The organism is Paenibacillus solanacearum, from assembly GCF_910593845.1.
In the GTDB taxonomy this organism is placed as follows: domain Bacteria; phylum Bacillota; class Bacilli; order Paenibacillales; family NBRC-103111; genus Paenibacillus_G; species Paenibacillus_G solanacearum.
In genome coordinates this window covers 1-115,343 of the sequence record NZ_CAJVAS010000001.1, presented here as the reverse complement: position 1 = coordinate 115,343, position 115,343 = coordinate 1, and the positions used below count along the sequence as shown (strand labels likewise).

85 protein-coding genes and 3 pseudogenes (1 of these 88 running past the window's edge) are annotated in these 115,343 nt (G+C 56.3%); 10 read left to right on the top strand and 78 right to left on the bottom strand.

The window, feature by feature from the left end; translation table 11 throughout:
• Both KXG62_RS00425 and KXG62_RS00420 read right to left on the bottom strand, forming a co-directional pair.
• A protein-coding gene (locus tag KXG62_RS00425) for a MarR family winged helix-turn-helix transcriptional regulator (RefSeq protein ID WP_218089926.1) crosses the window boundary here: on the bottom strand, window positions 1-187 show its start. The gene continues 350 nt to the left of window position 1, outside the view; only the first 187 of its 537 coding nucleotides appear in the window; the start codon lies at window positions 185-187; the stop codon falls past the left edge of the window.
• 240 nt (window positions 188-427) lie between these two features.
• Window positions 428-1,744 carry an ABC transporter substrate-binding protein gene (locus KXG62_RS00420; protein ID WP_218089925.1) on the bottom strand — a complete coding sequence of 439 codons (1,317 nt, stop codon included), beginning with the start codon at window positions 1,742-1,744 and terminating at the stop codon, window positions 428-430.
• A gap of 537 nt (window positions 1,745-2,281) precedes the next feature.
• Here KXG62_RS00420 and KXG62_RS00415 point away from each other — a divergent pair.
• Window positions 2,282-2,488 (top strand): hypothetical protein, encoded by a 207-nt coding sequence (locus tag KXG62_RS00415; RefSeq protein ID WP_218089924.1) that lies wholly within the window; start codon window positions 2,282-2,284, stop codon window positions 2,486-2,488.
• A 100-nt stretch (window positions 2,489-2,588) separates the two neighbouring features.
• On the opposite strand, the gene KXG62_RS33970 is transcribed toward KXG62_RS00415, so the two are convergent.
• The 4 genes and pseudogenes from KXG62_RS33970 to KXG62_RS00400 all read right to left on the bottom strand — a co-directional run bounded on the left by KXG62_RS33970 (window position 2,589) and on the right by KXG62_RS00400 (window position 6,817).
• A complete protein-coding gene (locus KXG62_RS33970; protein ID WP_246627231.1) occupies window positions 2,589-2,684 on the bottom strand; it encodes a YjcZ family sporulation protein in 96 nt (31 codons plus the stop codon).
• A 127-nt stretch (window positions 2,685-2,811) separates the two neighbouring features.
• Window positions 2,812-3,690, bottom strand: a pseudogene (gene rpoD / locus KXG62_RS00410) (RNA polymerase sigma factor RpoD); the annotation flags it as partial.
• A 713-nt stretch (window positions 3,691-4,403) separates the two neighbouring features.
• Entirely contained in the window at window positions 4,404-5,750 is a 1,347-nt protein-coding gene (locus KXG62_RS00405; RefSeq protein WP_218089923.1) for an ABC transporter substrate-binding protein, read from the bottom strand.
• Window positions 5,751-5,791: 41 nt separating this feature from the next.
• A complete protein-coding gene (locus KXG62_RS00400; protein WP_218089922.1) occupies window positions 5,792-6,817 on the bottom strand; it encodes a Gfo/Idh/MocA family protein in 1,026 nt (341 codons plus the stop codon).
• A gap of 118 nt (window positions 6,818-6,935) precedes the next feature.
• Between KXG62_RS00400 and KXG62_RS00395 the strand changes: the two genes are divergently transcribed.
• On the top strand, window positions 6,936-7,847 hold the full coding sequence (locus tag KXG62_RS00395) for an AraC family transcriptional regulator (RefSeq protein ID WP_218089921.1): 912 nt from the start codon (window positions 6,936-6,938) through the stop codon (window positions 7,845-7,847).
• Window positions 7,848-7,850: 3 nt separating this feature from the next.
• On the opposite strand, the gene KXG62_RS00390 is transcribed toward KXG62_RS00395, so the two are convergent.
• The 3 genes from KXG62_RS00390 to KXG62_RS00380 are packed head-to-tail and all read right to left on the bottom strand — an operon-like array spanning window position 7,851 to window position 10,124.
• Window positions 7,851-8,855, bottom strand: coding sequence for a Gfo/Idh/MocA family protein (locus KXG62_RS00390; RefSeq protein ID WP_218089920.1), 1,005 nt, complete (start codon window positions 8,853-8,855; stop codon window positions 7,851-7,853).
• A gap of 17 nt (window positions 8,856-8,872) precedes the next feature.
• Window positions 8,873-9,904 carry a Gfo/Idh/MocA family protein gene (locus tag KXG62_RS00385; protein ID WP_218089919.1) on the bottom strand — a complete coding sequence of 344 codons (1,032 nt, stop codon included), beginning with the start codon at window positions 9,902-9,904 and terminating at the stop codon, window positions 8,873-8,875.
• Window positions 9,905-9,923: 19 nt separating this feature from the next.
• On the bottom strand, window positions 9,924-10,124 hold the full coding sequence (locus tag KXG62_RS00380; protein ID WP_218089918.1) for a hypothetical protein: 201 nt from the start codon (window positions 10,122-10,124) through the stop codon (window positions 9,924-9,926).
• A 351-nt stretch (window positions 10,125-10,475) separates the two neighbouring features.
• On the opposite strand from KXG62_RS00380, the gene KXG62_RS00375 reads away from it, so the two are divergent.
• Window positions 10,476-11,537 (top strand): Gfo/Idh/MocA family protein, encoded by a 1,062-nt coding sequence (locus KXG62_RS00375; RefSeq protein WP_218089917.1) that lies wholly within the window; start codon window positions 10,476-10,478, stop codon window positions 11,535-11,537.
• A gap of 160 nt (window positions 11,538-11,697) precedes the next feature.
• On the opposite strand, the gene KXG62_RS00370 is transcribed toward KXG62_RS00375, so the two are convergent.
• From KXG62_RS00370 to KXG62_RS00355, 4 genes are all read right to left on the bottom strand, one after another.
• Window positions 11,698-12,033, bottom strand: coding sequence for a VOC family protein (locus KXG62_RS00370; RefSeq protein WP_218089916.1), 336 nt, complete (start codon window positions 12,031-12,033; stop codon window positions 11,698-11,700).
• Window positions 12,034-12,138: 105 nt separating this feature from the next.
• Window positions 12,139-14,430 (bottom strand): 5-methyltetrahydropteroyltriglutamate--homocysteine S-methyltransferase, encoded by a 2,292-nt coding sequence (gene metE, locus KXG62_RS00365; protein ID WP_218089915.1) that lies wholly within the window; start codon window positions 14,428-14,430, stop codon window positions 12,139-12,141.
• Window positions 14,431-14,554: 124 nt separating this feature from the next.
• On the bottom strand, window positions 14,555-15,460 hold the full coding sequence (locus KXG62_RS00360) for a LysR family transcriptional regulator (protein ID WP_218089914.1): 906 nt from the start codon (window positions 15,458-15,460) through the stop codon (window positions 14,555-14,557).
• Between the two features lie 238 nt (window positions 15,461-15,698).
• On the bottom strand, window positions 15,699-16,472 hold the full coding sequence (locus KXG62_RS00355) for a phytanoyl-CoA dioxygenase family protein (protein WP_218089913.1): 774 nt from the start codon (window positions 16,470-16,472) through the stop codon (window positions 15,699-15,701).
• Between the two features lie 141 nt (window positions 16,473-16,613).
• Here KXG62_RS00355 and KXG62_RS00350 point away from each other — a divergent pair, with 141 nt between their 5' ends.
• Complete coding sequence (locus tag KXG62_RS00350; RefSeq protein WP_218089912.1) at window positions 16,614-17,489, top strand: AraC family transcriptional regulator; 876 nt, start codon at window positions 16,614-16,616, stop codon at window positions 17,487-17,489.
• Window positions 17,490-17,593: 104 nt separating this feature from the next.
• Here the strand turns inward: KXG62_RS00350 and KXG62_RS00345 are convergent, their stop codons facing one another.
• From KXG62_RS00345 to KXG62_RS00320, 6 genes are all read right to left on the bottom strand, one after another.
• Window positions 17,594-18,610, bottom strand: a complete 1,017-nt coding sequence (locus KXG62_RS00345) for a ComEC/Rec2 family competence protein (RefSeq protein WP_218089911.1) — start codon at window positions 18,608-18,610, stop codon at window positions 17,594-17,596.
• Window positions 18,611-18,852: 242 nt separating this feature from the next.
• Window positions 18,853-19,881: a Gfo/Idh/MocA family protein gene (locus tag KXG62_RS00340; RefSeq protein ID WP_218089910.1), complete on the bottom strand. Its 1,029-nt coding sequence runs from the start codon at window positions 19,879-19,881 to the stop codon at window positions 18,853-18,855.
• Window positions 19,882-19,915: 34 nt separating this feature from the next.
• A complete protein-coding gene (locus tag KXG62_RS00335; protein WP_218089909.1) occupies window positions 19,916-20,824 on the bottom strand; it encodes a Gfo/Idh/MocA family protein in 909 nt (302 codons plus the stop codon).
• Between the two features lie 15 nt (window positions 20,825-20,839).
• On the bottom strand, window positions 20,840-21,856 hold the full coding sequence (locus KXG62_RS00330) for a zinc-dependent alcohol dehydrogenase (RefSeq protein ID WP_218089908.1): 1,017 nt from the start codon (window positions 21,854-21,856) through the stop codon (window positions 20,840-20,842).
• A gap of 1 nt (window position 21,857) precedes the next feature.
• A complete protein-coding gene (locus KXG62_RS00325; protein WP_218089907.1) occupies window positions 21,858-23,612 on the bottom strand; it encodes a hypothetical protein in 1,755 nt (584 codons plus the stop codon).
• Between the two features lie 48 nt (window positions 23,613-23,660).
• Window positions 23,661-25,034 carry a hypothetical protein gene (locus KXG62_RS00320; RefSeq protein WP_218089906.1) on the bottom strand — a complete coding sequence of 458 codons (1,374 nt, stop codon included), beginning with the start codon at window positions 25,032-25,034 and terminating at the stop codon, window positions 23,661-23,663.
• Between the two features lie 300 nt (window positions 25,035-25,334).
• Here KXG62_RS00320 and KXG62_RS00315 point away from each other — a divergent pair, with 300 nt between their 5' ends.
• On the top strand, window positions 25,335-26,723 hold the full coding sequence (locus tag KXG62_RS00315) for an extracellular solute-binding protein (RefSeq protein WP_218089905.1): 1,389 nt from the start codon (window positions 25,335-25,337) through the stop codon (window positions 26,721-26,723).
• Window positions 26,724-26,951: 228 nt separating this feature from the next.
• On the opposite strand, the gene KXG62_RS00310 is transcribed toward KXG62_RS00315, so the two are convergent.
• The 13 genes and pseudogenes from KXG62_RS00310 to KXG62_RS00250 all read right to left on the bottom strand — a co-directional run bounded on the left by KXG62_RS00310 (window position 26,952) and on the right by KXG62_RS00250 (window position 42,426).
• Window positions 26,952-29,915 carry a hypothetical protein gene (locus KXG62_RS00310; protein ID WP_218089904.1) on the bottom strand — a complete coding sequence of 988 codons (2,964 nt, stop codon included), beginning with the start codon at window positions 29,913-29,915 and terminating at the stop codon, window positions 26,952-26,954.
• A gap of 59 nt (window positions 29,916-29,974) precedes the next feature.
• A complete protein-coding gene (locus KXG62_RS00305; protein ID WP_218089903.1) occupies window positions 29,975-30,673 on the bottom strand; it encodes an SGNH/GDSL hydrolase family protein in 699 nt (232 codons plus the stop codon).
• A gap of 92 nt (window positions 30,674-30,765) precedes the next feature.
• Window positions 30,766-32,091, bottom strand: coding sequence for an ABC transporter substrate-binding protein (locus tag KXG62_RS00300; RefSeq protein WP_218089902.1), 1,326 nt, complete (start codon window positions 32,089-32,091; stop codon window positions 30,766-30,768).
• A gap of 145 nt (window positions 32,092-32,236) precedes the next feature.
• Window positions 32,237-33,016: an alpha/beta hydrolase gene (locus KXG62_RS00295; RefSeq protein ID WP_218089901.1), complete on the bottom strand. Its 780-nt coding sequence runs from the start codon at window positions 33,014-33,016 to the stop codon at window positions 32,237-32,239.
• Window positions 33,017-33,106: 90 nt separating this feature from the next.
• Window positions 33,107-34,300 (bottom strand): M20 metallopeptidase family protein, encoded by a 1,194-nt coding sequence (locus KXG62_RS00290; RefSeq protein ID WP_218089900.1) that lies wholly within the window; start codon window positions 34,298-34,300, stop codon window positions 33,107-33,109.
• A gap of 176 nt (window positions 34,301-34,476) precedes the next feature.
• Window positions 34,477-35,355 (bottom strand): annotated as a pseudogene (gene sdaAA, locus KXG62_RS00285) (L-serine ammonia-lyase, iron-sulfur-dependent, subunit alpha); the annotation flags it as partial.
• Window positions 35,352-36,029, bottom strand: a complete 678-nt coding sequence (gene sdaAB, locus KXG62_RS00280; RefSeq protein ID WP_218089899.1) for an L-serine ammonia-lyase, iron-sulfur-dependent subunit beta — start codon at window positions 36,027-36,029, stop codon at window positions 35,352-35,354. The pseudogene sdaAA and the gene sdaAB, both read right to left, overlap by 4 nt.
• Before the next feature lie 21 nt (window positions 36,030-36,050).
• Window positions 36,051-37,118, bottom strand: a complete 1,068-nt coding sequence (locus KXG62_RS00275) for a dihydrodipicolinate synthase family protein (RefSeq protein ID WP_218089898.1) — start codon at window positions 37,116-37,118, stop codon at window positions 36,051-36,053.
• Complete coding sequence (locus KXG62_RS00270) at window positions 37,118-38,134, bottom strand: NAD-dependent epimerase/dehydratase family protein (protein WP_218090284.1); 1,017 nt, start codon at window positions 38,132-38,134, stop codon at window positions 37,118-37,120. Before KXG62_RS00270 ends, KXG62_RS00275 begins: the two co-directional genes overlap by 1 nt.
• Before the next feature lie 33 nt (window positions 38,135-38,167).
• A complete protein-coding gene (locus KXG62_RS00265; RefSeq protein WP_246627230.1) occupies window positions 38,168-39,328 on the bottom strand; it encodes an N-acetylglucosamine-6-phosphate deacetylase in 1,161 nt (386 codons plus the stop codon).
• 6 nt (window positions 39,329-39,334) lie between these two features.
• Window positions 39,335-40,114 (bottom strand): glucosamine-6-phosphate deaminase, encoded by a 780-nt coding sequence (locus KXG62_RS00260; RefSeq protein ID WP_218089897.1) that lies wholly within the window; start codon window positions 40,112-40,114, stop codon window positions 39,335-39,337.
• Window positions 40,115-40,168: 54 nt separating this feature from the next.
• The gene (locus tag KXG62_RS00255; RefSeq protein WP_218089896.1) at window positions 40,169-41,035 is read right to left on the bottom strand and encodes a sugar phosphate isomerase/epimerase family protein; all 867 of its coding nucleotides are present in this window, start codon (window positions 41,033-41,035) and stop codon (window positions 40,169-40,171) included.
• Window positions 41,036-41,055: 20 nt separating this feature from the next.
• Window positions 41,056-42,426 carry a nucleotidyl cyclase domain-containing protein gene (locus tag KXG62_RS00250; protein ID WP_246627229.1) on the bottom strand — a complete coding sequence of 457 codons (1,371 nt, stop codon included), beginning with the start codon at window positions 42,424-42,426 and terminating at the stop codon, window positions 41,056-41,058.
• Between the two features lie 264 nt (window positions 42,427-42,690).
• On the opposite strand from KXG62_RS00250, the gene KXG62_RS00245 reads away from it, so the two are divergent.
• Entirely contained in the window at window positions 42,691-43,524 is an 834-nt protein-coding gene (locus KXG62_RS00245) for an SDR family NAD(P)-dependent oxidoreductase (RefSeq protein ID WP_218089895.1), read from the top strand.
• 107 nt (window positions 43,525-43,631) lie between these two features.
• Here KXG62_RS00245 and KXG62_RS00240 read toward each other — a convergent pair whose 3' ends face one another.
• The 13 genes from KXG62_RS00240 to KXG62_RS00180 all read right to left on the bottom strand — a co-directional run bounded on the left by KXG62_RS00240 (window position 43,632) and on the right by KXG62_RS00180 (window position 61,994).
• Window positions 43,632-44,351, bottom strand: coding sequence for a glycerophosphodiester phosphodiesterase (locus KXG62_RS00240; protein WP_218089894.1), 720 nt, complete (start codon window positions 44,349-44,351; stop codon window positions 43,632-43,634).
• Window positions 44,352-44,585: 234 nt separating this feature from the next.
• Complete coding sequence (locus KXG62_RS00235; protein ID WP_218089893.1) at window positions 44,586-45,899, bottom strand: ABC transporter substrate-binding protein; 1,314 nt, start codon at window positions 45,897-45,899, stop codon at window positions 44,586-44,588.
• A gap of 120 nt (window positions 45,900-46,019) precedes the next feature.
• Window positions 46,020-47,570: an extracellular solute-binding protein gene (locus tag KXG62_RS00230; RefSeq protein ID WP_218089892.1), complete on the bottom strand. Its 1,551-nt coding sequence runs from the start codon at window positions 47,568-47,570 to the stop codon at window positions 46,020-46,022.
• Window positions 47,571-47,681: 111 nt separating this feature from the next.
• Window positions 47,682-49,526: a cache domain-containing sensor histidine kinase gene (locus KXG62_RS00225; RefSeq protein ID WP_218089891.1), complete on the bottom strand. Its 1,845-nt coding sequence runs from the start codon at window positions 49,524-49,526 to the stop codon at window positions 47,682-47,684.
• Window positions 49,523-50,551 carry a helix-turn-helix domain-containing protein gene (locus KXG62_RS00220; RefSeq protein WP_218089890.1) on the bottom strand — a complete coding sequence of 343 codons (1,029 nt, stop codon included), beginning with the start codon at window positions 50,549-50,551 and terminating at the stop codon, window positions 49,523-49,525. The genes KXG62_RS00225 and KXG62_RS00220 overlap by 4 nt, the downstream gene beginning before the upstream one ends.
• Window positions 50,552-50,747: 196 nt before the next feature.
• Complete coding sequence (locus KXG62_RS00215) at window positions 50,748-51,863, bottom strand: glycoside hydrolase family 88/105 protein (protein WP_218089889.1); 1,116 nt, start codon at window positions 51,861-51,863, stop codon at window positions 50,748-50,750.
• A gap of 86 nt (window positions 51,864-51,949) precedes the next feature.
• Entirely contained in the window at window positions 51,950-53,269 is a 1,320-nt protein-coding gene (locus tag KXG62_RS00210) for an ABC transporter substrate-binding protein (protein WP_218089888.1), read from the bottom strand.
• Window positions 53,270-53,464: 195 nt separating this feature from the next.
• Window positions 53,465-54,388, bottom strand: a complete 924-nt coding sequence (locus tag KXG62_RS00205; protein WP_218090281.1) for a pectinesterase family protein — start codon at window positions 54,386-54,388, stop codon at window positions 53,465-53,467.
• A 169-nt stretch (window positions 54,389-54,557) separates the two neighbouring features.
• Window positions 54,558-56,117 (bottom strand): glycoside hydrolase family 28 protein, encoded by a 1,560-nt coding sequence (locus KXG62_RS00200; RefSeq protein WP_218089887.1) that lies wholly within the window; start codon window positions 56,115-56,117, stop codon window positions 54,558-54,560.
• A gap of 242 nt (window positions 56,118-56,359) precedes the next feature.
• A complete protein-coding gene (locus KXG62_RS00195) occupies window positions 56,360-57,472 on the bottom strand; it encodes a GerAB/ArcD/ProY family transporter (RefSeq protein ID WP_218089886.1) in 1,113 nt (370 codons plus the stop codon).
• A 252-nt stretch (window positions 57,473-57,724) separates the two neighbouring features.
• Window positions 57,725-58,966, bottom strand: coding sequence for a DegT/DnrJ/EryC1/StrS family aminotransferase (locus tag KXG62_RS00190; RefSeq protein WP_218089885.1), 1,242 nt, complete (start codon window positions 58,964-58,966; stop codon window positions 57,725-57,727).
• Between the two features lie 33 nt (window positions 58,967-58,999).
• Window positions 59,000-60,268, bottom strand: a complete 1,269-nt coding sequence (locus KXG62_RS00185; protein ID WP_218089884.1) for a DegT/DnrJ/EryC1/StrS family aminotransferase — start codon at window positions 60,266-60,268, stop codon at window positions 59,000-59,002.
• Entirely contained in the window at window positions 60,249-61,994 is a 1,746-nt protein-coding gene (locus KXG62_RS00180; protein WP_246627227.1) for a polysaccharide deacetylase family protein, read from the bottom strand. The genes KXG62_RS00185 and KXG62_RS00180 overlap by 20 nt, the downstream gene beginning before the upstream one ends.
• Before the next feature lie 198 nt (window positions 61,995-62,192).
• Between KXG62_RS00180 and KXG62_RS00175 the strand changes: the two genes are divergently transcribed.
• A complete protein-coding gene (locus KXG62_RS00175) occupies window positions 62,193-63,566 on the top strand; it encodes an extracellular solute-binding protein (protein ID WP_218089883.1) in 1,374 nt (457 codons plus the stop codon).
• Window positions 63,567-63,649: 83 nt separating this feature from the next.
• Complete coding sequence (locus tag KXG62_RS00170; protein WP_218089882.1) at window positions 63,650-66,988, top strand: DEAD/DEAH box helicase; 3,339 nt, start codon at window positions 63,650-63,652, stop codon at window positions 66,986-66,988.
• 238 nt (window positions 66,989-67,226) lie between these two features.
• Here KXG62_RS00170 and KXG62_RS00165 read toward each other — a convergent pair whose 3' ends face one another.
• The 12 genes from KXG62_RS00165 to KXG62_RS00110 all read right to left on the bottom strand — a co-directional run bounded on the left by KXG62_RS00165 (window position 67,227) and on the right by KXG62_RS00110 (window position 86,551).
• On the bottom strand, window positions 67,227-68,540 hold the full coding sequence (locus tag KXG62_RS00165) for an ABC transporter substrate-binding protein (protein WP_218089881.1): 1,314 nt from the start codon (window positions 68,538-68,540) through the stop codon (window positions 67,227-67,229).
• A gap of 121 nt (window positions 68,541-68,661) precedes the next feature.
• Window positions 68,662-71,874, bottom strand: a complete 3,213-nt coding sequence (locus KXG62_RS00160) for a chondroitinase family polysaccharide lyase (RefSeq protein ID WP_218089880.1) — start codon at window positions 71,872-71,874, stop codon at window positions 68,662-68,664.
• 132 nt (window positions 71,875-72,006) lie between these two features.
• On the bottom strand, window positions 72,007-73,359 hold the full coding sequence (locus KXG62_RS00155; RefSeq protein ID WP_218089879.1) for an ABC transporter substrate-binding protein: 1,353 nt from the start codon (window positions 73,357-73,359) through the stop codon (window positions 72,007-72,009).
• Window positions 73,360-73,410: 51 nt separating this feature from the next.
• Window positions 73,411-74,391 (bottom strand): polysaccharide lyase family 8 super-sandwich domain-containing protein, encoded by a 981-nt coding sequence (locus KXG62_RS33965; protein ID WP_246627258.1) that lies wholly within the window; start codon window positions 74,389-74,391, stop codon window positions 73,411-73,413.
• Window positions 74,286-76,580 carry a chondroitinase family polysaccharide lyase gene (locus KXG62_RS00145; protein WP_218089878.1) on the bottom strand — a complete coding sequence of 765 codons (2,295 nt, stop codon included), beginning with the start codon at window positions 76,578-76,580 and terminating at the stop codon, window positions 74,286-74,288. Before KXG62_RS00145 ends, KXG62_RS33965 begins: the two co-directional genes overlap by 106 nt.
• Window positions 76,581-77,230: 650 nt before the next feature.
• The gene (locus tag KXG62_RS00140; protein WP_218090278.1) at window positions 77,231-78,895 is read right to left on the bottom strand and encodes a DUF4091 domain-containing protein; all 1,665 of its coding nucleotides are present in this window, start codon (window positions 78,893-78,895) and stop codon (window positions 77,231-77,233) included.
• Window positions 78,896-79,035: 140 nt separating this feature from the next.
• Window positions 79,036-79,833, bottom strand: coding sequence for a helix-turn-helix domain-containing protein (locus KXG62_RS00135; protein ID WP_218089877.1), 798 nt, complete (start codon window positions 79,831-79,833; stop codon window positions 79,036-79,038).
• 66 nt (window positions 79,834-79,899) lie between these two features.
• Window positions 79,900-80,673, bottom strand: a complete 774-nt coding sequence (locus KXG62_RS00130; RefSeq protein ID WP_218089876.1) for an SDR family oxidoreductase — start codon at window positions 80,671-80,673, stop codon at window positions 79,900-79,902.
• Between the two features lie 221 nt (window positions 80,674-80,894).
• A complete protein-coding gene (locus KXG62_RS00125; protein ID WP_218089875.1) occupies window positions 80,895-81,395 on the bottom strand; it encodes a hypothetical protein in 501 nt (166 codons plus the stop codon).
• A 153-nt stretch (window positions 81,396-81,548) separates the two neighbouring features.
• Entirely contained in the window at window positions 81,549-83,342 is a 1,794-nt protein-coding gene (locus KXG62_RS00120) for a stalk domain-containing protein (protein WP_218089874.1), read from the bottom strand.
• 30 nt (window positions 83,343-83,372) lie between these two features.
• Entirely contained in the window at window positions 83,373-85,100 is a 1,728-nt protein-coding gene (locus KXG62_RS00115; protein WP_218089873.1) for a copper amine oxidase N-terminal domain-containing protein, read from the bottom strand.
• A 182-nt stretch (window positions 85,101-85,282) separates the two neighbouring features.
• Window positions 85,283-86,551 carry an MFS transporter gene (locus KXG62_RS00110; RefSeq protein ID WP_218089872.1) on the bottom strand — a complete coding sequence of 423 codons (1,269 nt, stop codon included), beginning with the start codon at window positions 86,549-86,551 and terminating at the stop codon, window positions 85,283-85,285.
• 275 nt (window positions 86,552-86,826) lie between these two features.
• On the opposite strand from KXG62_RS00110, the gene KXG62_RS00105 reads away from it, so the two are divergent.
• Window positions 86,827-87,468, top strand: a complete 642-nt coding sequence (locus KXG62_RS00105; protein WP_246627226.1) for a cell wall hydrolase — start codon at window positions 86,827-86,829, stop codon at window positions 87,466-87,468.
• Between the two features lie 97 nt (window positions 87,469-87,565).
• Here KXG62_RS00105 and KXG62_RS00100 read toward each other — a convergent pair whose 3' ends face one another.
• The 14 genes and pseudogenes from KXG62_RS00100 to KXG62_RS00040 all read right to left on the bottom strand — a co-directional run bounded on the left by KXG62_RS00100 (window position 87,566) and on the right by KXG62_RS00040 (window position 107,875).
• The gene (locus KXG62_RS00100) at window positions 87,566-87,847 is read right to left on the bottom strand and encodes a hypothetical protein (protein ID WP_218089871.1); all 282 of its coding nucleotides are present in this window, start codon (window positions 87,845-87,847) and stop codon (window positions 87,566-87,568) included.
• A gap of 95 nt (window positions 87,848-87,942) precedes the next feature.
• The gene (locus tag KXG62_RS00095; RefSeq protein WP_218089870.1) at window positions 87,943-88,536 is read right to left on the bottom strand and encodes a GyrI-like domain-containing protein; all 594 of its coding nucleotides are present in this window, start codon (window positions 88,534-88,536) and stop codon (window positions 87,943-87,945) included.
• A gap of 41 nt (window positions 88,537-88,577) precedes the next feature.
• Complete coding sequence (locus KXG62_RS00090) at window positions 88,578-89,465, bottom strand: phosphotransferase (RefSeq protein WP_218089869.1); 888 nt, start codon at window positions 89,463-89,465, stop codon at window positions 88,578-88,580.
• A gap of 248 nt (window positions 89,466-89,713) precedes the next feature.
• The gene (locus tag KXG62_RS00085) at window positions 89,714-90,310 is read right to left on the bottom strand and encodes a hypothetical protein (protein ID WP_218089868.1); all 597 of its coding nucleotides are present in this window, start codon (window positions 90,308-90,310) and stop codon (window positions 89,714-89,716) included.
• A 591-nt stretch (window positions 90,311-90,901) separates the two neighbouring features.
• On the bottom strand, window positions 90,902-92,407 hold the full coding sequence (locus KXG62_RS00080; RefSeq protein WP_425517314.1) for a DHA2 family efflux MFS transporter permease subunit: 1,506 nt from the start codon (window positions 92,405-92,407) through the stop codon (window positions 90,902-90,904).
• The gene (locus tag KXG62_RS00075; RefSeq protein WP_218089867.1) at window positions 92,404-92,613 is read right to left on the bottom strand and encodes an MbtH family protein; all 210 of its coding nucleotides are present in this window, start codon (window positions 92,611-92,613) and stop codon (window positions 92,404-92,406) included. The genes KXG62_RS00080 and KXG62_RS00075 overlap by 4 nt, the downstream gene beginning before the upstream one ends.
• A gap of 50 nt (window positions 92,614-92,663) precedes the next feature.
• Window positions 92,664-99,838: pseudogene (locus tag KXG62_RS00070) on the bottom strand (amino acid adenylation domain-containing protein).
• A 21-nt stretch (window positions 99,839-99,859) separates the two neighbouring features.
• Complete coding sequence (locus KXG62_RS00065) at window positions 99,860-100,765, bottom strand: isochorismatase family protein (RefSeq protein ID WP_218089866.1); 906 nt, start codon at window positions 100,763-100,765, stop codon at window positions 99,860-99,862.
• Window positions 100,766-100,789: 24 nt separating this feature from the next.
• Window positions 100,790-102,487, bottom strand: a complete 1,698-nt coding sequence (locus tag KXG62_RS00060; RefSeq protein WP_218089865.1) for a (2,3-dihydroxybenzoyl)adenylate synthase — start codon at window positions 102,485-102,487, stop codon at window positions 100,790-100,792.
• A complete protein-coding gene (gene dhbC, locus KXG62_RS00055) occupies window positions 102,471-103,709 on the bottom strand; it encodes an isochorismate synthase DhbC (protein ID WP_218090275.1) in 1,239 nt (412 codons plus the stop codon). Before dhbC ends, KXG62_RS00060 begins: the two co-directional genes overlap by 17 nt.
• 88 nt (window positions 103,710-103,797) lie before the next feature.
• The gene (locus KXG62_RS00050; RefSeq protein ID WP_218089864.1) at window positions 103,798-104,586 is read right to left on the bottom strand and encodes a 2,3-dihydro-2,3-dihydroxybenzoate dehydrogenase; all 789 of its coding nucleotides are present in this window, start codon (window positions 104,584-104,586) and stop codon (window positions 103,798-103,800) included.
• A gap of 886 nt (window positions 104,587-105,472) precedes the next feature.
• A complete protein-coding gene (locus tag KXG62_RS33960) occupies window positions 105,473-106,435 on the bottom strand; it encodes an AraC family transcriptional regulator (RefSeq protein ID WP_246627225.1) in 963 nt (320 codons plus the stop codon).
• Entirely contained in the window at window positions 106,344-107,090 is a 747-nt protein-coding gene (locus KXG62_RS33955) for a helix-turn-helix transcriptional regulator (RefSeq protein ID WP_246627224.1), read from the bottom strand. The genes KXG62_RS33960 and KXG62_RS33955 overlap by 92 nt, the downstream gene beginning before the upstream one ends.
• 80 nt (window positions 107,091-107,170) lie before the next feature.
• A complete protein-coding gene (locus KXG62_RS00040) occupies window positions 107,171-107,875 on the bottom strand; it encodes a 4'-phosphopantetheinyl transferase family protein (RefSeq protein ID WP_218089863.1) in 705 nt (234 codons plus the stop codon).
• Between the two features lie 426 nt (window positions 107,876-108,301).
• On the opposite strand from KXG62_RS00040, the gene KXG62_RS00035 reads away from it, so the two are divergent.
• Complete coding sequence (locus KXG62_RS00035; protein WP_218089862.1) at window positions 108,302-109,000, top strand: glycerophosphodiester phosphodiesterase; 699 nt, start codon at window positions 108,302-108,304, stop codon at window positions 108,998-109,000.
• 53 nt (window positions 109,001-109,053) lie between these two features.
• Here the strand turns inward: KXG62_RS00035 and KXG62_RS00030 are convergent, their stop codons facing one another.
• The 7 genes from KXG62_RS00030 to tnpA form a co-directional block, all read right to left on the bottom strand.
• Window positions 109,054-109,479 (bottom strand): DUF4275 family protein, encoded by a 426-nt coding sequence (locus tag KXG62_RS00030; protein WP_218089861.1) that lies wholly within the window; start codon window positions 109,477-109,479, stop codon window positions 109,054-109,056.
• A gap of 237 nt (window positions 109,480-109,716) precedes the next feature.
• On the bottom strand, window positions 109,717-110,451 hold the full coding sequence (locus KXG62_RS00025) for a hypothetical protein (RefSeq protein ID WP_218089860.1): 735 nt from the start codon (window positions 110,449-110,451) through the stop codon (window positions 109,717-109,719).
• A 234-nt stretch (window positions 110,452-110,685) separates the two neighbouring features.
• Window positions 110,686-111,210, bottom strand: a complete 525-nt coding sequence (locus KXG62_RS00020) for a GNAT family N-acetyltransferase (RefSeq protein WP_218089859.1) — start codon at window positions 111,208-111,210, stop codon at window positions 110,686-110,688.
• 651 nt (window positions 111,211-111,861) lie between these two features.
• Complete coding sequence (locus tag KXG62_RS00015; protein WP_218089858.1) at window positions 111,862-112,491, bottom strand: hypothetical protein; 630 nt, start codon at window positions 112,489-112,491, stop codon at window positions 111,862-111,864.
• Window positions 112,492-112,802: 311 nt separating this feature from the next.
• Window positions 112,803-114,338 carry an IS66 family transposase gene (tnpC, locus tag KXG62_RS00010; protein WP_218090274.1) on the bottom strand — a complete coding sequence of 512 codons (1,536 nt, stop codon included), beginning with the start codon at window positions 114,336-114,338 and terminating at the stop codon, window positions 112,803-112,805.
• A 94-nt stretch (window positions 114,339-114,432) separates the two neighbouring features.
• Window positions 114,433-114,891, bottom strand: a complete 459-nt coding sequence (gene tnpB / locus KXG62_RS00005) for an IS66 family insertion sequence element accessory protein TnpB (RefSeq protein ID WP_218089857.1) — start codon at window positions 114,889-114,891, stop codon at window positions 114,433-114,435.
• Window positions 114,779-115,135, bottom strand: coding sequence for an IS66 family insertion sequence element accessory protein TnpA (gene tnpA / locus KXG62_RS34575; protein WP_425517320.1), 357 nt, complete (start codon window positions 115,133-115,135; stop codon window positions 114,779-114,781). Before tnpA ends, tnpB begins: the two co-directional genes overlap by 113 nt.
• Window positions 115,136-115,343: the final 208 nt, after the last annotated feature.

Genomic DNA, 115,343 nt, shown 5'->3' with positions numbered 1-115,343 from the left:
GCGTAATGTTCATTCGCTCCGCCAACTCCTTCTGGCTTTGCCCGTCCCGCTCCACGAGCGCTTTCAGCAGCGGCGGCTGCCCGGGGTATACCTCTTTGCCCGACAGCAGCGCATGCAGGGCATGGCCGTGCATCTTCGCTACTCTATGAAATACCAGCTCCAACGATTGGATACGATGAATATCCATTTTCTCCCCCTTTTTTAATTAGTCGTCAAAATATATTGTAAATGATCCTTTCCGCTTCCGTCAATTCCCATTTACAAATAAAGGGTGACGCCGGTTCGCGGCGTCACCCTGTCTAAACGCATATTCCATATGCCATGCGTGTGTCAATGACAGCGCTTTCCGTCCTTAGCGGCTGCATGACGTCAGCGGTACAGCACCGCCTCGTTCGGAGCAGCAGGCTGGTGTGCCTCGACACGCCGATTATTTCTTCGCAGCCTTCTCGGCATCGATCGCTTTTTTCAGCTTCTCTTCCGCCATTCTCAAAGCGCTGTTCACGTCCGCCTGATTCGTAACCACACTCGTGAAAGCCTCCAAAATCGCCGCTTCCTGCGTACGGCCCGGAATATCGACAAGTTCCGGCTTGCGCTTCGGCGTCGGAGACGTCGGCTCGTAGAAGTTAACCGCATTCATGTTTTTCGTGCTGAAGACGGGGTGGCTTTTTCCAAGCATTTTCTTGATATCCGGGTTGACCAGCGTCGTGGCGATTCCTTTCTTGGAGTCCTCCATTTGAATTTCATCGGACAGCATCTCCATAATGACCTCGAACGCTTCTTCCTTGTGCTGGCTCTGCTTCGTAATCGACCAGTAAGCCGGGCCGCGCTGTCCCATCAGCTTGGGCGCGCCGGTTATCGTAGGATAAGCGACCATATCCCAGTTGACTTCCGGCGGGATGATGAAATAAATATTTTGCTGGCCGGCCATCATCGCGACTTTGCCTTTGCCGAACGCATTGCCTTCCAGCGTCGCCGTTTTCTCCATGACATTGTTCGGAATTTGGTAAAACCGCAAGTAGTTGTTGAAAATCTGGGTCCACTTCCCAGGGTCGGCCAGCTTATCCGCGGCCGGGTCCAGAATCGGCAGCGAGAACGGATTGTCGCGCAGCATCGCGTTGGTGCTTGAACTGAAGCCGCGATACACCTCGCCGTCGACGCGGGTCATCTTCTTGGCGATCTCGTACACTTCATCCCATGTCATGCCGTCTTTCGGGTACGGCACCCCGAACCGGTCGAACAGCTCCTTATTGTAATACAGCGCCATCGGAAAATACGGCGGCACCGGCAAGCCGTACAGCTCTCCTGTTCGGCCAGCGCTGATCATCTCATCGATGAACACCGAATTAAACCGTTTCAGGTTGTAGTTGTACTTCTTGATCAGATCGCCCAGCCCGTAAGCGAGGCCCACGTCGATATACTCCGTGTTCATGGACGGGACGTCAATGCGCATAATGTCGGGAATCGTGCCCTGGGACACAAGATCGGTAATTTGCGTTCCCGTTCCCGCCATAATGTACTTGAATGTGATGTGCGGGAACTTCTTCTCGATCGCCTTCCTGAACCTGTCGTCGAATTCATCCGCGGACACGCCTCTGGTAAAGATGGTCATCGTGTACGGTTCTTTTTTCTTGTCCTGGACGTCCTGCGCGGTCCCCTTTCCTTCGTTTCCTTGTCCGCCGCAGCCGGAAAGCGCAACGGTTGAGAGCATGCTTGCAAGCAGCAAGTAGGAGCTTTTTTTCGCCATATACCATACACCCTTCTTTAATAGAAATGTATATATGTGAAGGCCCATCGCACTCCGAATCGGAGATAACAGATATGCCGTTGGTCAAACAGGAACAAGCGGAACATCGGAACACACCGGAAGAATTACGAACGAATGCCGGAAGAACTGAACGGGGGATGACTGTTCTGGGTGCGCAAGCGGGAGATTGGCCGAACGGCCCGTTGCGGTTTACAAAATCTTCATGAGGTCTAGTTTCATATTAGAAAATCAATCAATTAGTTGTCAATTACAACAGCATTTATCGCACATATAAAGACAGTATCGGCGCATGTAACACCGAAATGACGGGCGTCTGTTCGCTTCTGTTCGATAAAAAAACCACGATTGCATCACATTCCCCGAATTAGTTAGGAAACCTAAATTTTATACGGAGATTCGATGCTAGACTCGTTGTCCGATCTCAAAGCGGGATTAATAACCTGGGCAATTCCACATAACCATTTACAAATGATTTACAAATTAACAAAAATCTCATCAGATTGCGGGTGAAGCAAGATGGAGGGAAAATTTTGTTCGAATTGTAATCAAAAGCTTGACGACAACGCTTTTATTTGCAAATATTGCGGTACGGTGAACAACGGTTCGGAAGAAGATCATGCGGGGGATGGCGGCGGCAGACGGCGGAATGCGGTCCGGATCACCGTCTGGATTGTGCTTATTGTCATTATACTTATCGCACTCATCCTCGTGTTCAAATCATAACGGCAGTGCAAAAGGGGGCGGCTATGGCCGCCCCCTTCCACTACAGCATAAAATCCCCTAAGCCTGCCGGCCAGGGGACTATACGCGTCATCGTCTCAACTTACACCAACCATGCTTGGGAAACAATAACCAAAAGGATAAAAAGTACAAGGATAACACCTGTGCTTGTAAAACCGTAACCACCTACACAGCTCATTATGCTCACCTCCACCATCCTTATAAGATAGCATATGGCGGATGGGGCATTTCGCCTGTGCTCCTGTCACGACAATCCCAATTAATTTATTCGCCGCGTCCAGGTACTTTCGCTGCCGGCACCGATTTTAATCCATAAAATCTTTCAGCCGCTTGCTCCGGCTCGGATGCCGCAGCTTGCGCAGCGCCTTCGCCTCGATCTGGCGGATCCGTTCGCGGGTTACGCCGAATACTTTGCCTACCTCTTCCAGCGTGCGGGTCCGGCCGTCGTCCAACCCGAAGCGCAGACGCAGCACGTTCTCTTCCCGCTCCGTCAGCGTATCGAGCACGTCTTCAATCTGCTCCTTGAGCATCTCGTAAGCCGCGGCGTCCGCCGGAGCCAGCGCTTCGTGATCCTCGATAAAATCGCCCAAATTCGAATCGTTCTCCTCGCCGATCGGCGTCTCAAGCGATACAGGCTCCTGCGCGATTTTCATAATCTCCCTTACTTTATCCTGACTGAGCTCCATCTCCTTGGCGATTTCCTCAAGCGACGGCTCACGTCCAAGCTCCTGCACCAGCTGCCGGGTAACCCGTACGAACTTGTTGATGGTTTCCACCATATGTACGGGAATCCGGATCGTTCTCGCCTGGTCGGCGATGGCGCGGGTGATTGCCTGACGTATCCACCAGGTTGCATAGGTGCTGAATTTGAAGCCCTTCGTATGGTCGAATTTCTCCGCGGCCTTGATCAGCCCCATATTGCCCTCCTGAATCAGATCCAGGAACAGCATGCCGCGTCCGACATACCTTCTGGCGATGCTGACGACAAGCCGCAAATTGGCTTCGGCCAGTCTGCGCTTCGCCTCCTCGTCCCCTTCCGCGATCCGCTTCGCCAAATCGATCTCGTCTTCGGCGGTAAGCAGCTGGACGCGCCCGATTTCCTTCAAGTACATACGAACGGGATCGTTCGTTGCGATCCCCGGCGGCAAAATCAGATCATCCTGGGTGTGAAGCTTATCGTGTTCTTGATCATTCACCGTAGCAACCCCCTTTTATTTGTAAACAATGAGCGGCAATCACTGTTTGTTCTGATGACAACCTGATTTCCCCTTGACAAATATTCACTGACATGATATCATATGAGATGACTAGCTAAAAAATATGTGCGTTTAAAAATTCTACCATAACTTATTTTATTATACAAGAGCCTTTCTGCTGTTCAGCAGGACGGCTCTTGCTATTTATACGGCGCGCTGCGCTCAACCTGTCCGCTCCCCTGCGGTGACTTCGCATGGTGCGTAGAGCGTCGCGCGCCGAATTTCGCGTCCTCTTGCCGGGAACCGGCTGCGGCGATCCGCCGCATGGACGAGGTCAAACGCGGGGTCCGGCCGCCGGGCGAAATTTGTCAAAGCACGCCGCTTCATGTTTCTCTTAAACTAATTCGATGCGCATATGCGAATTCCTTGTTGGTCCGCATAATCTGTTCGCCAAATTCGCCGTACCTCCCCCGCACACGCTGTTTTCTTGCGTTCTCCGTTCCTATAAGTTTTGCGATCGGCATATTCTTCCATTCTATTAGACGGTGAAAACATATGAAATGTTTCATCGTTTTCTGCCGAAATCGACAGAAAAGGACAGCGCGACTGCTTCCTCTTGCGCCGCTTGACGGATGGGAGGATTCAGCGGACAAAAGTACAACAAAAATGCCGGCTGCTCCGTGCAGCCGGCATGATCTTCGTTATTTGCTCTTCAAGTAGGTTTCGATCGTTTTCAGCGAATCTTCCTCCGCTTTTCGCAGCGCCGTGTTAATATCAGCGCCCTGTTTCATCAACTGATCTGCGTATTTGGCATAATTCGTTACGAGGCTTGCGTCGTACAGCGCTTTCGGTGGAATCGGAGCGAACTTGTTCAGGAATACTGCCTTGAAATTTTTATCCTTGAACGGCGAGTCCTGGCCAAGCTGTTTTTGAACGGCCTCGTTTTTCAGTACCGGCATAATGCCTTTTTTGGACAACTCCGTCTGAAACTCGTCGGAAATCATGTACTTCAGCACTTCCATCGCCTCATCCTGATTTTGCGACAGCCGCGTAATGCCGAAGTAGAACGGGTACGATTGCGAACCGATGCCCGGCTTCTCCTTGAACGTCGGCAGTGTTACCATATCCCAGTTCATTTTCTTCAAATCTTCCGGCAGCACGTAGACGAGGCTGGACAAATACGCGTACATCGCCAGCGTCTGATCTTTCATGAATACGTTGAAATCGGCCACTTTCTTCATTTCCGCAATACGCTTCTGATATCCCAAATCCTGATAAGGCTCCTGGAACACGGTCTGGAAAAAGGCTTTCCAGCGGTCGTCCTTATTGATCGCCGGCGCATTGGCCGCCAGGTCCACATTCGGGATCGACAGCTGGTTCATCCGCAAAATATGGTTCGGCGACGTCGAGAAGCCCATATACTGCACGCCGTTGTCGACGATCGTCAGCTTCTTGGACAGCGTCAGCGTTTCGTCCCACGTCATGCCGTCTTTCGGATAAGCAACGCCGAATTTATCGAAAATCGCTTTATTGTAGTACAGCACCATATTGTTCGTGTGCACCGGGATGCCGTACAGCTTCCCGCCCGACGACTGCCGGATCGATTCGACGACCGTCGGCTCCAGCCGGGACAAGTCGACGTTATGCTTTTTGGCGAGCGGGTCCATGTCGATCTGCAGGTTATTCTCAAGCATCATCTGTTCATAGTTGCCCGTCGATATGAAAAAGATATCGAACTTCGTACCGGCCGTAATCAGCTCGGGCAGCGTGGAACCCTTGGTGCTCTGAATATACTTGAACGTATAATTCGGGAACTTCTTGCGCAGCGCATCGCCGAAACGGTAGTTAAAGCTCTCCGCCGGGTCGCCGTTGGACGAATAAAATACGAGCTCCACCGGTTTATCTGTCTTCGGGGTTTGCTCTTTCGCCGTACCGGCACCCGGCTCGGCTGCCGGGGTACCGCCTCCCGCACAACCCGACAGCAGTGTCAAGGATACGGCTGCCGACCATACGGCATTCCTTGCCCTCTTTTGATTGACCAAGACCATCTGAACCATCCCCACTTCGTTCTATTTATTGGTTGGCCTGCTCACGTGATCGCCACGACGGCGCCGCGCTGCAGCGCCGAGCGTCGCTGAGCTTCCGCGAGAAGCAGCGAATCCAGCGTATGCTCCGGCAATGCGCGTTCCACCGGCACACCCGTCCGCACAGCCTCCAGGAAATATTGGATTTCACGGTAATATCCTGAATCTTGGGACAGCTCGGGTACAAAGGCTTTGCCGTCCCGCGGATAATCGCTCAGCTGTCTTTTCTCGTACACGAGTGTTCCCCGTTCGAAATTGACGCGGTAGCTCATATGAAATCCGATCTCGCCGCACAGCACCCTGTCGATCTGCGTGTTGACCACCTTCGCGTCCGCAAACAAATAATTGGTGGACATCGCATCGAACGAGCTGTCATCCAGCACATCGACGGACAGCGTCGATACAGCCTCCGGCTTGCCGAACAGCCAATACACGATATCGATGTCGTGGATATGCATATCGAGCAGTCCGCCGCCGCTCGTAGCCGAGCGCAGCATCCAATTGTCGTGCGTATGCTTCGTCGGCGGACCGCCGCGGAAGAAAGAGGCGGAGATGACGCGCCCGTACCGCCCGCTGTCGACGGTTTGCTTCAAATACTCGTATTCCGGCCAGAAACGCAGCACCTGCGCGATCATCAGCTTGGCTCCGGATCGGTTAGCCGCTTCCAGCATCGTCCTTGCTTCCTCCGCATTTTGCGCCATCGGCTTCTCGCACAGTACATGCACGCCTTTGTCTAAGGCCGCAACGGTCAAGGGCGCATGCAGGTATGTGGGCAGCGTCAGATCAACCGCATCGAGCCGCTCCTTCTCGAGCATCTCCTCCATATCGGAATACAGCCGGTACGGGCTGAAATCGATATCGGTGCCGGGAAGCTTTACGCCCTCTTCGGCGAAGACGCCCTGGAACTTCTGAACGTCCTTGTCACATATCGCGGTGACGCGGACCGGATATCCTTCCTGTGCCAAACGGATATAGCTGCGCAAATGCATTCGGCCCATGTAGCCGATCCCGACCAGACCGACGTTGAGCATCGGTTCATTCCCCCTCATGAACGAATGGAAATTTCATTTTTTAAAACTGAACCACAAAGGAATTAGCGTCTTCCTGTCGAACTTGAAATACATATTTTTATGGAAAGGATGGTCATGTATGGATTTTCCCCGCTATGCCGTTACTCCGTCCATCGTGATCGAGAAATTAATTACGTGCTACTACTTCGAGCTGGCCAAGAACTACTTGTATCACGGCGAAAAGCATGATTTCTGGGAGCTGTTCTACGTCGACAAGGGCGAGATTCTGATCGATACGGATTGCGGCCATTATCACTTGAAGCAGGGCGATTTGCTGTTTCACGAGCCGAATGAATTTCATAACGCGAAGAGCAACGGAAAGATCGCGCCTAACGTCTTCGTCATTACGTTCGAGTGCGCGCAGCCGGCGATCCAGTTTTTCCAGACGACCAAGCTTTTCCATGTGAGCGATATGCAGAGAACTTTGCTGAAGTACATTATGCAGGAAAGCGTGAACGCCTTCGGACCGGGTCCGAAAGGCAGCAAAGCGAGGCTGCACCCGAGGGCGAACGCGCCGTTCGGAAGCGAACAATTATTCGTGAATTATTTGGAGATCCTGCTTATCCATCTGATCCGCGAAGGCTACGATCATACGGACATCAAGCCGGTCGTGCCGCCGGCCCCGGCGTCTGCCGACCATCCGCAAGCCTCCATGCTGGAGCAAGTGATGACCTATATGGAGCGCCACATGGCGCAAAACCCGACGCTGGAGCATCTGTGCGGCCAATTCGGGGTCGGCCGCACGCAGCTCAGCATCTTGTTCAAGTCGGGCGTCGGCTGCGGCGTCATCGAATATTTGAACAAAGTCAAAATCGATAAAGCCAAGACGTTCATCCGCGAAGAAGAATACAACCTGACGGAAATCGCCGAGCTGCTCGGCTACAGCAGCGTCCATTATTTCTCCCGCCACTTCAAGAAGACGACCGGGATGACGCCGTCGGAATATGGGAAAATGCTATCGCGCGGCTTCAGCCGCAACATTCCCGGCTGACGGTTAGAAATGCACCGGCAAGCCGGAACGCTGGGATTCGTAGGTGCCGAGAATGATCTCCAGCGCATGTCGGCCGTCCTCTCCCGTAATCATCGGCTGCCGGCCGTCACGGATGGCCTGCGCCATATCCCGGATGAGCACGGCATGTCCGTCCGGGACGACCTGGAACGGCGCGAACGGCAGGATTTCCGGCTGCTCTCCGTCGATCGCCAGCGTCGTCACTTCATCGCCGGTCAGCTCGACCGTTCCCCGGTCGCCGTGAATGAGAATCCGATGATCGGGCTGCCGATGAGCCGTCGTCGTCGCTTCGATGGAGCCGAGCGCGCCGCTTCGGAACTGCAGGCTGACGACGGCCGTATCCTCCACCTCGATTTGGCGCAGCACGGGACGTGCATAGCCGACAAGCGAGCGCACCGGTCCGGCCAGCCACTGCAGCAGGTCGATCGTATGAATGCCCTGATTCATCATCGCTCCCCCGCCATCCATTGCCCATGTCCCGCGCCAGCCCGCGCTGTCGTAATACGCTTGGGAGCGGTAAAACTTGACGTAGCCCGAGCATAAGCTCAGCCGGCCGAGCTTGCCTTCGTCCAGCAGCCGCTTCACGAATACCGCCGCAGGCGATACCCTTCGCGGGAACACCGTCGCCAGCTGAACGCCCGCCTCCGCACATGCCGCAATCATTTGCTCGACATGCTCCAGCCGGATAGCGATCGGCTTCTCGCATACGATATGCTTGCCCGCCTGCGCCGCCATGATCGTCTGCTCCGGGTGCATGCCGCTCGGCGTCGCTAGGCAGACAACATCGATGTCGGGGTCCTCCAGCAGCTTCGCATAGTCGGTATATTTGCGAACCCGGTAGCGCTGGGCGAACTGCTCCGCCCTGATTGGGTCCGCATCGCATATGGCGGTCAGCTCCGCCTCTTCCGCCCGCTCAACGCCGGTAAAATGGGCGGACGAGATCGCCCCGCAGCCCACGATGGCGAATCGAGTTTTATTGTTGTCCGTCATGTTCTGATTCCTCCATGTTACGATTTGTGCGATTGCTCCGAGCCGTATAATACGGCTTGTTCATCAGCTTGAATAACGGCTTGGCTTGCCGCAAGCAGATCTTCGTGCGTCAGCGCGGAAGGCCCTCCGGCAATGCGCTTCACAAAGTCGGCGGCTATGCCCGCCTGCTGCGCCGGCTCGCCTGGCTCCATTCTCGCAAAAGGCGCGTCGTTCGTTACCTGGAAGTACAGCTCTTCCTTCGACACCGTCGGATCCCCGTTCAAGCGCAGCTCGGCGGTCCCTTCCGTCCCGGTCACAAATATCCGCAGATCGCCCCACGTCCAGCTCCGATCCGGCGTATGCCAATCCGCATACAGCTGCGCCATGGCGCCTCCGCTCAGCAGCAGCTGCATGCCCGCCGTATCATAAAAATCCGGGTGCGCCGGCTGACCGAGCTTCGTCATGACACTGTGCTGGCTGACAATAGGCTGACCAGTCAAATACCGGACGAGGTCGACGTCATGTATGAACAGGTCGATCAGAATGCCGCCGTTCTGTTCTTTGTGAAAATGCCAGGCTTCGCGCGTCACCGGTGCGAGACGGTGCGGCTTGCGCATCGTGATGCTTGCGATTCGCCCGAGCCGCCCCGCGGCGATTTCGCTCTTGAGCTTCATGATCGACGGACGGAACCGTTCGGTGAGCAGCATGCCGACTTCGATGCGCCCCCGCTCGATGACCGCTTCCAGGCGCTGCAACTGCGCGCGGTCGGTTACGGCCGGCTTATCGACCATGACGTGCTTGCCGTGCCGCTCGCACACTTCGATAAGCCCGATCTTGCGGTTATTGACGGCGGACGTCCCGATAATCCGCACCTCCGGCTGCCAGAGCAGCGCCTCGTCCTCAAGCAGCGGCACGCCGTATTTGGCGCTGAGCGACTTGGCCAGCTGCGGCTGTTCCGGCTCCCATATGCCGACGCACGGATGGCCGAGGGCGAGCATTTCTTCAATAAACATGCCGATATGGCCGTGGCGGCATTCCAGAATGCCGAAAGGATACTTATCGCTTCCCATCTGTAAATCTCCCCTTGTTTTATGGCGTGGACAGTACGCCGTAATCGCGCAGCGCCTGCTTCACTTTGTTCAGCTCCTGCTCCAGCTCGGCCAGCGTTCCTTCGCTCGTATCCTCGATCGGCGCCAGCTCGTCGGGTTTGCCGAGCGGCGCAAAGCTCGGCGCTTCCCACGTGAGTGCCGCAGGCAGCGCCGCAGCGGCGACAGCGCTGTTCAGCCGCACGCGGTTGCCCTAGATCCACAGGATTTGGCGGCTTTGCCCGCCGATCCGCACCCGCTGCTCCGTTTCGAGCGGGACTGCGTCGTGCACTTCGACCTCGTCTTTGGCGTCCGATTGACCTCATCGTAACCCGAACGTTGCGCGCAAGCTTTAGACGTTTTATCTTTGTTTTTGCATTGCCGTTTATACTATTTTTCGTTTTTTTTGCATTTGCCGCCGAGCTCGTATTTTCCGTCCATTTATCGAACGCCGAAAAGGTCAAATTGCAAATCACCGGACAAGGGAATGTTCCGTGCATCGCGAATAATACAATGGAATGAGCACGAAACGAAACAGGAAAAGGAGCGAAGCGGCGTGGGTAAAAGATTGAAGCTGGGCGCCATCGGAACAGGCAATATATTCAAGGGCGTTCATATGCGAGGCTGGAAAGATCATCCCGAGGTGGAGCTGTTCGCGCTATGCGATGTCGCCAAAGACAAGGCGGAGGCGCTCGCCGAGCAGTATGGCGTGAAGCATGTATTTGCGGATTATCGCGAACTGCTGGCAATGGACGAGATCGATATCGTCGATATTTGCACATCGAACCTGTACCACTCCGAAATCGCGGTCGCCGCCCTGCAGGCCGGAAAGCACGTATTTTGCGAAAAGCCGGACGCCGTGAGCCCCGAGGAAGCGCAAAAAATGGCAGAGGCGGCGAAGCAATCGGGCAAGACGCTGATGGTCATGCGCAACAACCGTTTTCGTCCCGCATCCCAGTTTCTGAAAGCGTATATCGAAAACGGCCATATGGGCGACGTATACACCGGCCGGTGCGGCTGGATCCGCAGGCGCGGCATTCCAGGCAAAGGCGGCTGGTTCACGACCAAGGAGCTGTCCGGTGGCGGCCCGCTAATCGACCTTGGCGTCCACTTCATCGATTTGACCGTATGGCTGATGGGCAATCCCCGACCGGTATCCGTCGTCGGGGCGACGTATTGCAAGTTCGCCGGCAGCAATGTTTCGGACTCGGTGCACAGTCAGTTCGGCGAAAGCCAGGCGAACGGCACGTTCGACGTAGAGGATCTGGCGACCGGCTTCATCCGGTTCGACAACGGCGCGACGCTGCAGATCGAGTTCAGCTGGGCTTCGAACATCGAGGAAGAGATGAACTTTCTCGAGCTTCGGGGGAGCAGAGCGGGCGCGAGCTTCAAGAAAGGCGAGCTGAAGCTGTTCTCGGAAATCGAAGGCATACTGTGCGACATCGCGCCCCGTCTGCCCAAGGACGTCGGAGGCCACGAGAAGCATCTGCATCATTTTGTCGACGTCGTTCAAGGCCACGCGGAACCGGTCAATACGCCGGAAACGGGTGTAGACATGATCAAGATTTTGTCCGCGATCTATGAATCCGCCCGCACCGGCTCGGAAGTGAAGCTGTAAGGCTGCCGGTCGCTGTTCTTGTGCAGCCGAGCTGACATCCCGCTTGGCTGCCGGCGCGCGGGCCGAAGCGCAAAAAACACCGGCAGGCCCGGGCGCAATCCCGGACTGCCGATGCTTTTGCCGTGCTGACGTTGCTCATGTTCTACATTCGAGCGGACCTTCACTTCTTTTCGATTAGACCCATGCCAAGCCCCGTCGGATCGACCAAATAAGCAAGGTAAAAGTCGTCAAACTCCATTTTATCGCGCACCACCAAAGCACCATGATCTCTGGCTCTGGAAATCGCTTCATCGATGGAATCGACTTCAATTTGTAGCCGCGTACCGTGAGGGTAATCAGGCGGTCCTTGTGAAATGCCGCCTTTGATCCCCCCGGTGTCAACCTCGCGGTAGCCCCAGCGGGGCTCCGCTACGTTCCAACCGAATACATTCGAATAAAACTGTGCAGCTTTTTCCGCATCCTGGCTGTTTAACTCAAAACCAATCACTTTTCCCACGGCCATCCTCATTTCCGGAATTTGTAATAGAAACGCACATGATTTCATTCCACATTATGCATTAAATTCCTTCTTTTGGGTGACTCGGGCGTAAGACTCCCCCTTTTATCCTTTCACCGCCGCGAATTTGTCGCGCGCGATCCGCGTCGCCTCTACCATATTGCGGAGTGAAGCGACCGTTTCCTCGAAGCCGCGCGTTTTCAGTCCGCAGTCCGGGTTGATCCAGAACAGCTGCGGGTCAAGCACGCGCAGCGCGCGATCGATCATGCCCGTCATTTCCTCCACGCGCGGAACCCGCGGGCTGTGGATGTCGTACACGCCAAGACCGATACCCAGCTTGTAGGTGTTCGTCTCGAAGCTGTGGATCAGCTCGCCGTGGCTGCGCGACGTTTCGATGGAGATGACGTCCGCGTCCATCGATTCGATCGAATCGATCATGTCATGGAACTCGCAATAGCACATATGCGTATGGATCTGCGTGGAATCCTGCACGGTGGAGGTTGCGATACGGAACGCTTTGACCGACCATGCCAGGTAGCCGGCCTGTTCCGCTTCCTTCAGCGGCAGCCCTTCGCGAACCGCCGGCTCGTCGACCTGGATCATGCCGATGCCGGCCTGCTCCAGCGCTTCCACCTCTTGTCTGAGCGCGTAAGCGAGCTGGTAGGCGATCTGCTCGCGCGGAATGTCTTCGCGGACGAACGACCAGTTCATGATCGTGATCGGTCCGGTCAGCATTCCTTTCACCGGGCGCGTCGTCCGCGACTGCGCATACTTCGTCTCCTCGACGGTCATCGCCCCTTCGAACGCCACATCCCCGTAGATGACCGGCGGTTTCACGCAGCGGGAGCCGTACGATTGCACCCAGCCGTTTTGCGTAAACGCAAAGCCCGCCAGCTTCTCGCCGAAAAACTCGACCATATCCGTCCGCTCGAATTCGCCGTGTACAAGCACGTCCAATCCGATTTCTTCCTGCAGCTTGATCCACGTATCGATCTGCTCGCGGATGAAGGCAGCATAGCGCTCGCCGGTCCATTCTCCTTTGCGCCACAGCAGGCGCGCCTTGCGCACTTCGGCCGTCTGCGGGAAGCTGCCGATCGTCGTCGTCGGGAACAATGGCAGCTGCCAGCGCTTCTGCTGCTCGCTATGACGCTGGGAGAACGGCCGGCTGCGGCTCGCGTCCGTGGCGCTGATCGCGGCTACGGCTTGCTGGACGTCGCTGCGGTTGCGCTCGTTCGACCGTCTAAGCCCCTCCAGCGCGCGGTCGCATGCCTCCAGCGCGTCCGCTACGGCGCGCTCTCCGCCATCGACCGCCTGCGCCAGCAGCGCGAGCTCCTCGAGCTTCTCGTCCGCAAACGCGAGCGCATGCTTCAGCTCCGGCGCCAGCTTCGTTTCATGCCGGGTCGATACCGGCACATGAAGCAGGCTGCACGACGATTGCACCAGCAACCGGTCGGAAGGAACGAAGCCGGCCAGCTTGTTCAGCAGCGACAGCTTGTCGCGAAGCGGCGCTTTCCAGATGCCGCGACCGTCGATGATGCCGGCGCCGAGCACCTTGTCCTTCGGGAAGCCGTGCGCCTCCATCGCCGCCAGGTTGCCGGCAAGGCCGTGAACGAAGTCGAGCCCGATGCCCTGCACGGGAAGCGATACGATATCGCCGTAATGCTCAACCGCCTCGAAATACGTCTGCAGCATCAAGTTCAAGCCGGGCACGGAAGCTGCGAATGTTTCGTAGATGCGCTTCAAGCGCGAAATGTCGTCTGCGCTGACCTTCGTCACGAGAATCGGCTCGTCGATCTGCACCCACTGCACACCCTCCTGCGCCAGCTCCCGGAGGATTTGCACGTAGAGCGGGATCAACCGGTCGATCCACGCGTCGGTTTCCGCCACGCTGTAGCCTTTGGACAGCTTCACGAATGTCAGCGGCCCGACAAGGACCGGCTTGCCTTCGATGCCGAGCGCTTGCTTCGCTTCGCGGTACGCAAGAAGCGGTTTATTCTCGGCGAGCGTTGGGACCGCTCCGTCCAGCTCCGGGACAATATAGTGATAGTTCGTGTTGAACCACTTGGTCATTTCGCTGGCGGCGGCGTCCTTCGTCCCGCGGGCCATTCCGTAATAGACCGGCAGCGGGACGACGCCCCCCTCGTAAGCGAACCGTTTCGGAACGATGCCGAACATGGCCGCCGTATCCAATATATGATCGTAGCAGCTGAAATCATTGACCGGAATCAGGTCGATGCCCTTCTCCTGCTGCTTGCGCAAATGACTCAGCCTTATTTCCTTCAGCTGGCTTTGAAATGCCGCTTCCTCCAGCTTGCCTGCCCAGAACGCCTCCAGCGCTTTCTTCCACTCGCGTTCGCTCCCGATTCTCGGATACCCCAGCACACTGCTTTTTGCCACTTGCAAACACCCCTGCTTCGTTGGATTTAAACCTTGCGGTTTGTTTACAAGAAAGATACCACGAATAGCTGGGTATAACGTAACTCGATTAAACTATACCTGGCCATAGCCCAAACCTATAGCGTCAGCTTGGCGACAAAACGTCCGTGAGCGCTTGAATATACGCCACGCCGAGCTTGGATAGCGACACGTTACGATGCGAGATCCAGCCGACGTTAATCGTTTCCTTGCAGTCCAGCGGCACGGGAATGATCTCGTTGCCGTTCAAGTCGGCGCTCAGCACGCCGGTCGAGATCGTATAGCCATTGAGCCCGATCAATAAATTGAACAGCGTCGCCCGGTCGTTGACGCGAATGCTCTTGGTCCGGGTCACCGTGCTGAGAATCTCCTCCGAAAAATGGAACGAGTTGTATTCGCCCTGATCGAACGATAAATACGGATAATGCTCCAGCTCCTGGAGCGTGACGATCGATTGCTTGGCCAGCGGATTGCGAATGCTGATGAAAATATGAGGCTTCGCCGTAAACAAGCTCGTAAACTGCAGGTTCGCTTCCTTCAGCAGCTTATTGATCACTTTGCCGTTAAATTCGTTCAAATACAAGATCCCGATCTCGCTGCGCATCCGCTTGACGTCATCGATAATTTCGTACGTCTTTGTTTCGCGCAGCGCAAAATCGTATTCCTCCTGGCCGTATTCGCGGATCAAGTTGACAAAAGCGTTGACGGCGAAAGCATAATGCTGTGTCGAGACGGAAAAATGCTGCGGCGACGGCTTGGCGTTCAAGTACCGGCTTTCGAGCAGCTCTGCCTGCTCGACCACCTGGCGGGCATAGCCGAGAAACTCCACGCCCTCCTTGGACAAGGAGATCCCTTTGTTGGACCGCTCGAATATTGCGATTTGCATTTCTTCTTCCAAATCCCGGATCGCATTGGACAAGCTTGGTTGAGAAATAAACAACCGCTTCGCGGCTTCGTTGATGGAGCCTTGATTCGCCACCTCGATCACGTATTTCAACTGCTGCAATGTCAAGGTAATCCCCTCCGTGGTTGACTATATATGGACTGCCTATTGTCTGCATCATGTCTGCTTCTTTCGTTACACTATAATGACAATATCCTGTTTGCGCAATACCGCGCAATGCATGGGCCGGAATTGTAATGCCTTCGCTTCGGTATGAACGCAAACAAATGTTCCCACACATGCAAAACAGCCTCCAAACGTCAGAACGCGTCTGACATCTGGAGGCCGCTTCCATCCGTTGCGGCGATCAGACGATTTGGTAAGCCGGCTTCACTTTATCGAAATGCGGATTTTCGCCGCACACCATCAGTCCCATGCCCCAATCGAAATGCGCTTTTTTCACCGGAAAATCGGATGCGTCCCGATACTGGAACAGCACGTTTCGCCGGAAGCGCTGACTGCGATTCACGTCGGAGCCATGGATCGTCAAGTAATTGAAAAACAACACGTCGCCGGCCTTGGCAGGGCAAAGCGTCCCCATCGAGATCGGATACTCCTTATGGTTCAAATAATGCGCCCCAACATGCGGCAGCGCCCCTTGCTTATGCGAGCCCGGAATGACGCGGAGGCAACCGTTCGTGTCATCGGCATCGTCCAGATGTACGCTCGCCGCCAGCATCGTATGCTTCTCGTGGGGAAAGTACGGATAGTCCTGATGCATCGGAAAGGCGGCCCCGTTCTCCGGCGGCTTCACCAGCATTTTCGAATGATGGAGCTGTACATTCGGTCCGATCAGCTGCGACAAGACCGCGGTCATGTTCGGGTGAGCGAGCGCCTGCAGGAAGCAGGCGTCATGATAATGCATATCGTGAAAGCCTTTGAGCACGAGCTTCTTCAGCTCCTCCGGCGGCATAAAGTCGCCCTGCCACGCATGATTTTGCCCCGACTTCCATGCGGCTGCCCTTTCGATGATGCGGTCGACCGCTTTCCTCATCGCTTCCGTTTCGTCCTCCGAGAACACCCCGCGAACAAGCAAGTAGCCGTTATCATTGTAAAATTGCACATCCTGTGGTTTAATCATGGAAAACCCTCCCGCTTTGTCGTGAACCGACGATTTCCTCTGCATTATAAATCGGCTTGGAACGGGCTGTCTTTGCCCGGAGAGGTCAACTTTTTGTCCGATTACGCCATGAAGGTCAACATTTCGAGGGGGAGGCATTCCATGTACCGCTGGAAGGAAAGCGAAGCGAGGCTGCGCAGGTATGCCTTTGATTTGCGGGGTTCGGATGCGGCGTTCAAGGTCCACTATTGGGGCGTATCCGGCCGGCTGGTCTCCAATCCGTACCACAAACATTCTTTCTTCGAAATATGCTATGTGCTGAACGGGGAAGGCACGTACCAGGACCGGGATGCCGTGCATCCGATCGGCCGGGGAACATGGTTTTGCTCGCGCCCCGGCGTATACCACCAGATCGTAACGAGCGGGCTTGAACTGCTGTTCGTTGCGTTTGAAGTGGACGAGAACGCAACGGCGTCCAGCCTAGCCGACGACTTTCGCCTGCTGGCCCGGCAGGAGAACATTATCGTTATCGAGAAGGAAGGCGAAGCGCATCCCGCTTCGCTGCTCTGGAGATCGCTCCTTATTCCCGACGGAGGCGCTCCGTCAGTGCCTGCATCCGCGCTGTCCCACGCCGCCATGGCGCTGATTTTGTCGTTTCCGGCGCTGTTCGGCGGAGAGTCGCAGCGTCCCATGCAGCCCTCAAGCTCCGCAGGCGCCATGCTGCACCAAGCCCGGCTCTATATTCGCGACAACTTGTCCGAGCCGCTCACGCTACCGGTCGTCGCCGCCTCCCTGAATATATCGGAGCGGCATTTATCACGCTTGTTTTCCTCAGGCATCCACGAGACGTTCACGTCGTATTTGCGCCGGGAAAGGGTCCGGCAGGCCGCTTTGCTGCTGAAGAACAGCGACTGCCCGATCCAGGACATTGCGGACCGGACCGGCTTCGGGTCGGTGCACTATTTTACAAGAACATTCCACGCGCTGATGCGGATTACGCCCGCCAAATATCGGGAGGAGACGCGCCACGGCAAGTAGGGCGGAGCAAGCACGCCATCATGCAAAAAGACGGAGGTTCCTGCCGGTCTGATCCGGCAAAAACCTCTGTCTGTCCGGGACTCGGCGGAACGCTCGATGTCCGGCTATCTGATTTTTTTCGTATCTACCCGATCCTTCTCCGTGACCACGCTCAGCTTCTTGCCGTCCGAGGTAATGAGAATATTACCGTTCAGACCGGTGGAATAGACTTCTGCGCCTTTCCTCTCGTACCGCTTCAAAATTTCCAGACTGCTGAAAATATTGTTGCTGAGCACGGTGACCTTCGGCATTACCGCATCGACCCAGGTCGGCGAGGAAGACGTCGCGTGGCCATGGTGCGGCGCATGTACGAAATCCGCCTTCAGCTTGCTGCCGAATTTCTCCGCCAGCTCGGCTTCCCGATCCTTGTAAATATCGCCAGGGAATATAAACGACGTATCCTTGTAGGTCATCTTGACGACTAACGAATAAAAGTTGATGGTTGGAGCCTCGTTGTCTTTGATCACCGAATTGACGTTCTCGACGTTCGGGCTAAGTACCTCGAACTTCACTTCGTTTCCGAGCATGAACGTGTCGCCGGTCTTTAACACCTTTTGCGGAATTTTCTTGCGTTCTATCTGAGCTATCGTATTGCGGTACTGGCTGGATGCGGTGTATTCATGGCTTTGCCTGTAATAAACCTTCGCATCCTTCGCCTTCAGCACCTCGGCGAAGCCCCCGAGATGGTCGGTATGCGGGTGCGTGTTGTACGCCGCATCCAGCTCCTTGATTCCGAGCTGGTCCAAATATCGGACGACCTGCCAACCGGCACTGGCGATCCCGGCATCCATCAGCATGTTTTTGCCGTCGGGCGTCGTGATCAGGTAGCTGTCACCCGTCCCTACCTTCGTATCCTTCAGATGAAAATAATGAATTTGCAGCAGTCCCTTGTATTTCTCCGTATCGAATACTTCCTTCGTGCGGAGCGGCGGCGCGTCGTCCTTCTGCTCCTCCTTCGGCAGCGGTGCTGCCGTTTGTTGGGGCTCCGGACTGATCTGGGTACAAGCAGCAGTAATCAGTAGAGCGCTTACAATGACGAATCCAGCGAACTTCATTCCGTGTTTCTTAACTTGGTTGATCATAAATGAAGATTGTATCCTCCTCTCGTTTCATGAAAAAAACCATAAATTTGTTAATTTTTTATTATATTACCATGTATCCTTCGGTATCACAATAAAAAATCGCCGCAACCGCCGCATCGAAAAAACGAAAGCGCCTGAGGCTGTTCGCCGCAGACGCTTCTTCGCTTCGTTGCAACCCGCCCTTTGCCGGGCAAAGTTCCGTTTACGATACCATTCATGCCATGCTGCTGGGAGAAGCTCGCTCAGCCGATTACGACTTCTTTGCCCTCGCGAGCCGACTCGTAAATCGCCAAGATGACGCTGACGGCCTTTCTCGCTTCCTCCCCGGTAACCATCGGGTCGCGGTCGTCCATAATCGCCTGAATCATGTCGTCCACCAGAATGAAGTGACCGTTAGCGGAAATGTTGCGCGGGTCGCTGCTGGCCGAAGCCGTCCCTTCCACTTGCGGCGCCGTCTCGTCGCTGTCCATTACTTTCCACTGTTTGAACCCGCTGTCGCCGAAAATAATCGACCCGCGTTCCCCGTGCACCTCAAAGCGCGTCTCCTGCCCCGGATATACCGAAGTCGTGCCTTGAATGACACCGAATGCGCCACTCTTGTACTTGACGACCGCCACGGCGGTGTCCTCCACTTCGATATCGCGCACGAGCGCTTTGGAATGAGCGAATACGGAGTGGATATCGCCCATCATCCACTGGATCAAATCGATGCCGTGAACGCCTTGATTCATGAGCGCGCCGCCGCCGTCCAGCGCCCAAGTACCGCGCCAGCCCGCGCTTTTGTAATATTCGGGGCTGCGGTAATATTTCAGATACGCGTCACCGAGCACCATCGTGCCAAGCTTGCCTTCCCGAATCGCATTGCGCGTCGCAATGGCCGCCGGGAACGTACGCCGTTGATATATAACGCCGAGCTTTACGCCGCGTTTGCGCGTTTCGCTGATCATCAAGTCCATCTTTTCTTTCGTAATGTCGAGCGGCTTCTCGCAGAGCACGTGCTTGCCGGCCTGAGCTGCAGCTACCGTGAAATCGGCATGCATGCCGCTCGGCAGGCAAATGTTGACGACATCGATATCGTCGCGCTTCAGCATTTGTTCGAAATCTTGATATACCGCCGGGATATCGTATGTATCGGCAAGCTTCTGCGCTTTGTCCTTATCTACGTCGCATACCGCCACAAGCTCGGCGCGCGGATTCGGGGTTATCGCTTTGGCATGGCTTGTCGAAATGACTCCTGCTCCGACCAGTGCGAAGCGTGTTCTTTTTTCCATGGGGATCACCTCATTCATGAATTAAGCGGCCGATTCAGCCGAGACGTACCGTTTTGCCGGTGCTGCGGCTTTCGTTGGCCGCTTCGATGAAACGAATAATTTCCAGTGTCTCCTCCAGGGAGACATCGGGCTTGCCGGTTTGGAACAACCGGATGACGCTTTCGAGCAAGCTTGCGTAGTACGGCTTCGGGTTGGCATACACGTCGATAAAATGGGAAGCCTTCTGGCGATGCACCGTTCCGCCGAATTTGTTGTTGCCCTTGCGGTTGCCGCGCACGGTACCGATTCGTCCGTCCTGCCATACCGCCGTAATCAAGTCGTGATCGTCGTTGGCGCGGGCCGTCAGCTCGGCGCAGCCGCCTCCGAGCAAAGCGAACAGCATCTCGATCGAATGGATGCCGTACCAGAAATAGCCCGGCTGGGTCGGCTGGATCGCCATCGGTCCGAAGCAGTCCGCGCCGATGATGTCACCGAGCTCCTGCTTGCTTTGCGCTTCTTTCATTCCTTCCGCAAACCGCAGCGCCGAGGAACTCATCACCGGGATGCCGTACTGCTTCGCCAGCGCAGCGATTTCCTGCGCCTCGTCCAAGCGCACGGTCAGCGGTTTATCGATGAAGACGGGCTTGCGCAGCGGCGCGATCGCCCGGAACTGCTCCAAATGCACGCGCCCGTCCACGGACTCGAGCATGATCGCGTCGCACGCTTCGGCTACTTCCTCCGGGGAAGCGACGATGCGCACGCCGAGCTCATCGCGAAGCTGGGCGGTATAGCCTTCGACCCGTGTGTGGCTTAGCTCGAAATCCGGAGAGCCGCCGGGGAACGCGACCGTCACCCGTCCGCCCGGAACGTGGTACTCGTGGCTCTTGTCGTTCAGCAGCTTGGAGAAATGAAGCACATGCGACGTATCCAGACCGATCAGGCCAATGTTCAATAATGATTCCATAAAGGCAGCACTCCTTTAATTTGCGGTTTCGTATGCGATGACGGCGCCCAAGATGCTGGCAGGATCGTTCTTATACATGCCGTATACGGCGTACGCTTCCGACAGCGTCACGCTGTGGTTCAGCAGCGGACCGATGTCGATATGACGTCCGGCCAGCAGGCGGATGTACTCCTGCAAATTCCTCCCCTCCGTCCAACGAACGTACCCCTCCGGGTAATCGAAGCCGCTCGCCTCGTACATCGGGTCGTACCTTCCGGGACCCCCGGCTCTGGAAATAAGCACCTGCGCTTCCTTCTTGAACATCTTGGCTCTCGTGAACTCCATGTTCAGGTCGCCGACGATGACGACTTTCCCGCGGTCGCGAATCCACTCGAAGCTTGCGTCGAGGAGCTCTCTTTGCTGTCCGCTCGCGCAGTGCAGCACCGCGTCCGCGCCGAGTCCTCCGGAGAGATCGGCTACGATCCGGCCGACTTCCTCCAGCCCTTCGCACACGTGGATCCCTGGGGTTCCCCGCATCGCTTTGCGCCGGGCCGGAAGCAGATCGCAGGCAACGACCCGCAGGCAAGCGGCCTGGCAGATCCGCGCAATAATTTGGCCGAGGATGCCGAGCCCGACGACCACGACCGTTTCGCCGAACTGCAGCGACGCTTGCCTGACCGCATGAACGGCGATCGTGCCGAGCCCCGCTGTTGAAGCTTCAGCCAAAGTGACATGATCCGGCACGGCTGCGACCAAATGCTTGTGCACCGCCAAATATTCCGCATGCCTGACGTACGGACCGCCGTAGCAGGCAACCCGCCGTCCCGGCGGGAACTCGGCGGCGGCGTTCGCTCCCGCCTGCACCACAACACCGGCTGCGGAATAACCGAGCTGCAGCGGCGATTGCTTGCTGCGCCGTACCGCCGTCATCTCCGTTCCCGGGCTAACGGTGGAGTAAGCCGTGCGGATCAGTACCATATCGTCGCCTTGAAGCGCGGGCACCTCATCGTCCTTGACGACGACATTTCCTTCATAGGCGAATAACGCTTTCATCTCAATCCCCTCCTTCCTGATCGTACCGAACTTGCAGCCTTGTCTCCCATTCCAGCACGGCTCCCGCCTCATACGGCCCGGTGATGACGGCATGGACATTGGCGGCCGCCCCGGAAACGGAAAGCAGCGAACGATATAGCTGCATCCCGATTTGATCCGAACGGCTGCACGTTAAGGTGAAGCGCTGCCCGCGGTACGCCACGTCCATTCGCGTGGCCGATTTCTCGAGCACCTTGGTGCCGTTTCGGCCGTCGTGCACGATGAAGGGAAGCACATGCCGGCAATCCGCGAAATCCTGCTTCAGCTCGATCCTGTACCGCCAGGAAAAACCGTTTTCTACAGTGGAAATACGTTTCGTACAACGGTACTGCGGCGTGTCAAGGAGCAGCTCGATGCCCACGTCCGTAAACTGCGCATCGACATTATCCGTTGAATCGGGAAAATATAATGCCCCTGCCGCATCCTTGAGCAAAAATCCTTCCCAAACGCCTTCCGCCAAAAACTGTCGATTGTCGACATCAGCCGCTTTGAATCGCGGTTCGGCCAGCGGAAAACGGATGCCGCTCATCCGGTAATGGAAGCCTTGCATGGCCGGCGCATATTTACGGTTATGCATGCGCAGCGAGCAGGCCATATAGTGCATTCCTTTGCGGAAGAAGGCATAACCGCTATCTTCATCGATGAATGCACAATCGCTTTGGATCTGAAACAGGGGCAGCTTATCCCGCCACGCATCCGGAGCTTCCAACACCTTGAGCGCCACCGCGATGCCGGTCAAACCGAGATTATTGTACATATTGACGTGCGTGTAGGATTCAAATCCGGTTCGCAGCTCGTGCGGCAGCCAGTTCGGGGTGCAGCCGTAGCTTCCGTCTTCGTGGCGGAAGCTCAGCCAATATTCCCATGCCTTGCGGAATAACGCAGTGTCGTTGTCCGCCGTGCTGCCGCTTAACAGCGCCACGTAGACTCCCCATGTGAACATTTGATGACTGCTGCGCTCGATCATGGCGAACGTGCCGTCCTCCGTCGCGCAATGCATCAGCCACGTTAATCCGCGACCGATGATCGTGAACGCCCGTGCTTGACAAGGCTCCCCTTGCGCAGGGAGCCGGCCGCCGGCTGCAACGACCGAGGAGAACAACAGAAATAATGTAAAGGCATGATACGCGATCGGCATGCCGTCCAGCGCCGCCGCATGCGTAACTTCGTCGTTAATAAACCCTTCCGGTGACTGCGCCCGTTCTATATACTGAAGCAAATGCTCCAGTTTGGCCCCGTCCGCTTCGCGAAAACCAAGACTTTGCACATACAGCTCCGATCCCCACTGCAAAGCGGCGCAGTTCGTATTCACCTGCTTACAGTCATCCTCGTAGCGGGCATAAAACTCCGCGAATTCGCCCGTAACCCCGCTCCGCGCTTCGTCTGGCAAGAGCAGGAGCGCCATCATGCTGTAATGGTACAAAAACACCCGGCAAAAGGGACTGATCCCCGCTCGAATGCGCAGCAGCTCCGCCGATCTCCGAACCATCGCCAGACAGCTCTCCAGATGTATCGGATTCCCCGAACTCCGGTAGACCGATGCATAAATGACCGCTGCGTTTGCCGGTGCGTAATTTTCGCTGTACACGGTTTCGAAAGGATCGATCAGCCGGTCGGTGCCGTTCTCGGTCCATGATTGCAGGACGGGAACGAAATCGGCCAACACCTGCTCCATTTCAAGCCGTATATTCGCTTGTAAACCATGTGTGGCCCCCATAGTGAACCTCCGTATCGAAATTCAGCTTTATTCCTACGGGCTGGTGCATCAGGCGGACACCATACCCTTCGTCATTTCTGCCAAAAATACGAGATTGAAAATTTGCTTCGGTCTGCCTTTGCCGGCAGGACGCTGTTCCCCGACGATCGTTGCCATCTTGTCGTCCATCCATAGCACCAGCAGCCGGTGCGCCGTCCGCAGCGTAACGCCGAGCAGCTCGGCCAGCTCGTCGGCCGTATACCGCGTTTCACCGCTGCGGATCACGTCGACCATAAGCTTGCTCAAATAAGCCGCCGACATGCCCGCCCGCTCCGCGCGACGCAGCCGGTCCGGCGGAATAAGCGTCAAATCCAGCTTCGGCGGCTCCGTCATTTCGAGCGGTCCCATGACGCCGCGGTCTTCGCGGACGATAAAGCCCGTGCCGCTGCCCGCCTGCAGCGAGCGGGCGAGCGCCATTCGAGCATGCGCTCCTGCATGCCGTGCGGTGGAGCCGAAGCCGACGCCGATATTGAGCGACAGGCCGAACAGCCGCTCCACTTCTTTGGCCAGCGGAATTTTACGGCAGCCGTGAGTCACGTGCTCGAACTGGCGGCGCAGCGTGACGAACATGTATTCCTGGCTGTTCAGCTGCGTAAACTCGCCCTCGAGCGATTCCGCGAATGAAGCGAGCGTCCGGCGAATGTCGCGCTCCCGCTCCTTGGCGCCGGCGGCTGAGGGCTCCGGCTCGCAGGCGGCCGGGGACAGACGAACAATCCCGATGACAATCTGCGACGATTGGCTCTGCATGCCGGCGGCCGAAACGAGATGGCTCAAGGAAACGGCGACATCTTGACCGGCCGGTGCGATCCATTCGCTCGGCACCCCGATGCGGCTCAGCTCGTCGGCGACATGCCGCATGCCGGTCAAAGCGATCCCGGTGTGCCCTTGCGCCAGCAAGCAGCGGTGAAAATCAACAACCTCGGCCGGATCGGCCATCACGTCTTCATCACAGCAATACAGCGGTCTGGAGTATTCCCCGAGCTCCGTCCACAGCTGCTCTGCCTGACGCTTCGCTACGGTATCCACCGATAAGCCGGTGCCGGCAAACTTCCGTTCGGCCTTATACAGCGCGCGAAGGAAGCTCGTTCCGGACAACGCGACGCAGCCCGATGGAACGGACATCGCAATCAGTTGTTGGGCTGACCGGTATGCGTCGGGCTCCGAGAACAGCAGCGCCTCCGCCTCGCCGGCCAGTTTGCCGGCTGCCTCCAATGCTTGGTCGCGATACCGATACGTCTGGAACAGGGGCACCGCAGCGGGAACCGTGCGAAGCGCGGCCTGGAAATCCGGCACCGCCGTTTCGTGACAAACGATCCCGACTTTCACCTTCGCATACGAAGAAGCTTCGGCCGCAGCTGCACGACCGGAAACATTCGTAACCATGAAATCCCTCCTATCGGAACTCGTATTGATGGAGCGGCCGACTGACCGGCGGTACATCAGAACACCCGTCTAATGTACGAATGGGAAACTACACTGCATCTGATTCTTTCGTCAACATGTTTTCTAACTCACTTCTGCTTTATGTTTTCATTATATTTTTGACCTTTATTTTCTGTCAAATCATTTATATGTCTTTATGTAATTTATATGTAGTTTATATTTTTATTGAAGAAGCGCACCGATTTGTGTATGCTTTACTTACAAGATGATGTGCCACACATGCCACCGCAGGAGGAATTCATGAAGCAGAGCCTGGATCGCGAATCATTCAAACACCGGCTGGATTCGATGATCGCCAGCTTACGGGACGAGATCGTGAGCGGCAAGCGGAAGCCCGGCGACTATCTGCCTTCCGAGCTGAACCTGGCCGGCCAATTCGCCCTCAGCAATAAATCCGTGCGCGCTGCCCTCGCCGTGCTCGTCGACGAAGGGCTCGTGGAAAAAATTCCGCGTGTCGGAAACAAAATATCCGACCCGCGCCTTTCCACGAACCGCCAGCGCACCATCGTTAGGCTTGGCGTCCAGAACGTAGTCGAGCGCGATATCGAACTGACGTCCCTGCTTCGCACCTTTGAACAGCTTCATCCGGATATTACGGTCGAACGTATTCCTCTGCCGTCGCTGCGCTATTACGATACGGCCAGACAATACATGGCAAGCGGCATGCTGGATGCGTTCACCATGTCGTATCGGGATTATATCGACTTTGCCGAGCACAATGGGCTGGGCAATCTGGAGCCGCTCGAGCCGGACGCGCATGCGTATCCGTTTCTGAACAAAGCCTATACGCAGGGCGGTTCGCTCTATGTGAAGCCCGTCGCCTTCTCTCCGATCGTGCTGCTGTATAACAAAAATCATTTTCGGGAGAGCGGGCTGAGCGAGCCGGACAGCAGCTGGACTTGGTCGGAATTATTCCGCAATGCGGAGCGGCTGGAGCACTCGAAGAAACGGCTCGGCTTTTACTTCCACCTATTCTCTTACAACCGCTGGCCGATATTTCTAATGCAGAGCGGCGTCCGGTTCGAGCGGCATCCCGAAGGCGGTCTATCGTTCGACCGCGACAAATTCATCGCGGGCATCCGCACCTGCAGGGAGCTGCTGCAAAAGCGCAATGCGCTGTCGGGCTTCCTCTCCGAGAACGATTCCGATGCAGAGGAGCTGTTCCTGCACGAAAAAGTATCGATGATCATGACGACTTACTTCAGCTTGAACAAGCTGAAAACGGCTACATTCCCAATGGACATAGCCCCGCTCCCTTATTCCGAGCAGCCGGTTACAATGCTGCTGACGCTCGGCGTCGGTGTGAACGCAGGCTCGCGCGTCAAGCGCGAAGCGGTCATGCTTGCGGAATTTATGGCCGGCCCAAACGGCCAGCAGCTCATCCGCAGCTCATCCATGACGCTGCCCGCGCGAAGAAGCTCGGCGGAATGGCGGGTGGAAGCCGGCGATCCAGAGCCGTACCGCTTCCATATGTACCGGGAAATCATTCCCTCGTATCGACTCTACACGGACCTGCAATTGAGCCTGAAGCAGCTCGGCGAACTGAACGTCATCCTGAAGCTGTATTGGTCGCAAATGGAGGAGGAAGACTCCATCTGCGAGCGGGTGGCGCGCATCGGCACCGGTTAATGCGGCGAAACCGCCGCAAGCGTCGTGATGTGCGCCTCTTTGCAGGCGCACAGTCGCCGCTGCCGCTTTGCCGCGTCCCGAAGGGTCTTCCGGATGCGCTCACGCTCACCGTTCGCTTGCCAACATGCCTGCGCGATTACTGACCAAGACAAAGAAGCTGCAACCACCCGAACGTTCGGTGATTGCAGCTTCTTTGCATTATGTTGTTTCCTTTGTCGACCTAGGATGCTAAACGTAACGAAACGCATGGATGCCGAGTTCGCAAGACAAGTAAGCTTCCGGATCGCCGTCCGCGCTGAAATTCGTCACGACGACGCCGATGCGGTCTCCGGCCTGGAATTGCGTCTCGCCGGCAACGCTGCCTGCAGCCGAGCCGTTAGCGGCCGTCTCGCCTGCGATGCCTTCAATCCACGGCGCTCCGTTGCGCGTCAGTATGATCTCCCAGGCGGCGGCTCCGGCGGATTCCCCGCCGATGTACGCGACGGCATACGTCTCCACCTGGCCGTCCGCCGCCATGACGTATTCGCCGGTCGGATGATGCTCCGCCCGCTTCATTTTCGCGCCGGAGAGGGCGCCCTTGTTCGCTTGGGCATAAAAGGCCAGCGTCTGGACCGTTCTGCCCAGCGCCTTCCATTTGGCTCCATCCCATACGATCGGCTGCGCCAAATCCGTATCATAATACACGAAGCCGGGAACGATACGTCCCGCCTCCGTATCCGGCCGCTCGGAAGATGATCCTGACAACCGGATCGGATAAATCGGGTCGCTCTCCGACCGGCTATTCAGCATGGAGGCGAATTCGGGCAGCAGCTTCGGCTTGGAACGAAGCAAGCCTTCCGACAACGTCGTGCGCAAATGGCTATGCTTCACATAGCGGTTGTACGCGATAAAGCCGTATCGGTCCATCAGCTCCGGCTTGGCCTGCCCGGCGATGACCGGTGTGCGAATGACGCAGTGCAGGAACGATGTCCCGCCTTCGGAATCCAGCTTGCAGAAGTCGCCTTTGTCCTGCGCGAACGCCGCCTCGAACGCGCAGTTCTCCATGGCGAGCCGACCCTGGTGCGGCTTGCCCTTGAGGCCGGCTGCTTGTATCCCGCGAATGCCGCATTCCTTGAGCGATAGATCCGCAGGCGTGTTCTGCACGATCGCGTACAGGTTAGCGCACTGCTTCAGCTCGATCTTCGGGTACAGCGAGTATTCATCCCGCTCCGCTTGGTCCGGCGACTGCAGAAGGAGATGCGCTCCGTCGGTCTGCTCTGCAGTCACGGGAGGCAGTTCGTCGAGCATCACGTTATCGAACTTCATGATGCAGTTGTGCTTCAGCCCTTCGGACGCGTTGTAGCTCCCTTTGCGCGACAGCCGGTATCCTGCGGAATCCTTAATGTCAAACAGCCGTACGCCCCGCTCTCTACCGTCGACGAGCACATTGGAGAACTGGATCAGCTGCGGGAAAAACAACCGGTCATCCGGACTCGTCTTCGAGAACGCCGGCAGCTTCATCACCCAGGCCGGCTTGACCGCTTGCGGCACCGCCGTGTAATCGAAAATAAAATGGTCGATCACGATGCTCCGTCCGAAGCCGATCGGATATTTGTAGTTGAACTGCGCCGGCGTATGGTACAGCACACAAGCCTCCACATCGTCCGTCAGCAGCAGCCGGCAGTTGCGGATTCGAATATGTCCGTCCCATTTAGCCCCGAAATCTCTGCGGTAATTGATGAATTGACCGCCGCCGTAGCGCTTCGAATTTTCGATGATCAAATCGCCGCCGCCGGTTACGGAGATGCCCCGGTACCCGACCTCCGTGTCCTGTATATACAAGTTCCAGCAGTGGAAATGCACGTCGATCCGGTTGAGACGGCAGTTCTGGATGCGGAAGTTTTTCATCAGATTCGTTCCGAAGACGCCCCAATGCACCAGGCTGCCCTCGGCTGTCACGTTGCGAAACACCGGATTGAGCACGCGCGCCCCGCCGATCCCGTACGTACCGGCGCCTACGTCTTTGCCCGGACCGCCGCGGTCCTGCTCCCACGGAATCAGCTTCACGTTCTCCAGCAGCACGTCATAGACGAGGTTGAAATAAAAAAATCCGAAACGCGCCTGCAGGGAAACGTCTTTCATTCCCGGCTCAAGCCCTACGAACTGGTTGCGAAGGACCGTCCGGCTGCGTTTGATCTGAATGCCGCTCCAATAATAGCCGTCATACTTTTGACCGGGCAAATTGCCGGAGACGAGGAACGTCCCGCCATCGATCGTCAGCACGTTTTCGTCGCAAGGGTATGCCGTCAGGCTGGTGATGTCCTTGAACGTCCATGCCAGATCGCCCATGATGCGGCCGTACTCGTCGACGTAGAAGAAATCTTCCCTCGCCCAGCCCGTCTGATTCTCATAGCCGCTGCGGGCGCCGATCAAGTCGTTTTTGTCCGCGACAACCACGAGACAATTTTTATATTGCGCGAGCTCGGGGATCAGCGTCGTGCCCGGCTTCAGCCGTTTGAGCAGCGCCGTCTTCTCTTCGGGCTTTAAGCTGATCGTTATCGGATTTTTCGACGGGTTGACGACGAAGCGCGGATTCGTCTTCGTGCTCTTACTCTCGTCGATATGGAAGATCGTGCTGCCCCATTGCACAGAGGTTTGGATCGGGATCGTATGCGCCGATTTGATCCAATATTCGCCGCTCGGGTTCAATACCGGCAGCTTGCGCAAATTGGCGTATGTATGCGCCTTCTTGATTTGTTCGCCGTCATCGTTCGTTTTGTTGCCGACGACGCCGAACATCTTGTAATTGATGTAAGGTCCGGGAAGCAGTCTCGCCATCAAGCCGCCCTGCAGCTTGTGGATGGCTCCGCCGTCTTCGGGAACGTTGGTCGATGCGATGACGTATTCCGCGCCTCCGCCGTCGCCGGGCTCGTAATAACCCATCGTCCGAACGAGCATGCCGTCCGACAGTCCCGAAGCGGCAGCCTTCAAATCCCCTACGGTCAGAAAATAGATCATGTCCTTCCTCCTCTCCGGTTGTTCCGCCGCATTCGTCTGCGCCGGAGCGCTTCCCGATTGCATGAACCCGGCATAGCCTGCGGCAACGGCAGCTGCACCCGTTAAACCGATTGACGCGAGCAGCTTGCGCCTGCTGATCGTTCTGCGCGTTCCTTCCGGTTGTACCGGCTCCCGATTGTGAGGATGATCGCTCAACCCGCATTCCCCTTTCATGAATTGGACTTCCATTGCTGCTTTACGCTTTACGGCAACGCTTAAAGCTCGCGTGCGATCACTTCCGTCACTTTCGCGCCGAGCAGCGCATATCCACCATCTGTAAAATGAACATTGCGCGGAAGCTGATTCCCGTCAAGCCGTTCGGCTATATGCGCGTGCAGGTCGTTGACGGCGATCCCGAGCTCATGCATCACCTTCGCTGCGCGTTCGTTATACGTTAGCTCCGAGCCGGGCACACGTCCGCCCGCGCCTTCCGGCACAGGCGTCGTCGCCGCCCAGATCAGTGTGGCGCCGGTCTGCTGCAGTCGTGCGGCAAGTTTGCGCAGCTGCGTTTCGTACTGTTCCGGCGTGCTCACGAGCTGGCCGGCAAAGTCGAGCTCGCCGTCCCGCAAATATTTCAAATCATGCAAGCCCCAGTTGAAGTGGATCACCCGCCATGGGATGCTCCCGACCCAGCGGTCCAGCCACTGAAGCCCCCGGGCCGAATCTCCTCCGTTGACCGGGATACGGCATACGTTCGCCCTTCCGGCCAACGCTTGCCGGACCGTCACCGTGTACCCCATCGAGATGGAGTCGCCGATCAACAGCACGGAGTCAAGCGACGGATCGATGTCCACGTATTGAAATTCGGGGCGGTCCTTCTGTTTGACGTTCAGAGCGGCTTCCCACGCCTCCCTGCTGCTGTAAATGCACGCCGTCTCCGGCGTTTTCGGGCTTGCGGACGCTTCTTCGTTCACGATGATATCCTCCTTCATATTCCTTGTGATCCGCAGGCAGGAGGGCTGTCTCAATTGGAATTGAAACAGCCCCTCGCTGTGGCCGGCGAACTTTACTTTTTCATCTCGGCCTGAATCTTATTGTCGGCGCGTTCGGCTGCCGACCGGAGCGCCGTATTGGCGTCCGTGCCCTTCTGATACTCCATCAGCGCCGTGAACAGCTCGGTCTCCACGAAGCTTTGATATTTCGTCTTGATCGTCGGCGATGCGTACGTTTGCGGGAACAACGACTTGATGTTTTTCCCCTTCAGCTTCGGATCGTCCACTCCGAGATCGGCAGCCAGCTTCGATCCGTCTCTCAAGATCGTATTCGCGGTCCCGGCCCGAACGATGAACCGCTGGAATTCTTCGGACGTAATGTAGTCAAGCACCTGGAACGCCGCGTCCTTGTTCTTGCTCGTCTGCGTAATATAGAAATACGTCGGGTACGATTGCGGACCGACACCCGGCTTTTCCTTGAGAAACGGAAGCTGCGCGATGTCCCAGTTCATTCCTTCCGGCCGGGTTCCGCTCAGCGAAGCGTACATGGCGGACGTCATATTTTTGAGGAACGGGTCCGTTTGGGTCGCCAGCGCGTACTTCGTTCCCGGCACTTCGTTACCCGGAATTTTGAAAAACCTGGCCAAATTCTCGAACGACTTCTTGAACTCTTCGCTGGTGATATTCGTCTTGAACGTCTTCGGATCCAGCGGGTTGACCGAGTTCTGATCCAGCAGCAGCAAATGCTGGAACGACATGGTCAGCCCCTTGTACTGCACGCCGCCTTCGTTGCGCGTCATCTTGCGGGCCAATTCGTACAATTCGTCCCACGTCATGCCGTCCTTCGGATACGGAACGCCGAATTTATCGAACAAGTCCTTGTTGTAGAACAGTGCGCCGGACGTGGTGCTGACCGGCATCCCGTAGATTCCGCCGTTCGCAAAGCCTTTTTGAATTTCGATGGTGCTCGGCTCGAGCTTGCCGAGGTCGTAATTGTATTTTTTGATCAAATCGCTGATATCGTACTGCAGATCGTAGGTTGTCAAAAAGTTCTGCGTCAGCCCGACGGAGCTGATCATAATGTCGAACGACTGCCCGGCCGTCAGCAGTTCCGGCAACGTTTTGCTGTCCTTTTGCATAATGTATTTGACGTTGATGTGAGGCAGCTTTTCTTTGATTTTATTGCCGTATGTCTCCATAAATTTATCTTCGGCAATATTGTTGCTTGTCAAGTAAAACGTGATGTCAACCGGATCGTTTTTGAACTTGGCACCCGTTTGCCCTCCCGCTTTGTCCCCTGCAGGCTTGCTGCCGGAATCCGCCGGAGCGCCTCCGCTACAGCCCGATGCCATAACCGCGAGCAGAAGCGTAGACGCGATGGCTGCTCTTCTTTTTCTCATGTGTGACAACCCCTCTCTTCATGCGCTAGATATCGTTTCTTCCCCTAGCATATCCTGCTTTGTAAGCGGAAACAATGGCTTGGGGTTGCGATAAAATGTCGAAAAATACACTGCTGCCAAAGAGAGAAAATGGGAGGATCCGATCCTATAATCCGTACTTCTGTAGAAACAATTCGACGTACCGGACGCTCAGCTGCTGCGCCGCCGTTTCGGTGCCGTAGCCGAACCCGTGCTTGACCCCCGGCAGCACGATCAGATCGGCATTCCCGCCGGACGCATTGATTTTGCCGCACATGTCGGACGTATCCGCCAGCGTTGTCGTCGGATCGTGATCCCCCTGCAAAAACAGGAACGGAGGCAAAGCGCCTTCCATACGATCCAGGCGGTGCACCGGCGATGCGATGCGGAATCGCTCCGGCGCCTCTTCCGCCGTCGCGCCCATGAATACGTTTACAAAATCGCGCTTCATGAACAGCGTCGTCACCGGACAGTAGCAAATGGCCGCTCGCGGTACGGTGTTCAGGTCCGTCAGCTCCGCCGTCGCTCCCAGCGGGTCGCCGGCCGGGACCGTTGCCAGCATTGCCGCCAAATGGCCTCCCGCCGAGGAGCCCACGACGGCGACCGCGTCTGCGGCATAGCCGTATGCCGTGGCTTGCCGCTTCACATATTGCATCGCAAGCCGCACATCCTCCAGCTGGCTCGGAAATACGTAATCCGGGGCTAACCGGTATCCGGCCGATGCGCACACATAGCCCCGTTCGCAAAAATAGCGGGCCACGCTGTGCCACTGCCGTTTGTTGCCGGCAGACCAGCCTCCCCCATGAATGAAGAGCAGGCAGGCGCCGTTCGGGCGATCCGGCACGAAAAAATCGATCAGCCGGTGCTCCGCATACTCGCTGCTGTAAGCCGTTTCCACATGCTTCATGAATCGTCACTCCTTAGGTTCATGATACCTAAAAAGGCGTATTCTTCATAAATACGCCATGTATGCATCGTATTCCTCTTTCTCCCCTCGTCAATCCGGCTGCTGTCCGCTGCGCAGCAGCGCAATGGCGGCAAGCAGCGCCGCACCGTACGGCAGGCAAGCCTCGTTCAGCGCAAACTTCGGATGATGCAGGCCGTAGGCGCGCTCCGCCTCGCGATCGGGTCCCGAGCCGATCCAGAAAAAACTGCCGGGCACGTGCAGCAAATATTCGGAGAAGTCTTCGCCGGCCATCGTCGGCTCGGCGACTTTCCGGTTGTGCGCGCCGAGCATCAGGTCCGCGATTCGCTCCACTTGCTCCGCCGGGCCATCGTGATTGACGAGCACGGCCGTCTGGTTGATATACCGCAGCTCGGCCTTGCACCGGTACGCCTGAGCGATTCCGCCGATCAGCCGGTCCAGCCTGCCGGGCATCGACTGTCTCGCCGCCTCGGAGAACGTGCGCACGGTTCCCGTCAGCCTCGCTTGATGCGGAATGACGTTGTTCGCTTCGCCGGCATGCATGCTGCCGATCGTGACGACCGCAGGCTCGAACGGCGACATCTCGCGGGATACCGCCGTCTGCAGCCCCATCACAATCGCCGATGCGGCGACGATCGGATCGATGCTTTGGTCCGGGATCGCGCCGTGACCGCCCTTGCCTTCCAGCGTCAGCTCGATCCGGTCGACAGATCCCATCAAGGCGCCGTAGCGGATTGCCATTTGCCCGGCGGGCAGCGTCGGCAAATTGTGCAGCCCGTAGATTTCGCTGACGCCTTCGAGAACGCCGTCCGCGATCATCGCTTTGGCCCCGGCGTTGATTTCCTCCGCCGCCTGGAACAGCAGCCGGACGGAGCCCGCGAGCCGATCCCGGTTGCGCATGAGCAGCTCGGCCGCCCCGAGCAGCATGGCCGTATGACCATCATGGCCGCAAGCGTGCATCACGCCAGGGCGGGCCGAAGCATAGGGCAGGCCGGTCTCCTCCTGGATCGGGAGCGCATCCATATCGGCGCGCAGCGCGATGACAGGGCCCGGCCGATCCCCGGCGAGCTCGGCCACAACGCCGTGTCCCCCGACGCCTGTGGTCGGCGTGTAGCCGAGCTTGCGCAGCTCGGCCGCCACCTTTCCCGCCGTCTCCGCTTCGTGCGTGCTGAGCTCCGGGTAGCGGTGCAAGTCCCGGCGAAACGCCGTCAGCTTGCCCTCCAGCTCCTTGCTCTGCCGCAGCAGGTGTTCCGCTAACGTTATCATGATGATTCCCCTTTCGAATCGGCGGCCGGCCCCGGAGAACCCGTATCGCCCGCAGAGCCGCTGTTCTTACTGGCCTTGCTATCTTCGTTGTCCTTGCTGGACTGGCTTTCGTTGTTATTCTTGCTTTTTGTGCCGCCCGTGCTATCCGGGCCTTCCTTGTTTTCCTGGCCGCCCTTGTCCGCTTTGCCGTACAGCTCCTTCATGATTTTGCGCCCGGTGGGCGTTTGCGCCAGCCCGCCCTTCGCCGTCTCGCGGTGCTTCTCCGGCATGCTTCCGCCCACTTCGAGCATGACCTGGATCACTTCGTCCGACGGGATGACGCTGCGGACGCCGGCGAGCGCCATATCGGCCGCCGCCAGCGCGGTGACGGAGCCAAAACCGTTGCGGACGATGCAAGGAATTTCGACCAGGCCGCCAACCGGGTCGCAGATGAGGCCGAGCGTATTTTTCAGCGCCAGGCCTACGGCGTGAACCGCCTGCTGCGGGGTCCCCCCGCGCAGCTCGACCAACGCACCGGCGGCCATGCCGATCGCCGAGCCGACCTCCGCCTGGCAGCCGCCCTCGGCGCCGGACACGAATGAATTATTCGCGATCACGTAGCCGATCGCGCCGGCGCAGAACAGGCCGGCGACCATATGCTCATCGCTCCAGCCGAACCGTTCCTGCACGCTGACGAACGATCCGGGAATGATCCCGCAGGAGCCTGCCGTCGGCGTTGCGACGATGCGTCCCATGGAAGCGTTCACCTCCGATACGGCAAGCGCATACGCCAGCGACAGCGCGCTCGCCCCACCGAGCAGCGGCTCGCTGCTTGCGGCATAGGCCGACATGCGCTGCGCGTCGAAGCCGGTCAGTCCGCTGCGGGACCGCGTCGGCTCCGTCAGTCCTTTGCGCACCGCTTCCTTCATAATGGCATAGTAGGCTGCCATCTTGGCGAATTCCTGCTCAGCGCTTCGGCCCGATTCCCGCGCCTGCTCCTCAAGCATAAGCTGTGCAATCGGCTTCGCTTCGTTCTCGCACAGACGGGCGAGCTGCTCCAACGTCCGAATTCTCATGGCTTTCCCTCCATCGTCTGGATCCATCGGAGCGACTGAACGTCAGGCAGCGCCGCAATGCCGGAGAGCAAGTCGCCGGGCAGCGCCGCATCCGCCTCGATGACGGTCAGCGCATTCCCGTTGCGGCCGTCCCGGTCAACGTCCATACTGCCGATATTGATGCCGCTGCCGCTTAGCAAGGCCGTGATCTCCGCGATCATCCCCTTGCGGTCGACATGGAAGACGAGCAGCGTCGGATAGCTGCCGGTAAACCGCACATCGAACTCGTTCACGCGTTCGATCTCGACATTGCCGCCGCCGATGGACGCCCCGCGGACGGTCATGACCGCATCGGCGGCGCCGAGCCGGATCTCCGCCGTATTCGGGTGGGCCGCCGGGCTATGGAACGGCTTGATCGTTACTTTCAAGCCGGCGAGCTCCGCTTCCTCCGCCGAACGAACGAGGCGGGCGTCGTCAGGGTCATACCCGAGAAGCCCGCCAATGAGCGCCAGATCGGTTCCATGCCCGCGATACGTATCCGCGAAGGAGCCGTACAGCCCGATCTCGGCCCACTGCGGCTCCGCCGCCAGCAAGCTGCGGGCGATGCGGCCGAGCCGGACCGCTCCCGCGGTATGCGAACTGGAAGGTCCCACCATGGCGGGACCGATAATCGAGAACACATCCTTGAAGCGCATCGGAACGCCTCTCTTTCCCGTTTAGCGCAGCCAATCCGCAAGATGTGTGCGGACGAACGCGTCGTCGTGCAGATGCGGGTAGTCGCGGTACATCCGGTCGATCTCTTCCGACTGCCCCGGGGACATCGTTTCCTCCGGATTCAGGCACCATGTCCCTTCCAGCAGCCCTTGCCGGCGCAGCACCTCGTGAATGCCGGCGATGCAGCCCGCAAAGCCGTGCGCCGGATCGAAGAACGCCGCATTCGTATCGGTTACTTCGATATTGCGCGTCAGCCACCTCGCATCGAGAGAAGATTCGACGCGCGCCCGCTTGATTTCTTCCAGCAGCTCGACCGCCTTCTGCGTCCATACGGCCCAATGGCCGAGCAAGCCGCCGACGATTCGCTTCTCCACCGTCTTTCCGTCAACCTGAAACCGGTAGACCGACAGCAGATCGTTCACGATGTTATCGTCGTTGCCCGTATACAGCGCGATCTCGTCCCGGCGGCTCGAATAGCAGACGGCGCGGACGACGTCGATCGTCTGGTAACGGTTGAACGGCGCGATCTTGATCGCGACGATGCCGGGAATCTCCGCGAATTTACGCCAGAAGTCGAAACTGAATATGCGTCCGCCGACGGATGGCTGCAAGTAAAAGCCGATGACCGGAATGACGGCGGCCACCGCTTCCGTGCGGCGCAGCAGCTCTTCCTCCGGCCAATCCTTCAGCCCGCCCATGCTGAGCAGTCCCGCGTCGTAGCCGAGCGATGCGGCAAGCTCCGCTTCGGCTAGCGCCTGCTCGGTTGGCCCGCAAATGCCGGCGATCTTGAGAAACGGCCTCGTGAGCTGCGCGCGGTCCACTTCCTCCGCCGCCATGCGCAGCACCGGCTCGAGCAGCCCCACTTCCTTGTCGCGGATTTCGAACTGCGTCGTGTGCACGCCGACGGCGACCCCGCCGGCGCCGGACGCCATGTAGTACCGCGTCAAAGCCCGCTGGCGGCGCTCGTCGAGCTGACGCGAGCTGTTCAGCGCAAGCGGATGGGCCGGAATGACCAGCCCTTCATGAAGCGCCTGCAGCTTCTCGGCGGATAACGCTCTGCGCTGTGCCATTAAAATTTCCCCTCCCGCTCCTGGAAATGCGTCGGCTTGTTCAGCGTCTCTCCGCCTTGCTCCACCCATGCGGCGATCCAATCGATCATCTGCAGCAGCGAAACTCGAGGATAGCCGAACAGCTGGAACGATTTGGCGGCGTTGTTCAGCAGCGCCGTATCCGCTTCCTGCCCGGTAATGACCGGCTCCACGCCGAGCCGTTTGCCGAATTCCTGCGCAATCCAGCGCATCGACATCGTTTCCGGGCCGGTGATGTTAATCACGTTCGGCGGACTCGTGCAGACGTTCAGGCTGCGCAGCGCAATTTCGTTCGCATCGCCCTGCCATATGCAGTTCGCATGTCCCATCGTCACATCGATCGGCTGGCCGGACTTCACCGCTTTCGCCACTTCCAGAAGAACGCCGTAACGCAGGTCGATCGCATAGTTCAGCCGGTAAATGACCATCGGAATTTCATATTTATGCGAAAAATATTCGAATACCCGTTCGCGACCGAGCGTCGACTGTCCGTATTCGCCGACCGGAGCCGGAGGGATCGCTTCGGTAGCTCCGCCGGAAGCGACCGGCGTGAACGGATAAATATTCCCCGATGAAAAGACGACGATGCGCGACTGACGGAATTTCTCCGCAACCCGGCCGGGCAAGTAGGAATTCATCGCCCAGGTGAAATATTCCCGGCCCGTCGTGCCGAACTTGTTGCCGGCCATGTAAATGATGTTTTTGACGTCGGGAAGCTGCTCGATCTGCCGGTCGTCAAGCAGATCGCAAGCGATCGTCCGGACACCCTCCTGCTCCAGCTGCTCCTTCAATCCCTTTTCGGAAAACCGCGAAACGCCCCATATCGTTTTTTGCACGCCGGCCTTCTTCAGCGCGTTCATCGCAAGCCGGGCCAAGCTTGGACCCATCTTGCCGCCGACGCCAAGCAGCATAATATCGCCGTCGATTTGCGCCATATCCCGCACCAAAGCCTCGGACGGTTCGGCGAGCTTCTGCTCCAACTGTTCAATCGTCGTTATCGTCATGATCTTTGCTCCTTTGTTCGGATGATGTTACCCGTAACGCTTAACGCCCGCTTTATAGACGGCTGCCGGACGAAGGAATCTGCCGTCCCATTCCATCACGGCGACGTCCGCCGGCGCTCCCGCTTGCAGCCCCTTCGCCGAGGGAAGACCGAGCTTCGCCGCCGGATGCACCGATGCGGCGTCCCACGCGTCCGCAAGGTCGCATATGCCTTTGCGGATCAAGTGGGAGATGCCCCACGGCAGCAGCTGCGCGGAGCCGGCCAGCAGTCTCGGGTCGTGCGCCAGATGCAGCCGGCCTTCTTCCGTCAGCACAACCTGCCCGCCTACCGGCATGTCATACGCGCCGGGCGGCATGCCGCTCAAGGAGACGGCGTCGCTGACGAGCAGCATTCGCTCTTCCTTCACTTTGCGGACCACCTTCAGCACCGCATCCGGCAGATGGAATCCGTCGGCGATGACGCAGGCCCACAGCGGATCGCTCGCGAGCTGCTCCCATAAGTAATTGGGATGCCTTGGCAGCACCGGATGCGCGCCGTTGCCGAAATGCGTCACCATGGTCGCTCCCGCTTCGGCGGCGGAGCGGATTTGTTCCGGCGTCGCATTCGTATGCCCGACGGACACGACAATGCCTGCGTCGGCGCAGCGGCGAATGAAATCGGGCGCCTCCGGCCATTCCGGCGACACGGTGACGATGCGGATCAAGCCGCGCGCCGCTTCCTGCCAGCGCTGCATCAGATCCCAGTCGGGCGCCTTGACGTAAGCTTTGTCATGCGCCCCCCGCGCCCCGTCTTCCGGCGAGATGAACGGCCCCTCCAGATGGATGCCCGCCACGCATGACTTCGTTACGGGATCTTCCTCCGCTTCGGATGCGATCGCTGCGACCGCCGAAGCGATCCGCTCGTCGCTGCCGGTAATGACCGTCGGATAATACGCGGTGACCCCTTCGTTCCACAACGCCCGGGTTACGTTATGCGTCGTGCCCGAAGGAATCGGATGGGCGTTGAAATCCATCGCCCGGTATCCGTTGAGCTGCAGATCGACCAAGCCCGGTCCGATCCACGGGATATCGTCTGCCGGCTTATCCGCCGTCCATGGAAGGACGCCGGTAATTCGTCCATCCTCCATCGTGATTTCCACCGGCTGTCCCGTCCTGTAATGCTTGCCCTTAACCGATACTGGCTCTCCCACCGGCAATCACGTCCACCTTTCGTAATCGCATGATTCCGTGTCCACGTACAGCGTGCAATCGGAATGCGTGCGCAGTACGGTGGCCGGACAATGCGTGCCCGACGGCCCGCTCAGCGTCTCCGTCACGGCCTGCCGTTTGGTCGGGCCCGGCACCATGCAGAACAGATGGGACGCGGACACCAGCGCCGGAATCGTTAGCGTAATCGCGTGCGTCGGCACGTCGCTCAGCTGCGGGAAGCAGCCGTCGTTCACCTGCTGCTGCCGGCACGGAAGGTCCAGCTCCACGATTTTGACAAGGTGCGGATCATTGAAATCGGCGACTGGCGGATCGTTGAAGGCGATGTGGCCGTTCTCGCCGATGCCGAGACACACGATATCGATCGGCTTTTCTCCAAGCAGCGCGGCGTAGCGCCGGCATTCTTCCTCGGCCGATTTCGTCCCGTCGATCAAGTGAACCGTGCCCGGACGCACGAGATCGAACAATTTGTCGCGAAGAAAGCGGCTGAACGATTGCAGAGCCCCTTCCGGCAGCCCAATGTATTCGTCCATGTGGAAAGCCGTAATCTTCGACCAATCGATGCCTTCGGCCGCTACCAGCGAGGCGAGAAACTCGTTTTGCGACGGTGCGGCGGCAAAAATCATCCGCAGCTCCCCTTTCTCGCGCTGCAGCTGCTTGATCCGCGCAATCGCCTGCTCGGCGGCTGCCGCTCCCATCGCTCGGCGGTCGGGATATACTTCTACGCGCAACTTTTCTACCGTGAACGATTTCCATGCCTGCCTTGTCATACGGAAATTCACTCCTTTGTTTATCGTAACTTTCAAGAAAGCGATCTTATGAAATTAACGAAAATAGTTCATCGCCAGCAGCGACTCCATGCACTCCTCGGACGCTTCCTTGCCGCCGATCGAGAACGAGCTGCCGGACGGACGCTTGAGCTGCTCTTCTGTCAGCTTGGACGTCAGCCGGTAATGCGTCTCCACGATCAAATATCCGTCATAGCCGTCGTCGCGGAGCCTTTGGAACAGTCCCTCGTAATCGACCTCGCCGCGACCGATGGCGACGCCCTCCGGGCCCTCCGCCGTGCGCACCGCATCCTTCAAATGAATATGCGCGATCGTTCCCTTCAAATACTCGTATCCGTCAGGGAACGGCTTCTCCTGATCGGGATCCCACAGATCGTTCCCCGGATCGTACAAGGCGCGCAAATTCGGCGCGTTCACTTGATCAATTAGCCGGCGCGTCTTGCGCGCATTGCTCGCGTATACGCTCGGATCGAATTCCAGCATCAGCAGCAGGCCGTTTGCTTCCAGAAGCTGCGCCATTTTGCGCAGCTGTTCCACGATCGCCGGCTCCGCTTCTTCGAACGGCTTTTTCGCCCAGAAGCTGAAGCCGCGAATCATCGTTGCTCCAAGCTTGCCCGCCACCTCGATGCATCGCTCCGCAATGGCGTATTGCTGCGCCAGCTCCTCCGCGTTATCCAGATCGCACTTGAAGATCGGCGCGGATAACGCGCACACGTGAATGCCTTCGGCGGAAGTGCGTTCGCGAATCCGCTCGATCTCCGCATCGGTCAGCGTATGCGCCGGTTTGTCGAAGATCGATCGAATTTCGATCGTATCGAGCCGGTACTTGCGCGCGAATGCCATCACTTCATCCAAATCCTGCGATACTTCATCGGTAATAATGCCTAGTTTAAAAGCTCTCATCGCCTTCACCCCGCGTAATGTTATCTCAAGCTTTTCCGTACAACTTCAGACAAAAAGCTCATGTTGAAAATTTGCTTCGGCCGCCCTTTGCCGGCCGTGCGCTCTTCGCCGACCACGTGCACCAGTCCCTCATCCTGCCATACGACAAGTAGCCGATGCACCGTCCGGGTCGTCACGCCGAGCAGCTGCGCCAGCTCCTGCGTCTTGTACTCCGTCTTGCCCCTCCGGCTCACGTCGACAACCATCTTGCTCAAATATTTGTAATGCATGCCGGCGAGCTCGGCTTTCTTCAATAGATCCGGGCTCAGAAACGACAGATCGAGCTTCCACGTCTCCGTCATTTCTAGCGGGCCGATGACGCCCCGGTCCTCACGGACGATGAAGCCGACGTTCCCTCCGGCTTCCTTGGCTTGCCGGAGCGCCATCCGCGCATGCGTGCCCGCCTGATTCGCGGAATAGCCGAAGCCGATCCCGATGCTAAGCGACAAACCCAATGTTTTGTCCATGTCCCAGTTGAGCGGAATCCGCTTGTATCCCCCGGTCTCCCGTTCAAAGATGCCGCGGGTGGTCACGAACAAATACTCGTCGCCGCCCATAGGGGTAAAATGCCCGTCGAGCGATTCCGCGTAGCCAAGCAGCACACGTTGGATATCAAGCTTCAGCCTTTGCACCTCGTGCTCGGATTCCTGCCGTTCCGCCGTCCGGGAAAAATTGTCGATGTTGATCAGCCCGATCACCATTTGCGACTCTTTGCTGCGCCGCGTCTCGGTAGCGAGCAGCGCCCTTTCCAGCGACACGATGATATCCTGCTCCGTCGGCACCATCCATTCGTTGGGCACGCCCAGCTTCGTCAACTGTTCCGAGACGGACCGTATGGCTGTGATCGCCACGCCGGTTTGCCCGGAGCGGAACATCCCGCAGTGAAAGTCGACGATCTCCTTACGCCCCGTGCGAACGCTTTCAGCCATGCACACGAGCGTCGGAAGCCTATCGCCGAATTCCTTGGCGCACCGCTCCGCTGTCTGCTGCGTCACCGTATCGATCGAGACGGCGATACCGCCGCCGTATTTGATCTGCACGTCCAGCAGCGACCGATACAGCCCCGTTCCGTTCATCGGAACGTAATGCGCCGGAATCGGAAACGTCATTTGCTCTTTGGCCCGCGAGTATGGAATCGGGCCGGTGAAGAACAGCACCTCCGCCCGCTCCGCCAGTTCCTCTGCCAGCGCAGGCGCTTCATTCTCGTCGCGGTAGGCAAGGATTTCCGGTGCGAACGAAGGAAACGATTTGAGCACAGCCGACACCGTATCGAAGAAAGCCTCCGGACAGATGACGCCGACGGCAATGTTGTTCTTATGCGCCTGTCCAGTATCCATTGAGCCTTGATTCATATCGTCAACCCTCCGGATCGTTAGTGCAGATGTCGTTCTTATTGCCATTGTAGCGGATCATTGATTTACATGACAAATCTTTTAATTGTCTTTAAATGACCGATTGGCTGCCGCTCGATGCCGCTGCCAAGCCCCGGTTAAAATCAAACATTAAATACTATGACAGCAATTGTCATCGTTTGCTCTTACAATAATAAACGTATCATCGCTACTGCGAATGAATGTAACAATGCATTACCATTTCACAAAAGTGAGGTCAGGAACATGAACGGATTACATGGCAAGATTGCGCTGGTGACCGGCGGGAGCCGGGGCGCAGGACGAGGCATTGCGATCGAGCTGGCCAAAGCCGGGGCGACCGTATACATAACCGGAAGAAGCGTGAAGGGCAAGTCCACCCATCAATATCCGGGCACGATTGACGATACGGTTCAGGACATTCGCTCCTTTGGCGGAACCGCCTATGCATGCCGCTGCGATCATACGAAAGATGAGGAGACGGCAGCGGTCATCGACCGTATTCGCAGAGAACAAGGCCGGCTCGACATCCTCGTAAACAATGCGTGGGGAGGGCATGATCTGCCCATGGAAGTAAAGCCCTTCTGGGAGCTGTCGGTACAGCATTGGGACACGATGTTTCACGGCGGCGTTCGCGCCCAGCTTGTCACGAATCATTACGCCGTCCCTCTCATGCGCGAGCAGCCATCGGGACTGATCGTCCATACGACGTTCCGCGATCAGGATAAGTATACCGGCACCTTTTATTATGATCTGGCCAAAAACGCGCTGTGCCGCATGGCATTCGGGCTGGCAGCGGAGCTGCGGGAACATGGTATCACGGTAGTCGCCTTATCTCCGGGATGGATGCGTACGGAGTTGGTATTGGCCCATCACGGAACGGATGAAGCGCATTGGAAGGAAGTGAAAGCACTGGAGCGGAGTGAATCGCCCTTCTACATCGGGCGGGCGGTCTGCGCGCTGGCCGGCGACCCGCAGATGTTGGACCGAACCGGTCAAGTGCTGCAAGTCGGCCAGCTTGCGAAAGAATACGGATTTACCGATATTGACGGACGCATCCTTCCCCCGTTTATCATTTGACCCGTCGTCATCCGCCCAACGAAATGAAAAGCGCCTCCGGCTTTGTATAGCCGTGAGGCGCTCTGCTCGATGTTCCATCACGTTTTCATGATGGAACTACTGAAATCTTACCCTTGATTGTCATGCAGCATCGTGTCGGTCGTAATATAATCGACGCCGGCTTTGATGAACAATCCCGCTTCTTCCTTCGTATTGACGGTCCATACCGATACTTCGATGCCCGCTTCATGGCACCGTTCGATATCTTTGTACGTCGTCTCGTTGTAGCAATAGTCCAGGAACGCGTTGCCCAGTTCCTTCACGATCTCGAAGTCCTCCGGCGTCGGCCGCTTGGCCGACAAATAGCCGAGAGGCACTTCAGCGTTCAGTTTGCGCATTTTGCGCAAATCATCCGCATTGAAGCAAATAAAGCAGCATTTCTCGAAGATGCCGCTGTTTTTCAAGATCGCCAGCAGCGATTCCAGATCGGCATCGGTGTGGTAATGCTCGATTTCCACGAACGCATGCATGTCGTATTTCTTGCATACCTCGAGCACTTCTTCCAACGTCGGAACTTGTAATCCGGGATAGTCGGCGATGTTATGCCCCGAATCGATCTTCAGGTTCCGGATATCTTCGAACGTAAAATCTTTCGCTTTGCCGGTGCCGTCGGTCATCCGGTCTACCGTCCGGTCGTGGTGGACAATCCATCTTCCGTCCACCGTACAGTATGTATCGCATTCGATGCCCCAGAAGCCGGAACGGCCGGCGAGCTCGAAGGAAGGAATCGTATTCTCCGGCGCCATCATGCTGTATCCGCGGTGCGCCACATATTTGGGTGCTGTCATTGTTTCATATACCTGCCTCTCGTCATGGTTACTGATCATCGATTCACATTGAAAAAACGGCTCTTACCTATAATTTCCTGTCCTGCTTCCACATTATACCGAATTCATTTCGCAGTAACTATTCCTTTTCAAGATGGAATCGCCTAACAATAATGACTTACACATGTCAATTCCGAAACAAATTCGCCCGACGCCGACGGGTACGCCGGAATCGGGCTTTCATCGCGACAACTGCTACGGAATCGTGATTTCCTTGTTGGCCTTCTCTTCCCCGCTGCGCAGCGCCGTATTGATATCGATTCCTTTCACCGCAACGTCCTGGCTTACGTCCCCGTTCACGATGGCGTTAATTTTCGGATCGAATTTGGACGCGTCGGGCAGCGGCGAAGGCTTCACCTTGAAGATCGCCTCCAAATTTTTCCCTTTAAACAAGTCGCTGTCCGAGCCGAACGCTTTGCGAATCGCGTCGTTCGTAAGCACCGACACTCTCCCCGCCTTGCTCATCTTCGTCTGTACCTCTTCGCTCACAAGCGTGGACAATACGGTGTAAGCCGCATCCTTATATTTGCTTTCCTTATTGACGACAGCCATATGGTAGTCGACTTCCTTGCCGAAGCCCGGACGGTCGCTGTATCCCGGATGGGCGGTCAAATCCCATTTGAACAAATCGCTCGATTCAGCTTTATTAAAATAAAGGACGACGGCGGCGATCCAGCCGGTATACATGGCCATGCGCTGTTCTTTGAAAAAGACATCGGTCGCATGCCTGAATTTGCCTTTTTCCACGTAGCCGGGAACGGAATAAAATTGCTGCAGCAGCGAGAATACCTTGGCATGGCGATCGGTCGTCAATATTGCTTTTCCCGATGCCCGGTCAAAGACGGGAACGCCGTACTGCCAGTACATTTGCCTTAAGTCGGGGGGCATGATGCCAATATAGTTCGTGCCGCCGTCGGCCCGGGTCAGTTTTTTGCCCAAGTCCAGCGCTTCTTCATAAGTCATGACGTCTTTCGGATAAGGAACTCCGAACTTGTCGAAAATGTCCTTATTGTATGCCATCGCCCCGTAATTCATGGCAAACGGCATCCCGTAGAACGCCTTCTGATCGCCGAGCTTCTTCGTTTGCTCTACGGCTGCCGGTTCGATCTGTCCAAGATTGATGCGATACGTCTCGATCATCTTCGTCAAATCCTCGGGAATGGCCATATCGAGAATATTGATCAAAGAAACGTTGCTGACCAGGATGATGTCGGGAAATGCGCCCGCCGCCATCAATTTTTCAAGCGAATCCTTCGTTTGGACGAGATTGATTTCCGGATATTTGGCCTTCACCGGCTCGACGAAAAACTTCTGGAATTGTTCTTCGGTCGTCCCTGTGCTGTAATCGAGCACCACCAGCTCGGCCGGACCTCCCTTATATTCCCTTACACTCGACTGGTCGCTCGGACTCTTGGGGGCGCTGGCTTCCTTGCTGCTGCATCCGAAGAGCGAACCGATCATGCCGGGAATGAGAAACAGCGATAATGCGATACGTAACCTCTTGTCCATCTCGAACCCTCTCCCTCTACTTTAAATACCTGAATGAAACCTGTATTATATAATGCGAGTAAATCCTCGTGAGGGAGCGGCCCCGTTCCCGATCGCAGATGGCCGCAAGGATGCATGGCGCTATTCCAATGGGGCAGATGTTCTTGCTTTATAAGCAGCGTTGACTTCCTCGATAATCCGCTGGCCTCCGCCGTTCTTCCATTCCGCAACCGCATCGTCAATGCTGTCCACCGGCTTCTTCCCGGAAATAATCTCCACCAGCGTTTTCTGGAATTTGTCGGCGAGCGGCTTGCCTTTATCCGCGAAGGTGGCAGAGGAGTGGAGATAGGCGTCGCCTGCGTTGGCATACGGATACTTGCCTGCATTTACGATCGATTGCTCCATCTGAATGGCCCAGACCGGATCGCTCCAGCGGTAAATGTTGAACGTATTCGCATTGCTCCTTAGCACCCAGTTCCACAGCAGGCTCTGCCGCCCTTCGCCCTCCGCCTTCAACGCTTCGGTCATCTCGTAGGAGCCATCTGCGAGCTTCCGGTAATGATAGCCTTCGATCCCGTTCTTCACAATTTGTTCGCCCTCGGCCGACACCCACCAATCGAACATCTTCAAAATCCGGTCCCGCTTCTTGTCGTTCACGTCTTTACTCAGTACGACCTTGATCATGCCGCTCGTCGGCGTCGTATTTCCCCGCATGCCGTTTCTGCCGATGGGCGGGGACAGCTCGACGAACCGGGCATTCGGCGCGATCGATTGAAGCTGCTGATTCGTTTGCCGACTCAGCTGATAATGCATGTCTGCGAAGCCGACCTTCCCCTGCGCGTGCTTCTCGTTAAAATTCGTGTTGGTCACGAAGTCCCGGTCAAGAACGCCTTCTTCATATGCCGTTCGCATGAACGACAGGAACGACTTCCATTCCTCGGACTGGACTTGCGTCGGAACGAGCTCTCCGCCGATATCCTTCCAGCCGTTAGCTATGCCGAACGCGGCCAGCAGCTCCGGCATCCCCATATGAATCGAGTTGCCGAGCACGGAAAATCCAGTGGTATCCTGTACTCCGTTGCCGTCCGGGTCTTGCGTGGCGAACGCTTTGGCAATTTCATAAAACCGCTCGATCGTGAACTCATCCGGACCGGGCAGCGGGATCCCCAGCCGGTTCAGCCAATCGGCTCGGACATAAACCGTATTTTGCGGCGTAGCATGAATCGGGATGCCGTAGATGCGCCCGCTTGGATTCAGGATTGCCCATTCCTCCGGGTTTGCGATCCGTTTCAATGTAGGGTATTGCGCCAAAACCGGCTCGAGGTCGAGAAATACGCCCTGATTTGCCCATTTCAAAAATAAATTGGGGCTGTCGATCCGGATCACGTCGGGCATCTTGCCTGAGGCCGCAATGACGTTCAGCTTCTCGGCGTAATTGGCATTGGGAACCCATTGAATTTGCAGATCCACGTTAAATTTGCGGTTGATGTATTGAATGACGGGATGATGGTTATCCGGCCAGCCGCCGCCTTTCCAGGAAGCGATCACCATGTCGATTCGGATATTCTCGGACATATCGCCGGAATACCCGGCCAGGTCTGAGGTTTGCGAACTCGCTCCTTTCCGTACGTAACCGGCGGCCAAGCCGAGCACCAGCCCGGCTGCAAGCATCGTGAACAACGTCTTTTTCATCGCGGAACATCCCTTTATCGTTGGGGTTGTTTAACTTTTTCCTCCGCAGTTTTCATTATATCACCGCGGAATCGGCGCTTTTTCACAATATTACGGTCTTTTTATCCAATCTTACGAACCTGCCTGCGTCCTGACCGGGAAGCGCAGAGATAACGTGCTTCCCTTGCCCTCCTGCGATCGGATGCGTACGCCATACGAAGCGCCGTAATTCAATATCATGCGGGCATGTACGTTCGCAATCCCCACCGACTGCTCTTCGGGCGCGGGGCCGTCATGCTGCTCCGCCTGCTCCATATGGCTGCGGAGCGAATGCAGCGCTTCCGGGGAAAAGCCGTTTCCGTTGTCGGCAACCTCAATCATCAAATCCCCATCCTCTTCGTAAGCGGTAATGCGAATCGTGGCTCTGCCATTTTTGGGCTCTACCGCATATTTCACGCAATTTTCGACGAGCGGCTGGAGGGAAAGCTTGATGATATACAGGTCCATATATCGTTCATCCACCGTCAGCTCGCTCTGGAATTTAGAGCCGAACCGGATGCGAATCATTTCCAGATAATTTTGCAGAACGTGAAGCTCGTCCCGCAGCGGCACCTCCGGACGGGGCATCTTCGAGCTGTAGCGGTACACGCTGGCCAGATGCGTCGCCATCTTCTCGATGGCAGGCACCTTTTCGATAAAAGCGATGCTCTTAATAATTTCAAGCGAGTTATAGAGCAGATGGGGATTGATTTGATTTTGCAGCGCTTGAATGATCGCGTCCCGCTGCTTCAACTGAAGATGCATTTCCTTCATCTGCAAATCATGGACCGTATGAATAAGCTCCCTTAGCTTGGCCGTCATCTGGTTGAAGCTGCCGTTCAACTGCTGGATTTCGTCCTTGCCCGGATTCACCTCCGCGCTTGCGGACAAATCCCCCCGCTCGACCTGCTTCATCAAGTTTCTTAAGCGGACGATGGGCCGCACGACCCAGCCGACCATGCGCGGAATACAGAGCAGCGACACCGCAATCATGCCGGACATAATGGCCAATGTCGAATTTCTGGCGACGTTCAGCCCTGTGGCCATCTCGCTCATGGGTACGTAAGCGACGATATTCCAGCCGGTCAGCTCCGAACGGTTATGCGACACAAGGATCGTTTCTCCGTTCCGCTCGTACGTATCGTTCTTCTCGGACAGCTTCAGTCCGCCCAAATACGTATCCTTCAAGGCTTGACCGGCCAGCTGCACATCCGGATGGTAGACGATGTCCCCCTTGGAGTCGACGATGAAGAAGTATCCCGTTCGTCCCAAGCGCGCTTGCCCGAGGATGCTCTGAACCTCCGAGATCGACATGGCAATGTTCAGGTTGCCGGTCAGCTTCAGCGTATTCGGATCATAAACGGGCACGATCAGCGTAATGAAAGGATAGGCGGCGGCAGCGCCGTTCGGGTTGTAGTAGAACGGAGCGACCGTGAGCCGATCGAACAAGCCGCTCTTGAACCAGGGCGCCGAACCGGTCATGGAAACGTTCAGCGAGTTGTCCTTCGAATACGCGAGCCGGTTGTCCGTCGAACGAAGCACGATGCCGATAATGTTCGAATAATTGATGGCGATATACCTCGTCATGATGCCCTCCACCAGCGCCTCCTGCTCCCGGCTGAACTTTTCCCCGTGGAGAAGCCAGCTTTGCAGCATCCCGCTCTCCGGGTTATGATCGAGCCATGGCGAAGGCAGGGGACCTGCAATCGAGGCATACGTCGATTGCGCCAGCTGGGTGAAATACCGGTCCAGCTGATGATTGATTCGCGCCGTGGAGTCTTGAGCCATATAGTAGAAATCAGCCTTGGCCGATTCCGTGTAGTAGTACGATGTAAACGCAGCCATCATGGCAATCGACACAAAGCAGGCCGAGAGCACCAGCGTCAATATTTTCGTCTTGATCGAACAGCGGTAATGCCAATCGCGCCATCTCATCATGGGCTGAGCCTCTTTCTGTATTCGAGCGGAGATACCCCGACTGCCGTCTTGAACGCTCTCGTGAAATACGGCGTCGTCGAAAAGCCGACGATTCCGGCAATTTCGGCCACCGAAAACGCCGAGGACAAGAGCAGCTTCTTCGCTTCCTCTACCCGAAGTCCGTTCACATAGCTGACAAGCGAGCTGCCGGTATGTTTTTTGAATAAGCTGCTGAAGTGGGAGACGCTGAAGTGGGACAGCTCGGCCATCTCGCTTAACGTGATCTCCTCTCTGAAATGCTCGGTAATATATTGGCACGAACGCTCAATGGCGGCGGGCATGCTGGCTTTCACCGAGGAAGGTGACTCCAGATACCATCGCTCGAGCAGCGCTTTGTGGTAATGCAGGATGGAAGCCTCGTCTTCGGATGCGCCTCCGGGGACCGGCGAGGGCAGCTCATGCAGCCGGATGCCATAATCGCCCAGCAGCCGCCTTACCTTCTGCTCGAACACATGCAGCAGATTCCATCGCGCTTGCTTGTTCAGCGCATTCGTTCGAAGAACGGACCGGATCAACTCTTCCTGCTTCTGCATCGCCCGTTTGGGAGACAGCCCCTGACTGTTCTCCAGCAAGTTCTGAAACGTCACGATATACGGATTCATGCTGCGGACGGACTCCAGCTTCTCCTTGGAGCGGTTTAACGCTTCGAGCAGCCCACCGAACTCCACCGGCTTGAGCATATACTCCGCTACGCCATAGGTAATCGCTTGCTGAGCGTATGAAAAACTGTCGTATCCGCTAATAATGATGGAGGCCAGCGGAATCCGGTGTTCGGTAATCCGTTTAATCAAAGCGAGCCCGTCCAGCTCGGGCATCATAATATCGGTGATCAGCAGCATGGGCCACATGTCCTGGATCAGGCTCCAGGCTTCTTCCCCGTTGCCGCATGCGCCGATGACTTCATACTCCTCGCCTGCCGCTTCCACCATCTCGACGATGCCTCTCAACACCCAAGGCTCGTTCTCGGCCACCAAGACCGTGTACACCGGCTCAATCCCCTCTCCTCGTTACCCTATTGTACTTTCTATGATATACGATGTCGGGACAGGCGACAAAGGAAAGCGGATAAAAAAACAAAATAAACCGTACCTGAAAAATACAGGTACGGCTCGAATTCGTTCACGATGAATCAACCCATTCACGTTCAATCCGCTGCCGGGATTCGGAACGAGCGGATGGATCTTACGGCTGCTGCGCTTCCATTTCCATGCTCGCCAGCATGAACGGGGCCAGTCCCATGAACGCATCGCTGACGACCGCTTCGCGGATATAATATTCGTAGCTGCCGTCGCGGTACGGCTTCCCGCCGAGACCGGCACCATGGCAAATTCCGTGCAGATGAAGCCCGTCACCGTCCGTTTCCACCAAATGCTCGAGCAAGCCGCGATAGCCTTTGCCCGCGACGGACTTGAACTTGCGCGACAAGTAGCCGAGGCGGACGCCCTTGGCGATCGCGTAGACGAACATGCAGGAGCCGGAAGCTTCCAGGTAGTTCCCCTCGCGTCCGCCGCAATCAAGCACCTGATGCCATAAGCCGCTTGCCGGATCCTGCACCTCTTCCAAGGCGCCGGCCATACGCTCGAATATACCGCATATCGTTCCGCGCTTCGGATGATCAACGGGAAAATGCTCCAGCGCGTCGACGACCGCCATCGCGTACCAGCCCATCGCCCGGCTCCAGAAATGGGGAGACCGGCCCGTTTGCGGATCGCACCACCGCTGCTCCGCGCTTTCGTCCCAGCCGTGAAACAGCAGCCCCGTCTTCGGATCCCGCGTCTTCCGCTCTACCAGCAACAGCTGAACGGCCACCTCGTCGAACAGCTCGGTCCGGCCGAACGTCTTCGCATATTCCGCCAAGAACGGGGACGACATATACAGCCCGTCGAGCCACATTTGGAACGGGTATACTTTCTTATGCCAAAAGCCGCCTTCGCTCGTTCTCGGCTGGCCTTGCAGCTGTGCTGCCAGCAAATGCGCCGCCTTCTCGAAACGCGGCTCGCCGGTCGCGTGAAGCAGCGGGAACAGCACTTTGCCCTGGTTAACCTGATCCAGATTGTATTCTTCGATCGTATAGCCGCGGATTGAGCCGTCCGGCTGCACGAATAAATCCATATGCTTCTTCATGTAGTCGTAATATTTCGTCTCGCCGGTTTGGCGCCACAACCGTGCATAGGCCAGCAGCGTCATGCCCGGTACGTATGCCCACCGCTTCGCCAGCTCCGGATGATACCCTTGCGGATCGGATGCCGACATGATCGTTTCCGCCGTCTGCACGGCCCATGATGTTTGCTGTTTCATAAGTAGGGTTTCCCTCCTTGGGGATTTCGGCTTCGCGCTTGACGAAGGAAATCCCTTATCTCGATCCGAACGCTGCCGGTCCGGTATTATTTGTTTTTCGATTTGACATCGTTCACCGCTTTATTTGCGTTTTCTTCAATTTTACGGAACAGCGTGTTCATGTCCGTGGCGCCGAGCGCCGCTTCGTGAATCGCGTCCTCGTAAGGCTTTTGCGCGTCCCCTTCATAATTCGACTTCGTCGGCATCGGCGCGTACTTGTTGAAGAAGACGGCGCTCAAGTTTTTATCCTTCACCTTGCTGTCCTGGCCGAGCATTTTCTTGATCGCATCGTCCTTCAGAGACGTCATCGTGCCGCTCTTCACTTGCTTCGTCTGGTAATCCTTATCGGTCAAAAATTTGATGACCTGCATCCCTTCGTCCTTATACTTGCTTTGCGCCGTGACGCCCCAGTAGAACGGGTATGCCTGCGAACCGACGCTTGGCGCATCCTTGAAGGTCGGCAATGCGGCAATGTCCCAGTTCAGCCCGTCCGTCCCTGTCGTGGCCCATTCGAAGTCGGACAAATAAGCGAACATGGCCAAATTACGGTCTTTGTTCCACTGATCCTTGTATGGCAGCTTGTTTTTAATGCCTTCCATCACCTTTTGGTAACCCGGATCGGTCGATGTGTTCACAAAGTAGGTTTGGTAAATTTGTCTCCATTTTTCGTTTGCATTGATCGTCGCTTTATCCGTTTTCGGGTCCAGCATCGTAAGCGAGTATTGGTTCGCTCTCAGCAAGTGCGACGGCGAACCGACGAAGCCCAAATACTGCTTGCCGCCCTCGGATCTCGTCAGCTTCTTGGCTGTATCGGTCAGTTCGTCCCACGTCATCCCGTTCTTCGGATAGGGCACGCCGAATTTATCGAAAATGTCTTTGTTATAGAACAGTATGACGTTCTGCGACCAAACGGGGATGCCGTAGATGCCTTTCCCGCCGGACATCGCTTTCGCGTAATCGATCATGGTCGGCTCGAAGGCGTTCACATCGACATTATGCTTCTTGAGCAAATCTGTCATGTCGTACCCGATCTGATACGTAGTGACCGTATTGAAAAAGTTAACGCTTTCATAATAAATATCAATCGTTTGTCCGGCGGCGATTAATTCGTTAATGTTCGTTCCGGTTCCTTTTTTAATATATTTGATTTTGATGTGCGGGAACTGCTTCTCCACCGGATCGATGAATTTCGCTTTGACCTCTTCCTCCGAAGTGGCCGCCGTCGAGTACAAGACGAGCTCTACCGGCTCCTTGCTTGCGGCCGGCAGCTGCGCCGTACCGGCTCCAGGCTGCTCCTGCTTGGCACTGCACGCGGACATCAAAGCGATGAGGACCGCGGATGAAACCAACAAACTTTTTCTTACCATGAATGAACCTCCCCTTTTCATAGCAACCGTTTGGAAACGCTTTATTTGTAAGCTCAATTTAACAATAACATAAGGAAAGTTGCCATTCTTTAGTGAAATTTGCGCTTTTATTTCGAAAATTTGCGATAATTGTTCTCTTGTCGACCTCAGCCGCGAATCATAGTCTATTTATTTGTATGCGCTTTCTGTATACGCTTACGAATTGGTCTCTTGCCATGCTTGCATCGGGTTCCAATGATCCTTCCCGCCGAGCACCTCCTGTACCGTCAGCTTGGCGGCCTGCCCGTCATTCCATTGCGTCGACCAGCCGACTCTTGCCGCGGGATTCGCTCCGGCGCCGGTACTTCGGTACTCCGCATACCTCGCCGTCTTCTCCTTCGCGGGATCGCTCCAATTATGCCAGCCTTCCGGCTTGATATGAACGTCCATCCGCGTGTTTGCGAACACGACTTGGGCGAATGGCCGCCACGGCCTGCCCAAATAAACGCTGCCCGCTTCCGTGTCGCCGGTCAAGCGGCAATCCTTGAATACATATCCGTACGCGGCGTTCTCCGGCGTATTGGCCGCGGTAATATAGCCCGGTCGTGTGCTGTGAATGACGCATTGATCGAAAAATGCGGTGGCGGAACCGAAAATAAAATCGACTGTGCCTTCGATGTAGCAATCCCGGTAATACTGGCGTCCTTCGCCTGGCGTATACAGCGTATCCTGATTGCCCAGGATCCGCACATCGCGAAGCGCCGCCCTGTCCCCACGCACATACAGCGCGACCGCCTGTCCGGCCGTCGGGCCTGCCGTATTGCGGAATGTTAACCGTTCCGCGGTGAAATCGTCGGCATAGACGAACGTGCTGGAGCTGCCGGTCGTTCCGAGCTCTTTGCCGTCCGCCCCTTTCTTCGAGGCGTAATCTCCATACGATAGCACGGTACGTTCCGCGCTCTCTCCTTCCATGCGGATAAAACGTTTCCCGGCGGGCACGGTGAGCTTTTCCTCGTACACGCCGTTTTTAATAAATATCGTGACCGGCTCCCGGTTCCCTGCCGGAACGGCATCCACCGCTGCCTGCACGGTCCGGTAGTCGCCCTTCCCGTCAGCTGCGACGATATAACGCTTGCTCATCTTGGGCACCTCCCCATGTCGTGGCGAAGCCGGAGCGGCCGCATCCGTCGAAGCGGCCCCCGACCCTTTCCCATCCATCCCTTCGGTCGCACAGCCGGTGACGGCAGCCAGACAAAGACCGGCGGTCAAAACCCGCCGCAGCGGCTTCCAGCATTTCGCGCGCATACCGCTACAGTCCCTTCACCGCATCCGGCTTCACGTCGTCCGCCCGCTTGAGCGCAGCCGCCGCTTCCCCAAGCTTCGAATCCGAGAACTGAATGCCTTCTGATCGGGAACCGGATACATAAGCAAACAGCTCCGCCGGACCAAGCGTGCCGCATTCCTGCAGCTTCACGTTGCGGCTGTCCAGAAAGCTCCATACCGGCCCCGACTTCGGCAGCACAGTCATCTGCTCGAACAGCAGGTCCGCCGCGTTCGAACACTCGATACCGCGGTCCGCCTGAATCAGGACGTTGCGGAACGACAACTCCCGGATCGGCATTTCCGGCAAGCCTTTCAGCTCGATCGCGGTGCGCGCCCCGGCGCAATGGACATGCTCGATATGCATACCGCGGAATATAGGCGTTTCTTCCGAAACGGGCACTTCGCCCGCATCGTGCCGCTTTTGTTCATAGAACAGATTGAAGCTGATCGCCGCGCCGCCGATATCTTTCATGCGAATATTGCGGATGCGAATATGCTCCACGACGCCGCCGCGGCCGCGAGTGCTCTTGAAACGCAGCCCGCAGTCGGTGCCGATGAATTCGCAATCGGCAATATCCATATATCGCGCGCCGCCGGACATTTCGCTGCCGATTACAAAGCCGCCGTGCCCATGAAACACCGTGCAGCGCCGCACCGTAACGTACTCGACCGGCTTGCCCAGCCGGCGGCCTTCCTCGTTTTTGCCCGATTTCATGCAGATCGCGTCGTCCCCGACATCGAACGTGCTGTCTTCGATCAGCGCATGGCGGCACGATTCCAGGTCAAGCCCGTCGCCGTTCTGCGAATACCACGGATTGCGGACGTTCACGCGGCGGATCGTAATGTGCTCAGAGTCGAATAAGTGCAGGTTCCAGCCAGGCGAATTTTGAAACGTCGGCCCTTCGAGCAGCACATGCTTGCAGCCTCGAAAATGCAGCAGCACCGGCCGCAAATACGTTCGGTACGGAATATAAGCCTCCGGCTCGTATTTTCCTGACGCGGCCAGCGCCGCGACCGCCTTCGCGCCCTGCATGGCCCCTTCGTTCGGCCACCATATTCCGTTGTCCTCATCGACCGCTCCACCGGAGCGAAGCAGCGCATTCCAGCGGCTGTCGGTCATTTTGAAGCGTTTGACCGGCCGCCAGGCATCTCCGTTGCCGTCAAATATTCCTTCGCCGGTAATGGCGACATGCTCCAGCTCGAACCCGTGCAGCGGAGGCGTGGAACGGACCGCCTGATGGCCTTCCCAGCGCGATACGATCAGTGGATAGTCCTCGGCATTCGGGCTGAACATCACGAGCGCACCGCGCTGGGAGTGCAACTCGATACGGCTTCTCAATCCGATCGGACCGGTCAGCCATATGCCCTTGGGGATGACGACTCTGCCTCCCCCAGCTGCGGCGCAAGCTTCAATCGCTCGGGCGAAAGCGGCCGTGTTCATCGTTATTCCGTCCCCGACGGCGCCGTAATCGGTAATTATAAATTCGGCACTCGGAATGTGCGGAAGCCGCACCTCCGGCATTTGAAAAGACGGGACAGCAAGCATAGCGGTGTTCCTCCCTTTTCTATAATCCGTCTTCATTGTAGGTCAATTTTTTAGTAAAATCTTTACTTGCTATTGTCCTTTCGCCGCTATTCTTTCATATACTTGTTCACTTCTTCCGCCAATCCGGCTGATGAATCCGAACTGGCAGAACGTGCGCACGACAAAAAAACGGCAATCGCTTCACACAGAGAGCGATGCCGCCAAAGCCGATGAAGCCCTAGCGGTTAATCATGTCCGAAGGGCTATAGCTTTCTCTTTTTCCTCAAAATCGCTACAACGAGCAGGGTGCTCGGAATGACGCAGCCTGTCACGACACCGGCATAACTGAGAATGACGCCTAATGAATTCAGCTCGTTTTGGCCTTTCGGCACGAAGGCGCCGATGTATACGAAAGGGGCCAGCATATATAGCCAGTGTCTTTTGCGCACGCGCGGAAATACGGATTGCAAGCCAAGCACCGCTACATCGAAGCCGATCATGGCCGTTCCGAAAATCGCCATCACCCACACGACAAAAAACACCGATTCGAACCGCTCGAAAATCATGCCCAGCACTTGAATCTCATTGTATTTGGCCAGCTCGATCGACGGGAATGGGACGCTGCTGGTCACTTCCAGTCCCAATACGCCAATCGTGGCGAAAAAAAAGATGACATAGAGCGTAACCGGAATCCCCATGCCGATGACGGCCAGTCTCACCGGCTTCTTCGGCTTTTTCATCAGCGGGATGTAGAAGAGCAGAAATTCAAAGCCGACGAACGAAAACGAGCTGACCTTCGCCCCCTCCAATATTTCCTTCCAGCTTGACGTCCAGAAAGGCAACAGCTGATCCACACGGATCGAACGGATGCTCATTGCTATAACGATGAGCGCAATCGTGATAATGATCGGCATGAACATCAAATGAAGACGGAAGATGCCCTCCCGCTGCCCTGCTACCGCATAGATGACGACCAGAATGAACACAAGCGCGATGATTTCGGAAGGCGTCCGGAAAAATAAATACATTGTAGCGATTTCCGCCATCGCCCGCGTTTCGTACGATACCCACAGCACAAAATTAACTGCCATCGCCATGCAAATGAGCGAAGCCGCCGGCCGGGATATTAAGGCGGAGGCGTACTCCAGGAAGCTTCGGCCCGGAAACCGGTAGCCAAGCAATATGTTGATCAAACAAAAAGCTGTGGCGCCCAGTCCGCCGATCACGATGGACATCCAGCCGTCAGACGAATGCACCGTGCTCGCTACCGTATACGGAATGGTCAGCAGCCCTACGGCAATGACCCAGGAAGGAACGGAATACAACATTTCTCTATAGCTGATGTCGCGGTCTTCGCCGTAGTCCAGCGGTTTCATTCTCGCCGCCTCCTTTCGCCGTTTCATCTGGACGCCGGAACCGATACAGCCTAGTTTTCCCATATTTCCCGCTCCGTAAGCGACCCTAATCAGGCTTCATCCGAATAAAAAAACAGCCAACCCCCGCGGCAGCAGGAGCAGCTCCTGACTGCAACGGGGATTGGCCGTTGATTATGATCGCCTTCACAAATCGCTTCTATAATAATAAGCGTAAATCAATGTACGCAATGAGGGCTCGTTGCTCGTTACCGGTTATCGGGCGTAATATGCCGCGACCTTCCGTATCGCCTCGATCGTCTCCTCTACGTCTTGCCCGGTATAAAACTCGTTGACCGGCAAGCGCACCGCCGTCTCCAATATCGCTTCCGCCTCCGGACATATCCCCTGCGCGTAAGACGCCTCGGACAGCTCGAACGGAAAATGGCTGTTGAGGTACGCCTGCTTGTTCTGGAACAACGGCTGCATGTAGACGACCTTCGGGATGTAGCCGGCCGAATTCGGGATGCCTTCCGCCGCTAACGCCTTCGAGAACTCGTCGCGCGTGCAGCCGAGCTTCGCCTCGTCCACGCGCAGCATATAGAACCAGTAAGAGCTCCAGTCGTCTTCCGTTACGCGGTGCGGCTTGATCCCCGGCAAGTCGCGGATGCCTTCCGTCAGCCGATCGCCATACCGGTGCCGCTGCTCGCAAATCCACGGCAGCTTCTTCAGTTGGGCGATGCCGACCGCACCCTGAAGCTCGGTCATCCGGTAGTTCGGGGCGAGGTATGTCAAGTCTCGGGACACCGCATCGCCGAACCGCTGATAGTTTTTATCGGCGAAGGCGTGCGCGACATAATAGTCGGCTTCGCTGCCGGAATTAACCGTGACGATCCCCCCGTCGCCAGTCGACATATGCTTGAAGTCGTTCGTGCTGAAGCAGCCGTAATCTCCGATCGTTCCGGCGAGCCGGCCCTTATACCGGGTCAAATAGCTTTGCGCGCAATCTTCGATCACCTTCAGGCCATGCCTGCGCGCAATATCCATAATGGCATCCATATCGCATGGATTCCCTGCCAAATGAACGGCAACGATCGCTTTCGTTTTGTCCGTGATCCGCGCCTCTACCGATTTGGGATCCAGATTGTACGTATGCGGGTCCAGATCGGCAAACACCGGAATCGCGTTCTGGTATAAAATGCCGACGATCGTTCCTTGATCCGTAATCGGACTTGTGATGACCTCATCGCCGACGCTAATCCCGGCCGCACCGAGGGCAACGTGAATCGCCGCGGTTCCCGACGAAACGGCCACGCTGTACCGGACGCCGTACAGCTCGTTGAAATCGCTCAAAAATTGCTTTACTTTTTTGCCTCCATGATAGAACAACGTGTTCTGCTCCAGCGCTTCGAGCAGCTCCTTCGCTTCCTCCAGCCCGAACCGTTTGCCTTTGCCGAACGGCACCGTTTTGACCTTCGTTCCGCCGTGCAGCGCCAGCTTGCGCTCCCGGTTTTCCATCGCAATCCCTCCTGGCCCGTGTACGAATTCGTATTATACTTGAACGAAAAAGTGCTTATATACTTTCACGATACCCTCTACAATTTCGCGCACATCCTGATCGGTCAGCGTCGGGCTAACCGGCAAATAGACGGTTCTCGGGATCAAATCGACAGCGCTCGGGCACATGTTCTCCGTATACGTAACCGGCTGCTCGAACGGATAATTGAACGGGAAGTTGTCTTTCTCCGCTGTCTGCTGGTGGAACAACTGCGGAATCATATAGACCGGCTTGCCTCCGTACAGTATATAAACGCCGATTCGCTCCGCATGAAGCGCCTTCACGAACTGCTGGGCGGCTTCGGCGGAAGGCATGATCATCCCCAGATTCGAGCCGATGTCCCCGTCCGGGTCGGCCGTCTTGCGAAACCGCATCGTCGGCAGCTCCGCCGCAAGCGATGCCCGGATGGAACCGCATTGCTTCTTCATCGCGGCCACGATCCCGTCCAGCTTATGCCATTGCTCGATCATGACCGCTCCGGTCAGCTCGCTCATCCGGTAGTTTTGGCCGATAAACGCATTCGTTTCTTCCGGAGAGTCCATTTCGTAACGGGCTTTTTGCCGGAACATACCCTGGTCATGATAGCGGACCGCCCGGTCGAACAGCTGGGGATCGCGCGTCACGAGCGCGCCGCCCTCGCCCGCCGTGATCACTTTGTTCATCTGGAAGCTGAACACCCCGATATCGCCGATCGTTCCGGTATACGATCCTTTGTACTTGGCGCCGCATGACTGCGCCACGTCTTCGATGACATACAAGCCGTGTTTGCGGGCAAACGCCATGACAGGCTCCATATCGACGGGATTGCCGAGGATGGAAACGGCGATGATCGCTTTCACCTCATCGTCCATGACCCGCTCCAGATCGCCCGGATCGAGATTGAGGCTTTCGTCGACGTCGACGAACACCGGGACGGCTCCCGCGCAGACGACTGCGCCGGGCGTGGCCAGGAACGTCTTGGCCGGAACGATGACCTTATCGCCGTAGCCGATGCCGAGCGCTTTGAGCGCAACGATCAGGGCCGCGGTGCAGGATGTGACCCCGAGCACGTACGGAACGCCGAGATCCTTCGCCATCGCATCCTCCAGCGCCTGCACCGCATGCTGCATACCCGGTCCGTAATATCGGAACGGCGAGCGGGCAAGGATCGTTCTGGACGCTTGCTCCGCTTCCTCCGCTCCCATCACCGATGCGCCCGGATAGTTCGGAGGCAGCGGCTTGCTGCGGGCGGGTGTGCCACCTTCAATGGCCAGTTTGGACATGCAAATCATCCTCTCTTTTGATAGATCCGCTTGCGGAACGAAGCGGCCGCTTCACGCAAACGACGCCGAAATGCGTCTCCGTGTCCTCATCCTGTACCGTTGCTCCATCAGGGACGGGAACCCAGGCGAAGGCGCCGGCAGGAATCGGCTGCCCGGAGGCTGTCTCGACGGCGCCGCTATCGTCCAGAGCGGCAATGCTTATATTTCTGCGGGCACGCTGCCAGTCATTGATCTGCTTCCCCGTCCAGAATACGTATCCGCGCTCCCGCGCTTCCGATACGACACGGCGCAGGGCATTGCGCACCGACTCGTGCTTCTGAATATGAATCTGGTGAAACAGGAAATGCGCGACACCGTCTACGTCAGCGACTCCTTCCAGAAACGGTGCGATCACGCTGCTGTCGGCCCAATGGTCGGATAAATCCAAATCTTGCGTCAAAAAGCCGATTTCCAGCACGTCGTAGCTGCGGTTGCGCTCATTCGACCAGGCCACCGGCACGTACGGATGGCATGTGCCGAACAAGAAGCCGACATTGCCTTTCTTGCTCGGCCCTCTCGTTTGATCGGTCTGAATGCCGTGCGACTCGCAAAAAGCGAACAACTCGCCCCAGCCTTCGAAGCGCGTGTAATGATTTTTGTTCGAGGCGACCTCGTTCACACCCGCCGCCTCTGTCAGCCATGCGAATTGGCGCGCGAATTCCTCAGCGTCCCACCGGCCCTTCTGCGATTCCAGCGCATTGTAATGAAACGCAAGCTCATGCCCGTCGCGCTTGATCAGATCGTACACCGGCTTGCTGTAGCCGGGCTCCAGCATGCACCACGACGACTGTACGCCGACTTCCTTCATCAGCTCGAGCGTCGTGAGCGCGTATTCGTCCTTGTTGCCGTCGCTGTCGTGGGAGATCATCGCGACGCGCTCGACGCCTTCGGGCCAGCGGCCGATGAACGGCAGCGTCAAGCCTTGATCCGCGGCCGTCTTCAGCAAATGGCCGATGACGATTTCGCGCCAATAGTCAGCATGCGGATAAGCAAAGTAAGGCACGCCCGTCTCTGTCGTGCGCCGGTCCCATATCCAGTCCATCGCCGACTGATCGTCCGCCTTCAGGATGCTGTCGTCCAGCGGAGCGCTGCCGTCAGGCGCAGGCGCGCCGTCCTCCAGCACGGGCATGCCGCCCTGCTGCAGCCGGACGATCGTATCCGCCACATCGACGGCGAACCGGTCAAGTACGCCAGCGCCGATCGTGAAGCGAAGCCGGGCCGCACCAGCCGGATCGCCGTTCGGGGACGAGAGGGCAAGCGCCCCGAATGCGCTGCAAGGCGCCGGCTCCTTCGCTTCCCGCCACGGCTGAGCCCGCAGGAAGCGTACCGCCTCGGCCTTGGGATAGCCTGCTCCCCACTTGGCGTAGCCCGGTCCGGCCGGACTCTCCATAGCGTAGCCCAGCTTAAGGGCAAGCGCATTCACGCCGCCGTAAGAGATCAGCGTCCCTCCCTGCTCCGCGTACTCCCACAACGCGGCTGCGGTACGCGCGCTTTCGTCCGTCAATGCGGCGATCACCAGGTCATACGACGCCTGCTTCAACTGCGCGACATCGTCGAGCCATGCATACGGGATACCTGCGTCGTTCAACAGCTCGCCCACGTAGCGTTCAAATGCATTCAACCCGTACTGCCACCGGCGCTCCGCCGCCTGGCGGTCAAAGAGCACCGCTAATCGGGCTATCTTCATGGAAATCATTCCTTTCTGCTGCGGTTATGAATTAAATATATGTATCATACTTGTATTATATTTGATCATGACGTGAAATGCCATATGCAACTGCAAAAAAAATGATTGACCGGCCATTTGCCCTCCCTTCCGTTTATATTCGCTTCAATCTGATATATAATGATTCATATTTACTATATAGAATGGAAGATTGATCCTATGCGACGCGAAAATGAATTTCGTTACTCGAAGCTTGCCAATATTTTGCGCGAGCAAATTTTATCCGGTTACATTAAACCCGGCGAATATTTGCTGTCCGAGAACGAGCTGTGCAAGCATTACGGCATGAGCCGCACCTCGGTTCGAAAGTCGCTCGACCAGCTGCTCAAGGACCGCCTGATCGTCAAAAAAGTCGGGCAAGGCACGATCGTCTCCCCCGATCTTGTCGTTCCCGTCAGCGAGCGCAAGGTGCTGCGCGTGCTGGCTACCTCGCCGTCCCATTTTGCCGACAGCTGCATGCAGACCCTTATCGATGCGTTCCAGCAAAAGTACAGTCACGTCGACGTGAAATTTATGAGCTTTCCGACGCTCGACTTCTGGGAATCGATCCGCGCCAGCAGCGAGATGGGGCTGCAGCCCGACGTCATTTTCGCCGGAGACCGGCAGTGCCTCGAGTCCGGCCTCAGCGATGACGACTTCATCGATCTGCAAGAGCCGCTGGAGCAGAGCCTGCAGGCGATGTATCCGCGCATGGCCGGCGCCTTCCGTCAAGGGGAGGCGATTATCGCCGCGCCGGTCACCTTCTCCACCGTCTATCTGGCCTACAACCCGCAGCTATTCGAAGCCTACGGCATCGAAAAGCCGGGTCCGCATTGGACGCGGGATGAATTCGTCGCAGCGGCCCGCCAGCTGACAGTCGATACGGACGGCGACGGCATCGTCGATCAGTACGGCTTCTCGGTGAATTCGGCCTTTAACCGCTGGCCCGTCATCGCACTCCAGAACGGCGTCAAGTTCGACGGTAATGAGGATAAAGAGCCGCTCGTGCGAACCTTGACCTTTATTCACGATCTGTTGTTCCGTTACCGGATCGCCGTAAATTCCGCCAAATTTCTGCGCAATTCCGACGCCTTTGTCCGCGGCAAAACCGGTATGGTGCTGACAACCTCAATCGAATTGGCCGGCTGGCGGAACGAGCAGCTCGAATTCGAGCCGCAGGTCGCCCCACTGCCGTTCGGAGAAGAGAAGGGAACGCTGCTGATCGCCAATGCGTTCATGATCCCGTCCCGCTGTAGCGACCCAGAGCTGGCCGTCGAATTCGTGCGCACCGCGCTCGGCCCGGAGCTTCAGGAATCCATCGGCCGAAGCTCGCAATTTGTATCCGTGCTCCGCGAGGTGAACGAGCGGCTGTGGGACAAAGAAACGCTGGAATCGCTCAACATCCGGGACGAGCGGATCGAGAACGGCCATTTCCTGTTCGAAATGATTCCCGACTCGAACCGCGTCGAAGAGCTCGATTCGGCGCTTGGCTTGTTCTGGGCAGGTCTCGAAGCGGCGGAAGCGGCAGCCGAGCGGCTTCGGAGCCTGCGGTAGGCGGGCGCGCACCGGAAAGCCTCGCGCCCGAAGCCATTACGCCTGTGCGACGAACGCAAGACGCAAGAGAAAGGAAGCTATCCATGCGGTTTCAACTGACGAAGCAACGGATCAGACAGCTGTGCGGCCCGATCTCGTACGAGCGGGGAACCGACTATTATGACGATGGCAGAGTAACCCTGACCGGCTCCGATCGGGATACGGACGTGTACCATGCGGTGGTCAAAGGGAAAAGCAAGTACGAGGTAACAGTCAGGATTGACGAAGACGGCGATGTGGACGCGGAATGCGAATGCCCGGCCTATTATTCCTACGATAACTACTGCAAGCATATCGCAGCCGTGCTGCTCCAACTGCGGGATGAGCTGCAGACGGATACGCAGACCCGCCGGTCGTATCCCTCCCTGCTGCATCCCGAAAGCCGCGTCATCCCCGATGGACAGCTGACGCCAAGATACGCGCCGCAGCCCGCTTCGCCGGAGCGCGGAGCCTCGGGAATATCGCCGAGCGACTCGCTGCTCATGACCCGCGTGCTGGAGCTGTTCAACAGCCGGACGAGGCGGTCAAGCGGGATGCGGACAGCGTTCGACGCCAGAACGCCGCTTGATGTTGAATTCATCTGCAAGCTGTTTCCTTACGGGTACCGCCGGCATATGTTCAGCGTCGAGTTCAAAGTCGGTCCGAAGCGTCTGTATATCGTGCAAAAAATACGAGCATTTTTATCCGCGATCGACAAAAGCGAGCCGTTCGGCTTTACGAAGCAGTTCACCTACGAGCCGGAGCTGCATGTCTTCCATCCGCAGGACGACGCCGTCATCCGCCTATTAATCGAGGCTCTGCATCACGAGAACCTGTATCGCGAATCGACGAACCCGTATTCGCAGCCTTCCTATGTGACCAGCGGCGACCGGATGCTGCCTATCCCTCCGTTTCTGTGGGACAAGCTGCTGCCGAAGCTGCTGGAAGCGCGGGTGGTCAAGCTGGAGCAGAACGGCCGCACGTTCGACGGCATCGACCTGTCCGATGGGCCGCTGCCGCTCCGCTTTGCCTTCGACCAGACGCCGTCCGGCGGCTACCAGCTTGACGTTCAAGGGCTGGACGATCTCGTGATTATGGAATCGTACGGCGCCGTCCTTCATGAAGGGAAGCTGCTGAAGCTGCAGCAGAGCAGCGGACGGCAGTTGACCGAGCTGAAGCACATGCTCGACGCCTCCCGCAAGCAGCACATCCGAATCGCGCCGGAGCAGATGGAACCTTTTATGGAAAAGGTCGTTCCCGGCCTGATGAAGCTGGGCAGCGTGCACATCGCCCAGGCGGTATCCGACCGCATCGTGCAAACGCCGCTGAAGGCAAGGCTGTACCTCGACCGGGTAAAGGACCGGCTGCTCGCCGCGCTGGAGTTTCAATACGGCGATATCGTCGTGAACCCGCTGGAGGCTCCAGGTGCCGCGCGGGGCGAAGGGCGCATCTTGATGCGGGACGGCGAGCGGGAAGCGCATATCCTGCACTTGATGGAGCAAAACGCCTTCGCTCAGACGGAAAGCGGCTATTTCCTCGACGACGAGGATGCGGAATACGAATTTCTGTACCATACCGTGCCGCAGCTGGAGAAGCTGCTCGAGGTGTACGCCACGACTGCGGTCAAGGAACGGCTATACGTAGGGAATACGCCGCCCAAAGTGACCGTAACGGTCGATGAGCGGACCGAATGGCTGGAGTTCAAGTTCGATCTGGAGGGCATCCCCGAGTCGGACATCCGCAAGCTGCTGCAAGCGCTGGAGGAGAAGCACAAATATTACCGGCTCCCGACCGGGGCGCTGATGCCGCTGGAGACGGCGGAATTTCAGGAGATCATCCGGCTGATGAACGAAGTGGGCATGCGGCAGCAGGATGTGAAGGGCTCGGACATTCGCCTGCCGGCCATTCGCGGCCTTCGCTTGATCGACGCAGAGAAACAAGGACGCGCCGTGAAGCTGGACAAGTCGTTCCGGCAGCTGCTCGACAATATGCGCAACCCGGACAATCTCGACTTCCCCGTTCCCGGTTCGCTGGCAGGCGTGCTGCGGGATTACCAGAAATACGGCTATCAATGGATGAAGACGCTCGCCTATTACCGGTTCGGTGGTATTCTGGCCGACGATATGGGGCTTGGGAAGACGCTGCAGAGCATCGCATTCCTCGTGTCGGTGCTGCCCGAGATCCGGGAGGAGCAGCGGCCGGCCGTCATCGTCTGTCCCGCCTCGCTCGTATACAACTGGTATAACGAGCTGAAGAAGTTCGCGCCGGACGTTCGCGCGGTCATCGCCGATGGCAGCAAGTCGGAGCGAATTCATGCGATTCATGACGCAGCCGTGGCCGACGTCATCATTACATCGTACCCGCTGCTGCGCCGGGACATCGAGCAGTACGCTATGCAGCCGTTCCATACGCTCATTCTGGACGAAGCGCAGGCGTTCAAAAACCACGCCACGCAAACGGCCCACGCCGTCAAAGCGATTCAGGCGCGTTACCGCTTCGCGCTGACCGGTACGCCCGTGGAAAATTCGCTCGAAGAGCTGTGGTCGATCTTCGATGCCGTCTTCCCGGAGCTGTTCCCGCGGCGGAAGGCATTCAACGAACTGCCCCGGGAAACGGTAGCGAGGCGCGCGCGGCCTTTCTTGCTGCGGCGGTTAAAATCCGATGTGCTGAAGGAGCTGCCGGAGAAAATCGAGACGCTCCAGGCCTCGGAGCTGCTGGACGAGCAGAAAAAGCTGTATGCCGCCTATCTCGCCAAACTGCGACAGGAAACGCTGAAGCATTTGAACGAAGAGACGTTTCAGCAAAACCGGATCAAAATATTGGCCGGCTTGACCCGGCTGCGCCAGCTCTGCTGTCACCCGGCTTTGTTCGTCGAAGCGTATGCAGGCAGCTCGGCCAAATTCGAGCAGCTGCTGGAAATTGTGGAGGAATGCCTCAGCGCCGGCAAACGAATGCTCATCTTCTCGCAATTCACCGAGATGCTCGCCCTGATCGGCCGCGAGCTCGGCTACCGCGGGGTGCCGTTCTTCTATCTCGACGGCTCCACCCCTGCGGCCGAACGTGTCGAGCTGTGCCGGAAGTTTAACGAAGGCGCGCGCGACTTGTTCCTCATTTCGTTAAAGGCCGGAGGCACCGGGCTCAACTTGACCGGAGCGGACACCGTCATTCTGTACGACCTGTGGTGGAACCCTGCCGTCGAACAGCAAGCCGCCGACCGCGCCCACCGCATCGGACAGAAGAACGTGGTGCAGGTCATCCGGCTCGTCGCGCAAGGGACGGTTGAGGAGAAAATGTACGAGCTTCAGCAAAAGAAGAAGCATCTCATCGATGAAGTCGTGCAGCCGGGGCAGGAATCGCTGTCCGCATTGACGGAAGCGGATTTGCGGGACATCTTGTCGCTATGATGATCAGAAGAGCTGTCCTTTTCGAGCGCGGGATTCGACCAGCCGCCGCGCCATGCGGCACGCGCTTTGGATATGTACACTTTGACAAACCGTTTCGAACCGAATATTCCCGCAAAAAAGAACCTCAATCTCCACGCTTTCCTTGGAGATTGAGGTTCTTCGCCATTCCAGTGATGATCGCACTACGGTTCGGCGCTGTGCGATTACCTGTGCATCCCCGCAGACGCGGGCCCGCCGCTTACTTGCTTTTTTCCGCGGCAATCAGCTTGTTCACGCTGTCCTCGAGGTCGCGCAGTGCGGTATTGACGTCTTTGACACCCTTGATGACATTGTTGAACTCTTTGTTGAGCGGCGAGGCTGTGGAGACGGTCGTCAGCTTCGGATCGCGCGGAGGAGCCGGCTTCACCGATTTGTTGACGTACAGCGCGCCGGTATTTTTCCCCTTCATCGCCGCGAAATCCTGGCTGTACGCCTTCTGGATGTCCGGCTTGCTCAGGACGGTCGCTTTGCCCGCTTTGCTCGCCGCCATTTGCATTTCGTCGGACAGTACGAAATCTATCACCTTGAATGCCTCTTCCTTATGCTTGCTCGAGCTCATAATGTAATAAAATCGCGGATTGACCATCGCGTTCGTTCCCGGCGCTTCCTTCATCGTAGGAAGCGAAACCATGTCCCAGCGGGTGAAATCGTCCGGGAAGCTCTCGATTGCCGCGGTCACATCCGCATGCATCGCGGAGACGCGCTCCTTCGTAAAGGCGCTCACTTCCTTGACGCGGCTGCGGTCATCCAGCGGCTTGTCGAGCGGGAGCCGGTAAAATTTCGACAGCGTGGCGAAGATCGATTTCCATGCATCCGTCTGGATCGCCGCACGATCTTCTTTGAGATGAAAATACGGGGCCGCCAGCTGGTTGTTGTCGAGCAAATACGTAAAATTCATCGTCATGCCCCGGTATTGAACACCGTCCTCGACCCGGTTCAGCTTTTGCGCGATCGCATAGGCGTCGTCCCATGTCATGCCGTCCTTCGGGTACGGCACGCCGAATTTATCGAAAATATCCTTGTTGTAGAACAACACCGGCGTATAGCCCGTTACGGGAAGGCCAAAGTAGCTGCCGCCGTACGTCGCCGAGGCGTTCTTGATGATGTCCAGATAAGCCGGGTCGATCCGGCTCAAATCAAAATTATTTTTCTTGATCAAATCGGACAAATCGTACTGTAAATCAAATTTCACCAAGTTGTTGTCCAAGGCGGACAAGCCTTGGTAATAAATGTCGGGACTTTCTCCGGCGACAACGAGATCCTGTATTTCCTTCCCTTTGTCAGCCCCCTGGAATTCAAACGAAATATATGGGTATTTTTGCTTCACTTTGTCGGCAATTTCGTTCTTGAACCGCGTCTCGTAGTCTTTATCCCCCGTGTAAAACTTCAAGGTGACGGGCTGCCGCTTATCTTCTTGCGCCGCCTTTCCCTTGCTGTCGGACGGGCTGCAGGCGGCCAGCAGCGCCGCGGGCAAGACGATCGTCAGCGTGATGCATACGGATTTTTTCCACATCTCAAGGTTCCCCTTCCTTGGAATCGGTTAGCGGCGATCCGGGCCAGGGCTGCCGATGCCGATCGCGCCCCGCTGCGTTCAACTCCCCCGGCTCCCTTCGAGCGCCGTGCGCGTTCCTTGTTTACGTCGCTCTCACGAGCACCACTTCTACGGTTTCGCCGTTCGCGCATTCCAGCTCAAGCACCGTCGACTGCGCATCCGGCCGCACCGCAAGGACGGACGGATGCGGCCGATCCGCCGGCAGCTTCCAGCAGCCCGCAAGCTCGATCTGCACCCGCGATGCCGTGCCCGCCGTCCAGGCGGTACGATCGTCCATCTTCTGGTTGGGCAGCTTCGGCAGCCGCAAATCCGGATCCGCCACGCTGAGCGTAAGCTCGTCGCCGCGTTCCTTCTCCATAGCCAGCACCGGAGCATTCACGCTTCGCAGCGTCCCCCATGTCAAGCGCGCCTGCGGATCGAACAGCGCGTAGCCGATCGCCCGCTCCTCTACGTGCTCAACCACATGCGCCTGCTCATCCTTGCGCAGCACCCGGTACGGCGGCGTCTTCGCGTAAGCCTCGACCTCCTCCGGCGATGCCTGCACGAGAACGGCGTACTCGTATCCCGCCCCGTCCGGCTTCGTCCCATGGTCGATCCACGCGGTCGCGTACGCGCCGGAGGTCGGCATGCTGCCGCTATGATCCATGGAATACTGCATGCCGCGTTCCACATGCAGCCCTTGCGGGTCGGGTACGACATACCCGTTCCCGTACGGGTCGACGATCCAGAACGGACCGGCTCCTCCGGAGCGGAAGCGGTACGGAAATACGGTCGTCCGATCGGAGTTGACGGCCATGGCCATGGCCGGGTCGGGCATATGCGACTGGAACAGCGTCGTCTCGGTCCGATGCGCCGCATCGTCATTCCGGATCTGCGAACCGAGCGCGATCACCTCGCGGCCGAAGTAAAAGTACGATTTGACCGCACGGAAGCTCGGATCAAACACCGTGTCGTGCAGCTTCATCGCAAATACGCCGTCGCTCCCTTCGCTCATCACGCCGCCGACAAATGTCTCGTCGCTGAACGAACGGGTATTTTCGTTGAACATGCCGCCCGGTGAGCCGCCTTTGCCGACCTCCATCGTCTCCAGCGGCACGCGCTTCGTCGTCGCTCCGGGCCAGCGGCACCAATCCCAGCCCCGGTCCAGCGCATAGCCGCTGGCCTCCGCATTCACCGGCTCGCCCGAAGCCAGAATCTGCATCGCGCCGTAGCTGATGTACCGCCCGTATACGTTCTCGCCTTCCGTCACCTTGATCGCGGATTCGGCATTTCGTCTGCCATGTGCTTCAAAGTCGAACACATACTGACTCCAGCCTTTGGTCGAGACCATCCAATCGCCGCGCCGCAGCACGGCAAGCGCTGCCGATGGCTTGAACCAGTATCCTTGCGGACTCGGTTCCGCCGCATAGCCTTCATCCGCCAGCCGCAGCATCAGCTGCAGTCCGCCGATCGTGTCCATATATTGGACGTTCTTGGAATCGGCCAGGGGGAACAGCTCCTCCTTCAAGTATGGCGACTCCGGGTCCCACAGCCGCATGAACGCGCCTGCCATGTCCGTGTCGACGGGATCGCCGGACAGCGCCATGTAGGCATAGGCCGGCAGCACCTCATTGGTCACCCCGCCTTTCGTCGGAAATCTGCCGCTTATGCCGACCGGCACGTCGTATTTGTTCGTCACGGTGCGCAGCGTCAGCAGCGCCTGCTTCACGTTATGCACGGATGCCGGAGACAGCGCGAACGGCGTGCCGTGCAGCAGATAGATGATCAGCGCCGCCGTGTGATAAGCATTCGGCGCATAAGCGCTCATGTACACGCCGCGGTGATGAAAGCCCATGTAATCGCGCTTGATCGTCCCCGCGTAGCCGGGAGCGATGGAGAGGGCATGATTCATCCATTGCAGCAGCCCTTTCATGCGCCGCACTTTCTCCGGCATATCGTCCATTGCCAGTACGTAGAGCAGCTTGTAATGAAACCGTGTACGTACTTCGTCGGAAGTCGTCTCGGTGTAATCGACGCCCGGTGTTCCGAACGTTTTACCGAAATTCGTAAACCAGTCCATCGCAGCCAATTCGCGTTCCAGCCGACCCGTCTCCCGCAGCTCCTTGCGCATGAGGAAGACCGCATGGAAGTAGCCTGAATTCCGGTTCGTCTCGTGATCGAGCGTCTCCAGACCGCTCCCTGCCGCCCAGCCTTGGTCATGAAAGTGATCGAACAGATCGAGCGCCTTCCGCTTGCTTTCGGGGCTGCCGTTGATTTTATAATCGAGCACGAGCGGCAAAAAGATCGTCCGCGATACGGACTTGCCGAACTCCGGCCCATGCGCCGAGCGGCTCGAAAATAAAGGCATCCCGGTCATATAACCGTTCTCGTCACGGACCAGACCGAGACGGTCATACTGCTTCAAGCCGGAGCGGATGAAGGACTGCAGCGCCTCGAACCGGATGCGGATCGGCTCGCTTGCCGTATCCGGGTTCACGCCATACACCCAATCGTCGCAGCGGCGGGCGATCGTCTCGAACGCGTGGCGCTGCGCCTCCGTGATGGTCTCCTCCGGCGGAAGCTGCGGCCGCTTCCGGCTGAAGTGAAAGGAGCGATCCCACGAGCCGCCCTTGCCTCCGTTCGTTCGCTGCCGGGCGAACGGCATCTGTTCGTCGGATGAACGCGAGGCCGGCACATGCTCGACGAATTCGATAATATCGAAGAAGATGCTGCCACTCGCCACCCCTTCCGGCGGGAGGATCTCCATCGCTTCGAGCGGCTCCGCTTCGGCAGCCGCAGAACGCGACGCCGCTACCGGACTCGCTCCTGCCGCTACTTCCGCTTCTGCTTGCTGCGACCCTCCGATCGCCCCGTCCTCGCGAAAATGCACGTTGAACCCCCGCCAGCCGGTAAAGTGTATCCCGATTTCGAACGCATAGCGCGGGCGGCGCTCGTTCAGCTCCCGCTCGGAGCCAAACCGAAACGACAGCTTCCCTTGCACCGCCGATTCGCTGTAAATCCATAGCTTGATACCGCCGTTTCGGCTGCGCCCCGCCTCCGCCAAATACGGCGGACGGGTGACGGTCAAGGCGCTTCCTTCCGACCACTGCCAGCGCAAGCATTGCCGGCCATGCTTATAATGGGCGCGCGACAGCTGCACATCGCCTTCCCCGCCTGCGCTCCATTGCGCCGGAACCGATTCTCCCTCGAACGATTCCGCTTGACCGAACGTGCCGTCATCGTGCATCCGTTCCTCCGCCGGTGCGCCGGATCGTTCCGGCAGCCCCTCTTCGACTGCCCGTTGTTCTTCACTCATCCGCAGTTCCTCCCGTTCGTTACATCATTGTCCCTAGCCGTCAAACCATTCCCTCGCACAGCGCCCTACGGCAACCGCCGAGCCGTTATGCGACGCGAGCCTTCACTCATTGGAGCCGATCGCGGGGAACAATCACTTCGCCGTTCTCGCGATTTCGGCCGCGATCTCCTTGTTCGCCTGCTCCTCCGCTTCGCGATGCGCGGTATTCGCATCCTTCTTGCCGCTTACAACGTCTTTGATCGCATTTTCCAATATCGTATTAACGATATCGTCATAAGCCGTTGGATGAAAGCTGGCCGGCTTCGTCTTCGAGACGATGGCGGCATTTTTCCCCTGCAGCGATTTCAGATCAGCGCCATAGCTTTTCAATATTTCCGGCTTGCTTACCGCAGGCAGCCGCCCCGTTCGGGCCAGTATCGTCTGCGCTTCGTCCGACGTCAAATAGTTGATAACCTGGAAAGCGACATCCTTGTGTTTTCCGGTCGAGGAGATGGTCATGAGCTGGGAATTCGCCGTCCGGTTTTTGCCGAGCGCTTCTTTGAAATTAGGCAGCGTCACCATATCCCAGTTAAATTTCTCGCCCTTTTGTTCCATTTCTTCAAACAAGCCGAGCATGCCGTTCGCCCAATACGCATACATCGCGATATTCCGGTCTTTCAGAAACGCATTGCGCGACTTGTTCGGCGTATCGCGGTCTTTGCTGAATTCGTTGCCGGGGATGCGGTACATATCCTCGATCAGCCGCGTCGCTCTGCGCCACTCGTCGGAATTGATCAGCGCCTTGTTCGTTTTGGCATCGACGAAAGAAAGCGAGAGTCCCGAGCCGACGGCGGTAAAATGTCCCGGATCGAGCCCCCGGATCTGCTTGCCATTCTGCATCCCGGTCATTTTGCGCGCCAGCTCGATCGTCCGGTCCCAGTCCATGCCGTCGGTCGGATACGGGACGCCGAAGCTGTCGAACAAGTCTTTATTGTAATATAAAGCCGCATAGTTGACCGTATACGGCAGACCGAGCAGCTCGCCCTTGCCCGCATACTGCCGGATGTTATCCAGCACGACGGCGTCGAACTTGTTCATGTCGACCGATTGGCCCTTGACCATCTCCGTCAAGTCATAAGGGATACCCAGCTTATAATAGTTCGACAGCCGGGGGCTGGGCGTGAAGACGATGTCCGGAATATTCCCCGCCGCCACCAGATCTTCGGGCATCGCGCCGGTGCCGCTTTTGATCCAGTCGAGCGTGACGTTCGGGAATTTCTTTTTGAGCGGCTGTACGAATAAATAATCGAAGTCCGCATCCGTCAGCGAAACGCCGAACGAGTAGAACGTCAGCTTGACAGGCTCCGTGCTTTGCGCATTCGGCGCCGTAGTGCTGCCGCCGGGGCTCGGGCCGCCGGCCGGCTGTCCCGCGCCTCCGCCATTCGAGCAGGCCGCCGCGAAGATCAGTCCCGCCGAGGTTAATGCCATTACCGTCTTTTTGTACATTGCTGCTTCCCCCTTGTATTCGGTTTGAACCTGTGAACGCGGACGAAGTAGTTACATCGCCCGGGTCAACGCCACTTCCATCGTCTTCCCGCTGCTGCAGTCGAACTCCAGCGCCGTCATGGCGCCTTGGCTAACGATCCGGATGCCGCCCGGCAGCGGCTGCGCCGGCCTCCAGCTTCCTCTCAGCTCGACACGTACCGTCTCCATCGTGCCGGCCGTCAGCGCGACATCGTCGTCCATCCGCTGATCCGGCAGCTTCGGCAGCCTCAGATCGGGATCGGCGACGCTGAGTACGATGCCGCTGCCGGTTTCCTGCTCCATGATGATCGACGGACGGCTTGTTTTGCGGACGACGCCGCCTTCGATGTTCGTGCGCTCGTCGAAGATGACGTAGCCGAGCGCTTGCTGCTTCCGATGCTTGACGATGTGTGCGCCGCTGTCCTTGCGCAGCACTTCGTAGCTCGGGGCCTCTGCGTATTGCTTTACTTGCCCGGGCGCGGCTTGCACGAGCACCGCGTATTCATAGCCCGCATCCTTCGGGCTCGCGCCGTGGTCGATCCAGGCGGTGCTGTACGCGCCGGACGCCGTTTTTTTACCGCTCTGATCGGGCGAAGACTGCGTCTTGCGCTCGACGCGAAGGCCGCCGGCGTGCGGAATCACATAGCCGTTGCCGTACGGATCCATCAGCCACGCCTTCTCGTCCTTCGTCACTTCGAACCGGTAAGGAAACTCGGTTACGGGCTGCTCGGACTGCACCCGGATCGGCATCGCCGGATCGTTCATCATCGACTGAAACAGCGTCGTTTCCGTCGCGTTCGCGCCGTCGTCATTCCGGATGCCGGAGCCGAGCGCAATCACCTCGTTATCGAAGAAAAAGTAAGACTTCTCCGCCCGGAACGTCGGATCGTAGACCGGATCGTGCAGCTTCATCGCAAATATGCCGTTGCGCCCTTCGCTCTCGACGCCGCCGACGAACGTTTCGTCCGTAAACGAACGGGTTTGCTGCCGGTCCTTCGAGACCGCTCCGCCCAGGGCAGATGCTTGGTCGTAGCGCCGGGCCAACGGTTCCAATCCCACCCGTTGTCGAGTCCGTAGCCGTTATTTTTCTTATTGACCGGCTCGCCGACAGCCATAATCTGCATCGCGCCGTAGCCGTTATATCGGCCGTACACGTTTTGCCCGCCCTGCGCCTTCTGTGCGGCATCGGCCGCTTTGGGCGCTTGCGACTCGAAATCGAACACGTACTGGCTCCATCCCTTCACCGAAACCATCCAATCGTCCCGGCGCATAATGCCCATTGCCGCCGAAGGCTTCATCCAGTAGCCCTGCGGGCTTCGTTCCGCCGGAAATCCCATGCCGGCAAGCTTCAAGGCGAGCTGGAGTCCGCCGATCGTGTCCAGATACGAGACATCGCTGCTGTCGGCGTTCGGGAACAGTCCCTGCTTCAAGTAAGGCGATTTCGGGTCCCACAGCCGCATAAACGCGCCGGCCATCTCCTTGTCGACGGGCTCGGAGGCAAGCGCCATGTACGCGTAGGCCGGGACGATTTCGTTCGCGATGCCGTCTTTGGCCGGAAACCGTCCGCTGACGCCGACCGGCACATCGTACTTGTTCGACACCGTCCGGAACGTAAGCAATGCGCCGCGCACGTTATCCGTCGATTGCTTGGATAGCGCAAACGGCGTATCGTGCAGCAAATACGCGATCAAGGCGGCCATATGGAACGCCTGCGGAGCATAAGCGCTCATATATACGCCCCGGTGATGAAAGCCCATGAAATCTTCCTTGATCGTTCCGGCAAACCCGGGAGCGACGGCCAGCGCGCGGTTCACCCAGCGCACAAGTCCTTTCATTTCCCGGACCTTCTCCGGTCCGTCGTCGAGCGCCAGCACGTACAGCAGCTTATACATTAATTTGGTGCGGACTTCGTCGGCGGTCGTCTCGCCCGGATCGGCGGCATACGTTTTGCCGAAATTCGTGTACCAGCGGACGGCCGCCAGCTCGCGTGTCAGCCTCCCGGTTTCCTTCAGCTCCTTGCGCATCAAGTAGACGGCGTGAAAGTAACCGTTCGTCCGATTCGTTTCGTGGTCAAGCGTCTCCAGACCGCTTCCGTCCGCCCAGCCTTGATCGTGAAAATAATCGAACAGATCCAGCGCTTTGTTCCGGCTCGCTTCGCGTCCGTTGATCTTGTAATCGAACACGAGCGGCAAAAAGATCGCCCGCGCCACATCTTCGCCGAACTCCGGCCCATGGGTTGACCGGCTGGAAAACAGCGGCGGGCCGGTTATGTAGCCGTTGCTGTCCCGCTTCAGCCCTAGCTGCTCGTATTTCTGCAGCCCCTTGGCAATGAACGACTGCAAGGCCTGCCCGCGAATCTGCAGCGGCTCCTGCGTATAATCCGGCCGATCTCCGTAAATCCACTGCTCATAACGGCTCGCGATCGTCTCGAACGCGCGCTTCTCTTCCGGCGTGATCCGCTCCGGCAGCGGCAGGTCCGGCTGGAGCTGGCTCCAGTAGTAGCTGCGATCCCATGTCCCGCCAATACCGCCGTTCGACCGTTTGCGGTCGTACGGCACTTGATTGTCGGTCGACCGCGTCGCCGGAATCGTCTCGGCGAATTCCACCACATCGATAAACAGGCTCCCCGCCGGGGCCGGGGGCACGATGTCCAGCCTCTCCAGCGGCGCTTTGCCGTCGCCCTTATAGCCTGGGTTGGCCCCGTCTTCCCTGAACTGAATCCACATGCCGCGCCAGCCGGTGAAGTTCAGCCCGATCTCGAACACGTATCGCGGATCGCTGCCGGCCATGTCCTGTTCGGAGCCGAGGCGGAACGTCGTCGTGCCGTCGACCGCTTTCTCGTTATACAGCCACAGCTTCATTCCTCCCCGCTTGCTGCCGTCCGCCTGCTCCAAGTATTGCGGTTTGCGGACGACCAGCTTCGACCCTTTCTCCCATTGCCACCGGAGGGAACGGTAGCCGTGCTTGTAATGCGCTTCCGACAGCGCGAGCCGCCCTCCCCCTTCTGTCTGCCAGGCTGGAGGAACCTCGTCGCCTTCGAACGATTCCGCCTTCTTGAAGGAGCCATCGTCGCGAATAGCCGCCTTCCGCATATGGACCGGCGGAGCCGCCGGCGTCTGCAAAGCTTCGCCCCCCTCCGTATGTAAGCGATTCCAAAATAAGGTGACTGCGGCGGCTACGAGGACCAACAACGCCGTAACCAAACCTACAGCCCGCCTTTTGAACCGTGCACTGCGCATCGCGTCACCTCTGCATTTCATTTTTTCCCAATGCCCTTCCCCAGCCGCTATCCCCCGCTTCGTTTTTATACAAAAGAATGGCCGTCGCGAATATATATCGTTCCAAATCACGCCATTCCCCAACCCAAATATAAACGGACGCCTATCTTTTGTCAATATTCAGATTAAGTTTTTATAAATTTATTTTTTACACAATAACAATCGCCTTTTTTCGCAAAAACTCCTCATTCTATTGTTTAATAACTAAATTACTTCGACTTTACGGATCAACCGGCCTCCCCGTCGTTTCTGTTCGGTAAGTTAACTGCGCACTAGGACGAACAAGCTCGTCCCTCATGATTCCGCTCGAACCCCGGGTATACATGCATTTTCGCCGTTGTTTCGGCACTATGCTTCGAATCGCCTTTCACCTCTGACACGGCCACTCGTCCGATATCTGCTGCTCTCTTCTGGCTTCACGCAGAAGTTCGTTATAAATCTTTACAAAAGTCATCACGTCCAACGCAAAAAAAGCCGCCGAGCGCTTCACTCGACGGCCCAGCGGCCCATTCCTATCCTATTCAACCTGCCAAGACTTGCTTCTCGGATCGATTCCCCCCGAGCAGCTTGCTCTCTTACGCCTTAGGCGCGTGGGCATGGAGCAAAATCGCCTGGTTGATCTGCTCCCGCTTGTTCAGCAGCCACTCCATCGAATGCGGATACTCGCTGAACGTAATCGGCTGCTCCAATCCTTCCTCGACGAGCGCCAATACCCGCTCGCGGCCTATGCTGCTTTCCAGCAACTGGAGCGCGCGAAGATCCTGGAGCGCTTCGTAGAACACTTCCATCCGGATCGACTCGAGCGGTCCGTCTTCTCCCGGATATACGAGGAACGGATCGCCCGATGGGAATGCGCCCAGGGCATCCGTGCTGCGGAACGGATCGAGCGTTTTTTTCGAATATTGCGAATACCAGAAATTATAACCCCAATGCAGGAAGCCTTCGACCTCGAATTTGTACATCTGGAAGCCGATGATCCGGTTGCGGTACGACGGCATATGGAAGAAGCGATTGGACACGTTGACCCGCTGCGACACGCAGTAATACGTCCATAACGGCTTGACGCCATGCTCGATAAACGGCTCGATATGGTTGTTCGACGGGATCGGATTGGTCACGACGCCCTGGCTGTAAAACTCGAAGTTCGACAAGGCGTCGATGATCGTGAACCCGTCCAGCAGCTTGCGGACAGGTTCGGCGGCGGTGCGGTACTGCTCCAGATCGGCCCGGCGCGGTTCGTCCGAAATGTGGAAGTAGCTTCGCTTCTCCAGCTCGTTCTCTTGGATAAACGCGACGAGCTCGGGAAGAAACTGGGCGAGGAAGCTCTGGTACTGCTCCCCGACGGAGTCGGTGTCCCAGCCGAATATGCGCTGCAGGGTACCATCGACGCGGGCGACGATCTTCGGCGCGTGCTTCGCCCCCCACTGGGTATACAGATGCGAAAACTCGAAATAAACAATGCCTCTGCTTGTACAAAGCTCGATCCACTTGCGCAGGTTGTCGAAGCCGAATACGTAGCTTCCGTCACGCACTTCCACGTCCACCAGCTGTACGGTCGGACGTTCTCCGCCTACAGCCGTATCGAGCGGCGGCGTGAACACTGGCGTCAATATCATATTCATCCCGTGTCGTACGGCTGTCTCGACGTACTGATCGATCAGCTTCCAATGCGCGTCGCTGAATATTTCGACATTGTAGTACGTAGCGAGGCAGTCCGTATGGAACCATTCCGTATGAATGAGCTTTTGCGCAGGCAGCAGTGCCGGCAGCAGCTCCAGCTCAAATCGCTCCGTGCCGATAACCTCTTCCTTCGCATTCGTGAAGGTGATCTCGATCGGGTATACGCCGGGCTGCAGCGAATCGGTCGCTTCGACTTGTATCCATACCGATCTCCACTGACCGGGAATTCCCGCGATTCCTTCCACAGCGTCGTACGGATACAGCGGATCCGGGTACAAGCCCGGCGTCGTGCGCAGCACATGCTCGTCATAGTCATGGAAGCAAGGCAGCTCCGATGGAGCCAGGCCGACCGTGCGCACAGAGACGCGGTCTCCGAGCTCCGACGCGACCGAGACGAACAGCGGCTTTACGAGCAAATTCGCGCAATAAGCGACCTGAAACGAGTAGGTTTCGTTCAAAAACGCGGTAGCTCGTCCGAATGCCGATTCGGCAAGCTCCTCGTCGGCAAATACTTTCGTCAGCGAGCTTAAGCATCTTGTTTGTAGCACAAGCGGATTCATTTCCATCCAGGCGATCCTCCAATGGGTTTCTGCGTTTTTCGATGCCAATCATCTCAAAGTATAAATTTTGGACGATAAAAAGTATTTACCGATATCGAAACATAATTTACGCAAAAAAACACATTGCCCAACGCCTCATGTCACTTCGGCACGTCGATCTGCTGCGTTTTCCGCCATATGGACGGGGATACGCCTTCTTTCTTTTTAAACCATTGCGAGAAGGAATGCAGCTTGATGAAGCCGACCTTCTCCGCAATTTCCTCGATGCTTTTATCCGATGAGTTCAACAGCCACTTGGCTTCGTTCATCCGGCACTGCTGCTGAAACTGTTTGGGGCTCATATCGTATATTTGCTCGAACAGCCGGCGGAAGCCAGCATTCGTCAGCCCCGTTAATTCGGCCAAGTCGCGGATATGCACGTTTTCACGCAAATGCTCGCGAATGTAGTCGGCCGCCTTGGTCACCGTCATCGCCTGCAAATCCGTCTGCGAATGCTCGCTCAAGAACAACAGCAGCATTTCCATCCATGCGATATAGTTCCGGGGCTTGTCCTTGAAAGACGAGGACTTTAAAAAAAGCCACTCGCGGAACAGCCGCTCAAACCGGTCTTTATCGATCCTCGACAACGCAACCAGCCGCGGATGCTCTCCATAGCAGCCCAGCTTGTCGAGCAAATCGCTAAGCTGTGCCGGGATATGGCTCAGATGGATGACGCCGAAGCGCACCTTCGTGACGGCAGCGAAGCGATGCTCGTAATTCGCCGGAATGACCACGACGTGCCCGACTTCGACCGGGTACTCGCGCTGTCCCGTGATGAACATGCCGCGCCCTTCGAGCACCACACTGAATTCAATGGTCGAATGCCGATGAAGCCGGTCATCGAACCAATCTGCGTTATGCGATCCGATGAAGCTTCGTATATCGAACGATGTATTCAAGCTGCATCCTCCTAATTCATTTCCCTACCGCCTATTGCGCAGCGCGTTCCGTGCCGCAGCCGCGATCTAATCGCGAAATCCACCGTCGGAATGAATGATTTGCCCTGTGATCCAGGCCGCATCGTCCGAAGCCAAAAACTGAATAAGCCGTGCGGCGTCGCTTGGCTGTCCGATACGTTCCATCGGAAATTTAGGCAGCAGGTATCGTTTGACCTCATCGTTCATCCAGCCGGAATCGGTAGGTCCGGGGTCGACGGCATTGACCGTAATCCGGAGCGGCGCCAGCTCGGCAGCCAAAGTGACGGTGAACGCCGAAATAGCGCCTTTCGTCGCGACGTAAGCCAGCTCGCCTGGCATTGGGCCTTTATCCTGGCCGGATACCATATTGATGATGCGTCCGCCTTCCGGAAGAGCGAACCGGCGGGCAAATTCGGCACAGAGCAGGCACGTGCCGCGAATGTTAACCGTATAGTGGGCGTCCAAAATTTCGGCGGTGAGCCGGCGAAAACCGTCATTCGTCGAATGGGTCGCATTGTTGACGAGGATGGACGGTTGGCCCAGGGTTTGCGCCGCATGATCGAGCAGCTGCCCCGGGGCTTCCGGTTGAGACAGGTCGAGCTCCATGCCTGCGGCACGGACGCCTTCCTGCTGAAGCATCTCGACGAGCCGATCCGGCCAATCGCGGTCTTCGCCCCATTCCATCGACCGGTCATACGCCTGCCAATAGGTGAACAGAATGTCTGCACCTTCCTTCGCAAGCGCCTGACAAATGGCCGTGCCGATGCCGATCCGGCGGCTGGCGCCGGTCACAATCGCAATACGCCCGTTAAGCTTGCCCATAGATGCTAACCTCCTTCATTTGTTGTGAGTAGATGATCTCCACTTCATAACCTGTAGAACAATTTATGATTACGCGGTCCTGTATCAGCGTCGCAAATTGCCGTTTGACGATCTGTGAGCAGCACGAGCAAGCCGGCGAAGCGAACATGCGAAACGGCGGCCCGCCGGGAACCTGATACCAACCGGTTTGCGCTCTAAACGGCTGGTGTTCCAAGCTTCGATTATTCCGGGGCCGGATTCATGCTCGGGGACCGGTCCAGCTCATGCCACCAATAGCCGCGCCGGAAGCGAGAATGCACGGTTAGCGTCGCATCCCCTTGGGCATAGGTGAATCCCGCATCGGTCTGCTCCACGAACCGCCAGCCGCGTTCTGCCAGGAACGCCGTCAGCTCCCGCTCGGCCGGACCTCTTCTCCCGACGAGCCGGACTGCGTCCGAAGTGAGCGGAACAAGCCGCGCCTTGCCCGTTTCCAGCGCAATGAGCGCCTTGGGTACCGAGAGCGGGTACTCCATGCCGATCGCGCTTCCCAAGACGGCGCCGTATTGCACCACTGCGGCCAGCAGCGCCGCAGCCGCCAACGCTATCCATCCGGCGTGCTTCCATCCGCCCGGCCTTCTTCGCCGTCGAGCCGTAAGGATGGCCGTCCCGGCCATCAACGCGCCAGCCGCAGCTGCGATCATCAGAAGCAGCCCGATGCCCGACGTCCATATGGAAGAGGACATCCGGCCATCCCTCCTCTAACTATAGAGAGTCATGTATAAGTCCGATTGTATACAGCCGGCGGAACGATGGCAATAGCCGTTATCAACAAAAAAGGCGCGGATCGCCCGCGCCCTTTGTCGTTTCGTCCCCTTAAGGAGGTATGGATGAGTTCTTTATTTGCGATTCATCGGATAAAAAATAATATCGATCGGGAACGCCGAGCCTGCCGCCGGCGAGAATTCGATGTCCAGCGACGGCTCCGTGCCGTTCGTTCTTGCTATGATCGTGTAACCCGTATAGTCCGTCATGACGCCGGACGGCGGCGTTTGCACGATCTTGCCGTTCACCTTGAACGGCCCTTTGAATACGCCGCCGCGAGGAAGGATCAATACCGACATCGCCTGTGGCTTCTCGACGTGAATGTTGTAGACGACGCCGTAATTGCCGAGATTGAGCGCCGGCCGTTTCTCGAAGAAATCATAACCCGTCACGAAGCGGTCGCTGGTCCCGTCGCCGAGCTGGAAGCTGGAAGGTTTCGCGACCTTCGAGGCGTCGACCTTCCACTGCACCTCCGAGCCGGTGAACGTGCCTCTGACATTGCCCTTGTACGGCAAATGCGGGTACAGGCTGACGTCTGCGATCTCATCGTCCGGCTCCATCGCCACGAAGGAGAAATATGCATCGCCATCCGTCTCCACATCATAGATCAGATTCATCCCTTGATCGGGATAAAAGCCGGGATACAGCTTGAAATAAGCGGTCTCCTGCGGGCGCAGCACCATCGATTGCGGAGCTTTGCCGCCCTGCAGAAACTCGATCGTCGCTTCGTTGCCGATCAAATTCGCATAGATCGAAGGATACACTTCCCCGTGATTCGTCGTCTTGACCGTGACGGAGCGGTCCGTGCTCGGATTGCGGACGAGAATGGCCAGCTTCATCTTCTTACCCGTTCCGTTGACGTGATCCGCATACAACCGCGCCTTGCCGTTGACGAGCTCTTGGTACAATATGCCTTTCTCCGTAAACGTCTCCGGGCTGTCGCTGACGATGAGCGGCCGATCTGTCGGCTTGCGCTCCTCCAGAGGCAGCTGCGGAATGTCGCGCAAATATTTGCGAAGCACCGCTTCTTCCTCCAGCACGTACGTGCCTACCGGCTCGTGGTACACCTTGTACTCGAATTCATCCAGAAACGGCTCGTCCTTCACCAGGACATTGCGGGAAAACGTCTCGCTGTAATTGCCGACTCCGTCTTTTACCTGAAGCGATACCTTATACAGTCCCGGCGTGAAGATCGCCTCCGCGTTGCCCGTCCAGTCGATCTCCGTCAGCCCGGTCCCCTTTGGATCATAGCTGAGATTGCTGTAGCGGATCGGCTCGCCGATCCGGTAAGACTCCTTGTCCACCGAAAACTTCGCCACCGGCTTCACGTTCGGCAGCGTATCGTTCTGAAACAACGTGCCTTCCGCCGGCTTAATATACCGCAGCTCGACGCGCTGCAGCTTCGCATCGATATTCGAGCGGAACGAAATGAACTGCTCCAGCCATTTCAGTTCAAGATACAGTCGGTCGTTTTGCACCAGCACGATATTGTCTTTGCTCCTATTGTCTTTGTTCCTATTGTCCTTGTTAAGGGAAGCTCCGTTAACGAGCAGCTCTTGTCCGGGAAGGAGCACTTCCACGAACGCCGCAGGCGTTGTCAACTGCACGGCGCCTTTGCCCTCGTTCCATTTCACCGGAATGCCGAACCAGTCCTGCAGCTTGGCCGCGGGCAAGTAATAATGCCCGTTTCGTTCCGCCAGCCCGATATCCGCTTCCGTCTTGGACCCGTTCACGTAAAAGGTGGAGCTCCCCGGGTACAGCAGCAGCTGCATATTTTCCGGAACCGCTGCGATAGCGGCTTGCCCGGTCGATACGGTAAGAAAACCTGCGACGATCAAGGTCAGCAGCATGTGACGAAATGTTCGCATGAGTAAACAAATTCCTTTCTGTCTGCAACGTTACTTTTTGGGTTCCAGCGGATACAGAAGCCATTCCACCGGCTCTTTGCTCCCCGGTGCAGGCATCCACTCGATCTCGACCGATGCCTCCAGACCGGTTGTCCGGTAGAACAGGAAAGCGCCGTCTTGATCCGTCATCCCACCTTGCGGCAGCGGAACGACCGTCCCGTTCACGATCAGCGTCCCGTCGGCGACGCCGTTCTTGACCTGCATTGCCAGTGCTGCGGGACGCGGGTGGTACAAGCGCAGCGAATAGGTCATCCCCGCGCCGTCGTAACGCTGCTCGCCGAACGTCCACTGCGCCAGTCCGGTCAAGTGCTGCGCATCCGCATCAGCGTCCATCCGAACGGCGGCATGGGAGCTCACGGCGATCGGGCTGCGGGCTTGTCCCTGCTCCGGCGCTGACGCCGATGACAGCGGCGGGATCGGCTCATTCGCCTTCCCGGCGATAAAGCCGATGCGGGCCGGACCGTCCGTCTCGATATCGCTGATGCTGGCGAATCCTTCTCCGGCATATAGCGCGTACTGCTCCAGCGTCGCCGTCTCCCCCGGCTTGATCTCCAGCGTCTCGTCCGCAGGCGCCTTGGTCATAAAGTCGACGGCAGCCTGTCGCACGTTATTCCGGTGCAGCAGCGTCGGCTGCAGGCTGCCCGCGCGGGCGACACGCACCGTCAGCGTGCGGGCCTTATCCGGATTTTGAATCACCGCAGCGAATCGCACCGGCTGCGCCATGGCGTTCACATGCTGCGATACGATCCTCGCTTTGCCGTCAACCTGTTCCTGAGCGACGATTCCGATCCGGTCAAGCGCAGGCTCGGCGCCGCTCACAATCAGCTTGCGTTCCTCCGGTATCGTGACGATGGCGGATAGCCGGGGCGCTTCCGCCAGCTGCCGCTGCCAGGCCGCCGACTCGTCCTTAACGAAGGAACCGGCCGGCTTCGCATACCAAGGGAACTCGTTCTTCGTATGGAACACCTCGTCGATGACAGTGATCTCTTGTGTGAACATCTCGCTCCATACGCCGTGCGGATCGGTAATCCGCAGCGATACCGGATACGTTCCGGGCTCGAAGAACGCGTCCTGCTTGCCCTTCCATTCGTATTTGGGCAGTCCCTCGGAATCGGGGTCATAGCTTAAATCGATATAAGCGACCGGCTCGCCGATCCGGTATACCGCTTTGTCCGTCGCAAAGATGGCGATCGGCCGCGAGTTCGGCTGCGTGTCGCCGGGATAATCCGACTCGCGATACGCGCGGTCGGTCGGCTGAACGTAGACGAGCTCCACGCGGCTGTCATTTGAATCGTAGATGCACGCAGCGTTCATATAAGGAGCGATCCAATCCAGCTTCACCAGCAGCGCGCCGTCCGCTATTAAAGCGATTTCCTCCAGCGGACTTTCCGTCCCGTTGACGGAAGCTACGCCGCGTTCAAGCTCCCACTCCACATAAGCCTTCGGCGCCGTCAGTCCCACGGAGCGGCGTTCGGCGTTCCACGCGACCGGAAAGCCGAGCAGCTCTCCAACCCAGCGGATCGGGACATACATGCTGCCGTTTACCTCTTGCGCCGGAACATCCAACTGCACCTCGGCGCCGTTCACTTCTGCGGCCTGCCGATCGTCCGTAAACCGCAAATGCACGGTCGTGCCGGAGACTTGCGCCCCGGCCGCCTGCGCCCCCGACGCCAGCATCGACAGAGCGAGCGTCCATGTAATGAGCCGTTTCTTTTTCAAAGCCGAATATCCCCTTTATGTCTTATTCATTGGGCTTGTACCTATGCGAAAAACACCCGCATTCATTCTCGTTGAAGTGCACAAAAAAACCGCGCTATGCCCAATGTAGCACGGTTTGGCGGAAAAATCACCCTATTTAAACGTTTTGTCACAACTTATGGCTTCTTTACGCGGCGGGGCGTCTAATTGGACGCATTCTCCCGTTTTATCGCCGCTTTCTCCAATTTTCCATATTGCGGAATCAGCAGCAGAAAATGGACGAAAAACACGCCGGCAATGATATAGAACACGATCGGAATACCGAAGCTGCTGGCCACGATCCCGCCGAACAGCGCGCCGGACACGTTGCCTAACGAATTGGCGCTGGCATTGTAAGCGAAGACGCTGCCCTGAATGCTCTTCGGCGTCAACCGCCGCAGCATCGAGCTGATCGACGGGATCAATCCGCCGACACACAAGCCTGTCAAGAAGCGGGTCCCCATCAATATCCACGGGTCGGAGATGCGGGCCTGCGGTATATACAGAATCGAGATGAGCAGCAAGCAGCACAGCAATACGGTCATATGCCCGTATCGATCGCCCCATTTGCCCAGCTGCGGCGCGGCCAGCACCGTGCCCAGCGCGCTCGAAGCGAAGATGAGGCCGGCCATCAGCTCGACGTGATCTTCAACATGCATGCTTTTGACGTATAGCGAAATGATCGGGCTGATGCTCTGAAAGCTCGCAGCGATCAAATAGGTCGAAAGGAATAACGCGACGATCACAGGCGACTGCCTGACAACTTCGCGCAGTGTCGGCTTGGATCGTTGCGGAGCCGGCTTTGCCTGTAACGGTTCGTGGCTCTCGGCGGATCGTTTGCGCCGGAATCGGAACTTCTCGTAGGACCTGGATTCTTTTACCCCGAAAACGACGAGCACGGTAGCGATCAACAGGAACAGCCCGGTGAGAAAGAACGAGTTACGCATGCCGAACCATTCCGCCATCACCCCGCCCAGGAGCGGTCCGAGAAGCTGCCCCGTCACCTGTCCTGTCTGCAGCGTTCCTAACGCCTTGCCTACCTCGCTTTTGGGCGTTTCAATGGCCATAAGCGCGACGGAGGATGTCGAGAACCCGGCCATCGTTCCGAAAACGGCTCGCAGCAGCAGCAGCTGCCATGGCGTATGGACGAGCCCCATGCATACGATAATGATCGTCAGTCCGAAACCCGAGCGGATCATCGCCGTCTTCTGCCCATACGTATCCGACATTTTCCCCCAGAATGGAGACACGAGCGCGACCATCACATGATTAATCCCAAAGATGAAGGCGGACCACAAGGCAGCCTGCTTCTCGTCATGAATGCCCAGCTCCTGTACGTATAGCGGTAAAAACGGAACGATCATGCTGAACCCGGCCGTGCAAAAAAAATTGCCGAACCATAAGATGTACAAATTGCGCTTCCACGCGTCCATTGCTCTGACCTTCTTTGATGTCATTTGTTATGTGCATTTACAAATGTAACATAATACAAATTCAAGTCCATGGACAAAACCAATCCGGAACCTGCGTCTTTCCTACCTTTTGGATTCATTTTCCGGACGATGGACAAAATTTCGAACCGGTCTTCGAAACGTGTAGACGAGCCGCTTCCGCAACCGATTAACGCCCTTTCGCAAAAACGTCCGTCCCTTGCGCTCCGTATTTGGCGCCTGGCACGGACCATTGAAAAAGAGGAGGTAACCGGATTTTGAACAAAGCTGCGATCGTTTTATCCTTATTTGCCGGCATCGCCGGAACGGTGTCCGCGATCGAAACCGCATCCGCCGAACCGATGAAGAAAGGAGCACGGAACGAGCACGTGCTTGATCTGCAAGAGCGTCTTACCGCATTAGGTTATTTGAAGAACGGGACTACCGGCTACTACGGGTCTATGACGACCGAAGCCGTCCGCCAATTCCAAACCGCTCGCAAGCTTCCGTCCGACGGCGTGGCCGACGAAGCCACCGTCTCTTCGTTGAAGCAGGCGGCCGCGCCGACCGAAACGGCGCTCGACCACTTGGCGCGCATCATTTACGCCGAAGCGCGAGGCGAATCGTTCGACGGACAGGTTGCGATCGGCGCCGTCGTATTAAACCGCGTACAGTCCACCATTTTCCCCGATACGATCGAAGAAGTGATTTTACAGCCCGGCCAATTCTCGGCCGTCAAAGACGGACAATTCGAGCTGTCGCCCAGCGAAGACGCCTATACGGCTGCAAAGAAAGCGCTCAACGGCTCGGACCCGACCAACGGTGCGCTCTACTATTACAATCCCAAGACCGCGAAAGCGTCCTGGAGCAAAGCGCGTACCCCCATCGCCAAAATCGGCAACCACGTGTTTACGCGATAACATACCGCATCAAACGAGAAGTTCATCGACCCTCTCATGCCAAAGGACAGCCTCCCCGCTGTCCTTTGCTCATCACGCTTCATCCAACCTGCCTGCCTCAGGCCGGCCAGCCCAGGATCAGCACCATCTTGATCAAGATCAGCACAAGCCCCATCAGCGTACCGACGAGAAACAAGAAGGCGAAGACCGTAACCAGCTTTCTCCAAAACCCTTTGATCGGCTCGTCGATCAGCAACGTCAGTACAACCGACAAGGCGATCAGCAGTACGAAACGCCAAACGTATGGAAATCGCATGACCATCGATAAAGCGTACAAAGCGGATCCGGAATACATTAAATATTTCGTTTTTCTGGTCATATCGCTATGCTTTTGTTTCATCAAACATCCTCCGTTATCACTACACTACGGCCGGCCCAACATCATCTCATAAATCCTCCGATAGGCCTCAATACGTATTCGTATCGGAACTCCCTTCAAGTAGTCCTTGTTTCAATCCTTTGCCTGACGATGATCTTGCAAAGGTTATGATGAAGCATCGGATTCATCACAATCTCGGTTTGAGCGCCAACCGGTACGTATCCTTTGCTCGCAATGCCTTCGGCGAATTTCGCTTTCGTATGGATCATATCGTCATAGGGCCCTTCATGCAATATTTGGGCAAACGTGCCGCCCGGAATGGTTTTGAAGCAAATCGATGGTTCGACACCGCCTAAACTGTCCATCATCGCGCTATGAGGCTGCCGGTCCTCCAAATAATCGGGTACGCAAATCATGATCGTAATGGATGCCGCTTCGGCCGTCCGGTCTTCGCATTCGAACTCCGTAGGACCGATAATAAAATTTCTGTTCTGTTCCTTTGCCGTGTAATGCTTGATGCGATTCAGGCATTTGTATACTTTATTGGATTCATTCAGTTTGCAGATATCGAACTTCCCTTGCCTTGTCATAACAATATACTTCAAATCCGGCAGCGTGTGGAGGGTGACTTGCTTGCTTTTTTCCGCTGTAGAGTAGACGCCTTTTAACCGCTTTTTCATATCATCTTTGACGATTGAGGATGACTTCACCTTGGCAACCACCTTTTCCATTATATGATGAAACACAGTCGTTAGCCCAACCAACGGATTACCCGCTGCCCTTGACTGTTAAATGCAGCGAGCTCTGCCTCGGTTTCATGTATAGGCCATAACCGGGTAAGCCAAAATAGCGAAGCCAGCTTACGGGAAGCCGCGAATCGCACAGTTTCATTGGCGGACAATTCAAACGGTTCCACGAACCACTGCCAGTTTTTTTCATCGATCCTTGCGGCGTTCACATGCTCCGTCAAATCAGCCAAATCGAAAGCCCGGTCCGTTACGCCGGCATATTCGAAATCAACCAGCCGCAGCGCGTTCCCATCCCAGAGACAATTCGCCAAATTCGGATCTCCTCTTGAAAACACCCGTTCCCCGCCAAGCATCAATCGCTCCGCTTCTTGGCCGAAAACCCACCCTTTTCCCAGCTCCCATACATCTGATGCTTGTTCGCCTCTTACGCGACAATGATCCTCGTTGGCAAAAAACTGCCGTACTCTGGAAAGCATGCACGCCGAGCTGCAGTTTACCTGTTCGTATTTATACGACGAGTCGCTGACCGGCATCGAGTACATTGTCTTCATAACAGCCGCTAAAGCATGCAGTTGTTCTCGGGAAACGTTCTCAACATCGCTTAATCGCTGACCAGCCACATATTCCATCGCAATAACGCAGCTGCCGTCCAGCCCCTCGATGAAGCGGAGCGGCTCAGGTGCTATCCCTTCGGTGAAATTATGCAGCGCGTGTAATGAATTCCACTCATTCCTGGCCTGTTTGTTCTTGGCGGACTGGAATCGTTTCAGACACAGGCGTTCGCCAAGATCATCATATAAGTAAACAGCATGATTTCGTCCGCCGCTAAGTGCGGTCAGCTTCTCGCTTGACGAGCTGATTAGCTCTGTTATCGCAATATCGGTCAGCACCTCAAGCCTCCTTATGCAGGATGGTTCCGCCTAGTGATCTCTACGGTCGGTTTTCTCGCTTATGTAAATATCCAATGCCCTTATCGCTCTTCGCGCCAGCTGGATAAACAAAATAAGACAATATACACCCAGCCCCGCCAGTCCGATATAGACAAAAAACAAAATAAGCGGAAGGATTCCAAATATGGCTCCCGTCGGACTCATATGCATGCAGACGTTCTCCTTTATAATTCATTTATTCGAATGCGCTAGGCAATCTGAACGATTCTGGCATTCCGGCATAACGGGTGCTCCTCTATGAATGTTGATATGGCGTTTTTCATCGCCTCGAAAGATTGTCCATAGAAATAAAAGGCGGTTTCGTTTTCACTTTGCCAATACCTCTGAACCTCTTTATCCGAACCAAGCAATCTCGACAATTCCGTAAGCACAGCGCCCAGATCGTGCTCCGCATATACGCTGTCAGGAAGATCCCCGTCCAGGTAAACGGCTAACCCTTCTTTTTGGCCAAAAGCGATGGATTCCTCTGTGCGTTCGACCATCACATGCGATCCCTTGGGCGAACCTATGTCCTCCAGCTCATCAATGATTTCGGCAATCACCGACTTAGGGTCGTTTCCTTTATAAATTAAAATCTCGATATCGCAAAACTGGATTTCACCGGTTTCGGCTTGCATGGTTCCGCCGCCGGTTATTTCGCCATAGTTGTTAGAACGCAAAAACGCATCCAGCGGCTCTTCGTAAAGGATTCCTCTATCCATTGGCATCATTTTGTCATTCAACTGAACGATAATGAACGTCTCCGGATGCCGTTTATTCTTCAAGCCAAATAGCTTCCTAAACATGATGCTTACTCCTTTGATCTTGGAACCGACTACAAGTCATTCTTCGTCTTGCTATCTTTCTCATCGGGTTCCATGTATTGTTCCAATTCTTGTTCAATCGCTTCATCACTCATGTTAAAATCGTCCTTATCTTCGATCCCCAGCTTTTCTTTGATTCTTTGTAGATCCGAATAAATTTCTTTATTTCTCACATGCGTGCTTAAGACGAGTCCGAAGGTTAGAGAGATTAATACGATTATTCCATAGGGTCCGAGAAAAATAGAAATGCATACTGCCACAACGATCGCGGTAATTGTGCCAAATAGAGTCATTATAATTCCTTTCAACGAGGTTAGACTGTATTTCGAAAGCGACTCTGTTCGATGAACGAAAAAATGCCCGAATCTTTGGTAAAATCGTGTTTGTTAACAACCACATCACCCAAAGAGCGGAGCACCTTCATGTGAAGTCTATCACATCTGCCGGCAAAATCAAGACTGGATCTTTACTATTATTCCAAGGCTGACCAAGCTTTTCCTTATTCCCGTTATACCGTATCTGCAGCAAACAACCTCAGCCCTTACCGGGAGCTGAGGTTGTTGTGTGTGCGGACTACGAGGAAACAGGCGGCGCCTTCGCACGCTTTGCCGCCTCCGCAGCGGCGGCTGGCCCCTGCGATCGGCGCGCCAGCACGCCAGCCGTATCGGCCTCGCGCAGCGTGAGGGCCAGCCCCCACGCCAGCGCCAAAAACGCGGCCGCAGCGAGCAGCGCGGCCTGGTACCCGAGCGCGGCCGGCCCCGCGCTCAATCCGACGCCGGCGGCTGCGCCAGCCGGCGAGCCGGTCATCCCGGCAGCCAGCACGCTGCCGATGACAGCCACCCCAAGTGCAGAACCGAGCCGGTTCTGCACTTGGAACAGCATAGTCGCCTGCCCCATGCGAGGCGGCTCCACTTGGGCAAAGGCCAGCAGCTGCACGGCGCCGACCGAATGCCCGAGTGTGAAGCCGCCGATGAGCAGCAGCGCGCGAACAAGCCACGGATTCGTGTCGGCTTGTACCAGACACAGCGCACCGAACACCGCCATCGCGCACAACAGCGCAATGGTGATGACCCGGCGCACGCCAAGCTTTTGGACCGACCATGGCATACACTGCGAGGCCGCCATTAACCCGAGCGCTTCCGGGAATGTCGTCAGTCCCGTATGAAAAGCGGACGCGCCGAACAAGTCCTGATACATTAACGGAAATACGTAAAGCATGCCTAGCAGCCCGGCCGACGTGCACAAGGCGATCAGCCCCGCAGTCCGGTACAAACGCTCCGACATCAGCCTTAGCTGCAGCAGCGGTGCAGGCGTGCGAAGCGAAATCACGATCATTGCAATCATAAACATCACGCCCAGCAAGCCCGTCACCACAATCTCCGGCGATCCCCATCCGCGAATCGATCCTTGGCTAAGCGCATAAATCAACATCGCGAAGCCCGGCGCGCTGAGCAGCAGCCCAACGAAATCAAGCTGGCTTGCTGGCTGCCGCTCATTTCCTTTCAATGCCAATAGTCCCAGGGCAATGGCTAATGCGCAGATCGGCACATTAATATAGAAGCACCAGCGCCACGATAGCGTATCGACGAAAAAACCGCCGATAATCGGTCCGACCGCCGGCGCAACAGCAATCGGCAGTACCAGCGAGCGGGAAAGCCGGGCTCGTTCCTCCGGCGGAAACGCGCGGAACAGCAGCGCCATCCCGACCGGGGCGATCAAGCCGCCGGCTGCGCCCTGAATGACCCGGAACAGAATGAGCCCATCCAAGCTCCAGGCGAGGCCGCAGCAGACGGACGCCGCCGTAAATACTATTATGGCGCTCAGCAACACGCGCTTGCCGCCAAAGCGGTCTCCCAGCCAGCCCGCAAGAGGCAGGGTCAGCGCCACAGCAACAAGATAGCCTATATTGACCGTACCCGCCTCCGCGGGCGATACGGCCAGCTCCTTGCAGATCGCGAGCAGCGCCACATTGACAATGGTCGCATCCATGGCGACGAGGAACATCGCCGCCACGTAGATCAACCGGATCGCGACTTTCGGGTTGACCGCTCGAATGCCTGCTGTCCCTGTGTCTGTCATCGGCTCCCCGCCCGGTAGGCGGCAGGCTGCGGAAACATATCCGTCCAATTCTCTTCAATATAAGCCAGGCACGCTTCGCGTCCTGCTTCATAAAGCTTCGTCCACCCCGCCGGAATGCGAGCAAAGGCAGGCCAAAGCGAATACTGGCCTTGATCGTTCACAAGGACATAGAAGCTGTCATTCGACGCTTCGAAAGGATTGCTCATGCCGATTCTCCTCTTCATAATTATGAATTCATATCATTTGACTGCCAGCCTTACTTCGCTTCGTCGTGCATCTCCGCCAATTTCCGGGCGATTATCCGTCCGATGTCCGCCAACGGTCCCGGCTGGCATAAATCTTTGTGCCGGCAAGCCAAATCATGCTGCTCGATCGAGCCGGTAATGTAAGGCTGCCACGTGTTGGGCGAAATTTCCGTGAACCAATCCGGAATGACCGTCGAATGAACGAAGAGCAGATCGCCTTTGTACCGCTCCGGACGATAAGCGCCGAGAATGCGCACGGAATTCACATACGTATCCTTGAGATTCATAATGACCTCTGGCTCCAGGCTCGCCAGCGCGCTGCCGTCACTGCGCAAAATGTTCACTGCCGCATCCATATCCAGCGGCTTCTCGCCCAGACTATCCGGATCATAGCCGCCCAGCGCAAGCAGGGCGATCAGCGCTTCCTCCTCATTCGGCCCTTCGCTGATAGGCAGGAAGTGGCTCGGGAATGCGTCCAGCATGACGAGCAGCGCGATGGGTTCTCCTTCCGCTTGCAGCAGCGTTGCAATCGCATGCGCCACGTTGCCGCCGAGCGACCAGCCGAGCAAGTAATACGGGCCGTGCGGCTGCACCGAGCGAATATGCGCGATATAATCGGCTGCCATCTGCGCCAGATCCGCAGGCAGTGGCTCTTTTCTAGCAATACCTCTCGCCTGCAAGCCGTAAATCGGATACTCCGGTCCGAGCGACTTCAGAAGCCCCGCATAGCACCAGCTGAGTCCCCCCGCCGGATGGATGCAGAAGAACGGCGACTGCTTTCCGCTCTTCCGCAGCGGCAGCAGCACCCCGAGGGCGTCTTCGCTGTCCCCGCCTTCCAGCCGGGCCGCAAGGCCCGCCACCGTCGGCGCCTCGAACAAGGTCCCGATGCTAAGTGATACTCCCAGCGCATCGCGAATGCCGCTCATGAGCTTCACGGCCAGCAGCGAATGACCGCCGAGATCAAAGAACCCATCGTCGATGCCGACCTTCGTTAAGCCCAGCGTCTCTGCGTATAAGTCGCACAGCAGTTCCTCCTGAGGCGTTCGCGGGCCTCTGCCTCCAACAGCCGAGGAATAATCCGGCGCAGGAAGCGCCTTGCGGTCCAGCTTGCCGTTAACCGTCAGCGGCAGCTCCGCCATCACGACGTACGCCGAAGGCACCATGTAATTCGGCAGCGCCGCTGTCACATATTGCCGCAGCTCATTCGAATCCAGCTCAGCCCCCACTTTAGGAACGACGTAAGCGACAAGCCTTTTATCTCCGGGAACGTCCTCCCTTGCAATGACAACGGCTTGGGACACGCCGTCCGCCTGCGCCGCGACCGCTTCGATCTCGCCCAGCTCGATGCGAAATCCGCGGATTTTGACCTGATGATCAATCCGCCCGAGGTAATCCAATGTGCCGTCCTCAAGCCAGCGGGCCAAATCACCCGTCCGGTACATACGCGCCCCCGGCGGTCCGTAGGGATCGGCGATGAACCGCTCCGCCGTCAAGCCCGGACGCTTCCAATAGCCGCGAGCCAGTCCTGCGCCCGCTACGTACATTTCGCCCGTTACGCCCGTCGGCACATGCTGCATATAGCGATCCAGCACATAGACCCGGAGGTCCGGGATCGACCCGCCGATCAGGCTGCTCGCCTTGCTCTCCGTCATTGCGCACGAAAGCGGAACGTAACTCACGTGCACGGTCGTTTCCGTAATGCCGTACATGTTCACGAGCTGCGGCGCCTTGTCGTCGTGGCGATCGTACCAATGCCGTAAATGTCCGAGGTCCAACGCTTCCCCGCCGAAAATAACGTACCGGAGCGATAGCGTTTGTCCGAGCACAGCATGTTCTTTATCCGCCTGCATGAGCTGGTAAAAAGCGGAAGGCGTCTGGTTCAGTACCGTCACGCGCTCCTCGCTGAGCAGCTTCAAGAATGTTTCCGGAGAACGGGACGTTGGGTGCGGTACAACCACAAGTTTGCCGCCATACAGCAGCGCGCCCCACATTTCCCATACCGAAAAATCGAACGCATAAGAGTGAAATAACGTCCACACATCGTGCGGACCGAAGCCGTACCAGGGATCGGTCGCCGAGAACAAGCGCACAACGTTGCTGTGCGGAATGACGACGCCCTTCGGTTTGCCCGTCGAACCCGATGTGAAGATGATGTACGCGACACCATCCGCCGTCAACGGGACGGTGCGGTCGCGGTCCGTCGGATCGGTCGCCGGATAATGGCTCAGCCGTTCGACCGTCTTGCTGTCGTCCATCAGCAGCACCTCTTCCCCGGACAGCACGGACGCCGTGTCGAGGCAGCCGATCACGCAAGACGGCTGTGTATCCTCCAGCATGAACGCGAGACGGTCCAGCGGATAATCCGGGTCGAGCGGCAAGTACCCCGCACCTGCTTTCAGCACCGCCAGCACGCCGACCATCAGGGCATGGGAGCGAGGAAGCAGCAGTCCGACGATGTGCCCGGGTCCAATACCGCGGGAGATCAGATCGTGCGCAAGCTGATTCGCCTTGACGTTCAGCTGGGTGTAGGTAAGCGGCTGGCCTTCATACGTCACCGCTACTGCAGACGGGCTCTTCTCCACCTGCGCCTGGAACAGCTCTACCAGGTTGCGCCCTGCCCAAGCCTCTTCCACTGGAACGACCGATGGAAACGCGCGAGCCGCCTGCTCTTCCGGCAGCAGAATAGGAAGCTGTCCGATCGGTGCGTCAGGCTCCGCCAAAGCCTGCTCAAGCAAAAGCTGCAGACGGACTGCAAGTTGTTCAATCGTTGCGCGCTCGTACAGGTCGCTGCTGAATTCAAACCAGCCGTCGATGCCGTCCGGCGTGCCGTCGGCAAGCCTTCGTTCCCTGAACTCGATCGTCAGATCGAACTTCGCCCGGCCGACCGTATACAGCCGCAAGTCGGCGTCGATGCCGTCAAGCGGCATTCGGGGCTCCGGCGTATTTTGGAACGCCAGCATGACTTGGAACAGCGGATGTCGCGCGCGGGAACGCGGCGGATTCAGAATCTCCACCAATCGCTCAAACGGCACATCCCCATGCTCGTAAGCAGCCAGATTCGTGCCCCTTACCCGCTCCAGCAGTTGTCTGAAGCTTGGGTTTCCGGAAGTATCCGTACGCAAAATAATCGTATTAATGAAAAGGCCGACCAAATCGCCGAGCGCATCATCGTTGCGTCCGGCGACCGGACTTCCAAGCGGAATGTCGGTCCCCGCGCCCAAGCGGGTAAAGAGCGCGGCGAGACCCGACTGCACGACCATAAACAAGCTCGTGCGCGTCTTTCTGGCCAGCGCAAGCAGGGAGGCATGCATCCCGGCCGGCAGGCGCACCTCCAGCGTCTCCCCAATATGCGTCGATTCTGCTGGACGCGGATGATCGGCCGGCAGCTCCAGCTGATCCGGCAACCCGCGCAGCGTCTCTTGCCAAAAGGCGATTTGGCGCGCGATCAAGCTGTTCGGATCGCTCTCGTTGCCGAGCAGCTGCTCTTGCCAGAGCGCATAATCCGCGTACTGTAAGGGCAGCGGCGACCAGACCGGCGCCTCCCCTTTCGAGCGGGCCTCATAAGCGGCCGTCAAATCGCGGGTCAGCGGATCCAGCGACCAGCCGTCGCCGACGATATGATGCAAAAGCAGCAGCAGCACATGCTCTTCCGGTCCGAGCGAATACAGCTGCACACGGAACGAAAGCTCCTTCGCCAGATCAAAGCCATAGCGCACGGCGACAGCCAGTTCATCCGCGAGCTCCATCTCCGACACCTTGACGACGGGCAGCTTCACTTCGCACGCGTCCGCATCCAGTATTTGCTGCGAGGCAGCCCCGTTCCGCTCGGGGAACAATGTCCGCAGCGTTTCATGACGCCGGACGACATCGTTCAAGGCCGCCTCCAGATGCTGCGGATGCAGCGGACCCGTCAATCGGACGACGAGCGGGATGTTATACGTCGGACTTGGCCCCTCGAGACAATTCAGGAACCACAACCGGCGCTGGGCAAAAGAAAGCGGAACGTCCGCCGGACGGACATCCGGCCGAATAGGCGGTCTCGCCGCAGCGGCATTATCGATCCGTTTGGCGAGGCCCGCCACCGTCGGCGCTTCAAACAAGCTGGCGATGCCCAGCTCGACCTGCAGCCCTTCGCGGATCCGGCTGACCAGACGTCCTGCGAGCAGGGAGTGCCCGCCCATATCGAAGAAGTCGTCGTCAATGCCGACTTTCGGCAGTCCGAGCACTTCGGCGAACAGCTCGCACAGCCATTCCTCCTGCGGCGTACGGGCCGCTCTGACAGGCGAACCGGCGAGATAATGCGGGGCCGGCAGCGCCTTGCGGTCCAGCTTGCCGTTCGGCGTCTGCGGGAGCCGCTCCATCGCTACGAAGGCCGAAGGCACCATGTAATCCGGCAGCGCTGCCGCCATATGATCTCGCAGCGCCGCAGGATCTACAGATTCGTTCGCCACGAAATAAGCGACAAGCCTCGGGTCCCCCGACGGGTCTTCCCGGACAACGACCGCTCCCTGCTGCAGTCCCGGATAATGGGTCAGCACAGCTTCAATCTCTGAAATTTCGATGCGGAAACCCCGAATTTTAATCTGATGATCGGCACGACCGCAATAGTCAACCGTACCGTCCGGCAGCCAGCGGGCCATATCGCCGGTGCGGTACATCCGGGAGCCCGGGGGGCCGTAAGGATTCGCGACAAACCGTTCCGCCGTCAAGCCCGGCCGCTGCCAATACCCTAGCGCCAGGCCGTCGCCGGCAATATACAGATCGCCGGTTACGCCGGGCGGCACCGGCTGCAGGCCGCTGTCCAGAATGTACAGCTGCGTATTCCAGATCGGTCGGCCGATGGGCGGCTTCGGCACCCAGCAGCTTGCCTCGTACGTCACGCATGTCGACCAGATCGTCGTCTCCGTCGGACCGTACAGGTTCGTTACCTCGCAGCCGAGCGACTGCAAATCGCGCAGCAAGCCGCCGGACAAGGCTTCGCCCCCGACCAGAATGCGGAGTCCGCGCAAGCCTTCCTGCGCCTGCTCTACCAAGGAATGCAGCAGCGAAGGCGTCGCCTGCATAAGGGTTGCGCCCGACGTCTCGATGAGCTGAGACAACGCCGCCGCATCTTGAACCGTCCGTTTGTTCGCCATGATCAGCCGTGCCCCGCTGACAGCGGCATAAAAATTTCAAGGATGGAAATATCGAAAGAGATCGTCGTTATAGCCAGCAGACGATCATCCGCCGTTAATTGAAACTGCTCGCCCATGGCCAGCAGGAAATTGGTCAAAGCGGCGTATGGAATGACAACACCCTTCGGTTTGCCCGTGGAGCCGGACGTATACAATATGTAAGCCGGATCGGTCAATAGCGAAGCTCCCTGCCGATCCGGCTCTTCTACATTCGACTCCGCGTAGCCAAGAAGTTCCGACTGTACCGCAGGATCGTCGAGCCGAATGATCGTTCGGCGGGCAGACTCGGCTTCCGGCTGCGGCAGCTTGACGGCAGCGTCACCCGTTGTCAGCGTTATCAAGACTTGTGCGTCCTCCACCATGTACGCGATGCGGTCTGCCGGGAAATCGATGTCGAGCGGCAAGTAGCCTGCGCCGGTCTTGTGAACGGCCAGCATGCTGACGATCATCTCCACGGAGCGGGGAACCGCGATGGCCACGATGCGCCGGGGCCCTGCACCGCGAGCGATCAGGAACCGCGCAAGCCGGTTCGCCCGTGCGTTAAGCTCCGCATAATCGACCTCGTTCGCCTCGTGGACCAGCGCGATCCCGTTCGGGCTGCGCAGCGCCTGCGCCTCGAATAATTCGACCGTACGCACTGGCGGCACGATCCGAGCCGTACGGTTCCAACGCGTCAATCCGTCTGTGCGTTCCTCCGCGTCCAACAGCGAGATGCCGCCGATCGGATCATACGGCTGCGCATCCGCAACATTCCCCAAGTAATGAATGAATCGAAGGTGATGCGCACGCAGCTCTTCTTCCGTGTATACCTCGGGATTCCCATCCACATCGATGTGCAAGCCAGTCCCGTCCGCATTGAAATATACATTAAATTCCATATCATCGACAGGGCCAGCCGATACGTTATGCTTGCAGCCTGGCACGCCGTTAAACTGCAGCCTGCCGTCAAACGGCATAATATTGACCAACGAGCCGAACAGTCTTCGGGCATCTCCGACCCGCTTGAGCTCGCGACGCAGCTCCTCGTGCCTGTAGCTCTGATGCTTGCGCACCTCGCGGATTTCCCGCGCGATTTGACGTACCAGCTCCGACAGCTTCTGTGCCGGTCTGACATGCAAGCGAAGCGGCACAATGTTCATAACCATGCCCGGCGTATTGAGCGACACCGAACCGAGGCGGCTCATCATCGGCAAGCCGAGGATGACGTCCTCCGCTCCGGTCAGCCGGTGTACATACGATGCGACGGCAGCAAGCACCACCTCAGACCAGACCGCGTTGTGAAGCTGTGCGGACTGGCGCAGCTGCGATGCCTCGGCGGCGGAAAGCTCCGCCGATTGCCGCAATACCCGGTGTGCGCTGCGTGGCGTGCGGTCGGACAAACTGCACGCATCCGGCTCGTCCTTGAATCGATCCAGCCAGAAGCGCCGATCGGCTTCTACTTGATCCGAATTGAGGTAGCGTTCATCCTCATCCAGTACGCTCTGCCACGACTCGAAGCCTCCATTCAAGTAAGGCTGGCGCTGCAGCATCGCTGTATACACCTGCGCGACGCGCTTCGTCAATAAAGAAAAGCCATAGCCATCCATAACGATATGATGCATGCGCTGATACCACAGGTAGCGCTCGGGTCCTATTTTTAACAGCGCTTCGGTAAAAAGAGGCCCTTCCGTCAAATGGCAAGGACGGCTTAAATCGGCGTCCATCCAAGCCTTCGCTTGGTCGAAAGGCGCTTGCTCCATACTCAAATCCAGAACGTGCAGTGTCCATCCGGCATTCGGCGCAAACACCTGCCACGGTCCCTCGTGATCCTCCTCGAAGCGGACATGGAGCGCCTCCGTTTCCAGCCATACGTGCCGAAGCGCCGCCTCAAATGTCGTTCGCTCGACAGGCCCGTGAATATCGACATATTCGCCTGTGTTGTACATCGGATTGCGCGGATCAAGCTGCTGCGCGTACCAAATCCCTGCCTGAGCCCCCGACAATGGCCGCCGAACCGTTGAAGCGATTAGCATTGCGGTCCTCTCCTTCCCGATCTAGACATGGGCGCCTACGCTCATTTTGGATTGCAAGAGCTTGCTCCAGTTCGCAAGTGTCGGCTGCTCCGCCAGCTCAACAAACGTCACTTCAGCCCCTTGCTTGCGCCAAACCTCGACTAAGCTCATGACGCGAATGGAGTCCAGTCCGTGCACGTCGATGAGATGATCGTGATCACCGAAGCGTTCCGGCGCTTCGAACAGCAGCTGGGCCACCTGCTCTCGCAGGACATCGACATGGAACGGGCTCCTTGCAGAACTAGCCGTTCCCGCACTCAGCTGCGCCAGCGTTTGTTCCGTTGTCAGCACGACTGCGCAGCGGTTAGCAGCGTACGTGATTGCCATAGTATGGTTCTCCAGCGAGAAATCCGCCAGCGCGTCCGCCACCATAAACGCCTGAATATCCTGCATGAACGCCTCGCTCGCCGTCATCAAGCAGCCGATATGCGCATAAATGCCCGAGATGATGAGCTGATCACGGCCTATCTCCTTCATCCTTTCGGCCAGATTCGACTTACGAAATGCGCTGTAGCGCCATTTGTCCAACACGATGTCGCCTTCCGCCGGCATCAGCTCCGGCACGATATATTTCAGATGAGGCGCCTTATTAATGCCTTCTCCCCAGAAATCGAACAGCAGTCCGCGTTCTTCGCGGGATTGCTCGCCCGGCTGCGCGGTGTACACGATGGGAATGCCAAGCTTGCGGCATTGCGCAAGCAGCGCCTGGATATGCGCCAGCAGTTCTGTAACCGGCGATTGATCAGCAGCAAACACATTCAAAAAATAAGCCTGCATATCGTGCACCAGCAGCACGGACCGCCTCGGATCGGCTGTCCAGGAAGCGCGGTTCGGAGGCAGATCGGCCGCCACCGGCATGGAATAAGGTAGGATTGTAGGAAGTGCCATAATTACATACCTTCTTTCGCTCGACTATTGGGATGCTCCGGTTGGAGCTGACATTTGGGCTTGCAAGCTTTCGCGAAGCGCTTTTTTGCTCACTTTGCCGACATTCGTTTGCGGAAAAGCGTCTGTGAACTCGAAGCGGTCCGGGATTTTGTAGGCGGAGAGCCCGCGCCCGCGCAGATAGGCTTTCAGGTCTGCGCCTGTCGCCACCAAGCCTTCGCGTAAAATAATGAACGCGCAGGCACGCTCTCCGAGCAGCGCATCCGGCATCGCCACGAGCGACGCATCGAACACAGCCGGGTGAGCGAGAAGATGATTCTCTACCTCTTCTGCGGCGATTTTGTCCCCGCCTCGGTTGATTTGATCCTTCACCCGGCCATCCACGACCAGGTAGCCCTGCTCGCTTACTTTCACGAGATCGCCCGTGCGGTAGTAACCGTCTGCCGTAAACGCTTTGGCATTATGCGCTTCCGCCTTGTAGTAACCGCGGATTGTATACGGCCCGCGTGTCAATAGCTCGCCGACTTCGCCGGGCGCCACCTGAGCATCGTCCTCATCGACGACGCGAATTTCATCCCAGTCTGACATCGGCCGTCCCTGGGTGTTCACTACAATGTCGTTGGCATCGTCCAGCCTCGTGTAGTTCACGAGACCTTCCGCCATGCCGTACACCTGCTGCAGCCGGCAGCCCAGTACTCGCTGGACCCGACTTGCCGCTTCGGCACTGAACTTGGCACCGCCGACCTGCAGCACCTGCAGGCTGGACAGATCCGGCCGGCGCTGCACCGCAGCCTCCAGCCAGACCAGCGCAAGCGGCGGCACCAGCGCTGTAATGCTGACCCGTTCCTTGGCGACGAGCGGAAACGCATCGTCAGGGCTAGGCCTTGGCGCGAGCACGACCGTGCCGCCGGCGTACAGCGTACCCAGTACGCCCGGCGAGCTCAGCGGAAAATTATGCGCGACCGGCAGCGCCGCCATATAGACGCTTTGCTCGGTGATGCCGCAGATTTCATTGCTGCGCCGAAGGCTGTACATATAGTCATCATGCGTGCGCGGAATAAGCTTAGGCAGCCCGGTGCTGCCCCCGGATAGCTGCAAAAACGCTACATGACCGGACTCGACATACGACGGCCAATACGGCTCCTCGTGCCGTTTCCCGGCCTGCTTCATCAGCTTCTCCAGCGACAGGAACGGGAAAGCCCCCGGCTCCCCGGCTACGAGCACATGCCGCAGTGTCGGCACCTGCTCCTTCACCTGCGCCGCCAGCCCGCGGTAATCAAAGCCGGCCTCCGTATCGGGGATCACATAAGCCTTGGCTTCGCTAAACTCGCACAGGTAGCGAATTTCACTTAGGCGATGCAGCGGTAGCGCAAAAACCGGCAGCGCTCCGATCCGGAACAGTGCAAAAATAACGGTAAAAAACTCGTATCGGTTCGTCATCTGTACCACGACGCGGTCGGTCGGTTTCACGCCGAGCTGCAGGAAGCCCTCAGCAAGCCTGCCCGCCTGGTCATACAGCGCTGCGTAGCTGAGTCGGTTCTCTCCGCTAATGACTGCTGTCTTCTCGCTGTAGCGCGCCGCCCGGTCGGCCAACATATCGCTGAACGTCAGTCCTTCCCAGAGACCGGCCGAGCAGTATTCCGCCGCCTTGTCGCTCGGCCAAGTCGGGCAGTCCTTCATTAGCTGTGCATAGTCTTGTTCATATGCGTTAATAGACTTCGTCATCCTGTACCCCCATCGCGCGCAGCATCGTGCGGAATTTTGCCGACGTCTCTTGCAGCTCGGATTCCGCGCTGGATTCGGCGACGACGCCTGCGCCGGCATAGAGCTGTAAGGAATGGCTCTCCGCTAAAGCGCAGCGAATCGCTATGACCCATTCGCCGTCCCCGTTCGCATCGCACCAGCCGACAAGCCCCGTATAGAAATCTCTGTCAAAAGGCTCAATCTCGCGGATCGCTTCTCTCGCCAGCCCGGTCGGCGATCCGCACACCGCAGGTGTCGGATGCAGGGCAACGGCAAGCGCCAGCGAAGTCATCGCGCAATCCTTAAGCTCCCCCCTGATCTCGGTGGATAAATGCCACATGGTTGCCGTACTGACAAGCGACGGCCTCTCCGGCACATCAAGCTCCCGGCAATACGGTCGCAGCGCTTCCGCAACGGCTTCAATCACCAGCTCATGTTCGCGCAGATCCTTTGGCGATGCCAGCAGCGCTTGCGCGCGCCGGTTGTCCTCTGCCGGATCCGAGCTGCGAGGCGCGGAGCCCGCCAGCGGGTTGACGTACACGTGAGCGCCGGTTCTTGCGACCAGCAGCTCCGGACTCGCGCCGATCAAGGTGCGGGTGCGTTCCGTCGTGTGGCGGCCGGCTGCGCTCTCCTCCCGTTTTGGCAGATCCACGGCAAACGTATAGCCGAGCGTATTGTGCTGCACCAAATTATGCAGAAGCTCTTTCAGCTTGATTGGTTGCAGCGAAGTGAGCTTGAGCGTGCGGGCAAGCACAATTTTGTCCAGCTCGGCTGCGCGCAAGCGGTCGATCGCTTGGTTCGCGCCTGCAACATACGCGTCAGGCGCAGGAATCGGCTCGATTGAGCAGCTGCCGCTGATCGGCGTGCGCAGCGGTTCATCCGGATCGAGGCTTAGCTTCTCCAGCTTGCGAACCGTGATCGGCACAACGAGGTGCGCCGCTTGCCTCGGATCAAAAGGCACCGCACCGACCAGCATCGGCAGTCGCTGCCCGTTCTGTTTCAGCTGTGCCAGCAGCCTGGCGGCGCGCTGCGGCAGCGTTGCAAGCTGATCATTCCCCGCACCCGCAGCACTCGGAAGCACGGCAAGCGATCCCTGTGCAAGCCAGGTGGCATGCGGGGTTGCAAAGAAGAAGGAGTGACCACACTGATATTCCTCTAATAATTCGGCGGCGGTCGCCTCCGGGACTTGTCCTTGTGCGTTCATCATTATCATCCTCCTTTTAACCCGGATTAGCGGATGTTCGGTTTCTTGGAGTCCCTCTGCCGGGCATAGATTATTTCGGTTGATTGTATTAAACGCCTAACGTTGCGCCCCCATCTATGCGCAAATCATGCATCGTCAAATGGCTGGCACGCTCCGATGCCAAATACAGTACGCCATCCGCAATATCCTCGGGTGTCGCAAGCTTTCGGAGCGGGATGCCGGTCCGGTAGGCAGGCAGCGATCCGTCTATCGTTTGCTGCGCGCCCCGCTCCTGTTCGTCCAGCCACATGCTGCGCAGCATGGGCGTATCGGTTGAGCCCGGCGAGACGATGTTGCAGCGAATGCCATGCTCCGCCAGCTCGAGGGCGAAGCACTTGGTCAGCATCGTTGCCGCGGCCTTGGTCGTCGCGTACGCGCCCATTCCCATACGCGGCACGGCAGCGGCATTCGACGACACCGTCACGATCACGCCCCGCCGGCGCGGAATCATTCGCGCGCTTACGGCACGCGAGAGATGGAATAGGCTGCCGACGTTCACCGCGAGCAGCTCGTTCCAGTCCTCATCGGCATATGTTGCCAGCGGTCCCGTGCGAAGCACGCCGGCCGCATGGACGAGGATATCGATGGGACCCAGCTCTTCTTCTATTCGAGTGACCATCTGTGGAATGGCTTCGTGATCTTTCAGATTCAACGGAAATGCCCTGACCCGGCTCCCTCGCTCGGTTAGCAGTGCGCTCAACCGTTCGAGCGGCTCTTTTTGCCTATCGAGGACAGCGACAGTCGCCCCCCGCTCGCATAGCGCGCGGACAATCGCTTCACCGATGCCTTGAGCAGCGCCGGTGACGAGCGCGATTTTGCCCTGAAACTCTTTTTCCATTCAAGGATCACCTCCCCTTATACGAAACGTTGCAAGCGAATGAACGCCGGAATCACAGTGAGGCGGCCTTCGCCTTCAAACTCGTGATGCGTGATGCTTATCCGCAGCTTTTCCAGAGAGAATCGTGATAGAGAAATTGCCGAACAATTTCTGCATATTGCCGCTCATCGTTCGCTGCTCCTTCGTGTATCGGCCGCAATGTTATTGATAATGATTCTCATTGTTGATTATAGGAGAATGAGCTGTCGCCTGCCATGAACGATTTCCACATTATCCAATGGACGATATACAGATTTTAGGAGAATCCTGTCGAATGCAATGGATACAGCGTAACAGCCGTGCAGGACGCAAGACCTATGGACATACATGGACCCAAATAAGCTGAAATCTGCGAACATCATTCCTGCTGGAAGTTCGCGGATGCGGATGGAGATCCGAATGCTTAGGTGTCCCGAATGGAGGGGAAGGGCGCGTATTGTGGCAGGCAGCGGATTGGTGGAATTGCGTTTGTTGCGTGGCGGTACCGATCATGAACTCGGCTTGTTGCGGGGCAATCACCCGGAACGGTTATGAAGCGGAGGCGGAACGTCATGGCGACTAATCGGAAAAGCAGAACCTTTCAAGCCTCTCATAATGTAAGGGCCAGATCATTTCCGGTCATCCCCCGCTTGTGAGCACGAGACATCGCCAGAAAACGCAGGCACGCTGCGACCCGTCTCATTTGGATGGCACTCATTTGGTTCAAGCGATTATCGAAACGCGGAACACTGCTAAGAACTTGCCTAAGCAGACTGACGGCCGTACCGCCTTGCAGCGACGGATCTGCGATACGCGAATACAGCTCAACGTATTTTTACCACGTTCATTTCATTCGTCGTCGAATCGTTCACTCGCAGCCTTCACATAATCGTTCATACGCATCCTGTACCATCCGCTCGATTGCGTGCGCCGAATACTCCCTCCACGGGTCGGACGAAATCTGATGCACGCGTCCCCGGCGCACCGCCTTAAGATCCTGCCACTCATTGGTTGTCTGCAAAAGCTCCCAGTGATTCAGCGTCACGGATTCCTGACGGATGTTCAGCAGCAAGTAATCTGCGTCCAGCGCGGTCAGTTCCTCCAGCGAAATGCACTGGTTGCCGCTATATGCTGCGGCTCCATCCGGCGCTCGCAGCCCCAGATCCGCAAACACATCACGCATGCCGATGGACGGAAACAGGAACAAACGATCATGAAACATACTGACAATGAGCACGGTTTCGCCTCGCAGCACCTCGTACAGACGCTCGCGCACCCGTTGAAGCTTGCGGTTATAACGCTCCAGCCATACGCCGGCCTCATCGGGGGCATTTACGATGGCGGCAATCGACATGAGCTGGTCCCGCCAGCTCCGCTCATATAAGGGTACGACGTGCACGGGAGCAAGCCGGGTCAGACGCTCTTTTTCCACCGGTTGCAGCTGATCGGTCGAAATGATGCAATCCATCTGTGCCTGTTCCAGCACATTTACGTTGGCTTCCCAGTCTACGTTGAAACGGTAGCCGCTCAGATGCAGCGGAATATCGTGCCGGTGCTTCGCGTAGTAATACGACGTCCATTTGGGATGAAGAGGTGCGGCGTACGGCAATATTTTGAGCGCCAACAGCTGACCCAGCACCGTCGCGCTGTAAGCGACGATCTTTTGCCGGCGGGTTTTGATGTACGCTGTGGGTGAGACGCCGACTTCCTTTTTAAACATCCGGCTAAAATAAAACTCATCATTGTACCCGATCTGGTATGCGACATCCTTTAGCCGTACGCCTTCCTGCAGCATAAGCTGCTTCGCCATATTGACCCGGACTTCGGTCAAATATTCGATGGCTGTTTTGCCGTATGTTTTTTTTGAATAACGAGACGTAATATTTCGGTGAAATTTCGGCCATACGGGCGAGCTGCTCAATCGTAATGCTCTCGCTGTAATGCGATTCCACGTAACTGCGGGTACGATCCATCGCTGCTCGGGAATCTTGATTCCCTCCTTGACGCGTATGGTGAAAGATCCAGGACATGAGCTCTTGAAAATGCATCTGCCCCCGGTACCGCTCAAGCGCCTGCTCGCTGCGGCTGCAGCTGCATAATGATTCGCACAGCTGGTGCAGTGTGCCGTCCGATTTGATCGCAACTTCGCCCTGCAGCGGAAACATGCGCCGGTTTTGCGGCAAGTCTTCGTCCCAATGCAAATCGAAGGTGAACAGATACGCTTCCAGCTTGGACCCTTGCTCCTCGCTGAAGCCAATCGTCTGACCGGGCGCGACAAAGCGAACGGCATCGGGGGACAACCGGTGCAAGCCGAGATCCAGCGACATGTGCCCCTCGCCCTGTTTCACAACGAGAAGGCCATGGGCATATAGAAGTTGCGGCTTGAAATGCTCCTGCTGGAGCAAGCGCGCTGCGCGGAATTTCAACCAAAGATGATCGAGGCTTAAGTAAGCCTCATCCCGTTTGTCGATTGGAATAGTAGGCATAGCGATAAACCTCCCTCATTTAATTAAATGATAATGATAATCATTATCAAAATAAAATTTAGCATACACAAATAGGCCTGTCAATAAATGCCAGGCCCTATTTTTGAGAGAATCTTCGCTGCATCGACTTGCTCCATGCCGTTCCAGCTCGATTGCGGCTTGCAGCAAGCGGTCAAACGGTATGCAGGATCGATGACCAGCTGGCGAAGCTGCCACGACTCGCCTTCAATGATCGCTGTACCACTTTCCTGGATCGCTGGGACGACGGAGAAGTTTTGCAGCGGCAGCGACAAGCCTTTGCCTACGGCTTTGATGCAGCTTTCTTTGGCCGTCCAAACTTGAAAGAAGCGGTTGTGCCGGTCAGCACTGTGTGTTGCTCCTTCAACGTATTGCACCTCCGCTTCAGTGAAAACGGAATGCGCCACTTCCCTATCCAACGGCGCAATCTGCTCTATGTCGACGCCGACGGGGTGCTCGTCTGTGAGGCAGACGACCCAGCGGCCCGAGTGCGATACGTTAAACTGCAGCCCGGTCTCCCCCGCCAACTCGGGTTTGCCGTAAGCGTTGTAGGCGAAGACGATGGCACGGTTCGCGATGGCAAGCTCCCTGCATATGACGCTGCGCACAAGCAGCTCCGCCCACAGCCCTCGCTGCCGGTCCTCTTCCTGGCGAAAGCGGAGCAGCTTCGCACGCTTATCCTCGGTGATGTACCGCCGACCTTCCTCCGACGCGTCGGAAGTAACGGTATCTACCGGTAAGATCCATAGCTTTGCGATGGTGATCACCTCTTGAGAAGGATAGTGAATAATCGAAAGTGATATCGGGATTCCTTACTCCCCTGTCATCGTTACCTTGTTTCAAGCGTTTTCTTTATGTATGACTTTTGGATCACCCTAGTTGGTTTCAGTCTTAACTACGGTCTACATTCCAGCTGCCATACGCATCTCCTGACCGTCGATTGTGACCGCCCCTCAGACTGCAGCCTGATCAAAGATCTTCGCAAGCCCTCAATCCCATTGCCCCGGTAAACAATATTCCGTATGATAAGAGTATCCTTAGTGAGCCATCGTCGTCCGTAGCCATACCCTATAATATTAGCAATATCGAATCGAAAAGAAAGCAGATGTTTCAGTTTGTACGGTCAGGCACCTGCAAGATCTTCTAAAAATAAGGGGATCGTTCCAAAATCATAACCTGAGAGGGGATCCGCTATGAACATTTCACTCATCGCTCACCGGTGCGGTACAGACCAATTTCCCGAATTGACGTTGGCCGCGGCACGTCATTCTTTGGATTTGGGGGCGGATTATATCGAAATGGACATCCGTTTTACAAAAGACAACGTCTCGGTTATAAGCCATGACAAGGACGCATTGAAGCTGTTTGGACATCCGGCGAAAATCCGCGATTTGACGGCAGCGCAATTTTTGTCCTTCCGGTATGCCAGCGATTCCCGCTACTGCCCGCTCACGCTGGAAACGGTGCTTGCAAGCGGCATTAAACCGGTTGTCTTTCATATCAAAGAAGGCGGCGAAGGCGTTCGCCCAATCATGGAATCCATTCGATCTTTCGGGTATGAGGACGACGTAGTTATGGGAGTTACGAGCCGCGAGGATATCCGTGCGGTCAAAGCTTTCGACCCATCGGTCAAAGTCCTGGCCTTTATCCCGTCCAAAGAAACCGTTGCGGAATTTCTCGACAGCGAGGCAGAAATCATTCGCCTGTGGGAAGAATGGGTCGACGAGCCCACGGTCCTCGACATTCATGCAGCCGGCAAACATGTTTGGGTCATGGCAGGCTCCCCCACCTTAAACAACATCGGATATACCGACCCGAAAAACGTGACGATCTGGAAACAATTGGGTATCAACGGGTTATTAATCAATGAAGTTGAGCAGTTTAACTATTGAGTTAAGAGCAGTAACGGAGAAGAAAGAAGGTAATCCATCACAACGCTAAGCTTTCATATTCTTGTTGAAAAATAAGGGCCGCACTGCTCTTCATGTGTTTGTATATATGTCCATGTAAATCCTTTATCAACTATGTAAATATCATCATCATACTCTAAATCTTCAGAAGTAATGCTGCTAGATGATTCAACGATTAGTGCAAGATCAGAGTGTTGAAAAAATATATAACATGTACGTTGACTCTTTATCACTTTATTAAATTCCATGATTGCTTGGTCATTCTTAAGGCATAGAATCTTCTTATAACTGAAAACATGCCATAAATACTGTTCTAAATAAATTTTCTTCTTTTCATCGGCACTGAGTTGTTCTGCAAAATTTTCCTCCCAAACACCACGTAAATACTGCCCCCACTTGGAAGATTCGGTAAATTTTATGTTTTTGTTGTTAAGCAATTCGATGATTTTATATTTAATCATTATTTATTTCCTTTGCTTTTTTATATTCGAATTTCTATGATCTATAAGCTTTTCGAAGGTTTCATATAACGTTCTTGTATTCACGCATCCGAACAAGCGGCGGGTCCGTCAGGAATTAGGATCGCAAGGTTGTCTGCCTGAAATCGCTTCCTAGAAATGCCTCGGGCAGACCAAAGAGCGTAAGCGACACAGCGTGCATACGGTGTTATGTGATGACTAAGCCTTCTTGGAGTTACCTCAAAACATTATTTCAGGTTTCTTTAAATATATGATTTCGTCAGCTAGCCCTTTAACGTAGTGGACATTACTAACAGGTATAATAACAGAAGCTCCATTTTTCTTTAGTAAATTTATGTACTGGCAATTATGGCTACTTAAGGTATAGAGTAGATAGTCCGGTTCTAGCCATGGAAAACAAAATAACTTCTTCTGATATGCCATTCCTATTGCCAAGGAAGCCCTCCACACTTCTCCGCTTTGAAACTCAAGAGGTCTATTTATACGTCCCTTTTTCATATTGTTTTCATCTAAACCCGATAAATCAAACATATTTGCTAATTCATGTATGCTTATATTATTATCGGTACTTTTTATACCTTGTCTTAAATGTTCTGATACTGTTTTAATATGGTTCAGTCTTCTTGATAAATAATTAGGATATCTGCTTAAATTCTTATATGGAGCTTCTGCAACTCCCTCACCAACATAACAAGACAAGCTCTGTAATAGAGCATTATTAACAGGTAATCCGTCTATAGTAATGCTAGGATTATTAATAAATAATTCATTTGATCTACCGCACAGTAAATGGGAAAGAAGCCACCCCCCGCTGCCTAGTGCTCCAACAATTCCATAAATGGTTTGTTCATTAAATATAGCTGTGAAATCTTGTATTGAATCAATTATTCTCCAACGATGAAAAAGTGAAACTTCTGACTTATAAGAAATATTTTCCATTTTTAATTCTTTCATAAGCCCTTCACTGCCTCAACTTTCATTATAATAATGCTTAGATTTCAGATAACGTTATTGTATCAACAAACCCTCACTGCCTTAAGGGAGCGACAGCGACCGGCCGCGACGCGGTTAGGCGGTGCAGGGTTGTCTGCCTGACTCCACTTCTTCAAAATTCCTCGGGCAGACCAAGGAGCGTTAGCGACGCAGTGTAGATACAATGTTAACTGAATTCGGCCTTCTTCGAATTTACTACAATTTCCCCTTCAAGTCTTTGATCAGATAGATGATTAGATCATCGTCAACCATCACAGATTTTCCAGGTTCTACTTGAACATTCTTATATGTCATCCCATTGCCATCCATCATATATCCACGGGTAGTATACATTCTTTGAGCATTCCCATAATCTTTAGAAAGCCCTACTCCTAGACCGATATATCGAGAAGATGTAGTCACAATGGCTTCTAATTCATCAAACATTGTGCTTGCAATCTTCCTTCTTCGATACTCATGGAATACATTCAAATCATTAATCTCCGGTATCTTATTATCTCGAAAAAATGGGTAGTCTGAATTGAAAAGCAAATGGCAGCAACCTGCAAGTTGATCTTCATAATATGCTATTAATGTTATCCGGCTTTCTGCAATATTCTCTTCGAGGCACTTCCTAAAATATTCTCCTTGCTTATACCATATAAATTGTTCAGAAAATTTATGGTCTAATAAATCGGCTTCTTCAATAGTGGTTAATCTGTTTATTTTTATCGCTTCCATGATTCCCCTCCCATTAGTTCTTTGTCGATTTCAGTTAACGTTATTGTTTCTACGAAACCTCACCATCTTAAGGTCCGATGGTCAAGCCTTCTTGAATCGCTTCAGGGTGTTCATTATCTTTCCTAATTCTATTATTTTTTACTGTCTTTATCAGTCTTTATAATAAATCTTAAAACCTATCAATAGTACTATAACAACTTAGTACTATTCTCCCCTCGATATACCCCCTTATACTGGAAGTATATCGAGGGGATGGAAACTTATGTTAATTATTATAATTATTGTATTCTTTATTCTATTAATCTCTCTAAATGATAGAAAAGAAAATGATACACTTGGAGTTACTTTAAAAATAGGATTACTTGTAATATTATTTTTTGTAATTATTGTATTATTTATAATTCAATACATTATTAAAAATCTCTTTATCTTGTAAACATAGATTTTCAGTGTTTTATCATTTCCTCTAATTTGAAATTGCCGAGAGCCTTAAGGCACAGCAGCGCTGGGCCCGCCAGTACTTAGGCTCGCAGGATTGTCTGCCTGATTCCGCTTCTCCAATTTATCTTCGTGCAGACCAAGGAGCGTTAGCGACGCAGCGAGAATACGGTGTTAGATAATGGATGTGCCCTCTTCGAGTTACTCAAGATTTCACTTCTCAATGCTCTTATTGAGCATTTTTGATATTTCTTCTTTAGATTTTGAAAGCTTCTTCATCATGTCTCGAATTAAATTATCAGAAAATTCAATAGCAACTCCCATTCTTTGTAAATGTTCATTATATGAAATAATTGCTTCATCTAAACTAATTGGATTTATATAATGAATTCGATTAAATCTGGTATTTAAGAATTTGTAACAAAATTCCTTGATGCACTCTTCGATAACTTGTTTATCAATTCCTACGTTCGGGTGCCACATCTCAATATAACTTGGTTTGAGTCCAAGCCCATTAACCGGTAAGTTATTGTATGCTAACTCGAAAAAATCGTCATTTGAAGGATTATCGAAGCAATAATGATAATGAATAACATTATCTTTTAGGTATTCCTTAATATGTTTTACAAAATCTCTTTGATCTGGGTCTTCTTCAAGGTCTTCTAATACGCTGCTCATGTAATTCTTAGTACAAATACATGTATAACCAATTCTATTAGAATTACCCTCCAAGCTATTATAAAAAGTAATATCTTCCCAGCCAGTTAACTCTGCTATTCCGTGAATCCCCCACCATAGGTCGTATGAATTTGTCTTTATATAAAGATCATTTATTACTTTCATTATATTCCGCCTCATTTATGTTAATAAAATTATCGCACATCTTTCATATAACGTTCTTGTATTCACGAATCCGAGAGCCTTAAGGCGCGGTAGCGCCGGGTCCGTCAGGACTTAGGCTCGCAGGGTTGTCTGCCTGATCCAGCTTCTTCAAAAAAACCTCGGGCAGACCGAGGGAGCGTAGCGACCGCAGTGTGAATACGGTGTTATATGAAGGTGCAGGCATCTTCGAGCTTTCTCTCAAAAGTAAGCGTCTAATAACCAGGTGTATTGAAAAAGAAAAACCCATGGCTCAAGGATCCACAGGCTCTGTGTTATGTACAATGTTGTTGAACTGTCGGACTCCATGGAAGGTACTCATCAAGTAACTCAGGTTGCTGACGAAATGCAGCCGCTGGTAACTGTTGCAACAGATAGACTAGATATTTGTATGGGTTCAATCCATTCGCCTTTGCTGTCTCTACGATGCTGTAGATCGCTGCACTTGCGGTTGCACCCCGTGGGCTGCCGCTGAATAACCAGTTTTTACGACCCACTGTAAAGGGACGAATGCTGTTCTCAGCTAAATTGTTCGAGATCACACAATTCCCATCTTGTAAGTAATTCATCAACTCTTGCTTATGGTTACGTGCATACTTCAGCGCTTCGCCTAGCTTGGATTTGGGAAGAACTTTACCTTTGTCCGTTTCTACCCATGACCAAAAAGCATCGAGTACAGGCTTTTCCTGCGCCAGACGTTGTTGCTTTCTTTCTTCAGCGGTATGCGACGGAAGCTGTGCCTCCAGCTCAAAAAGTTTGTTGCAATAAGCTACCCCAACACTAACAAGGGCCCCTTCCGGATGCTTTACCTCTGGTGGTAATGCCTCAACAAACTTACGACGAAGATGTGCCCAGCATAGACAAGAGATCGTCCCTGCTAGATTCGCATAGCCGGAGTAGGCATCGCTGTGCAAATATCCCTTGAACCCTCTCAGGAATGCTTGCGGGTACTTCGCCCCTCGTCCTGGCTGGTACTCAAATATTCGTATGGGATGCGTACTATGCTGCCCACTGCTGTAGATCCACATGTAGGAGGGGGTTGTGTTCTTCCGTCCCTTCTCATTCATCACCTGCAATGGCGTCTCATCAGCATGCAGATATCGCTCTTGTACAAGCAGCCCATGCAGTCGATTCACTAGTGGCTTCAGCCAGTCTCTTGTGGCCGCGATCATCCAGTTCGCCATCGTGGCCCGACTCAGATCAAGGCCGATGCTTTTCCATTCCTTCTCCTGACGGTACAGCGGCATGCTGTTCACAAACTTCTGGTACATCACCCATGCCACAGAGGAAGCGGAGGCCAGCGAATGCTGGATAGCAGGCGTTGGCGTCGTTGCCTTTTTCATCTGAGGCTTGTCCTCTTTCCGACAGGTCCGGCACTCTAAGGTTTCTCTGTAGATATCAATCGCTTGAACGCGAGCAGGGATAAACTCCACTTCCGTACGAACAAACTCTTCGCCCACTAAGATAAGCTCACTATGGCATACGTCACAACAACGGTCCTGAACCTGAAATAGTCGCTTTTCATGTGGAAGATCCTGAAGCAGCTCCGCTCGTTCACCTACCTGCTTCTTCCGTTGGTAGCTTTGGATCTGCTCGAGGGTTGGCTCCGGTGCAGTGCGTGAAGCTGCTGTCTCTGCCTCATCAAATAAAGCCAGCTGCTCCACACCGACTGGGAGGGAAGCTGTTTTCTCGGAGCTTTTGCCGTACAGTTTTTGCGTTAGAAATTGCACGGTTTCCTGTAGCCGTTTATTTTCTTTTTCCAGGTCGCCGATACGATGCTCCATCTTTTGTAGCTGATCCAAGGGGCTCATGAGATACCGTTCCTCCACCGTCTTATGCCTCTCATTATACCATAAGAGTAAGTATAAACCCATATTTTACAAGGGTTTTCGACTCTGTATTGACCTACATAGAAGGAGTGAAGCTCAGCTTTTTGACTGCTTTCGGTTGATGGATCGACAGTCCCTCCAACAACCATCGAAACTCCTGTGGCGTGATCGAGCGTACGGCCTCCGCATCCATAGGCCATTGGTATTGACCGGATTCCAGTCGCTTGTACAACAGGACGAATCCATCGCCTTCCCAGTACAGGGCTTTCATCCGATCACGCTTGCGACCGCAAAACAGAAACAAATGATTTTGAAATGGGTTCAATTGTAGCTGATGCTGCACCAAGTGAATAAGACCGTCAATGGATTTTCGCATATCCGTATAACCGCAGGCGATATACAGTTGATCGGCCTTCGAGATGTCACCGAACATACTGCAGGATGCGAAGCGTCTGTTCGAGAAGTACGGTAGACGCATGCTGATGAATTTCGATCGTAACGGCATCCGTACGAAGGATGATCGCCGCTTGTTCATGACTCCCTTCGGAACATGGGGCGTTCGTCCGCAAAGATGAAGGGACCGATACTAGAGTTGGTTCATTCGGGGATGAGAAGGCAGGGAGAGATTCACATGCAGCTTCACGGATTTTCCGAAGCCAGTAGTAATAGCTTTTCACACTGACTTCGTGATCGGCACACCAACGAACCACGGTCTGACCACTGGAACGGCAATCACGAATGATCTCGGTCCACTGCTGGAGTCGATAGCGATTCCTCATCTCTAAAGTTTGCAATTGGACACACTCCCATTAGAGTTTTTCGAGTAGAGTCGAAAAAGGGAGTGTAAATTATTTTGTGTAAATGGGTTTTTACCAAAGTTAACTCAGGAAGGCTTTACATGGAGGGGCGGGCATGATAGGCTTAATTGCCTTGGCGATACGAGTTTACGAGTTATCGCCTGATCGCAAGGAATCATGCCCGTAGAGG

Excerpts from the sequence above, each read along its gene's own strand:
- KXG62_RS00390 (WP_218089920.1), bottom strand. The coding sequence starts at position 8,855 with ATGACGGACAACAATAAAACTCGATTCGCCATCGTGGGCTGCGGGGCG.
- KXG62_RS00140 (WP_218090278.1), bottom strand. The coding sequence starts at position 78,895 with ATGAATCCGCTTGTGCTACAAACAAGATGCTTAAGCTCGCTGACGAAA.
- KXG62_RS00205 (WP_218090281.1), bottom strand. The coding sequence starts at position 54,388 with ATGAGCAAGCGTTATATCGTCGCAGCTGACGGGAAGGGCGACTACCGG.
- KXG62_RS00275 (WP_218089898.1), bottom strand. The coding sequence starts at position 37,118 with ATGGCACAGCGCAGAGCGTTATCCGCCGAGAAGCTGCAGGCGCTTCAT.
- KXG62_RS00020 (WP_218089859.1), bottom strand. The coding sequence starts at position 111,210 with ATGGAAGCGATAAAAATAAACAGATTAACCACTATTGAAGAAGCCGAT.
- KXG62_RS00015 (WP_218089858.1), bottom strand. The coding sequence starts at position 112,491 with ATGAAAGTAATAAATGATCTTTATATAAAGACAAATTCATACGACCTA.
- KXG62_RS00255 (WP_218089896.1), bottom strand. The coding sequence starts at position 41,035 with ATGAGAGCTTTTAAACTAGGCATTATTACCGATGAAGTATCGCAGGAT.
- KXG62_RS00110 (WP_218089872.1), bottom strand. The coding sequence starts at position 86,551 with ATGGACGCGTGGAAGCGCAATTTGTACATCTTATGGTTCGGCAATTTT.
- KXG62_RS00175 (WP_218089883.1), top strand. The coding sequence starts at position 62,193 with ATGCGACGCGAAAATGAATTTCGTTACTCGAAGCTTGCCAATATTTTG.
- sdaAB (WP_218089899.1), bottom strand. The coding sequence starts at position 36,029 with ATGCGCTTCAAGGATGTGTTCTCGATTATCGGTCCCGCCATGGTGGGA.
- KXG62_RS00210 (WP_218089888.1), bottom strand. The coding sequence starts at position 53,269 with ATGGTAAGAAAAAGTTTGTTGGTTTCATCCGCGGTCCTCATCGCTTTG.
- KXG62_RS00290 (WP_218089900.1), bottom strand. The coding sequence starts at position 34,300 with ATGATAACGTTAGCGGAACACCTGCTGCGGCAGAGCAAGGAGCTGGAG.
- KXG62_RS00340 (WP_218089910.1), bottom strand. The coding sequence starts at position 19,881 with ATGGAAAAAAGAACACGCTTCGCACTGGTCGGAGCAGGAGTCATTTCG.
- KXG62_RS00295 (WP_218089901.1), bottom strand. The coding sequence starts at position 33,016 with ATGAAGCATGTGGAAACGGCTTACAGCAGCGAGTATGCGGAGCACCGG.
- KXG62_RS00330 (WP_218089908.1), bottom strand. The coding sequence starts at position 21,856 with ATGAAAGCGTTATTCGCCTATGAAGGAAATGTCGTCGTCAAGGACGAT.
- KXG62_RS00395 (WP_218089921.1), top strand. The coding sequence starts at position 6,936 with ATGGATTTTCCCCGCTATGCCGTTACTCCGTCCATCGTGATCGAGAAA.
- KXG62_RS00320 (WP_218089906.1), bottom strand. The coding sequence starts at position 25,034 with ATGGTTACGAATGTTTCCGGTCGTGCAGCTGCGGCCGAAGCTTCTTCG.
- KXG62_RS00400 (WP_218089922.1), bottom strand. The coding sequence starts at position 6,817 with ATGCTCAACGTCGGTCTGGTCGGGATCGGCTACATGGGCCGAATGCAT.
- KXG62_RS00240 (WP_218089894.1), bottom strand. The coding sequence starts at position 44,351 with ATGACAGCACCCAAATATGTGGCGCACCGCGGATACAGCATGATGGCG.
- KXG62_RS00080 (WP_425517314.1), bottom strand. The coding sequence starts at position 92,407 with ATGACAGACACAGGGACAGCAGGCATTCGAGCGGTCAACCCGAAAGTC.
- KXG62_RS33955 (WP_246627224.1), bottom strand. The coding sequence starts at position 107,090 with ATGCCTACTATTCCAATCGACAAACGGGATGAGGCTTACTTAAGCCTC.
- KXG62_RS00225 (WP_218089891.1), bottom strand. The coding sequence starts at position 49,526 with ATGATGAGATGGCGCGATTGGCATTACCGCTGTTCGATCAAGACGAAA.
- KXG62_RS00035 (WP_218089862.1), top strand. The coding sequence starts at position 108,302 with ATGAACATTTCACTCATCGCTCACCGGTGCGGTACAGACCAATTTCCC.
- KXG62_RS00085 (WP_218089868.1), bottom strand. The coding sequence starts at position 90,310 with ATGTTTAGGAAGCTATTTGGCTTGAAGAATAAACGGCATCCGGAGACG.
- KXG62_RS00180 (WP_246627227.1), bottom strand. The coding sequence starts at position 61,994 with ATGAAGATAGCCCGATTAGCGGTGCTCTTTGACCGCCAGGCGGCGGAG.
- KXG62_RS00025 (WP_218089860.1), bottom strand. The coding sequence starts at position 110,451 with ATGAAAGAATTAAAAATGGAAAATATTTCTTATAAGTCAGAAGTTTCA.
- KXG62_RS00335 (WP_218089909.1), bottom strand. The coding sequence starts at position 20,824 with ATGGAATCATTATTGAACATTGGCCTGATCGGTCTGGATACGTCGCAT.
- KXG62_RS00100 (WP_218089871.1), bottom strand. The coding sequence starts at position 87,847 with ATGAAACAAAAGCATAGCGATATGACCAGAAAAACGAAATATTTAATG.
- KXG62_RS00185 (WP_218089884.1), bottom strand. The coding sequence starts at position 60,268 with ATGTCCAAACTGGCCATTGAAGGTGGCACACCCGCCCGCAGCAAGCCG.
- KXG62_RS00130 (WP_218089876.1), bottom strand. The coding sequence starts at position 80,673 with ATGGGCAAGCTTAACGGGCGTATTGCGATTGTGACCGGCGCCAGCCGC.
- KXG62_RS00125 (WP_218089875.1), bottom strand. The coding sequence starts at position 81,395 with ATGTCCTCTTCCATATGGACGTCGGGCATCGGGCTGCTTCTGATGATC.
- KXG62_RS00230 (WP_218089892.1), bottom strand. The coding sequence starts at position 47,570 with ATGAAAAAGACGTTGTTCACGATGCTTGCAGCCGGGCTGGTGCTCGGC.
- KXG62_RS00325 (WP_218089907.1), bottom strand. The coding sequence starts at position 23,612 with ATGGGGGCCACACATGGTTTACAAGCGAATATACGGCTTGAAATGGAG.
- KXG62_RS00190 (WP_218089885.1), bottom strand. The coding sequence starts at position 58,966 with ATGGAAAACCGGGAGCGCAAGCTGGCGCTGCACGGCGGAACGAAGGTC.
- KXG62_RS00260 (WP_218089897.1), bottom strand. The coding sequence starts at position 40,114 with ATGACAAGGCAGGCATGGAAATCGTTCACGGTAGAAAAGTTGCGCGTA.
- KXG62_RS33970 (WP_246627231.1), bottom strand. The coding sequence starts at position 2,684 with ATGAGCTGTGTAGGTGGTTACGGTTTTACAAGCACAGGTGTTATCCTT.
- dhbC (WP_218090275.1), bottom strand. The coding sequence starts at position 103,709 with ATGAACGCACAAGGACAAGTCCCGGAGGCGACCGCCGCCGAATTATTA.
- KXG62_RS00385 (WP_218089919.1), bottom strand. The coding sequence starts at position 9,904 with ATGGGAAGCGATAAGTATCCTTTCGGCATTCTGGAATGCCGCCACGGC.
- KXG62_RS00155 (WP_218089879.1), bottom strand. The coding sequence starts at position 73,359 with ATGTACAAAAAGACGGTAATGGCATTAACCTCGGCGGGACTGATCTTC.
- KXG62_RS00250 (WP_246627229.1), bottom strand. The coding sequence starts at position 42,426 with ATGAATCAAGGCTCAATGGATACTGGACAGGCGCATAAGAACAACATT.
- KXG62_RS00195 (WP_218089886.1), bottom strand. The coding sequence starts at position 57,472 with ATGAAACCGCTGGACTACGGCGAAGACCGCGACATCAGCTATAGAGAA.
- KXG62_RS00420 (WP_218089925.1), bottom strand. The coding sequence starts at position 1,744 with ATGGCGAAAAAAAGCTCCTACTTGCTGCTTGCAAGCATGCTCTCAACC.
- KXG62_RS00050 (WP_218089864.1), bottom strand. The coding sequence starts at position 104,586 with ATGGAAAAAGAGTTTCAGGGCAAAATCGCGCTCGTCACCGGCGCTGCT.
- KXG62_RS00060 (WP_218089865.1), bottom strand. The coding sequence starts at position 102,487 with ATGACGAAGTCTATTAACGCATATGAACAAGACTATGCACAGCTAATG.
- tnpA (WP_425517320.1), bottom strand. The coding sequence starts at position 115,135 with ATGAGGAATCGCTATCGACTCCAGCAGTGGACCGAGATCATTCGTGAT.
- KXG62_RS00235 (WP_218089893.1), bottom strand. The coding sequence starts at position 45,899 with ATGGACAAGAGGTTACGTATCGCATTATCGCTGTTTCTCATTCCCGGC.
- tnpC (WP_218090274.1), bottom strand. The coding sequence starts at position 114,338 with ATGAGCCCCTTGGATCAGCTACAAAAGATGGAGCATCGTATCGGCGAC.
- KXG62_RS00165 (WP_218089881.1), bottom strand. The coding sequence starts at position 68,540 with ATGTGGAAAAAATCCGTATGCATCACGCTGACGATCGTCTTGCCCGCG.
- KXG62_RS00355 (WP_218089913.1), bottom strand. The coding sequence starts at position 16,472 with ATGATTAAACCACAGGATGTGCAATTTTACAATGATAACGGCTACTTG.
- KXG62_RS00120 (WP_218089874.1), bottom strand. The coding sequence starts at position 83,342 with ATGCGAACATTTCGTCACATGCTGCTGACCTTGATCGTCGCAGGTTTT.
- KXG62_RS00170 (WP_218089882.1), top strand. The coding sequence starts at position 63,650 with ATGCGGTTTCAACTGACGAAGCAACGGATCAGACAGCTGTGCGGCCCG.
- tnpB (WP_218089857.1), bottom strand. The coding sequence starts at position 114,891 with ATGAACAAGCGGCGATCATCCTTCGTACGGATGCCGTTACGATCGAAA.
- KXG62_RS00405 (WP_218089923.1), bottom strand. The coding sequence starts at position 5,750 with ATGGTCTTGGTCAATCAAAAGAGGGCAAGGAATGCCGTATGGTCGGCA.
- KXG62_RS00200 (WP_218089887.1), bottom strand. The coding sequence starts at position 56,117 with ATGCTTGCTGTCCCGTCTTTTCAAATGCCGGAGGTGCGGCTTCCGCAC.
- KXG62_RS00075 (WP_218089867.1), bottom strand. The coding sequence starts at position 92,613 with ATGAGCAATCCTTTCGAAGCGTCGAATGACAGCTTCTATGTCCTTGTG.
- KXG62_RS00300 (WP_218089902.1), bottom strand. The coding sequence starts at position 32,091 with ATGAGAAAAAGAAGAGCAGCCATCGCGTCTACGCTTCTGCTCGCGGTT.
- KXG62_RS00245 (WP_218089895.1), top strand. The coding sequence starts at position 42,691 with ATGAACGGATTACATGGCAAGATTGCGCTGGTGACCGGCGGGAGCCGG.
- KXG62_RS00030 (WP_218089861.1), bottom strand. The coding sequence starts at position 109,479 with ATGATTAAATATAAAATCATCGAATTGCTTAACAACAAAAACATAAAA.
- KXG62_RS00350 (WP_218089912.1), top strand. The coding sequence starts at position 16,614 with ATGTACCGCTGGAAGGAAAGCGAAGCGAGGCTGCGCAGGTATGCCTTT.
- KXG62_RS00160 (WP_218089880.1), bottom strand. The coding sequence starts at position 71,874 with ATGAGTGAAGAACAACGGGCAGTCGAAGAGGGGCTGCCGGAACGATCC.
- KXG62_RS00315 (WP_218089905.1), top strand. The coding sequence starts at position 25,335 with ATGAAGCAGAGCCTGGATCGCGAATCATTCAAACACCGGCTGGATTCG.
- KXG62_RS00345 (WP_218089911.1), bottom strand. The coding sequence starts at position 18,610 with ATGATCAACCAAGTTAAGAAACACGGAATGAAGTTCGCTGGATTCGTC.
- KXG62_RS00065 (WP_218089866.1), bottom strand. The coding sequence starts at position 100,765 with ATGGCACTTCCTACAATCCTACCTTATTCCATGCCGGTGGCGGCCGAT.
- KXG62_RS00215 (WP_218089889.1), bottom strand. The coding sequence starts at position 51,863 with ATGAAACAGCAAACATCATGGGCCGTGCAGACGGCGGAAACGATCATG.
- KXG62_RS00415 (WP_218089924.1), top strand. The coding sequence starts at position 2,282 with ATGGAGGGAAAATTTTGTTCGAATTGTAATCAAAAGCTTGACGACAAC.